125 protein-coding genes and 1 riboswitch (2 of these 126 only partly in view) are annotated in these 108,396 nt (G+C 71.4%); of the genes, 45 read left to right on the forward strand and 80 right to left on the reverse strand.

Annotation, left to right across the window (positions count from 1 at the left end):
- The 3 genes in view from DEJ00_RS01310 to DEJ00_RS18370 are tightly spaced (at most 31 nt apart) and all read right to left on the reverse strand, a layout consistent with a single transcriptional unit that may run on beyond the window.
- On the reverse strand, positions 1 to 726 hold the 5' portion of the coding sequence (locus DEJ00_RS01310) for an AMP-binding protein (RefSeq protein WP_111056184.1). Its footprint begins 450 nt before the window's first position; only the first 726 of its 1,176 coding nucleotides appear in the window; it begins with the start codon at positions 724 to 726; its stop codon lies off the left edge, out of view.
- On the reverse strand, positions 726 to 1,655 hold the full coding sequence (locus DEJ00_RS01315) for a 1,4-dihydroxy-2-naphthoyl-CoA synthase (RefSeq protein WP_071406303.1): 930 nt from the start codon (positions 1,653 to 1,655) through the stop codon (positions 726 to 728). Before DEJ00_RS01315 ends, DEJ00_RS01310 begins: the two co-directional genes overlap by 1 nt.
- A gap of 31 nt (positions 1,656 to 1,686) precedes the next feature.
- Positions 1,687 to 2,031 carry a hypothetical protein gene (locus DEJ00_RS18370; protein WP_027466348.1) on the reverse strand — a complete coding sequence of 115 codons (345 nt, stop codon included), beginning with the start codon at positions 2,029 to 2,031 and terminating at the stop codon, positions 1,687 to 1,689.
- 317 nt (positions 2,032 to 2,348) lie between these two features.
- Between DEJ00_RS18370 and DEJ00_RS01325 the strand changes: the two genes are divergently transcribed.
- Positions 2,349 to 3,338 (forward strand): o-succinylbenzoate synthase, encoded by a 990-nt coding sequence (locus DEJ00_RS01325; RefSeq protein ID WP_111056185.1) that lies wholly within the window; start codon positions 2,349 to 2,351, stop codon positions 3,336 to 3,338.
- 291 nt (positions 3,339 to 3,629) lie between these two features.
- Here DEJ00_RS01325 and ccsB read toward each other — a convergent pair whose 3' ends face one another.
- Both ccsB and DEJ00_RS01335 read right to left on the reverse strand, forming a co-directional pair.
- Positions 3,630 to 4,649, reverse strand: a complete 1,020-nt coding sequence (gene ccsB, locus DEJ00_RS01330; protein WP_071247885.1) for a c-type cytochrome biogenesis protein CcsB — start codon at positions 4,647 to 4,649, stop codon at positions 3,630 to 3,632.
- Positions 4,650 to 4,804: 155 nt separating this feature from the next.
- Positions 4,805 to 5,662 (reverse strand): hypothetical protein, encoded by an 858-nt coding sequence (locus DEJ00_RS01335; RefSeq protein WP_111056186.1) that lies wholly within the window; start codon positions 5,660 to 5,662, stop codon positions 4,805 to 4,807.
- Between the two features lie 46 nt (positions 5,663 to 5,708).
- Between DEJ00_RS01335 and DEJ00_RS01340 the strand changes: the two genes are divergently transcribed.
- Positions 5,709 to 6,005, forward strand: a complete 297-nt coding sequence (locus tag DEJ00_RS01340) for a hypothetical protein (RefSeq protein ID WP_146247848.1) — start codon at positions 5,709 to 5,711, stop codon at positions 6,003 to 6,005.
- 8 nt (positions 6,006 to 6,013) lie between these two features.
- Complete coding sequence (locus DEJ00_RS01345) at positions 6,014 to 6,562, forward strand: hypothetical protein (protein WP_146247849.1); 549 nt, start codon at positions 6,014 to 6,016, stop codon at positions 6,560 to 6,562.
- 35 nt (positions 6,563 to 6,597) lie between these two features.
- On the opposite strand, the gene DEJ00_RS01350 is transcribed toward DEJ00_RS01345, so the two are convergent.
- From DEJ00_RS01350 to DEJ00_RS18375, 4 genes are all read right to left on the reverse strand, one after another.
- Positions 6,598 to 6,990, reverse strand: a complete 393-nt coding sequence (locus tag DEJ00_RS01350; protein ID WP_146247850.1) for a hypothetical protein — start codon at positions 6,988 to 6,990, stop codon at positions 6,598 to 6,600.
- Between the two features lie 143 nt (positions 6,991 to 7,133).
- Positions 7,134 to 7,727: a Panacea domain-containing protein gene (locus DEJ00_RS01355; RefSeq protein WP_146247851.1), complete on the reverse strand. Its 594-nt coding sequence runs from the start codon at positions 7,725 to 7,727 to the stop codon at positions 7,134 to 7,136.
- Between the two features lie 431 nt (positions 7,728 to 8,158).
- Positions 8,159 to 8,344, reverse strand: coding sequence for a hypothetical protein (locus DEJ00_RS01360; RefSeq protein WP_111056191.1), 186 nt, complete (start codon positions 8,342 to 8,344; stop codon positions 8,159 to 8,161).
- Between the two features lie 61 nt (positions 8,345 to 8,405).
- A complete protein-coding gene (locus tag DEJ00_RS18375) occupies positions 8,406 to 8,573 on the reverse strand; it encodes a hypothetical protein (protein WP_181440052.1) in 168 nt (55 codons plus the stop codon).
- 19 nt (positions 8,574 to 8,592) lie between these two features.
- On the opposite strand from DEJ00_RS18375, the gene DEJ00_RS01365 reads away from it, so the two are divergent.
- Positions 8,593 to 9,195, forward strand: coding sequence for a hypothetical protein (locus tag DEJ00_RS01365; protein WP_111056192.1), 603 nt, complete (start codon positions 8,593 to 8,595; stop codon positions 9,193 to 9,195).
- Between the two features lie 84 nt (positions 9,196 to 9,279).
- Here the strand turns inward: DEJ00_RS01365 and DEJ00_RS01370 are convergent, their stop codons facing one another.
- From DEJ00_RS01370 to DEJ00_RS01430, 13 genes are all read right to left on the reverse strand, one after another.
- Positions 9,280 to 10,563 (reverse strand): GDSL-type esterase/lipase family protein, encoded by a 1,284-nt coding sequence (locus tag DEJ00_RS01370; RefSeq protein WP_111056193.1) that lies wholly within the window; start codon positions 10,561 to 10,563, stop codon positions 9,280 to 9,282.
- Entirely contained in the window at positions 10,563 to 13,304 is a 2,742-nt protein-coding gene (locus DEJ00_RS01375; RefSeq protein ID WP_111056194.1) for a phage tail tape measure protein, read from the reverse strand. The genes DEJ00_RS01370 and DEJ00_RS01375 overlap by 1 nt, the downstream gene beginning before the upstream one ends.
- Before the next feature lie 193 nt (positions 13,305 to 13,497).
- A complete protein-coding gene (locus DEJ00_RS01380) occupies positions 13,498 to 13,740 on the reverse strand; it encodes a hypothetical protein (RefSeq protein ID WP_111056195.1) in 243 nt (80 codons plus the stop codon).
- Between the two features lie 92 nt (positions 13,741 to 13,832).
- Positions 13,833 to 14,204 (reverse strand): hypothetical protein, encoded by a 372-nt coding sequence (locus tag DEJ00_RS18380; protein ID WP_181440054.1) that lies wholly within the window; start codon positions 14,202 to 14,204, stop codon positions 13,833 to 13,835.
- 12 nt (positions 14,205 to 14,216) lie between these two features.
- On the reverse strand, positions 14,217 to 14,756 hold the full coding sequence (locus tag DEJ00_RS01390; RefSeq protein WP_111056196.1) for a hypothetical protein: 540 nt from the start codon (positions 14,754 to 14,756) through the stop codon (positions 14,217 to 14,219).
- On the reverse strand, positions 14,753 to 15,157 hold the full coding sequence (locus tag DEJ00_RS01395; protein WP_111056197.1) for a helix-turn-helix domain-containing protein: 405 nt from the start codon (positions 15,155 to 15,157) through the stop codon (positions 14,753 to 14,755). The genes DEJ00_RS01390 and DEJ00_RS01395 overlap by 4 nt, the downstream gene beginning before the upstream one ends.
- Before the next feature lie 7 nt (positions 15,158 to 15,164).
- Complete coding sequence (locus DEJ00_RS01400; RefSeq protein WP_111056198.1) at positions 15,165 to 15,581, reverse strand: hypothetical protein; 417 nt, start codon at positions 15,579 to 15,581, stop codon at positions 15,165 to 15,167.
- Positions 15,574 to 15,792: a hypothetical protein gene (locus tag DEJ00_RS01405; protein ID WP_111056199.1), complete on the reverse strand. Its 219-nt coding sequence runs from the start codon at positions 15,790 to 15,792 to the stop codon at positions 15,574 to 15,576. The genes DEJ00_RS01400 and DEJ00_RS01405 overlap by 8 nt, the downstream gene beginning before the upstream one ends.
- A gap of 219 nt (positions 15,793 to 16,011) precedes the next feature.
- The gene (locus DEJ00_RS01410) at positions 16,012 to 16,332 is read right to left on the reverse strand and encodes a helix-turn-helix domain-containing protein (protein ID WP_111056200.1); all 321 of its coding nucleotides are present in this window, start codon (positions 16,330 to 16,332) and stop codon (positions 16,012 to 16,014) included.
- Between the two features lie 95 nt (positions 16,333 to 16,427).
- On the reverse strand, positions 16,428 to 16,727 hold the full coding sequence (locus tag DEJ00_RS01415) for a hypothetical protein (RefSeq protein ID WP_111056201.1): 300 nt from the start codon (positions 16,725 to 16,727) through the stop codon (positions 16,428 to 16,430).
- A complete protein-coding gene (locus DEJ00_RS01420; protein ID WP_111056202.1) occupies positions 16,727 to 16,978 on the reverse strand; it encodes a hypothetical protein in 252 nt (83 codons plus the stop codon). The genes DEJ00_RS01415 and DEJ00_RS01420 overlap by 1 nt, the downstream gene beginning before the upstream one ends.
- The gene (locus DEJ00_RS01425) at positions 16,978 to 17,400 is read right to left on the reverse strand and encodes a hypothetical protein (RefSeq protein WP_111056203.1); all 423 of its coding nucleotides are present in this window, start codon (positions 17,398 to 17,400) and stop codon (positions 16,978 to 16,980) included. The genes DEJ00_RS01420 and DEJ00_RS01425 overlap by 1 nt, the downstream gene beginning before the upstream one ends.
- 73 nt (positions 17,401 to 17,473) lie before the next feature.
- Positions 17,474 to 17,656, reverse strand: coding sequence for a helix-turn-helix domain-containing protein (locus tag DEJ00_RS01430; RefSeq protein ID WP_111056204.1), 183 nt, complete (start codon positions 17,654 to 17,656; stop codon positions 17,474 to 17,476).
- Between the two features lie 173 nt (positions 17,657 to 17,829).
- Between DEJ00_RS01430 and DEJ00_RS01435 the strand changes: the two genes are divergently transcribed.
- On the forward strand, positions 17,830 to 18,318 hold the full coding sequence (locus DEJ00_RS01435) for a helix-turn-helix transcriptional regulator (protein ID WP_111056205.1): 489 nt from the start codon (positions 17,830 to 17,832) through the stop codon (positions 18,316 to 18,318).
- 2 nt (positions 18,319 to 18,320) lie between these two features.
- Positions 18,321 to 19,418, forward strand: coding sequence for a site-specific integrase (locus tag DEJ00_RS01440; RefSeq protein ID WP_111056206.1), 1,098 nt, complete (start codon positions 18,321 to 18,323; stop codon positions 19,416 to 19,418).
- Between the two features lie 14 nt (positions 19,419 to 19,432).
- On the opposite strand, the gene DEJ00_RS01445 is transcribed toward DEJ00_RS01440, so the two are convergent.
- From DEJ00_RS01445 to DEJ00_RS01465, 5 genes are all read right to left on the reverse strand, one after another.
- Positions 19,433 to 21,166, reverse strand: coding sequence for a cytochrome c biogenesis protein ResB (locus DEJ00_RS01445; RefSeq protein ID WP_258373483.1), 1,734 nt, complete (start codon positions 21,164 to 21,166; stop codon positions 19,433 to 19,435).
- A complete protein-coding gene (locus tag DEJ00_RS01450; protein ID WP_071247888.1) occupies positions 21,150 to 21,848 on the reverse strand; it encodes a cytochrome c biogenesis CcdA family protein in 699 nt (232 codons plus the stop codon). The genes DEJ00_RS01445 and DEJ00_RS01450 overlap by 17 nt, the downstream gene beginning before the upstream one ends.
- Positions 21,849 to 21,893: 45 nt before the next feature.
- Positions 21,894 to 22,532, reverse strand: coding sequence for a TlpA disulfide reductase family protein (locus DEJ00_RS01455; protein ID WP_027466343.1), 639 nt, complete (start codon positions 22,530 to 22,532; stop codon positions 21,894 to 21,896).
- Positions 22,529 to 23,185, reverse strand: a complete 657-nt coding sequence (locus DEJ00_RS01460; protein WP_071247418.1) for a histidine phosphatase family protein — start codon at positions 23,183 to 23,185, stop codon at positions 22,529 to 22,531. The genes DEJ00_RS01455 and DEJ00_RS01460 overlap by 4 nt, the downstream gene beginning before the upstream one ends.
- Before the next feature lie 67 nt (positions 23,186 to 23,252).
- The gene (locus DEJ00_RS01465) at positions 23,253 to 24,746 is read right to left on the reverse strand and encodes a SulP family inorganic anion transporter (RefSeq protein WP_111056207.1); all 1,494 of its coding nucleotides are present in this window, start codon (positions 24,744 to 24,746) and stop codon (positions 23,253 to 23,255) included.
- Positions 24,747 to 24,787: 41 nt separating this feature from the next.
- On the opposite strand from DEJ00_RS01465, the gene DEJ00_RS01470 reads away from it, so the two are divergent.
- Entirely contained in the window at positions 24,788 to 25,189 is a 402-nt protein-coding gene (locus tag DEJ00_RS01470; protein ID WP_371830603.1) for a MerR family transcriptional regulator, read from the forward strand.
- Here the strand turns inward: DEJ00_RS01470 and DEJ00_RS01475 are convergent.
- Together DEJ00_RS01475 and DEJ00_RS18385 are read right to left on the reverse strand one after the other, a co-directional pair.
- Entirely contained in the window at positions 25,166 to 25,411 is a 246-nt protein-coding gene (locus tag DEJ00_RS01475; RefSeq protein WP_146247853.1) for a hypothetical protein, read from the reverse strand. The two genes, DEJ00_RS01470 and DEJ00_RS01475, sit on opposite strands and share 24 nt — an antisense overlap.
- Positions 25,411 to 25,563 (reverse strand): hypothetical protein, encoded by a 153-nt coding sequence (locus DEJ00_RS18385; protein WP_181440055.1) that lies wholly within the window; start codon positions 25,561 to 25,563, stop codon positions 25,411 to 25,413. Before DEJ00_RS18385 ends, DEJ00_RS01475 begins: the two co-directional genes overlap by 1 nt.
- Before the next feature lie 265 nt (positions 25,564 to 25,828).
- Between DEJ00_RS18385 and aspS the strand changes: the two genes are divergently transcribed.
- Positions 25,829 to 27,169, forward strand: coding sequence for an aspartate--tRNA(Asn) ligase (gene aspS / locus DEJ00_RS01485; protein ID WP_027466337.1), 1,341 nt, complete (start codon positions 25,829 to 25,831; stop codon positions 27,167 to 27,169).
- Between the two features lie 119 nt (positions 27,170 to 27,288).
- Here the strand turns inward: aspS and DEJ00_RS01490 are convergent, their stop codons facing one another.
- From DEJ00_RS01490 to DEJ00_RS01510, 5 genes are all read right to left on the reverse strand, one after another.
- A complete protein-coding gene (locus tag DEJ00_RS01490; RefSeq protein ID WP_071247431.1) occupies positions 27,289 to 27,582 on the reverse strand; it encodes a Dabb family protein in 294 nt (97 codons plus the stop codon).
- Complete coding sequence (locus DEJ00_RS01495; RefSeq protein ID WP_071247435.1) at positions 27,579 to 27,833, reverse strand: glutaredoxin family protein; 255 nt, start codon at positions 27,831 to 27,833, stop codon at positions 27,579 to 27,581. Before DEJ00_RS01495 ends, DEJ00_RS01490 begins: the two co-directional genes overlap by 4 nt.
- Before the next feature lie 87 nt (positions 27,834 to 27,920).
- Positions 27,921 to 28,019 carry a 30S ribosomal protein bS22 gene (locus DEJ00_RS01500; protein WP_003792170.1) on the reverse strand — a complete coding sequence of 33 codons (99 nt, stop codon included), beginning with the start codon at positions 28,017 to 28,019 and terminating at the stop codon, positions 27,921 to 27,923.
- A gap of 109 nt (positions 28,020 to 28,128) precedes the next feature.
- A complete protein-coding gene (locus tag DEJ00_RS01505; protein WP_111056210.1) occupies positions 28,129 to 28,323 on the reverse strand; it encodes a helix-turn-helix domain-containing protein in 195 nt (64 codons plus the stop codon).
- Between the two features lie 136 nt (positions 28,324 to 28,459).
- Positions 28,460 to 28,975, reverse strand: a complete 516-nt coding sequence (locus DEJ00_RS01510; RefSeq protein ID WP_051596885.1) for a helix-turn-helix transcriptional regulator — start codon at positions 28,973 to 28,975, stop codon at positions 28,460 to 28,462.
- Between the two features lie 74 nt (positions 28,976 to 29,049).
- Here DEJ00_RS01510 and DEJ00_RS01515 point away from each other — a divergent pair, with 74 nt between their 5' ends.
- The gene (locus DEJ00_RS01515; RefSeq protein WP_027466334.1) at positions 29,050 to 30,483 is read left to right on the forward strand and encodes a TrkH family potassium uptake protein; all 1,434 of its coding nucleotides are present in this window, start codon (positions 29,050 to 29,052) and stop codon (positions 30,481 to 30,483) included.
- Positions 30,476 to 31,171 (forward strand): TrkA family potassium uptake protein, encoded by a 696-nt coding sequence (locus DEJ00_RS01520; protein WP_216852501.1) that lies wholly within the window; start codon positions 30,476 to 30,478, stop codon positions 31,169 to 31,171. The genes DEJ00_RS01515 and DEJ00_RS01520 overlap by 8 nt, the downstream gene beginning before the upstream one ends.
- An 87-nt stretch (positions 31,172 to 31,258) precedes the next feature.
- On the opposite strand, the gene proC is transcribed toward DEJ00_RS01520, so the two are convergent.
- Positions 31,259 to 32,089 (reverse strand): pyrroline-5-carboxylate reductase, encoded by an 831-nt coding sequence (proC, locus tag DEJ00_RS01525; RefSeq protein WP_027466332.1) that lies wholly within the window; start codon positions 32,087 to 32,089, stop codon positions 31,259 to 31,261.
- 64 nt (positions 32,090 to 32,153) lie between these two features.
- Here proC and DEJ00_RS01530 point away from each other — a divergent pair, with 64 nt between their 5' ends.
- Entirely contained in the window at positions 32,154 to 33,110 is a 957-nt protein-coding gene (locus DEJ00_RS01530; RefSeq protein WP_027466331.1) for a cation diffusion facilitator family transporter, read from the forward strand.
- Here DEJ00_RS01530 and DEJ00_RS01535 read toward each other — a convergent pair.
- Positions 33,091 to 33,525, reverse strand: coding sequence for a nucleoside deaminase (locus DEJ00_RS01535; RefSeq protein WP_071247896.1), 435 nt, complete (start codon positions 33,523 to 33,525; stop codon positions 33,091 to 33,093). The genes DEJ00_RS01530 and DEJ00_RS01535 overlap by 20 nt on opposite strands.
- A 76-nt stretch (positions 33,526 to 33,601) precedes the next feature.
- Here DEJ00_RS01535 and upp point away from each other — a divergent pair, with 76 nt between their 5' ends.
- The 5 genes from upp to DEJ00_RS01560 all read left to right on the forward strand — a co-directional run bounded on the left by upp (position 33,602) and on the right by DEJ00_RS01560 (position 39,368).
- Positions 33,602 to 34,237, forward strand: a complete 636-nt coding sequence (gene upp, locus DEJ00_RS01540) for a uracil phosphoribosyltransferase (RefSeq protein ID WP_027466329.1) — start codon at positions 33,602 to 33,604, stop codon at positions 34,235 to 34,237.
- A 777-nt stretch (positions 34,238 to 35,014) separates the two neighbouring features.
- A complete protein-coding gene (locus tag DEJ00_RS01545; protein ID WP_111056211.1) occupies positions 35,015 to 35,782 on the forward strand; it encodes a winged helix-turn-helix domain-containing protein in 768 nt (255 codons plus the stop codon).
- A 258-nt stretch (positions 35,783 to 36,040) separates the two neighbouring features.
- Entirely contained in the window at positions 36,041 to 36,553 is a 513-nt protein-coding gene (locus tag DEJ00_RS01550) for a MarR family winged helix-turn-helix transcriptional regulator (RefSeq protein ID WP_027466327.1), read from the forward strand.
- Entirely contained in the window at positions 36,550 to 37,899 is a 1,350-nt protein-coding gene (locus tag DEJ00_RS01555) for a deoxyribodipyrimidine photo-lyase (RefSeq protein WP_111056212.1), read from the forward strand. Before DEJ00_RS01550 ends, DEJ00_RS01555 begins: the two co-directional genes overlap by 4 nt.
- Positions 37,896 to 39,368, forward strand: coding sequence for a serine hydrolase (locus tag DEJ00_RS01560; protein WP_181440056.1), 1,473 nt, complete (start codon positions 37,896 to 37,898; stop codon positions 39,366 to 39,368). The genes DEJ00_RS01555 and DEJ00_RS01560 overlap by 4 nt, the downstream gene beginning before the upstream one ends.
- A gap of 57 nt (positions 39,369 to 39,425) precedes the next feature.
- On the opposite strand, the gene DEJ00_RS01565 is transcribed toward DEJ00_RS01560, so the two are convergent.
- Entirely contained in the window at positions 39,426 to 40,397 is a 972-nt protein-coding gene (locus DEJ00_RS01565; protein ID WP_175475035.1) for a carbohydrate kinase family protein, read from the reverse strand.
- A 157-nt stretch (positions 40,398 to 40,554) separates the two neighbouring features.
- On the opposite strand from DEJ00_RS01565, the gene DEJ00_RS01570 reads away from it, so the two are divergent.
- A complete protein-coding gene (locus DEJ00_RS01570; protein WP_111056215.1) occupies positions 40,555 to 41,178 on the forward strand; it encodes a TetR/AcrR family transcriptional regulator in 624 nt (207 codons plus the stop codon).
- A 109-nt stretch (positions 41,179 to 41,287) separates the two neighbouring features.
- Here the strand turns inward: DEJ00_RS01570 and DEJ00_RS01575 are convergent, their stop codons facing one another.
- The 5 genes from DEJ00_RS01575 to DEJ00_RS01595 all read right to left on the reverse strand — a co-directional run bounded on the left by DEJ00_RS01575 (position 41,288) and on the right by DEJ00_RS01595 (position 47,449).
- Positions 41,288 to 41,902 (reverse strand): superoxide dismutase, encoded by a 615-nt coding sequence (locus DEJ00_RS01575; RefSeq protein ID WP_027466323.1) that lies wholly within the window; start codon positions 41,900 to 41,902, stop codon positions 41,288 to 41,290.
- Positions 41,903 to 41,946: 44 nt separating this feature from the next.
- The gene (locus DEJ00_RS01580) at positions 41,947 to 42,456 is read right to left on the reverse strand and encodes a flavin reductase family protein (RefSeq protein WP_027466322.1); all 510 of its coding nucleotides are present in this window, start codon (positions 42,454 to 42,456) and stop codon (positions 41,947 to 41,949) included.
- Positions 42,457 to 42,689: 233 nt separating this feature from the next.
- On the reverse strand, positions 42,690 to 44,213 hold the full coding sequence (locus tag DEJ00_RS01585; RefSeq protein ID WP_111056216.1) for an MFS transporter: 1,524 nt from the start codon (positions 44,211 to 44,213) through the stop codon (positions 42,690 to 42,692).
- 213 nt (positions 44,214 to 44,426) lie between these two features.
- Positions 44,427 to 45,434: a LacI family DNA-binding transcriptional regulator gene (locus tag DEJ00_RS01590; protein ID WP_111056217.1), complete on the reverse strand. Its 1,008-nt coding sequence runs from the start codon at positions 45,432 to 45,434 to the stop codon at positions 44,427 to 44,429.
- The gene (locus tag DEJ00_RS01595; protein WP_111056218.1) at positions 45,413 to 47,449 is read right to left on the reverse strand and encodes an aldo/keto reductase; all 2,037 of its coding nucleotides are present in this window, start codon (positions 47,447 to 47,449) and stop codon (positions 45,413 to 45,415) included. Before DEJ00_RS01595 ends, DEJ00_RS01590 begins: the two co-directional genes overlap by 22 nt.
- A gap of 155 nt (positions 47,450 to 47,604) precedes the next feature.
- Here DEJ00_RS01595 and DEJ00_RS01600 point away from each other — a divergent pair, with 155 nt between their 5' ends.
- Together DEJ00_RS01600 and DEJ00_RS18390 are read left to right on the forward strand one after the other, a co-directional pair.
- A complete protein-coding gene (locus DEJ00_RS01600) occupies positions 47,605 to 48,153 on the forward strand; it encodes a TetR/AcrR family transcriptional regulator (RefSeq protein ID WP_027466318.1) in 549 nt (182 codons plus the stop codon).
- Positions 48,154 to 48,219: 66 nt separating this feature from the next.
- On the forward strand, positions 48,220 to 48,390 hold the full coding sequence (locus DEJ00_RS18390; RefSeq protein ID WP_017888559.1) for a hypothetical protein: 171 nt from the start codon (positions 48,220 to 48,222) through the stop codon (positions 48,388 to 48,390).
- 108 nt (positions 48,391 to 48,498) lie between these two features.
- Here DEJ00_RS18390 and ribH read toward each other — a convergent pair whose 3' ends face one another.
- From ribH to DEJ00_RS01630, 5 genes are all read right to left on the reverse strand, one after another.
- Positions 48,499 to 48,978 carry a 6,7-dimethyl-8-ribityllumazine synthase gene (gene ribH, locus DEJ00_RS01605; RefSeq protein WP_027466317.1) on the reverse strand — a complete coding sequence of 160 codons (480 nt, stop codon included), beginning with the start codon at positions 48,976 to 48,978 and terminating at the stop codon, positions 48,499 to 48,501.
- A complete protein-coding gene (ribB, locus tag DEJ00_RS01610; protein ID WP_111056219.1) occupies positions 48,975 to 49,664 on the reverse strand; it encodes a 3,4-dihydroxy-2-butanone-4-phosphate synthase in 690 nt (229 codons plus the stop codon). Before ribB ends, ribH begins: the two co-directional genes overlap by 4 nt.
- The gene (locus DEJ00_RS01615; protein WP_071247477.1) at positions 49,664 to 50,317 is read right to left on the reverse strand and encodes a riboflavin synthase; all 654 of its coding nucleotides are present in this window, start codon (positions 50,315 to 50,317) and stop codon (positions 49,664 to 49,666) included. Before DEJ00_RS01615 ends, ribB begins: the two co-directional genes overlap by 1 nt.
- A gap of 94 nt (positions 50,318 to 50,411) precedes the next feature.
- Positions 50,412 to 50,546: riboswitch (FMN riboswitch) on the reverse strand.
- Positions 50,547 to 50,674: 128 nt separating this feature from the next.
- Positions 50,675 to 52,405: a hypothetical protein gene (locus DEJ00_RS18395; RefSeq protein WP_181440057.1), complete on the reverse strand. Its 1,731-nt coding sequence runs from the start codon at positions 52,403 to 52,405 to the stop codon at positions 50,675 to 50,677.
- An 87-nt stretch (positions 52,406 to 52,492) separates the two neighbouring features.
- Positions 52,493 to 53,785, reverse strand: coding sequence for a hypothetical protein (locus tag DEJ00_RS01630; protein ID WP_111056220.1), 1,293 nt, complete (start codon positions 53,783 to 53,785; stop codon positions 52,493 to 52,495).
- Positions 53,786 to 53,896: 111 nt separating this feature from the next.
- Between DEJ00_RS01630 and DEJ00_RS01635 the strand changes: the two genes are divergently transcribed.
- A complete protein-coding gene (locus DEJ00_RS01635; RefSeq protein WP_111056221.1) occupies positions 53,897 to 54,328 on the forward strand; it encodes a GNAT family N-acetyltransferase in 432 nt (143 codons plus the stop codon).
- 16 nt (positions 54,329 to 54,344) lie between these two features.
- Here DEJ00_RS01635 and DEJ00_RS01640 read toward each other — a convergent pair whose 3' ends face one another.
- Positions 54,345 to 54,872, reverse strand: a complete 528-nt coding sequence (locus DEJ00_RS01640) for an Lrp/AsnC family transcriptional regulator (protein WP_027466312.1) — start codon at positions 54,870 to 54,872, stop codon at positions 54,345 to 54,347.
- A gap of 9 nt (positions 54,873 to 54,881) precedes the next feature.
- Complete coding sequence (locus DEJ00_RS01645; RefSeq protein WP_027466311.1) at positions 54,882 to 55,448, reverse strand: TetR/AcrR family transcriptional regulator; 567 nt, start codon at positions 55,446 to 55,448, stop codon at positions 54,882 to 54,884.
- Positions 55,449 to 55,567: 119 nt separating this feature from the next.
- Between DEJ00_RS01645 and DEJ00_RS01650 the strand changes: the two genes are divergently transcribed.
- Together DEJ00_RS01650 and DEJ00_RS01655 are read left to right on the forward strand one after the other, a co-directional pair.
- On the forward strand, positions 55,568 to 57,043 hold the full coding sequence (locus tag DEJ00_RS01650; RefSeq protein WP_111056222.1) for an MFS transporter: 1,476 nt from the start codon (positions 55,568 to 55,570) through the stop codon (positions 57,041 to 57,043).
- Positions 57,044 to 57,217: 174 nt separating this feature from the next.
- Entirely contained in the window at positions 57,218 to 57,664 is a 447-nt protein-coding gene (locus DEJ00_RS01655) for a phage holin family protein (protein ID WP_035808831.1), read from the forward strand.
- A 50-nt stretch (positions 57,665 to 57,714) separates the two neighbouring features.
- On the opposite strand, the gene DEJ00_RS01660 is transcribed toward DEJ00_RS01655, so the two are convergent.
- Positions 57,715 to 58,221, reverse strand: coding sequence for a hypothetical protein (locus tag DEJ00_RS01660; RefSeq protein ID WP_017888550.1), 507 nt, complete (start codon positions 58,219 to 58,221; stop codon positions 57,715 to 57,717).
- A gap of 40 nt (positions 58,222 to 58,261) precedes the next feature.
- Positions 58,262 to 58,651, reverse strand: coding sequence for a DUF5997 family protein (locus tag DEJ00_RS01665; protein WP_017888549.1), 390 nt, complete (start codon positions 58,649 to 58,651; stop codon positions 58,262 to 58,264).
- A 33-nt stretch (positions 58,652 to 58,684) separates the two neighbouring features.
- Here DEJ00_RS01665 and DEJ00_RS01670 point away from each other — a divergent pair, with 33 nt between their 5' ends.
- Both DEJ00_RS01670 and DEJ00_RS01675 read left to right on the forward strand, forming a co-directional pair.
- Positions 58,685 to 59,494, forward strand: a complete 810-nt coding sequence (locus tag DEJ00_RS01670; RefSeq protein WP_181440058.1) for a LysR family transcriptional regulator substrate-binding protein — start codon at positions 58,685 to 58,687, stop codon at positions 59,492 to 59,494.
- Complete coding sequence (locus tag DEJ00_RS01675) at positions 59,491 to 59,961, forward strand: GNAT family N-acetyltransferase (RefSeq protein ID WP_111056224.1); 471 nt, start codon at positions 59,491 to 59,493, stop codon at positions 59,959 to 59,961. The genes DEJ00_RS01670 and DEJ00_RS01675 overlap by 4 nt, the downstream gene beginning before the upstream one ends.
- 330 nt (positions 59,962 to 60,291) lie before the next feature.
- On the opposite strand, the gene DEJ00_RS01680 is transcribed toward DEJ00_RS01675, so the two are convergent.
- From DEJ00_RS01680 to DEJ00_RS01690, 3 genes are read right to left on the reverse strand one after another with little or no spacing between them, the layout of a single operon-like run.
- Positions 60,292 to 60,972: a DJ-1/PfpI family protein gene (locus DEJ00_RS01680; RefSeq protein ID WP_111056225.1), complete on the reverse strand. Its 681-nt coding sequence runs from the start codon at positions 60,970 to 60,972 to the stop codon at positions 60,292 to 60,294.
- Between the two features lie 51 nt (positions 60,973 to 61,023).
- Positions 61,024 to 61,644 (reverse strand): DNA-3-methyladenine glycosylase I, encoded by a 621-nt coding sequence (locus tag DEJ00_RS01685; RefSeq protein WP_111056226.1) that lies wholly within the window; start codon positions 61,642 to 61,644, stop codon positions 61,024 to 61,026.
- Positions 61,645 to 61,681: 37 nt separating this feature from the next.
- Complete coding sequence (locus DEJ00_RS01690; RefSeq protein WP_111056227.1) at positions 61,682 to 62,098, reverse strand: VOC family protein; 417 nt, start codon at positions 62,096 to 62,098, stop codon at positions 61,682 to 61,684.
- Between the two features lie 83 nt (positions 62,099 to 62,181).
- Between DEJ00_RS01690 and DEJ00_RS18925 the strand changes: the two genes are divergently transcribed.
- Entirely contained in the window at positions 62,182 to 62,721 is a 540-nt protein-coding gene (locus DEJ00_RS18925) for a DUF3800 domain-containing protein (protein WP_111056228.1), read from the forward strand.
- Positions 62,722 to 62,942: 221 nt separating this feature from the next.
- Here DEJ00_RS18925 and DEJ00_RS01700 read toward each other — a convergent pair whose 3' ends face one another.
- Both DEJ00_RS01700 and DEJ00_RS01705 read right to left on the reverse strand, forming a co-directional pair.
- On the reverse strand, positions 62,943 to 63,278 hold the full coding sequence (locus tag DEJ00_RS01700; RefSeq protein ID WP_071247515.1) for a hypothetical protein: 336 nt from the start codon (positions 63,276 to 63,278) through the stop codon (positions 62,943 to 62,945).
- Positions 63,279 to 63,300: 22 nt separating this feature from the next.
- A complete protein-coding gene (locus DEJ00_RS01705) occupies positions 63,301 to 64,971 on the reverse strand; it encodes a sodium:solute symporter family protein (RefSeq protein ID WP_111056229.1) in 1,671 nt (556 codons plus the stop codon).
- Positions 64,972 to 65,113: 142 nt separating this feature from the next.
- Here DEJ00_RS01705 and aroQ point away from each other — a divergent pair, with 142 nt between their 5' ends.
- Positions 65,114 to 65,557, forward strand: a complete 444-nt coding sequence (gene aroQ, locus DEJ00_RS01710; protein WP_111056230.1) for a type II 3-dehydroquinate dehydratase — start codon at positions 65,114 to 65,116, stop codon at positions 65,555 to 65,557.
- A gap of 256 nt (positions 65,558 to 65,813) precedes the next feature.
- Here the strand turns inward: aroQ and DEJ00_RS01715 are convergent, their stop codons facing one another.
- Positions 65,814 to 66,410 (reverse strand): NAD(P)H-dependent oxidoreductase, encoded by a 597-nt coding sequence (locus tag DEJ00_RS01715; RefSeq protein WP_042538253.1) that lies wholly within the window; start codon positions 66,408 to 66,410, stop codon positions 65,814 to 65,816.
- An 88-nt stretch (positions 66,411 to 66,498) separates the two neighbouring features.
- Between DEJ00_RS01715 and DEJ00_RS01720 the strand changes: the two genes are divergently transcribed.
- Complete coding sequence (locus tag DEJ00_RS01720; RefSeq protein WP_027466299.1) at positions 66,499 to 66,966, forward strand: MSMEG_6728 family protein; 468 nt, start codon at positions 66,499 to 66,501, stop codon at positions 66,964 to 66,966.
- Between the two features lie 22 nt (positions 66,967 to 66,988).
- On the opposite strand, the gene DEJ00_RS01725 is transcribed toward DEJ00_RS01720, so the two are convergent.
- From DEJ00_RS01725 to DEJ00_RS01755, 7 genes are all read right to left on the reverse strand, one after another.
- A complete protein-coding gene (locus DEJ00_RS01725) occupies positions 66,989 to 67,279 on the reverse strand; it encodes a hypothetical protein (RefSeq protein WP_111056231.1) in 291 nt (96 codons plus the stop codon).
- Between the two features lie 218 nt (positions 67,280 to 67,497).
- Positions 67,498 to 67,764: a hypothetical protein gene (locus DEJ00_RS01730; RefSeq protein WP_111233264.1), complete on the reverse strand. Its 267-nt coding sequence runs from the start codon at positions 67,762 to 67,764 to the stop codon at positions 67,498 to 67,500.
- A 79-nt stretch (positions 67,765 to 67,843) separates the two neighbouring features.
- The gene (locus tag DEJ00_RS01735) at positions 67,844 to 68,983 is read right to left on the reverse strand and encodes a cysteine desulfurase family protein (RefSeq protein WP_111056232.1); all 1,140 of its coding nucleotides are present in this window, start codon (positions 68,981 to 68,983) and stop codon (positions 67,844 to 67,846) included.
- 2 nt (positions 68,984 to 68,985) lie between these two features.
- Positions 68,986 to 69,909 carry a carboxylating nicotinate-nucleotide diphosphorylase gene (nadC, locus tag DEJ00_RS01740; RefSeq protein WP_111056233.1) on the reverse strand — a complete coding sequence of 308 codons (924 nt, stop codon included), beginning with the start codon at positions 69,907 to 69,909 and terminating at the stop codon, positions 68,986 to 68,988.
- The gene (gene nadB / locus DEJ00_RS01745; RefSeq protein ID WP_111056234.1) at positions 69,906 to 71,561 is read right to left on the reverse strand and encodes an L-aspartate oxidase; all 1,656 of its coding nucleotides are present in this window, start codon (positions 71,559 to 71,561) and stop codon (positions 69,906 to 69,908) included. Before nadB ends, nadC begins: the two co-directional genes overlap by 4 nt.
- 32 nt (positions 71,562 to 71,593) lie before the next feature.
- Positions 71,594 to 72,865 carry a quinolinate synthase NadA gene (gene nadA, locus DEJ00_RS01750; RefSeq protein ID WP_111056235.1) on the reverse strand — a complete coding sequence of 424 codons (1,272 nt, stop codon included), beginning with the start codon at positions 72,863 to 72,865 and terminating at the stop codon, positions 71,594 to 71,596.
- Positions 72,866 to 72,873: 8 nt separating this feature from the next.
- Positions 72,874 to 73,581 carry an NUDIX domain-containing protein gene (locus DEJ00_RS01755; protein ID WP_035808830.1) on the reverse strand — a complete coding sequence of 236 codons (708 nt, stop codon included), beginning with the start codon at positions 73,579 to 73,581 and terminating at the stop codon, positions 72,874 to 72,876.
- Between the two features lie 144 nt (positions 73,582 to 73,725).
- Here DEJ00_RS01755 and DEJ00_RS01760 point away from each other — a divergent pair, with 144 nt between their 5' ends.
- The 3 genes from DEJ00_RS01760 to DEJ00_RS01770 all read left to right on the forward strand — a co-directional run bounded on the left by DEJ00_RS01760 (position 73,726) and on the right by DEJ00_RS01770 (position 77,012).
- Positions 73,726 to 74,007, forward strand: a complete 282-nt coding sequence (locus DEJ00_RS01760) for an acylphosphatase (RefSeq protein ID WP_035808828.1) — start codon at positions 73,726 to 73,728, stop codon at positions 74,005 to 74,007.
- 167 nt (positions 74,008 to 74,174) lie between these two features.
- Complete coding sequence (locus DEJ00_RS01765; protein WP_111056236.1) at positions 74,175 to 75,656, forward strand: MDR family MFS transporter; 1,482 nt, start codon at positions 74,175 to 74,177, stop codon at positions 75,654 to 75,656.
- 108 nt (positions 75,657 to 75,764) lie between these two features.
- Positions 75,765 to 77,012, forward strand: coding sequence for a D-arabinono-1,4-lactone oxidase (locus DEJ00_RS01770; protein ID WP_111056237.1), 1,248 nt, complete (start codon positions 75,765 to 75,767; stop codon positions 77,010 to 77,012).
- A gap of 116 nt (positions 77,013 to 77,128) precedes the next feature.
- Here DEJ00_RS01770 and DEJ00_RS18405 read toward each other — a convergent pair whose 3' ends face one another.
- A complete protein-coding gene (locus tag DEJ00_RS18405) occupies positions 77,129 to 77,638 on the reverse strand; it encodes a 2'-5' RNA ligase family protein (RefSeq protein ID WP_173034733.1) in 510 nt (169 codons plus the stop codon).
- Positions 77,639 to 77,819: 181 nt separating this feature from the next.
- Between DEJ00_RS18405 and DEJ00_RS01780 the strand changes: the two genes are divergently transcribed.
- From DEJ00_RS01780 to DEJ00_RS01790, 3 genes are read left to right on the forward strand one after another with little or no spacing between them, the layout of a single operon-like run.
- A complete protein-coding gene (locus tag DEJ00_RS01780) occupies positions 77,820 to 78,770 on the forward strand; it encodes a MetQ/NlpA family ABC transporter substrate-binding protein (protein ID WP_111056238.1) in 951 nt (316 codons plus the stop codon).
- Entirely contained in the window at positions 78,770 to 79,861 is a 1,092-nt protein-coding gene (locus DEJ00_RS01785) for a methionine ABC transporter ATP-binding protein (RefSeq protein WP_027466288.1), read from the forward strand. Before DEJ00_RS01780 ends, DEJ00_RS01785 begins: the two co-directional genes overlap by 1 nt.
- Complete coding sequence (locus tag DEJ00_RS01790) at positions 79,858 to 80,532, forward strand: methionine ABC transporter permease (protein ID WP_017888525.1); 675 nt, start codon at positions 79,858 to 79,860, stop codon at positions 80,530 to 80,532. Before DEJ00_RS01785 ends, DEJ00_RS01790 begins: the two co-directional genes overlap by 4 nt.
- A gap of 922 nt (positions 80,533 to 81,454) precedes the next feature.
- Here DEJ00_RS01790 and DEJ00_RS01795 read toward each other — a convergent pair.
- Positions 81,455 to 82,231 (reverse strand): endonuclease/exonuclease/phosphatase family protein, encoded by a 777-nt coding sequence (locus tag DEJ00_RS01795; protein WP_051596881.1) that lies wholly within the window; start codon positions 82,229 to 82,231, stop codon positions 81,455 to 81,457.
- Positions 82,232 to 82,364: 133 nt separating this feature from the next.
- On the reverse strand, positions 82,365 to 83,774 hold the full coding sequence (locus tag DEJ00_RS01800; RefSeq protein ID WP_111056239.1) for an MFS transporter: 1,410 nt from the start codon (positions 83,772 to 83,774) through the stop codon (positions 82,365 to 82,367).
- 204 nt (positions 83,775 to 83,978) lie between these two features.
- On the opposite strand from DEJ00_RS01800, the gene DEJ00_RS01805 reads away from it, so the two are divergent.
- The gene (locus DEJ00_RS01805; protein ID WP_111056240.1) at positions 83,979 to 85,226 is read left to right on the forward strand and encodes a hypothetical protein; all 1,248 of its coding nucleotides are present in this window, start codon (positions 83,979 to 83,981) and stop codon (positions 85,224 to 85,226) included.
- A gap of 116 nt (positions 85,227 to 85,342) precedes the next feature.
- Here the strand turns inward: DEJ00_RS01805 and DEJ00_RS01810 are convergent, their stop codons facing one another.
- From DEJ00_RS01810 to DEJ00_RS01820, 3 genes are all read right to left on the reverse strand, one after another.
- Positions 85,343 to 85,834, reverse strand: a complete 492-nt coding sequence (locus tag DEJ00_RS01810; RefSeq protein WP_027466283.1) for a pyridoxamine 5'-phosphate oxidase family protein — start codon at positions 85,832 to 85,834, stop codon at positions 85,343 to 85,345.
- 300 nt (positions 85,835 to 86,134) lie between these two features.
- Positions 86,135 to 86,797: a hypothetical protein gene (locus tag DEJ00_RS01815; RefSeq protein ID WP_111056241.1), complete on the reverse strand. Its 663-nt coding sequence runs from the start codon at positions 86,795 to 86,797 to the stop codon at positions 86,135 to 86,137.
- 213 nt (positions 86,798 to 87,010) lie between these two features.
- Positions 87,011 to 88,120 carry an LLM class flavin-dependent oxidoreductase gene (locus DEJ00_RS01820; RefSeq protein ID WP_111233255.1) on the reverse strand — a complete coding sequence of 370 codons (1,110 nt, stop codon included), beginning with the start codon at positions 88,118 to 88,120 and terminating at the stop codon, positions 87,011 to 87,013.
- A gap of 145 nt (positions 88,121 to 88,265) precedes the next feature.
- Between DEJ00_RS01820 and DEJ00_RS01825 the strand changes: the two genes are divergently transcribed.
- Positions 88,266 to 89,204, forward strand: a complete 939-nt coding sequence (locus DEJ00_RS01825) for an SDR family oxidoreductase (RefSeq protein WP_111056242.1) — start codon at positions 88,266 to 88,268, stop codon at positions 89,202 to 89,204.
- Positions 89,205 to 89,389: 185 nt separating this feature from the next.
- On the opposite strand, the gene DEJ00_RS01830 is transcribed toward DEJ00_RS01825, so the two are convergent.
- Entirely contained in the window at positions 89,390 to 90,181 is a 792-nt protein-coding gene (locus tag DEJ00_RS01830; RefSeq protein ID WP_181440060.1) for an NRDE family protein, read from the reverse strand.
- Positions 90,182 to 90,245: 64 nt separating this feature from the next.
- Here DEJ00_RS01830 and DEJ00_RS01835 point away from each other — a divergent pair, with 64 nt between their 5' ends.
- From DEJ00_RS01835 to DEJ00_RS01865, 7 genes are all read left to right on the forward strand, one after another.
- A complete protein-coding gene (locus DEJ00_RS01835) occupies positions 90,246 to 91,511 on the forward strand; it encodes a phosphopantothenate--cysteine ligase family flavoprotein (RefSeq protein WP_111056277.1) in 1,266 nt (421 codons plus the stop codon).
- A gap of 65 nt (positions 91,512 to 91,576) precedes the next feature.
- Positions 91,577 to 91,975 (forward strand): hypothetical protein, encoded by a 399-nt coding sequence (locus tag DEJ00_RS01840; protein ID WP_071247576.1) that lies wholly within the window; start codon positions 91,577 to 91,579, stop codon positions 91,973 to 91,975.
- Positions 91,972 to 92,763, forward strand: a complete 792-nt coding sequence (locus DEJ00_RS01845) for a YqjF family protein (RefSeq protein WP_051596878.1) — start codon at positions 91,972 to 91,974, stop codon at positions 92,761 to 92,763. The genes DEJ00_RS01840 and DEJ00_RS01845 overlap by 4 nt, the downstream gene beginning before the upstream one ends.
- Positions 92,760 to 93,227 (forward strand): DUF1810 domain-containing protein, encoded by a 468-nt coding sequence (locus DEJ00_RS01850; protein ID WP_111056244.1) that lies wholly within the window; start codon positions 92,760 to 92,762, stop codon positions 93,225 to 93,227. The genes DEJ00_RS01845 and DEJ00_RS01850 overlap by 4 nt, the downstream gene beginning before the upstream one ends.
- Positions 93,228 to 93,404: 177 nt before the next feature.
- The gene (locus DEJ00_RS01855; protein WP_071247584.1) at positions 93,405 to 94,055 is read left to right on the forward strand and encodes a GntR family transcriptional regulator; all 651 of its coding nucleotides are present in this window, start codon (positions 93,405 to 93,407) and stop codon (positions 94,053 to 94,055) included.
- A gap of 176 nt (positions 94,056 to 94,231) precedes the next feature.
- A complete protein-coding gene (locus tag DEJ00_RS01860; protein WP_071247586.1) occupies positions 94,232 to 94,687 on the forward strand; it encodes a MarR family winged helix-turn-helix transcriptional regulator in 456 nt (151 codons plus the stop codon).
- A 298-nt stretch (positions 94,688 to 94,985) separates the two neighbouring features.
- Positions 94,986 to 95,858 carry a hypothetical protein gene (locus tag DEJ00_RS01865; protein WP_111056245.1) on the forward strand — a complete coding sequence of 291 codons (873 nt, stop codon included), beginning with the start codon at positions 94,986 to 94,988 and terminating at the stop codon, positions 95,856 to 95,858.
- Positions 95,859 to 96,000: 142 nt separating this feature from the next.
- On the opposite strand, the gene DEJ00_RS01870 is transcribed toward DEJ00_RS01865, so the two are convergent.
- Together DEJ00_RS01870 and DEJ00_RS01875 are read right to left on the reverse strand one after the other, a co-directional pair.
- Positions 96,001 to 96,807 carry a family 1 encapsulin nanocompartment shell protein gene (locus DEJ00_RS01870; protein WP_111056246.1) on the reverse strand — a complete coding sequence of 269 codons (807 nt, stop codon included), beginning with the start codon at positions 96,805 to 96,807 and terminating at the stop codon, positions 96,001 to 96,003.
- A complete protein-coding gene (locus DEJ00_RS01875) occupies positions 96,804 to 97,859 on the reverse strand; it encodes a Dyp-type peroxidase (protein WP_111056247.1) in 1,056 nt (351 codons plus the stop codon). The genes DEJ00_RS01870 and DEJ00_RS01875 overlap by 4 nt, the downstream gene beginning before the upstream one ends.
- A 261-nt stretch (positions 97,860 to 98,120) precedes the next feature.
- Here DEJ00_RS01875 and DEJ00_RS01880 point away from each other — a divergent pair, with 261 nt between their 5' ends.
- Together DEJ00_RS01880 and DEJ00_RS01885 are read left to right on the forward strand one after the other, a co-directional pair.
- A complete protein-coding gene (locus tag DEJ00_RS01880; RefSeq protein WP_111056248.1) occupies positions 98,121 to 100,088 on the forward strand; it encodes a LuxR family transcriptional regulator in 1,968 nt (655 codons plus the stop codon).
- A 179-nt stretch (positions 100,089 to 100,267) separates the two neighbouring features.
- Entirely contained in the window at positions 100,268 to 103,126 is a 2,859-nt protein-coding gene (locus DEJ00_RS01885; protein WP_111056249.1) for an AAA family ATPase, read from the forward strand.
- A gap of 12 nt (positions 103,127 to 103,138) precedes the next feature.
- On the opposite strand, the gene DEJ00_RS01890 is transcribed toward DEJ00_RS01885, so the two are convergent.
- Positions 103,139 to 103,807, reverse strand: a complete 669-nt coding sequence (locus tag DEJ00_RS01890) for an acetolactate decarboxylase (protein WP_181440061.1) — start codon at positions 103,805 to 103,807, stop codon at positions 103,139 to 103,141.
- A 105-nt stretch (positions 103,808 to 103,912) separates the two neighbouring features.
- Here DEJ00_RS01890 and DEJ00_RS18210 point away from each other — a divergent pair, with 105 nt between their 5' ends.
- Positions 103,913 to 104,272, forward strand: coding sequence for a UBP-type zinc finger domain-containing protein (locus DEJ00_RS18210; protein WP_146247856.1), 360 nt, complete (start codon positions 103,913 to 103,915; stop codon positions 104,270 to 104,272).
- A gap of 36 nt (positions 104,273 to 104,308) precedes the next feature.
- Here DEJ00_RS18210 and DEJ00_RS01895 read toward each other — a convergent pair whose 3' ends face one another.
- From DEJ00_RS01895 to DEJ00_RS01920, 6 genes are all read right to left on the reverse strand, one after another.
- Positions 104,309 to 104,998, reverse strand: a complete 690-nt coding sequence (locus tag DEJ00_RS01895; protein ID WP_027466271.1) for a hypothetical protein — start codon at positions 104,996 to 104,998, stop codon at positions 104,309 to 104,311.
- Between the two features lie 15 nt (positions 104,999 to 105,013).
- The gene (locus DEJ00_RS01900) at positions 105,014 to 106,273 is read right to left on the reverse strand and encodes an NAD(P)/FAD-dependent oxidoreductase (RefSeq protein WP_111056251.1); all 1,260 of its coding nucleotides are present in this window, start codon (positions 106,271 to 106,273) and stop codon (positions 105,014 to 105,016) included.
- Between the two features lie 219 nt (positions 106,274 to 106,492).
- Positions 106,493 to 106,801 carry a hypothetical protein gene (locus tag DEJ00_RS01905; protein ID WP_111056252.1) on the reverse strand — a complete coding sequence of 103 codons (309 nt, stop codon included), beginning with the start codon at positions 106,799 to 106,801 and terminating at the stop codon, positions 106,493 to 106,495.
- Positions 106,798 to 107,448, reverse strand: coding sequence for a hypothetical protein (locus tag DEJ00_RS01910; protein ID WP_146247857.1), 651 nt, complete (start codon positions 107,446 to 107,448; stop codon positions 106,798 to 106,800). The genes DEJ00_RS01905 and DEJ00_RS01910 overlap by 4 nt, the downstream gene beginning before the upstream one ends.
- On the reverse strand, positions 107,445 to 107,999 hold the full coding sequence (locus DEJ00_RS01915; protein WP_027466268.1) for an RNA polymerase sigma factor: 555 nt from the start codon (positions 107,997 to 107,999) through the stop codon (positions 107,445 to 107,447). Before DEJ00_RS01915 ends, DEJ00_RS01910 begins: the two co-directional genes overlap by 4 nt.
- A 246-nt stretch (positions 108,000 to 108,245) precedes the next feature.
- A protein-coding gene (locus DEJ00_RS01920) for an alpha/beta fold hydrolase (RefSeq protein WP_111056254.1) crosses the window boundary here: on the reverse strand, positions 108,246 to 108,396 show its final stretch. Its footprint extends 686 nt past the window's final position; the window shows 151 of its 837 coding nt (coding positions 687-837); its start codon lies beyond the right edge, outside the window — the gene reads right to left on this strand; the stop codon is at positions 108,246 to 108,248.

Here is a 108,396-nt window from a genome sequence, read left to right on the forward strand (position 1 = left end):
GTCGTCGAGGTACCCCTCGGCGAGCATCGGCCCGGCCAGGTGCAGCTCGCCGTCGACCAGCGCGGTGCGCACCGTGCCGAACGGGACGCCGTCGTACACGCATCCACCGCTCGTCTCGCTCGCACCGTACGTGGTCACGATCCGGACCCCGGCGTCGAGCGCCCGCTGCCGGAGCGGCGCCGGGGTGGCCTGCCCGCCGACCAGCACCGCGTCGAACCGGGCGAGCGCACGCGTGGCGTCCGGGTCGTCGAGGACGCGTGCGAGCTGCACCGGCACCAGGGAGGTGTAGCGACGGGGCGCGGCCGGACCGACGACGAGCCGTTCGGCCGCCTCGGTGAACGCGGCGGCCGCGAAGTGCCCGGGTGGCACGACGACGGGGTCGGTGCCCGCGGTGATCGAGCGGGTCAGGACGTTGATGCCGGCGATGTAGTGCGTCGGCAGTGCGAGCACCCAGCGCCCGGGCCCACCGAGTGCCGCGTCGGCCGCGGCGGCACCGGCGAGGAGCGCCTCGGACGAGAGCGCCACCCGCTTGCCGGTGCCGGTGGACCCGCTCGTCTCGACCACCAGGGCGACCGCCTGACGGACCTCGGCCGGCGGTGGCGTCGGCAGTGCAGGAGCCCCCTCGGCGACGGGGAGCAGTGCGGGGCCGCCGGCGAGTGCTGCCTCCAGGCCGCGCAGCACGGCCGTCGGGTCCGACGTGCCGGTCGCGACCAGCGGACGGGGCATCAGTAGTGCCAGGGGAACGCGGTCCACTCGGGAGCGCGCTTCTCGAGGAACGAGTCGCGACCTTCGACGGCCTCGTCGGTGCCGTAGGCCAGCCGCGTGGCCTCGCCCGCGAACACCTGCTGGCCGACCATGCCGTCGTCCACGGCGTTGAACGCGTACTTGAGCATGCGGATCGCCGTCGGGGACTTGCCGAGCACGATCTCGCCCCAGCGGATCGCCTCCCGCTCCAGGTCGGCGTGCGGCACCACGGCGTTCACCGCACCCATCTCGTACGCGCGCTGGGCGGAGTACTCCTGCGCGAGGAAGAAGACCTCGCGGGCGAACTTCTGCCCGATCTGCTTGGCGTAGTAGGCGCTGCCGTAGCCGCCGTCGAACGAGCCGACGTCGGCATCGGTCTGCTTGAACTTCCCGTGCTCGGCACTGGCGATGGTGAGGTCGCAGATCGCGTGCAGGGAGTGCCCGCCGCCCGCAGCCCAGCCGGGGACGACCGCGATGACGACCTTGGGCATCATCCGGATCAGGCGCTGGACCTCGAGGATGTGCAGCCGCCCCATCGACGCCTGGGCGGCCGCGGGGTCGACGCCCTCCGGCGGTGCACCCTCGTCGCCGACGTACTGGTAGCCGCTCCGCCCCCGGATGCGCTGGTCGCCGCCGGAGCAGAACGCCCACCCGCCGTCCTTCGGGCTCGGGCCGTTGCCGGTCAGCAGCACGACGCCGACACGGGGGTCCTGCCGCGCGTCGTCGAGGGCGCGGTACAGCTCGTCGACGGTGCGCGGGCGGAAGGCGTTGCGGACCTCGGGACGGTCGAAGGCGACCCGGACGATGCCCTTGGAGACGTGCTTGTGGTACGTGATGTCGGTGAACTGCTCCGCGATCGGAGCGGTGGTCCAGACGTCGGGGTCGAACAGGTCGGAGACGGGAGCAGCCATGCTCCCAACGTACCGCCGGGCGTCTGGCGGGTCAGGCGCCCATGTCGGTCAGGATCTCCGGCGCGACGAACACCATGATCACGATGAGGATCACGGGGTTCGCGAAGAACGCCAGGACGACCCCGACGGCGCCGTACCAGCGCCCGAACGAGCCGACGGCAGCGACGAACCCGAGCACCGCGGCGACGAGCGTCAGGAACACGACGACGAAGCAGATGCCGAAGGCGAAGTTCGTGTCACCGCCCATGAACACGGCGAAGGCACTGGCGTCCACCGCGGCGGAGACGACGGCGAGGCCGAGTGCGATCTTGCCGACGACGGGGTTGCGGCGCCTCGTGGCACCCGTCTGCCGCACGTCGACGGTGTTGCGCTGCATGAGGCGGGCGAAGTCGTCGGAGTCGCGCCCGGGAACCGCCGCGGGTCGAGCGCCCGCTGCCGGTCGGGCTGCCGCCGCTGGTCGGGCTGCGGCCGCAGATCGGGCTGCCGACGCCGGACCGGCCGCGGCGCTCGACGGGTCGGACGGGCGCTGCGATGCGCGTTGCTGTGCTGCGCGCTGCCGCGGATCCACCGCCACCGAGCCTCCATCGTCTTCGGGTCGTTCCCCTGCCGACCGAGGCCGACCGATGCATGCTAGTGCCCTGCCCTGGCGGTCCCCTCCGAGGAACCGGCAGGCCCCCTGGGTGCGGTGGGAGGATGGCGGACGTGCTCCCCGACCTCGCCGAACTCCTCGCCGACGCCCACGTGGTGGCCCTGCCGATGCGCGTGCGGTTCCGCGGCATCACCACGCGCGAGGCAGTCGTGCTGCGCGGCCCCGCAGGGTGGACCGAGTTCTCGCCGTTCATCGAGTACGACGACGCCGAGGCCGCCGCCTGGCTGCGGGCCACCGTCGACTTCGGGTGGACGGACCACGAACCGGCCGCCGACTCCGTGCCGGTCAACGCCACCGTCCCGGCGATCGCCGCCGACGCCGTCGCCGACCTGCTCGCGCGGTACCCCGGGTGCACCACCGCCAAGGTCAAGGTCGCGGAGCCCGGCACGACCGTCGACGACGACGTCGCCCGTGTCGCCGCGGTCCGCCGGGTGATGGGGCCCGAGGCCGCGGTCCGGGTCGACGCGAACGGGCTGTGGAGCGTGGAGCAGGCCACCGCAGCGCTGGAGCGGCTCGCACCGTTCGACCTGCAGTACGCCGAGCAGCCCTGTGCAACGGTGCCCGAACTCGCCGAGCTCCGGTCGCGCGTCGCCGGCCTCGGGGTCCGAGTCGCCGCGGACGAGAGCGTCCGGAAGGCGAGCGACCCCCTCGCCGTCGCACGGGCCGGCGCCGCCGACGTCCTGGTCGTGAAGGCCCAGCCGCTCGGCGGGATCAGCGCGGCCCGTGCCGTCATCGCCGACGCCGGGTTGCCGTGCGTCGTCTCCAGCGCGCTCGACACCTCGGTCGGGCTCGGGATGGGAGCGTTCCTGGCCGCCGCGGCGATGACCCCCGGGTACGCCGCAGGGCTCGGGACGGCGGCGATGTTCGCCGGGGACGTCACGGCCGATCCCCTGTTGCCGGTCGGCGGTCGGGTTCCGGTGCGACGGGTCGACGTCGCGCCGGAGCTGGTGGAGCGCTCCGCCGCGTCGCCGGAGCGCACGGCGTGGTGGCGTGCGCGGGTGGCCCGCGTGCATGCACTGCTCGCCGCCGGGTAGCGCACGCGCCGCGTCCTCACGAGACGCCGTCGTCTCCGCAAGACGCCGGCGTCTCCTTTCGGCGCCGCCACGTCATCGAGACGCCGCCACGTCATCGAGACACCGCCGAGTCATCGAGACGCCGCCGAAACCTGCGGCGTCTCGCCGACGACGCGGCGTCCCAGCGACACGACGGCGTCTTCCTGGCCGTGCACGCGACCCGACGACGGACGGGAGGCACGGTGCCAGCTGGCACCGTGCCTCCCGTCCGGTCGTGGTCGCGACCAGGGCCGCATCAGCGACCCGCGCGGCTCACAGCCCCGAGTAGCTGTGCAGGCCCTTGAAGAAGACGTTCACGACCGAGAAGTTGAACATCACCGCAGCGAAGCCGATGAGGGCCAGCCAGGACGACCGCGCACCGCGCCAGCCACGGGTCGCACGGGCGTGGATGTAGCCCGCGTAGACGACCCAGATGATGAAGGTCCAGACCTCTTTTGTGTCCCAGCCCCAGTAGCGACCCCAGGCGCGTTCCGCCCAGATCGCACCGGCGATGAGGGTGAAGGTCCAGAGGACGAAGCCGACGAGCAGGACGCGGTAGGTCAGGACCTCGAGTCGGTCGGCGTCGGGCAGCGTCGCCATGAAGCGGAGCTTGCCGGAGGCCGTGCGGCCCTGGCGGTACGTCTGCACGAGCTGCGCCACCGCGAGCCCCGCGCCGAGCGCGAAGAACCCGGTGCCGGCGATGGCCACGAAGACGTGGATGACCAGCCAGTACGACTGCAGGGCCGGCTGGAGCGGGACGACGGGGACCCAGTAGTTCACCGTCGCGATGCCGAGCAGGATGATCGTCAGGCCGGTGATGAAGACACCGAGGAACTTCAGGTTCTGCCAGAACTGCACGAGCAGGAAGATCAGGGTGATCAGCGCCGTGCCGGTCAGCGAGAACTCGAACATGTTGCCCCACGGCACACGGTCGGCCGCGATGCCGCGGAGGACGACCGAGGCGACGTGCAGCACGAGCGCGAGGATCGTCATCGCCATGCCGACGCGCTCGAACTTCGTGCCGCGGCCGGCCGAGCCACCCGACGGCGGTGCGGCGACCTGCTCGAGCACGACGGTGCCGCCGCGGACGGTCGCGACCGTCTTCGCGCCGCGTGCCGACGCGGCGCTGGCCGCGTCGGACGAGCTGTCGTCGGCGTCCGCGTTCTTCGCGGCGGCCGTGACCTCGCCGGAGCGTTTGGCCATGTCGAGGGCGAACGAGATGAACGCGACCACGTACACCGCCATCGCGGAGTACGTGAGCACGACCGAGTAGGTCGCGAGGTTCGTGGTCATGTCGTTCACTGGGGCATCCTAACTCCCCTGGCGTGAGTGCCAGCTGCCGTCGGGAGGTGTGATCGTTGATTCTGCGCGGCTCTTCATGGTGTCACGCGTTGGCCGCGAGAGTCGATTCGTGGAGGTTTCGCGGACCCGCTGCGGACTCCCCCGGTTCAGTCACGGTGCAGGAAGTCGACGTCGGAAGTGGCCGCGTCGAGTTCCTCGCGGAGCTTGGCGGCGATCCGCTTCTGGGTCGGTTCAAGCACGTCCAGCGCGCGGCCCGCAACGCTCGTCGCCCGTCTCAGGCGATCGAGGAGGTCGCGTCGATCGAGGAGGTCGACCGCACGTTCCTCCCCGACGTAGCCGCGGAGCTTGTCGAGGTAGGGGCGGCGGTGCTTCTCGTAGCGGGCGCGCACGTCGTCTGGGGACAGCTGGTGGTCTTTGCCGTCCCAGTCGGTGACGGTTGTGCCGTAGAGCGAGTCTCGAGTGAGCTGCTGTTCCTCGGCCTCGATCTCCCCGAGCAAACCGTGCGGCCGGCGTGCGGCTGCAGCGCGGGCGATCATGTTCGTCGTTCCCCACGGCACGTGCAGTACCTGGTCATGGACGAAGCCAGGGGGTGCGCGCAGTTCGTCCTGCGTGAGACCAACATGCGCCGCTAGGCCGGGAACGTCGTAGACGCTGGTGGTGCCGGCACGATCGCGGTTGAACTCCGCGAGATCGAGTGAGACGAGCCGAACGAAGATGTGCTCGACGACCTCGAGGTCCGCCGTCGGGATCCAGTCCTTCCGAATGGCCTGCAGCTTCCGGTCGAGCTCGACGTACTCATGTCGATCGTCCCAGCGCACCTCGAGCCGTGCCGGCGAAACCCACCGACGGTCTCCCTGCCAGTCGTCGCCTACCAGCTCGATGCGGACCCGCGGCGGTCTCTTGTCACCAACGGTGAGGACGACGGCCTCGTGGAAGCGCGTCGAGTCGAGGGCGGTGCGGTAAGCCCAGGTCTCCCCTGGCCTGATGTCCGTGATGCCGGCCATGTGCGCATCGTCTCAGGTGTCGGAGGTTGCGCGCTACCGTCTGGCCGTGGCAAAGCGACGCAGGGACAGGTGGACACTCGGTCCGGCGCTCAGCTTGCCCGAAGCGGCCTACGGCGGCCCCGTCTACGACCTCGCAGAGCCCGACGCAGTGCTGGCGTGGGTGACGTTCCCGGACCGCTCCCTCGAGGTCGAGGCCCGCGTCATCGCGTACACGGAGCGGGCCGCGCTCGTCGAGTGGGGATTCAGTCAGGCGGCCGAGTGTGCATGGGTGTGGCGTGACGCAGTCAGCCCAAGACTGGGGCCAGCGGACGGGGTCGAACGCGGCATGCGCCTCGTAGAGTGATGCTCATCATGATGAGGATCGTCGCGCCAACAGCCACCGCTCTCGCGCTCATCGTCGCGCTCTCCGGTTGTTCCGGCAGCGGGCAGAAGGAAACGACCACCTCGAGCACTCGGACCGCCGCAGCATCGACGGCAACCCCGACGCCTACTCCGACCCCCACACCGGCGGCGATGAGTGTCGACGAGGCCGGGAAGTACTTCCTCGGGACTGTCTGTCCTGTCAACGCGGCATCCAAGACGCTCAACGACGCGCTGGTGGCGCAGAACCTCGACGCCATCCACTCGTCGTCGGGCCCGCTCATCACGTCGGCGCAGGACGCGGCGCGACGCCTCGACGACCAGAAGGTGATCTGGCCCGAGGTCATCGACCAGAAGGACGTCGACTCCCTCCGCGACTACTACTTCCAAGCTCTGCCCGCGATCAACACCATCAAGGAGTCTGCGTCGCTCGAGCAGGCGAACGCGGTTGCGTTCCCATCGGACGAAGTGTCGGGCGCTGCGTCGCAGCGGATCCGGCTCCGCCTCAACCTCAGCGCCGACACCACGATGGGGTGCTGACAGCTCCTTGCGCTGAGGAACGAATCGCGAACCTGCTAGAGCGCGACAGTGTTCGCGTGTGCCTTCACGAGCGCGCCCATCGGAGCGACCAGACGGAATGAGTCAGCAAGACGCGTCAGTCCGGCAGTCTGATACCAGGAGACGAGCTTCTCGTCCTCATCCGCGGCGTCCGTGACGAAGAGCTGATGCCGGCTTGCAGCGTGCGCCTCGACCGCTTTCCGTGTCGCCTCGCGGAAGAGGTGCTTGCCCATGCCCTTGCCGCGGTTGGAGACATCCAATCCCATCTGCGCGAGCAGGATCCCTGTCGCCTGGGCACCGGGCTCTTGAGCACCCGGCACCTTTCGAGCGATCTTCTTCGGCAGCCCTTCGGCAGCGACGATCACCGTCTTCAGGGTGAAGAACCCCTGAATGACCTCGTTGTCGTCCAAGCAGAGATGCGTGGACACCAGGTGCGATGCTGCTTCGGCGGACTCCTGGAACCACTCGTCTACCGACGGTCTGCCGCAGTCAAAGCCCGCGACGTCGTACCGTTCTGGCTCGATCGGTTCGACTCGAGACCAAGTCACTGCGCTCATGCGTCGAAGAACTGAGCCATTCGGTCAGCGATCTCGTCTTCGTGCTCCTCGAGTTCCGCAAGGGTACCCGCGGGCAGCATGACTAGGTTGTCGTGAAACACCCGGGATTTCGCCGGTACTCGCGAACGGAAGTACTCCGTCATGTCCTCGTCGGGGATGTTGCAGCGATACTCCCCCTCGACGTAGTTGTCCTGCCATGGAGCCTGATCGTGGGACAGCTGTCGAAGCGCTGCAGGAGTCCAGTCTTTGTACTGCTGCCACACTCGCCCAAGGAAGGTGTCCACATCCTCGGGGAGATCCGGCGTGGTGAGCGCTGCACCGTTCGACGTTGCAGCGATGATCTGCCTGCCGGAGTACATCTTCGTCACTCGGTAGACGACTGGCCCGTGGAAGTACGCATCCATCGGTTCGCTGAACAGCCGCCGTCCAGTGGAGGCCAGATAGTTCGCCTGTGCCAGATACAGCAGCTTCTGCAGCTTCATCGGAGTGACGTCAGGGTCGTCCCGGCTCGCGTCCTCAGCAAGGAAGAACTGGACGGCGTCGCGGACATCGATGTCGTGATGGAACAGCGCTTGCAGGTCTTGTGACATGCTCTCCACCTCCGATACTGCGAGTTATCCACACCCTGTGCACAACCTTCTCCACAGGACTCTACCGACAAGGCGATACAGACACGCCGCTCAGACCTGAAAACTTGGGCCGCTCGTGTTATGTGTGCGGTACAAGCGAGGGCTAGTGGGAGCGAGCTACGTGCGTCACTTGGCCGACGTGCTGGTCGATGGTCCCTAGTGACACCATCGACGGGAGAGACACCATGATTGAAGTACGGGGACACGAGCTCGAGCGCGAGTACCTGTTGGGGATGCACACCGGTGACAAGCGGTGTCGCCGATGCGGTGGATCTTGGGCACCGGACGACCGTGACCGCCAGGGGGTGTGCCCTGGCTGATGGACCATCGCCCCCTTGAGCTCCCGAAGGAGCCCGAGAGGGTTCTGCCGTCTGCGACACCGAGTACGGGGTTCAGCCGCGGCGGAGCTGTTCGAGCTGAGCCTCGAGTACAGCGGCACGGTTGCTGTCGCCATAGTCCCGCGCGACAGCTAGCCACGCTTCGCGCTTCGCGATTTCGTCCGCGGCGGTAGAGCTGCCGTCTCGGAGGCGCGCAATGGTCTCGTCGTCGAGCTGGTTCGGAATCTGATCGTCGGTCATGGCGTCAACGTAGCGGAAGGCCCCTCGAGCACCGACGGCTCGAGGGGCCTGCCGCTTGGCGTCAGTCGCTCGAAGACTCCGCGCCGCCGTCCTCACCTTCGTAGTAGTCGCGCACCCACTCGTCCCACTCGTTGTCCCGACCCATCGTGTCCTCCTTGCCGGCAGCCCCGTCTGGGCCGCAGTTACCAAGAACTATCGACCGGAGCGATTCAAACTGCGTCTGGCCCATCTCGCGGTACCGTCAGCCGGTGATGCTGCTAACGACTGACTGGCACCCGTGGTTCTCGTACGAGTGGTGGAACGACATCGGCGTGCCGGCCCTCGGGGCGGTCGGGAGCATCGCCGTTGGGGCCGGCGCGATCGTCGTTGCGTACCGTTCACACAATCTCGCTGAGCGGGTGCGAGGTGACGAGCAGAAGCGTGAGTCGGATGCGGCCCGCGAGCGTTACCGCGACCAGCTCTTTCGAACGGTGGAGCCGACGGTGACCGCTCTCCTCGCCGTTCGCGCCGAGGTGATGTCGTCAGACCTGATCGGGACCCCTCACGAGACAAGCCTCGGCGCAGCAGTCACAACGCGTCTCCGACTTGTCTCTTCTATCGCGAACGCGGAGGACGAAGATGTCGCCTATGCCGCGGCCGCCGAGTACATGAAGGCTAGGGACACTGGTCGGTCCGACGTCCTCGTGGCCGTTCTCGGCGCACTCGCAGTCACTCTCCCCGCGCTCCTCATCGACGATCAGGACTCGAAAGAACTCGAGACAGAGATCTCGTCGATGGTGAACGACGCGTTGGAGAAGTTGGGGTCGGAAGCATCAGCGCCAAACGACGGCGATACAGACCAGTTGCCGTAGGCGCGCCATCCCTGCAACCAGACCTAGGCGAGAGTCCACGTCGCCGGCCGCGAGGACGCAGCCGACGGCGTCGTGATCCCGGGACTACAGCACAGCCTGCGCGGTGAGGTCGTATGCGGTGAGCTGACCGACGGCGAACGTCGTGGTGCCGGGCTGGACGAACATCTTGAGGTCGATGCTGTTCGTGTTCTCCGGCACGACGAGCTCGGTCGAGAACTTGCCGCGTGTGACTGCCTCGGTGATGTCGAGGAGCTGGTTGTACGTGTCGGTCTGGTTGGACGTGTTGAAGTACGCCTGCAGGCCGGCCGCGCCGGCGGTCTTCGTCACCGCGCCCGAGATCACGATGCGACGGCCGGGGGTCGGCGTGATCCGCTTGTACAGCGTCGCGCCACTGGTGGCGGCGGAGAGCGACAGCTGCTGCATCTTGCCGGGCACGAGCGGGTCTGTGACCACGGAGGGAGTCGCGCCAGTCGGGAGCGAGCCGAACACCCCCCACGGGGCTGCCAGCCCATTCGTCACGGAGCCGTAGTTGAGGCCGTCGAGCACGAGGTTCAGCGCGTCGGTGTTGTCCGACGCGACGGGGATTGTCGCTGCTCCCACGAGCGGCGCGAGCGTGTCGGCGGCGTACTTCCCGAGCAGCGCGTTGCCAATGTTGCCCGGGTGCGTGCCGTCGGTGTTGCCCATCGTGGACTGCAGCAGGTTCCCGGTCGCGGGGTCGACGGTGAGGGCGTAGAAGTCGAGCATCCGGATGCCCTGCACGGCGCAGTACCGGCGCAGCCACGTGTTGTAGTTCACGATCACCGGCCGCTGCGCCGTCGAGTTGATGGTCGGGATGGTGCAGAGCACCGGGACGATGCCCGCAGCTCGGAGCTGGGTGACGATCCCCGTGATGTTCGCGGCGAAGTCGTCGACGGGCACTGGTGTCGCGGAGTCGTTGGTGCCACCGAGAACGACGCACACCGCGGGGTTGTAGTTGATGACGTCCTTCTTGACGCGCGCGAGCATCTTGGCGGTGGTGTCGCCGCTGACGCCGGCGTTAACTGTCTTCGCCAGCTTCCCGCCTGAGTGGAGCATGGCGTAGGTAGGGATGCTGTCGCCGGCCACGGCCACGCTGGTCCCAGGGATGACGCCTGGCCAGGAGTCGCCCTTGTTGGTCGCGCCGAGACCACGGGTGATCGAGTCGCCGAGCCAGGCGATGCCGGATCCGAATGCGCTGGCGGCAAGCGGCGCAAGTCGCCGCCGGAAGTAGAGTCCCTCACCGCCTACGGGCTGGACTTCCACATCGTCGGGTCTCGGCAGTTCCGACCACGGGACCTTTGCGTACGGCTGCATGTTGCCTCTTCCTGTCGTGAGCGGGTCTGCCGGCATCAGCGACCCCCTTGCATCTTGGTGACGTACTGGAACCAGGCGTCGTCGAAGTCCTGCCGCTGGTTGCCGGAGGACACGAACTGTGGAGCGAACGTCATCGACCGGGCGTCGGCAGCAGAGCCCGGCGCAGATGCGTAGACGATCTGCGGTGGGGTCGGCACGTACGTCGGGGTGCCGCCGCGCACGTCGCCGTCCGCGAACGCCTGCAGCCGGCGGCCGGTCTCTTCCCAGATCGCGAGGGACCGGGTCCGTTTCGACGCGGCGAGTGGGATGTACGCCTCCCCGCCGGTCTCAGGCTCAGCCCAGACGCGCATCGTGCCGGCTGCAGCGAACTGCGCCACGTGGTTCTCGGCAACACCACCGTCGCCGTAGAAGTCCATGACCGCGCCGTTGGCGTTGTACGCCGCCTTCGCGGCACCGGGCGCGGCACCGGACTTGATCGCTTCGGTGATGAGCTGCTGGCGGACGGTGATGACGCGGCCGTCGTTGCGGGTGATGAACGCGTTCAGGTCCACCTGCGCCTGCTTAGTGTCGGCGAGGAGCTTGATCTCCTTCGCCGAAGGCAGCTGGAACACACGGTCGGCGAGCTTCTTCACCTCGCCGGCGTTGAACCCGGCAGCGGTCGCGGACTCGATGAACTTCCGCCGCTGCTCCGCCAGGGTGCTCGCGTACTTGTCGGCAGCGTCCTTCGCACCCATGGTCGACTTGTCGACCTCGTACTGCTTCGACGCGGCCTCCTGGGCCCGGTTCGCGAGGCTCGACAGCATGTCGGCGTTGCTGGCACCGATCGCGGTGTTCTCATCGAGCGACGTCGTGTAGCCCTCGGTGTTCTTCCGCTGCTCCGCGACCTGCTCCCCGAGCCCGGCCAGTGCCTCCTGGTACGAAGCGTTCGCGCTGATGGCGTCCTGGTTGACGTCGTTCGCGGCGTTGATCTGGCCGATCAGCTGCTCGAGCTCGTTCGACAGGTCGGAGACGTTCGCGGCCTCGGCCTGGTACTGCTCTGCGACCGTGGCTGCCGTGACGCCGGCTCCGCCGTTGGCCTTCTCCTGGTTGTCGAACGCCGTCTGGCTGTCCTCGACCGCCTTCGCGAGATCCTTGATCTTGCCCTGAGCGGACACAGACCTGAGCGCGACGCCGTCGAAGGCGTGCCCGACGCTGTTCGTCTTCCCGAACTTCTCGAGGGTCTTGTCGAGGGCATCCCCACCCTCGAGGATCGAGTCGGTGAGCTGCTTCTGCGATACGCCGGCTTCCTTCGCCGCCTTGAACGTGTCGTCCTCAGCGAGCTTCCGGACGACCATGGCGCGGCTGTACTTCGTGAGCGCACCGGTCGAGTCGTCGAGGGTGTCGGTGAGCTCCGACGTCATCGCCTGCAGGTTCGCCTGCTTGCCGACCAGGTAGCCGATCGCGAGCGTCACCCCGCCGAGCGCGAGGCCGGCGGCGGCGCTGCGGAGAGCAGCGGTCTTGAAGCTGATGCCCATGGTGTCGAGCTGCACCTTGAGCGCTGCGATCTTCGGGACAGCGATGAGCGCGCCACCACCGACGAGGCCGACACCAGCGGCGAGGGCGGTCACGGCGACGCCAGCGGCGAGGACGGGCTGCGGGAGCGCGTTGATGCCGTCGACGAGGAACGTGGCGGTCTGGACGATGGAGCGGAGGCTGCCGTTCGCGGCCGACCCGGACTGGATCAGTGCCGTGTCGAACGCGCCGCCGAGCTTCTCGACGTCACCCTTGAGGTTGTCGAGCTTCAGGCGGGCGGTCTCCGCGGCGTACCCGTTGTCGTTGACCTTGCCGGTCCACTCGGCGATGCCGGACGCACCCTCGCTGTACAGGACGTTCGCGGCGCGCACAGCGTCGTTGCCGAAGATGGTGGCGAGGGCGGCGTTGCGCTGCTCGTCGGAGAGGGTGCCGAGCTTGTCCTCGAGCTGCGCGGCGATGCCACCGAACGAGAGCATCTTGCCCGACGAGTCGTACACGTCGATGCCGTACTGCTTCATGATCCCGCGCGCCTTGTCGGACGGGTTCTGCAGCGCGATGATCGCCGTCTTCAGCGACGTACCCGCGTCGGAGCCGAGGAGACCCGCGGACGCGAACGCTGCGAGGGTGCCCGTGGTCTCCTCGATGGAGAACCCCGCCTGCGACGCGACGAGACCACCCTGGTTGAGTGCCTGCGCGAGGTCCTTCACGCTGCCCTGCGCCTTGCCGGCACCGGCGGAGAGAAGGTCCGCGATGTGCGGAACCTCGGACCCCTTCTCGTTGAACTGCGTCATCGCCGTTGCGGCGATCTGCGCAGCGTCGGCAACCTCGAGCTCGCCGGCCGAGGCCAGGTCGAGTGCGCCGGAGAGGCCACCGTTGAGGATGTCGGTGGTGCTGACGCCGGCCTTGGAGAGCTCCTCGATGCCGTTCGCGGCCTGCGTGGCGGTGAACACCGTGGTTGCGCCGGCGTCGATCGCTGCGTCGCGAAGCTGGTTCATCTCCGTCACGGACGCATGTGTTGCCGCCTGTACCGACGACATCGCCGCATCGAACTCGGCGTACTTCGCGACGGCGAGCCCCACCGCGGCCGCGGCGACCGCACCGAACGCGAGAGACGCACGGCCAAGGCCCTCGATGGCCTCGCGCTTCTGCCCGAGCTTCTCGGTCTCGGACCCGAGCTCGCGGGTCTTCTTCGCGGCCTGGTCGAAACCGGAGATGTAGCCGGAAACCTCGGCTACTAGGGACGTCTTGACGGTGCGGTTGGCCAACGGAGGACACGCTTCCTAGCGCTTCCCCCGGGAGTTGCTAGGGGTTGTCCTCCGGCCGGACAGCGATGCTGTCTGACCCACCCGCGACGTGTTCGGCAGTGGTGTCCGTCACGTCGATTCTACCCGTGACCAGGGACAAAACGAAGGAACCGCGGGCCGCCTGTTACTGCGGCCCGCGGTTCCGGATCGGGTGTCAGATCGAGCTGCGATCGAACACTCCGTCCTCCACGTCTTCCTCGTCGTTGACGTCGTCCACGATCGGTGTCCGCAGCTCGGCATCGATCCGAGAAAGCTCAGCGATGAGGCGAGCGAGAGCATGGGACGCGACAGTGCCGGAGTCGATTTCCTCGGCGATGCGGCGTCGCAGCGCCTCGAGCACCTGGCGTCTGCTGCCTGCGACGGCGGGGGCGAGCTTCACTTTCTGCGCCCTGGGCACGGCCGCCTCCTTTCGTTTTTTCGAGCCGGGGAGAGACGACGCCTATCCCCTGTGGTACTTCCAGGTGGGGCGAGGGGGGACCCCCGGGTGGGTCACGAGTAGTTGAGGTCCGGGTCGCGATCGAAGAGCTCGTTGACGAATCGCTTCACCTCTCGGGGTGAGTTCTTCGAGTGGGTCACTGTCGTAGCGCCCTCACGCGGTGCCACGTTGCCGAGCAGAGCTTGCGAAGACTGTCCGCCTCCGAGTGCGACGAGGCGTTCGGCCTGGTGTTGGAGCGTCGCTTCGTCGGTCGCGCTGAGGAAGTCGAGGTACTCCGCCTTGATGCCGTGCTCGCCGGCGATGCGGGCCCGGAGTGTGCCGAGCTCCGCTTCTCGCGTCTGTGCTTCGGCGTCCGCCAGTCGGCCCTGCATCTCGGTGAGCTGGGCCTGCAGTTCGGCGGGGGTCGGAGGTTGCGTGTCCGTCATGCTCGTCGTGCCCTAGGCGATCATGTAGGACAGCGTCCGCTGGAAGCCGCCGGAGGTGAGTACCTTCTCGAGGCTCTCGATCTCCTCGGCCGCTGCAGCGGAGTCGGGGTTCTCGGTGGCGAACTGCTTCACCGCTTCCGACCATCCGTTCTCGGATGCCTTGCGGAAGAGCGCGTGCGCCATGGTGCGGTCGTTGCTTCGGAGCGCCTGGCCCATCAGCCGAGCTGCCACGTCCTTGTCCGCCACTCGCTCTGCACGGTCCTGCGCGTCACGGAAAGCGATGATGTCGGTCGCCCCGTACCCGATCTTCGCGTCGAGCTTGGTCTGCAGGCTGCGGATCCGGTCCTTCACCAGAGCAACCTCCTTGTCGCGGAGCTGCCCTGCTTCGGCCTTGGCCTGCGCCTTGGCCTCAGCCAGCTCGGCGGTCTTGCCGGCGTCGCTGAGGTTGCCGTCGCTCTCGATGTTCTTCTGCTGCCGGCCGTAGTCCTTCTGGATCTCGGCGGCCTGGGCGCGGAGGCCGTGCACTTCTGCTTCGAGTTCTGGGGTGATCATCTCTTGTCCGTTCGTTCGGTGTACTGGGCGAGTTGCTCGCGGTCGACGCGCCAGGCGCGTCCCACACGTACGGCGTGCAGCCGGTGTTCCTGGATTGCTTTCCGGATGCCGCGGTCCGAGAGCCCGAGGGCGTCAGCTGCTTGCCGGGTGCTCATCCAGTCCGCAGTGTGATCGAGTTCCGGGGTCGCGGCCTCTCGCGTTCCGGTAGCGGAACTGCGCCAGTTGAGTGCGACGACGGTGAGCGCGACCAATGTGTTGTCGACCTCGGGGTCTTCGCCGCGGTGCTGACGTCGGTAGGCGTCGAGGCCGGCGTGCCGGAGCAGGTAGGCGGCGACTCTGCCGGTGACGGTGACCTCGGGCCCGTGCGAGCCGACGACGAGGTTCTCGGGCTGTCGTGGCATGCGGCGCTCAGCTGGTCGGCGTGGGGTCGTCTTCGGCGAGCGCGCGGCGCAGCATCGCCCACTGTCGACTTGTGGCGTCGCCAAGGTCGTCGCCGGCCGCGTCGAGTCGTTCGTACGCCGGCGCGAGGTAGCTGCGTGCGAGGACCACGATGCTGCCGAAGAGGATGTGGACGACTTCAGCGGTGTCGTGTTCGGCGTCGAGCTGCGCCAGGGCTTCGGAGACCTCACGGGTGAGGGCTTCGGAGCTGGTGGCGTGCGCGGCGGCGCGCAGGGCGAGGATGAATGCTGGGACGCCGACGGTGCCGATGTCGGTGACGCCGATCGGGACCCCGTCACGTTCGATGAACACTCCCTTGCTTGCGCCGGCGAATCGAGCGAGGTCGATGGTGGCGCGGATCAGGTCGTCGTTCTCGTTGTCACTCATCGGTGTCCTCCTCGGGGACCAGGCCGTGGTCGGAGAGCCACTGCTGCATGACGGGGCCCTCCATGCGTCCGCGCTCGGTGAGCACGTCGGCGAGGTCGACGGTCAGCTGGTCGAGGAGGCATTCGTACTTCTCCTGAGCGGCGTCTCGTTCTCCCTCAGCTTTGAGCGCGCGTTCACGCCACTTCGTCGATGCGGACTGCTGCTGTGCCATGGGGTTCTTCCTGTTCGGTGGAGCGGACGAGGCGAGACATCGGATCGAAGGTGACCGCCTCGCGTTCACTTGCCATTGATGTTGCGGTTCTCTTGTGGTTGCTCTTGTGGTTCGGGTTGCGTCACGCAACCCCCGGGGGTTGCGTCAGGCAACTGTCTGGGTTGCGTGACGCAACGGTCTGGGTTGCGTGACGCAACCCGGTCCATTGCGTGGTGCAACTCAGGTCGGGGCTTCCGTGAACGTCGCGCGGCTCGGCTTGGACTGTGGGTCGTAGTCGGGCAGCCAGTACTGGTTGCTGGTTTGTCTCCCGTCTGAGCGGCGGGACTCGACGACGACCAGGCCGAGCTGCTTGTCGAGCGCGTGGACAGCACGCCAAACGGTGACGCGGTCGAGTTCGGTTTCCTCCGCGAGCTTCGGGTAGGACGGCCAGGCGCAGTGCTCGTCCTCGTTGAAGTGGAACGCGATCGCGACGAGCACGGACTTCTGCCCGGGTGTCATCCCGTGCTGCTCGTACGCCCACTTCACGGCCTTGAAGCTCACCCGTCGCACCCCTGCGGGATGTCGGTGGTGTCTGCGATCATGGAGTTCTCTCCTTCGGGCGGGGCCGCGTGGTGTCGGCCCCGCCCGCTTCTGTGTCAGGCGTTGAACTTCTCGGCGCTGCGAAGTGCGTACAGGACGGCCGCACGAAGCTCCATGTGGTCCTCATGGGCGACATCGGTTGTCGGGTCGGGCGGAGCCGTCACCTGGACTGGCTCGGTATCTCCACGAGCGAGCCAGACGGTCCAGGGCCCGTCCTCATCGCGCTTCTCGATCGACACTGCGGCGAGCGCTGTGCGGACGGTACGGAAGCGGTGCCCGGTGTCGCGGGAGGTGTGCCAGAGACCGAATCGGATGCAGCCGCGCTGTGTGCACCGTTCGTAGGTGCTGGCGTCCATCAGCTGACCCGTCGGACACGGTTCGCCATGGCGGCGAGCTCCGCGGCGAGCCGATCGGCTTCTGCCGGCGTCATGTGCTTCGCGAGCTCACACGTACCGTCCTCGCTGAGCGTGAGGAGGACGACGTCGAGTCGTCGGGTCCGGGGCTTGCCCTCGTCCTGCGTCCACCCGTTCGTCACCTCCACGGCGGATGCCTGCCCGACTGTGGGCGGGATCGACACTGACGGACGGATCTCTGTGACCTCGGCCATCAGGCGCTCACGTCAACGTCGACGTCGATCATCAGTTCCAGCTCGAGCTGCACGAGGGGGTCGGGCGCGGGCAGCCAGAGCGCGCAGCGCCACATGCGCTCCCCCGTCCGGCGATGGGTGGCCTCTCCCCACGTCTCGGCATCGCCCACGGTGCGGAGCTCATGCGGAAGGATCACGGCGTTGTGGGCAGCTGCTTCACGCTCGTGTGGCATCACTCCGATGCCGAGAACGATGTCGATGCGCTGCGAATCCGGGAAGATCTGGATCTCTCCGATCGTCCGCGTGACGACACCGTCACGCACTTCCGGCCGCACGCGCGTGAAGATCGCGTCACGAATGCTGATCGGGTAGGCCGCACTTGCTGCGAGTGCCTCTGAGCTGATCCCGGATGGCTTGTGGTGCGAGGACTGTCTGGTGTTCACTGGTCTCGTCCGTTCTGGTTCATCTGCTGGTTACTGGACTCGCCCCGGGTTGCCGCCCGGGGCTCTTTCTTGTTCACGAGGCCTCCGCAAACTGCGCCTCGATGTACGCCTCGATGTCCGTCTCACGGACGAACACCCGGCCGCCGATCTTCGCGGCCTTCACGGGGCAGTCCTTCTGCGCGAGCCACCACCGCATGGCAGCCTCTGTCTTCCGCACGAGCGGTGCCGCCTCGACGATGGTCAGCAGCTTCTGCATGGTTGTCCTTTCGTTGTCGTGGACGACTTCATATCGACAGCATGCACGCGTTCGTAGTCGTGGTCAACTACGACACACCAGAGTTGACTCCGACTACCTTTGGAGTATGGTCAAGTCCTGTGGAGATTGATGACGCCCAGATCGGCCGGAACGTAGCTCGAGCGCGAGGCTCGATGTCGCAGAAGGACCTCGCCGTCGCTATGCGCGAGCGTGGCCACAGGTGGTCGCAGGCCACCGTGTGGAACGTCGAGCGCGGAGAGCGTCCCCTGCGCCTCAGCGAGGCGAACTCACTCGCCGAGATCCTTGAGGTGCTGAGCATCCACACCTTCACGGTGACTGACGTGCAGGAACGGGTGTTCGGAATCATGAAGCAGCTCGCCGCTGCCCAGGCCTACATGGAGGACCAGGTCGAGGAGGTCTTGCGGCTGCAACGGCGGCTGGCCGCTGAGGCCGACGCGTTGGTTCGTCAGGACGAGACTGCACTCGACGCCGGCGAGCTCGGCAAGAGCGTCCGCTACGACGTGGGCGTCATACCCGTCGAGCTGGTCCACGACGCACAGACCCAGCTGCTGCTTGAGCTCAGGAATCAGGACGACCGCGGCCCCTACACACAGGCGATGCTCGACGGCCTCGAACAGATCAAGTGGACGGTGGACGAGTAGCCATGTCGAGCATCAGGCAGAGGCCGAACGGCAAGTGGCGCGCACGGTACCGCGACGACAGCGGACGAGAGCACGCGAAGCACTTCGACCGAAAACGGGACGCGCAGGACTGGCTCGACACCACGGCGAGCGCCGTCATCACCGGCACCTACGTCGACCCGAAGACAGCACGCACGACCCTGCGCGCGTTCTACGACGAGTGGGCCCCTCGTCAGATCTGGGCGTCGTCGACGCGGGACTCGTACGACATCACCATGAACGACTGCACCTTCGCTGCGATCGAGACGGGCAAGCTGCGTCGCAGCCACGTGGAGTCGTGGGTGAAGTACATGCAGGCGCGCCTCGCGCCGGGGACGATCAAGACCCGCATGGGCAACGTGCGCACCGTGATCCGGGCAGCGATGGCGGATCGGATCCTGACCGTCGATCCCTCGATCGGCGTCCGACTCCCCCGCACCCGTCGCGCGGAGGTTGCGATGGTGATCCCGTCGCCAGAGCAGGTCGGGGCGATCATGGATGCCGCCGAGGACTGGTTCAGGCCCTTTGTCGCGCTCGCCGCGTTCGCCGGCCTCCGCATCGGTGAAGTCGCCGGCGTGCAGGTCGGCGACGTCGAGTTCCTCAAGCGCACGCTGCACGTCACCCGGCAGGTGCAGAAGGAGCCCGGCACACTGTCCGTCATCCCCCCAAAGCACGGCAGTGAGCGACCGGTGTACCTCCCCGACGAGCTCGTGGCCTTGCTGTCGAAGCACGTTGCGAACATCGGAGTCCACGGCGACGATGGCTGGCTCCTGCCTGGCCGACCGCCGAACCCGGACTCCCTGCGCTGGCACTTCACCCGAACGCTCGAGCGCGCCGGCGTCAGCGGCTTCACTCCCCACGATCTGCGCCACTACTTCGCCTCGGGCTTGATCGCGCACGGTGCCGACGTGGTCACGGTGCAGCGCGCTCTCGGGCACGCGAAGGCGACGACGACGCTCAACACGTACAGCCACCTCTGGGGCACAGCAGAAGACCGCACCCGGACCGCTGCTGCGGACCTGATGCGGTCGTCCCGCGTTGCTGCGGACTCCTCGCGGACTGGCAGGTCTGAAACGGCCTGATTCCCGCGCGGGCACTACTCGCCTCGGACTTGCATCCTAACTCCGAGGTCCGACGTGTGGCGCTGTGCGATGTCCGCGACGGCCCGTTCGAGGTTCGGGTCCTCGCCGCGTGCGAGTCCGGCGTACTCGAGGTCGTACTCGCCGCCCTGCGCATCGCGGCGCGGGACGACCTTCACCCAGACGCGGCGGCGCGGGACGAACAGCGAGGTGAGCAGACCGAGGGTGGAGAGCAGGGCGAACCCGCCCACCCAGAGCTGCGAGGGGTCGTGGTGGACGTCGAGGGAGACGTACCGCTTGACGCCGTCGAAGGTGATCGACCCGGCGCCCTCCGGCAGCTTCTTCGTCTGGCCGGGCTCGAGCGCGATGCTCGCGGTGTCCGACTGCCGACCGGCGATCTGGTCGAGGCCCTTGGTGCTCAGCGTGTACACGCTCTGCGGCACACCGCTGTCGAGCCCGAGGTCACCCGTGTAGACCTGCAGCGTCAGCAGCGGGTTCTGGGTGTCCGGGTAGGCACTCGAGTACGCGCCGCTCGCGAGCTTCGATGCCGTGGGGTAGAAGAACCCGACCATGCCGAGCTGGTCCGGCTTCGCGTCCGGCACCTTGATGACGCCGGTGGAGGTGTAGTTCGCGTCCTCCGGCAGGAACGGCACGACGTCCTTGAACGCCACGTTCCCGTCGCCGTCACGCACCGTGACCTGCATCGCGTAGCCGTTGCCGAGCAGGTAGACGTTCGTGCCGCCGACGTGCAGCGGGTCGTTCACACCGAGGCGGCTCGTCTTCGGCTCGCCGCCCTTCTCGGTGCTCGTGACGGTGGCCGAGTAGTCGAGCGCCTGGCCGAGGGCGTCGAGGTTGCGCTCCTCGTACTTCGTCACGAACTTGTCGAGGCGCAGGTTGTAGCCCTTGAGGTCGGTCTGCTGGAACCAGCGACCGGGGTTGAACGAGTCGTACGAGCCGAGCACGTTCGAGAAGGTCTGCCCCTCGACCAGCAGGCGCTGTCCGGTGAAGCCGAATCCGCCGCCGACACCGACCGCCAGGAGCACCCCGACGAGGGCGGCGTGGAACACCAGGTTGCCGGTCTCGCGCAGGTAGCCGCGCTCCGCGCTCACCGAGTCACCGAACCGCTCGACGCGGTACCCGGACCGCTTCAGGATCGCCATCGCACGCGTCACCGCGTGCTCGGCGGACGGGAGGCCCGTGGTCGCGTCGATCCCGGTCGTCCCGTCGATCATCGCGTCGGGTTGCACCGCCACGGTGCGGAAGCCCGCCAGTCGCGTCAGGCGCGCGGGGGTCTTCGGCGGACGGGTCCGCAGGGCCTGCCAGTGGTGCTTCGTGCGGGGCACGATGCAGCCGATGAGCGAGATGAAGAGCAGCAGGTAGATCGCGGAGAACCACACCGAGGTGTAGGTGTCGAAGACCTGGAGCTTGTCGAGGACCGGGTAGAGCTGCGGGTGGTCCGCCTTGTACTGCACGACGCCGTTCGGGTCGGCGGTGCGCTGCGGGACGAGCGAGCCCGGGATCGCCGCGAGGGCGAGCAGCATGAGCAGGAACAGCGCCGTGCGCATGCTCGTCAGCTGCCGCCAGAAGAACCGGAGGTACCCGACGAAGCCGAGCTTCGGCTGGTTGACGCCGCCGTCGGTGGGGCCGGAGCCGTCGACGTGGTCGGACGGCCGCTGCGGGTCGGAGGCGCTGTCGGCCCCGTCGCCTGCGCCCGTCGGGATGTGCTCGTTGAGGTCAGACCGCGGGGACAAAGCTCTGGATCACCGCCCCGACGCTCGACATGACGGCCGACCAGATACCGGTGACCATGAGCAGACCGATGACGATCAGGATCGCTCCTCCGATGATGTTGACGGTGCGCATGTGACGCTTCACCGCCGCGATGGCCCCCGTAGCCCAGCCGGCGCCGAGGGCGACGAGGACGAACGGGATGCCGAGCCCGAGGCAGTACGCCACCCCGAGCCACATGCCCTGCCAGGCGCTGCCCGACTGGACACTGAGCAGGTTGATGGCCGCCAGGGTCGGGCCGAGGCACGGAGTCCAGCCGAGGCCGAACACGATGCCGAGCAGGGGGGCACCGAGGAGCCCCGTGGCCGGGGTCCAGCTGGGCTTGATGGTGCGCTGCAGGAACGTGAACCGACCGACGAACACCAGTCCCATCGCGATCACGACGACCCCGAGGATCTGCGTGATGAGGTCGCGCCACCGCACGAGCCAGAAGCCGAGCGCCCCGAACACGGTGGTGTACGCCACGAACACCGCGGTGAACCCGGCGATGAACAGCAGCACGCCGAGCACCACACGGCCCCGACGCTGCCCGCCCTCGGCGACTCCGCCGACGTACCCGAGGTACCCCGGAACGAGCGGCAGCACGCACGGGGACAGGAACGACACGAGCCCGGCGAGCGCCGCCACGGGCAGCGCCACGGCCATCTGGCCGCTCAGGATCGCGTCGGCGAAGGGATTGGAGGTCACGGGTCAGGAGGCCTTGCCGGCGTCGAGCTCGTCGCTGACCAGGGTCTTCAGGATGCTCGTGCCGTCGATCGCGCCGAGGACCCGGGCGGCGACGCGGCCCTTGGTGTCGAGGACGATCGTGGCGGGCACCGCGTTCGGTGCGATCTGCCCGGACATCGCCAGCTGCATCGTGCCCGTGCGCTGATCGAGGACGGTCGGGTACTGCACGTCGAAGGTGCGCTCGAAGGCGGCCGCGGTCGCTGCTTCGTCGCGGACGTTGACACCGATGAACGCGACGTCGTCGGCGCCGGCGTACTCGTCGTGCACCTGGTTGAGGTACTTCGCCTCGGCACGGCACGGCGGGCAGCTGGCGTACCAGAAGTTCAGGACGACGACCTTGCCACGGAGGTCCTTCGACGAGACGGTGTCGCCGTTCGAGTCCTCGGCCCGGAAGGTGACCGGGTCGGTGCGGTCCTTCGCGGAGACCTCGGTCACGGCGCCGTCGCCGGAGATGTAGTTCTGGGTCGTGCCGTTGCCGTACTGCTTCGCGATGCCGCCGCTGTCCGACGAGCAGCCGGACAGGACCAGGACGGCGGCCACGGCCGTCGCCGCGAGGACCGCGAACCGCTTGCTGATGACGCGCACACTGCTCGTGCTGTTCACACTGCTCCTTCGTCGACGGCGGTCGCGCGCAGTTCCTGCGCGGGGTCCGCGTACCCGACCTCGGTGAACCGACCGGTCGACGTGGCGGGCGCACGTTCGACGGTGGTGATGCTCGACAGGTCGCAGCGGCGCTTGCGCGGGTCGTGCCACAGGGGCTCCCCCGCGAGCTTCCGGTGGACCATCCAGATCGGTAGCTGGTGGCTGACCAGCACGACGTCGCCCTCGTCCACGCTCTCCCACGCCGTGGTCATCGCCGCGAGCATGCGGTTGGCGATGGACTCGTACGCCTCGCCCCAGCTGGGACGCAGTGGGTTCGCGATCCACGGCCACTCCGCCGGGCGGCCGAGCGAGCGCTTCGTGAACCCGGGAGGCTGCCCCTCGTAGCGGTTCGTCGGTTCGATCAGGCGCTCGTCGAGCGTCACGTCGAGCCCGTAGGCGGCCGACCAGGGCGCGGCGGACTCCTGCGTGCGCTGCAGCGGGGACGCGACGATCCGACGCACGTCGACGCCGGCGTCCTTCCAGGCGGTGGCGGAGGCCTGGGCCATCCGCGTGCCGAGGTCACTCAGCCCGAAGCCCGGGAGCCGGCCGTAGAGGACGCGGCCCGGGTTGTGCACCTCTCCGTGCCGGACGAGGTGGAGACGGGTCGCGGGCATGGGTTCCAGTGTAGGTCGCCCGCGGTTCCCACCGCCCCCTCAGGTGATTCACCGGATGCGGAAGCACTCAGCCGCCGAGCTCACCGGAGAGCCGCCCGTGCAGCGCGATCGACCCCGTGTCGAGGTTCACCACCTCGACGGTCGACCCGTGCTTCGCGAACCGCTGTTCGACCCCGTCGAGCGCCGCGACCGTGGACGCGTCGAACACGTGGGCGTCGGCCAGGTCGATGATCACGTGCTCCGGGTCCTCGGCGTAGGAGAACCGTGTGACGAGATCGTTCGACGAGGCGAAGAACAGCGCCCCGCGGACCCGGTACCGCACGGTGCGGTCGTCGACCGGCTCGCGGACCACGGTCACCACGTGCGCCACCCGTCGGGCGAAGACCAGGGCCGCCACGACCACGCCGACGAGCACCCCGGTGGCGAGGTTCTCGGTCACGACGACCACCACGACGGTGACGAGCATGACCGCGGTCTCGCCGAGCGGCATCCGTCGGAGGGTGCGCGGTCGGATGCTGTGCCAGTCGAAGGTCGCGACGCAGACCATGAGCATGACCGCCGTCAGTGCCGCCATCGGGATCTGGGCCACGAGGTCGTGGAGCACGATCGTCAGGACCAGCACCGAGACCCCGGCCGCGAAGGTCGAGACGCGGGTCCGGGCACCCGCGGTCTTCACGTTGATCACCGTCTGGCCGATCATCGCGCAGCCGCCGGTCCCGCCGAAGAAGGCGGACGCGATGTTCGCGATGCCCTGACCCCACGACTCGCGCCACTTGCTCGAGCCCGTCTCCGTGATGGAGTCGACCAATTGCGCGGTGAGCAGGGTCTCGATCATGCCGACGATCGCGACGCCGAACGCGTACGGGGCGATGATCTGCAGCGTCTCGAAGGTGAACGGCGTCGTGATGCCGCCGAAGCCCGGGAGCGCCGTCGGCAGGGCGCCCTCGTCGCCGACCGTCGGCACGGCGATGCTGAACACCATCGTGAGGCCGGTGACGACGACCACCGCGATGAGCGGTGCGGGGACCGCCTTCGTCAGGAACGGGAAGCCGACGATGATCGCGATGCCGAGCACGGTCAGCGGCCAGACGACGAACGGGACGTCGTCGCCGAGCAGGTTCGGCAGCTGGGCGGTGAAGATGAGGATGGCCAGGGCGTTCACGAACGCGACGTTGACGCTGCGCGGGATGAAGCGCATCAGCCGTGCCACCCCGAGGAACCCGAGCACGAGCTGGAACACGCCACCCAGCACGATCGCGGGCACGAGGTACTCGATCCCGTGCTCCCGGACGAGCGGGGCGATGACGAGCGCCACCGAGCCGGCTGCGGCGGAGATCATCGCCGGGCGACCGCCGACGATCGAGATCACGATCGCGATGACGACGCTCGAGAACAGCCCGACCGCGGGATCGACCCCGGCGACGACGGAGAACGAGATCGCCTCGGGGATGAGGGCCAGCGCGGTGACGATGCCGGCCAGGACCTCTCGGGTGAGCATGCGGGGCGAGCGGAGGGCGGCGAGGACGCTCGGAGCCGTCGGCGCGTGTGTGATCACGGACATCGATCGGAACTCTACCCTCACGTGAGGGTAGAGTCGTACCCGTGAGCACCAGCGACGTCCCCGACACGATGCACATCGGCGAACTCGCCGACCGCGCCGGCATGTCCCTGCGCACCATCCGGCACTACGACGAGGTCGGGCTGCTCGTACCGAGCGGCCGCACCACCGGCGGGTTCCGGGTCTACACGGCGCAGGACCTCGAACGGTTGCTCGTGATCCGCCGGATGAAGCCGCTCGGGTTCACCCTCGACGAGATGGCCGAGCTGCTCCGCGTGGTCGACGCCCTCGCGACGAAGGACCCCGAGGACGAACCAGCGCTGGCGGCCCGCCTCGACGCGTACCTCGAGGACGCCCGAGCCCGTCACGCCAAGCTCGTCGAGCGGGCCGGCATGGCCGAGGAGTTCATCGGCACGCTCGGGTCACTCCGCGCTTCGCTCCCCTGACGTGGCGACGTCCTCGGCGAGCACCCTGGCGCGCATGCGCTGCCGCTCGAGTTCGAGCTTGAGCTCCCCCTCCTCAACGTGGAGCTGCCAGTCGATCGCCCCACGTTGCGCCCAGTCCCACGTGCTCTCGCCAGGCGCAGGACCGATGTACGGCCGCTCCGCGGGAACCGTGTCCTCCTTCCGGACCAGCTCGCGCCAGGCACGGCGCAGACGGGTCGTCATCACGGTCTCCTCTTCTCGATGAACAGTTCCGCAAGCACCCTTGCAGCGGGTTCTTCTCCGGCAGGCACTTTCTGCATGTCGTACATCGCCTGTGCCAGGTTCCGGCCGATCTCGCGGCGCCCGACCTCGGCCGCGGTGATCAGGTCGAACACCACGGTCAACCGCGCCCAGTAGCGGTCCCGTTGTTCCCGCGCGACGTCCCGCCGCAGGCGGCCAGGTCGCGAGCTCCCCTGTCCCCGTCCCCACCCGGTCCCCCTCTCGTCCCGCGACCCGGCCACGTCGAGAACGCTACGGAGTCCACGCGCGCCGCCACGGGCCTCCCGGCATTCGGTGGAGAACGCCGGACGCAGGCGGCCGTGTGGAGGGAGGAACCCTGCCGCCCACGCCCCCGGACGCAGGCGGTTAGACTCGACCACCGTGATCGAACGCACCCGCATCGCCGACCTGGCAGCCCTCCCCGACGGTCCCGTCTCCGTGGCCGGATGGGTCGAGACCGTCCGAGACCAGAAGAAGGTGCAGTTCGTCGTGCTGCGCGACGAGACCGGCGCCGTCCAGCTCGTGAACCCGGCGACGCGCGAGGCCGAGGACGGCGACGACGCCGCACAGTCCGCGCTCGCGACCACCAACGAGATCTCCGGCCTGGCGCACGGCACCTTCGTGCACGTCACGGGCACGCTGAAGCACGACGAGCGCGTGAAGCTCGGCGGGCTCGAGGTCAAGATCGGTGCGCTGCAGGTGGTGAGCGCCGCGATCCCGGAGACCCCGATCGCCGACGACTCGTCGCTCGACAAGCGTCTCGACTGGCGCTTCCTCGACCTGCGCAACCGCAAGCAGAACCTGATCTTCCGCATCCAGACGACGCTGGAGCACGCGTTCCGCACGTACTGGGTCGACCGCGACTACATCGAGATCCACACCCCGAAGCTCATGGCGTCGGCGTCCGAGTCGCGCGCCGAGCTGTTCCAGCTCGAGTACTTCGAGACGACCGCCTACCTGGCCCAGTCGCCGCAGAACTTCAAGCAGATGGCACAGCCGGCCGGCTTCGGTGCCGTGTTCGAGATCGCCGACGCCTTCCGCGCCGACCCCTCGTTCACGAGCCGCCACGCGACCGAGTTCACCAGCGTCGACGCCGAGTTCTCGTGGATCGAGTCCCACGAGGACGTCATGGCGATGCATGAAGAGGTCCTGGTCGCCGGCATCACCGCCGTCAAGGAGAAGTACGGCAAGGACATCGCCGAGGTCTTCGGCTTCGAGCTGCAGGTCCCCGCGACGCCGTTCCCCCGCGTGACCCTGGCCGACGCGCGCAAGATCGTCGCCGACAGCGGCTACGACGTCGTCCGCGCCGACGGTGACCTGGACCCCGAGGGCGAGCGCCGCGTCGCCGCCTGGGCGAAGGAGCACCACGGCTCCGAGTTCGTGTTCGTCACCGAGTACGACGCCTCGATCCGGCCGTACTACCACATGCGCAAGCCCGGCGACCCGTCGGTCACCAACAGCTACGACCTCATCTTCAACGGCGCCGAGATCTCCACGGGTGCCCAGCGTGAGCACCGCGTCGACGTGCTCGAGGCGCAGGCCGTCGAGAAGGGCCTCGACCCGGAGGAGCTCGGCTGGTACCTCGACTTCTTCCGCTACGGCGTCCCGCCGCACGGCGGCTTCGGCATGGGCCTCGCGCGCGTGCTGATGCTCATGCTCGGTGAGCCGTCGATCCGCGAGGTCACGTACCTGTTCCGTGGCCCGACGCGCCTGACCCCGTAGGTCCCGCGCTGCGCGGCGCCGCCGCGCGCACATGGTGAGCAGCAATGGTCGCCTCCCGATGCGGGAGGCGACCATTGCTGCTCACGAAGCGACGAGCGCGCGCGGACGGGAGTCCCGGCTCAGCTCTGCCAGTCGATGGCGGCCCGCGCCGTGACCAGTTCGCGGATCGCCGCTGCCGCGGCCTGGTGCTCCGGGTGCACCTGGTACGCATCGAGCCCGGCGAGGTCGTCGAAGCTGGCGACGACGGCGACGTCGTGGTTCTTGTCCGGGTAGGCGACGTTCTCGACGACCTCGAGCGAGCGGATCGACTCGACGGTGCCGACCAGACCGGTCAGGAGTTCGCGGATGCGGGCGATCGACGCGGTGCGGTCGAGATCGGTCCGCAGGGACCAGGAGACGACGTGGGAGATCATGCGCGGGCCTCGGCCTTCTCGAGCGCACGTGCGAGCCGGTCGGCGTCGACGTGCCAGTTGCTGTGGACGCGCCCGTCGATCAGCACGACGGGGATGTCCTCCGCGTACTCCTGGCGGAGGGCGTCGTCGTCGAGGATCGAGCGTTCCTGCAGGGTGACCCCCGGGTGGTCGGCGACGACGCGTTCGACCACGGGTCGGGCGTCGTCGCAGAGGTGGCATCCGGGCTTCGTCAGGAACGTCACTGCGGGCATGGTCCCAGCGTAGTCCGGGAACGCGAAAGCCCCGGCGAACCGGGGCTTCTCGTGCAGGTCCTCCGACCTGCGCAGACCTGTGAGGGTCTACTTCTTGTTGCGGCGCTGGTGACGCGTCTTGCGAAGGAGCTTGCGGTGCTTCTTCTTCGCCATGCGCTTACGACGCTTCTTGATGACAGAACCCATGTGGACCTCGCTCGGACTGATGCTGATGTACGGACACCGGGCCGAAGAGACCGCGGAAAATCAACCTGCCCGAGTCTACCGGCTGCCCGCTGTGATGTCGAACGCGCCCTCAGCCGACGTCCGCCACGCCACCGCGCAGCACGTCGGCGACGGTCGACTCGGGGACACGGAAGGAGCGGCCGAAGCGGATGGCGGGGAGCTCACCGGCGTGCACCATCCGGTACACGGTCATCTTCGAGACGCGCATCATCTCGGCGACCTCAGCGACGGTGAGGAAGCGCACGTCGTCGAAACTGCCGGTCATGGTCCGCCTTCGGGGCTCGCACGCGCGCTGCGCACGGGAGTGGTGTGACCTGTGTGGTCAGTGGCAACTGTAGAGGCGCGTGCGACCCGGTGTCCAGGATCAGTCCGCGGCCGGTGCCCACCGGCCCGCCGCGGGCTCAGTCCTCGTCGCCCCGGCGGGTGAAGCGCTTGCGGCTGCGGTCGACGACGCGCTCCCAGCCCTGCTGCGCTCCGGAGATCGCCGCGGTGGCCCGGTACGACGCCTCGGCCATCACACGACCGAGCTCGGTGCCCACCTCCACCGTCGCCTTGCCGGCCGTGCCGTTCCGGCGGATCGACACCGGCTGGCCGTCCGGCGTCCACGCGGTGGTGGCCGGGGTGCCGTCGGCGTCGACCGCGCCCGTGAACGGCAGGACCCAGTCCTCCAGGTGCACGAGTGGCTCCGGGTCGAGCCGGTAGTAGCGGTGCTGCCCTTCTTCGCGACTGGTGACGAGCCCGATGTCACGCAGGACACGCAGGTGCTTCGACACCGTGGGCTGACTGACCCCGAGGCGTTCGACGAGCTGGCCGACGCTCAGCTCCCCGCCGGTGACGTCCGAACCGTAGGCGGACAACAGCGTGCCGAGCAGCTCGCGCCGGGTCGGGTCCGCCACGACGGAGAAGATGTCGGCCATGGGGCAAGGCTAGCCGGGGCACCACGGATGTACCATGACGAACCGTCCCGGCCCATGTCCTCGGAGGCATACGCATGCTCGACCGAACCGAGCCGATCCCGCACCACGTGAGTGTCGGCCGACGGCGAGCGAGCCGGATCGCGACGGTGCTGCGGTCGTCGCCGTCCCGACTGGCGATCGTCGTGTTCATCGCGCTGATCTTCCTGTTCACGGTGGCCTTCATGACGCCGTGGGCCACGGCGGACCGCAGCAGCACCCACTTCGCGGACGCCCTCTTCACCGCGGCGTCGGTGGTCTGCGTCACCGGGCTGTCCACGGTCGACATGGCGACGCACTGGTCGGTGTTCGGCAAGGTCCTGGTGGTCATCGGCACCCAGATCGGTGCCGTCGGTGTCCTGACCTTCGCGTCCATCCTCGGCCTGTTCGTCACCCGGAAGCTCGGCCTGCGCGCGAAGCTCATGGCGGCCGGCGACTCGAACCCGCTCCGCACCCACCACGGCGCCGTGCCCGAGGGGCAGGCCGTCCGGCTCGGCGAGGTCGGCACCCTGCTCGCGACGGTGGCGGTGAGCACCCTGTCGATCGAGATCGTCCTCGGCCTGCTGCTCCTGCCGTCGGTGCTCATCGCCGGCATCCCGTTCTGGACCGCGGTCGGCGACTCCTTCTACTACGCGGCGATGGCCTTCACGAACACCGGGTTCTCGCCGAACGCCGACGGCCTCGACCCGTTCGCCCACGACTACTGGTTCCTGACGCTGCTCATGATCGGTGTCGTGGCGGGGTCCATCGGGTTCCCGGTGATCCGCGCCCTGACGAAGCAGCTGCGCACCCCGCGGCGCTGGCCGATCCACGTCAAGCTCACGCTGGCGACGAGCGCGGTCCTGCTCCTCGGCGGCGCGGTCGTCTACACCGCCCTCGAGGCGTCGAACCCGACGACCTTCGGCGAAGAAGGAGCCGGGCGCACCGCGTTCCAGGCACTCTTCCTGTCGACGATGACCCGCTCCGGCGGGTTCTCGCTCGTCGACTTCGACCAGCTCAACGGCTCGAGCCTGCTCGTCACGGACATGCTCATGTTCATCGGTGGCGGGTCCGCCTCGACGGCCGGCGGCATCAAGGTGACGACCCTCGCGGTGCTGTTCCTGGCCGCGGTCGCCGAGGCCCGCGGCCGCCAGAGCATGGAGGCCTTCGGTCGCCGGATCCCGAGCGACGTCCTGCGGGTCGCGGTTGCCATCGTGCTCTGGGGAGCGACGATCGTGGCCGTCGCGACCGTGGTGCTCCTGCAGATCACCGACGACTCGCTCGACCGCGTGCTGTTCGAGGTGATCTCGGCGTTCTCGACCAGCGGTCTGTCCTCCGGCGTGTCCGCGAACCTGCCGGAATCGGGCAAGTACGTGCTCGCCGCCACCATGTTCCTCGGCCGGGTCGGTACAGTGACCATCGCCGCTGCCCTGGCCGCCAGCCAGAGCCGGCAACTGTTCCGCCGTCCCGAGGAGAGGCCGATCGTTGGCTGACCGCACCCGTTCGTCGCACCAGCACGGTGCCATCAGTCACGACGCTCCCGTCCTCGTCATCGGGCTCGGTCGCTTCGGGGCCGCCACCGCCGGGCAGCTCGAACGCCAGGACCGCGAGGTGCTCGTCGTCGACACCGACGCCGGACTGGTGCAGAAGTGGTCCGACCGGGTCACCCACGCGGTGCAGGCGGACGCGACCGACATCGACGCGCTCCGGCAGATCGGCGCGCAGGACTTCGCCATCGCCGTCGTCGGCACGGGCAGCGACCTGGAGTCGAGCGTGCTCATCACGGCGAACCTGGTCGACCTCGGCGTCCCCCAGATCTGGGCGAAGGCGATCAGCCGCTCGCACGGCACGATCCTGTCCCGCATCGGCGCCAACCACGTCGTCTACCCCGAGCGCGAGGCCGGCGAGCGCACGGCGCACCTGGTCTCCGGCCGGATGCTCGACTTCATCGAGTTCGACGACGACTTCGCCGTGGTCAAGATGTTCCCGCCGCGCGCGGTCCGCGGCAAGGACCTCGCCACCACCGTGATCCGCACCCGCTTCGGCCTGACCGTGCTCGGCATCAAGCCGCCCGGCAACCCGTTCGTGCCGGCGACGCCGGACAGCGTCATCGGTGAGGACGACGTCATCATCGTCTCGGGTTCCGAGACCGACCTGGAGCGCTTCGCCGCGTACGAGTAGCGACCACCGGACGGACGGGAGGCCCGTGGCGACGCCGCCCCGGGCCTCCCGTCCGCACTGTGGCTGCGCCCACGAGGCGGTGTGCGTCTACGACGCGGCGATCTCCTCGGCACGCGCGATCGCGGCGCGCGACGCGCGCAGCAGCGTGTCCGCCAGGTCGGCGTCCTGCAGCACCGCGACGGCCCGTTCCGTCGTGCCCTTCGGGCTCGTCACCGCACGGCGCAGGTCGGCGGGCTCGCGGCCCGACCGCTCGAGCAGCTCGACAGCGCCGCGGACGGTGCCCTGCACCATCGTCGCCGCCTGCTCGTGGGTGAACCCGAGCTCCTCGGCGGCACGCTGCCACTGCTCGACCAGCAGGAAGACGTAGGCGGGACCGGAGCCGGACACGGCGGACAGTGCGTCGAGCTGCTCCTCCGGCACCTCGATGACCTCGCCCGAGGCGGTGAACACCGACGACGCCAGTGCGACGGCCTCGGCGTCGGCCGAGGTGCCCGCGCTGATGCCGGTGACGCCGTGGCCGACGCCGATCGGGGTGTTCGGCAGGGCACGGACGACCCGGACGCCGGCGGGCACCCGAGCCTCCATGCTCGCGGTGGTGGTGCCGACGGCGACGCTGACCAGGACGGCACCGGGCTCCAGGTCGTCGGCGACCTCGTCGAGCAGGTCCGCGATCATGTACGGCTTCACGCCGACCACGACGAGGGCCGCGCCACGGACGGCCGCCCGGTTGGCGTCGGGGTCGGTGTCGCTCGCGGTGGCGTCGAGGCCGCGCTCCCGGTGGGCAGCAGCGGACGCCTCCGACTTCGTGGTGAGGGTCACGGTGGCCGGGTCGAGTCCCGCGGCGAGCAGGCCGTCGAGGACCGCGCCGGACATGGAGCCGACGCCGAGCAGGGCGGTGCGGGGCAGGTCGATCGTCATGCTCCCGACCCTACCGACGCGACCCGCCTAGGATCGTGTCGCAGACCACGAGAAGGGGACAGCTGTGAGCGCTTCCGGAGGCACGAAGGCGATCTTCGCCGCACTCGGTGCCAACATCGGCATCGCGATCGTGAAGTTCATCGCGGCGGCGATCAGCGGATCGGCGTCGATGCTGGCCGAGGGCGTGCACTCCCTGGCCGACTCCGCGAACCAGCTCCTGCTGCTGCTCGGTGGCCGCAAGGCCCGGCGAGCGGCGGACCAGGAGCACCCCTTCGGCTACGGGCGTGAACGCTACGTGTACGCGTTCGTCGTCTCCATCATCCTGTTCTCGGTCGGCGGTGTCTTCTCGCTCTACGAGGGCATCGAGAAGCTCGCCCACCCGCACCCGCTCGAGAACTGGTGGCTCCCCCTCGTCGTGCTCGTCATCGCCATCGGTCTCGAGGGCTTCTCGCTCCGCACCGCCCTGCACGAGGCCCGACCGCAGAAGGGTTCGCAGAGCTGGGTGCAGTTCGTGCGCCGTGCGAAGGCCCCCGAGTTGCCCGTCGTGATGCTCGAGGACACCGCGGCCCTGCTCGGCCTGGTCTTCGCCCTGTTCGGCGTCGGACTGACGGCGATCACCGGCAACGGGGTGTTCGACGCGATCGGCACGATGCTCATCGCGGCGCTGCTCATCGCGGTCGCGGTGGTGCTCGGCATCGAGACGAAGAGCCTGCTCGTCGGCGAGGGCGCGACCGCCGCCGACGTCGAGCGCATCAAGCAGGCGGTGCTCGACGGCCCCGAGGTCGACGCGATCATCCACCTGAAGACCCTGTACCTCGGACCGGACGAGCTGATGGTCGGCGTGAAGGTCGCCGTCGACGGGGACCGCCGGCTCGGTGACGTCGCCGCCGGCATCGACACCGTCGAGCAGCGTGTCCGGAGCGCCGTGCCGATCGCCCGGGTGATCTACGTCGAACCCGACGTCCTGCGCACCGGGCCGCAGCCGCCGACCGAGGCGATCGTCATCCTCGCCGCGGACTGAAGAAGTCGTCGAGCAGCTCGGCACACGCCTGCTCGAGCACGCCCCCGATGACCTCGGAGCGGTGCGGCAGCCGGCGGTCCCTGGCGATGTCGTAGACGCTGCCGCTGGCGCCCGCCTTCGGGTCCCACGCGCCGAACACGACCCGGGGCACGCGTGCGGCCATGACGGCGCCGGCGCACATCGGGCAGGGCTCGAGCGTCACCACGAGCGTGTGCTCCTCGAGGTGCCAGTCCCCCGTCACCGCCGCCGCAGCACGCAGCGCCAGGACCTCGGCGTGGGCCGTCGGGTCCTGCCGCGCCTCGCGCTCGTTCCGGCCGGTGGCGACCACGACGCCGTCGCGGTCGAGCACCACCGCGCCGACCGGCACGTCGTCGGTCTCCAGGCACCGTCGGGCCTCGTCGAGCGCACGCTCCATCGCCGGGACGAACGGGCGGGCTGCGGGCTCCTCCACGGGACCTCCTGACGGTCGGCGGCACGCTAGGCTCGACCCTATGCGAGTCCACGTCGCCGACCACCCGCTCATCACCCACAAGCTCTCGGTGCTCCGCGACCGTACGACGCCCTCCCCCACGTTCCGCGCCCTGACCGAGGAGCTCGTCACGCTCCTCGCGTACGAGGCCACGCGGGGCGTCCGGGTCACGGCGACGCCGATCGACACGCCGGTGGCGCACACCATGGGCGTCGCGATCGCCAAGCCGCGGCCGCTCGTCGTCCCGATCCTCCGCGCCGGGCTCGGCATGCTCGAGGGCATGGTCAAGCTCGTCCCGACGGCCGAGGTCGGCTTCCTCGGCATGGCCCGGAACGAGCAGACGCTCGAGCCGCAGACCTACGCCGAGCGCCTGCCCGACGACCTGTCCGGTCGGCAGTGCTTCGTGCTCGACCCGATGCTCGCGACCGGTGGCACCCTCGCCGCCGCGATCGACTTCCTGTTCGCCCGCGGTGCGCAGGAGGTCACGTGCGTGTGCATCCTCGGTGCCCCCGAGGGGCTCGCCATGGTCGAGCAGGCCGTCGGCGACCGCAACGTCTCGATCGTCCTCGGTGCGCTCGACGAGAAGCTCGACGAGAACGGGTACATCGTCCCGGGCCTCGGCGACGCCGGCGACCGCCTCTACGGCCTGGCCGAGTAGCGCAGACCCGACACGTCTCGGACAGGAGGCGCGGTGCCGGCTGGCACCGCGCCTCCTGTCGTCCGTGCGGTCCCGACCGCCGCACGCGCCCGTTCCGGGCGTACCCGCCCGTTCCGGGCGTACCTGCCCGTTCCGGGCGTACCAGGTCGTTCCGGGCGTACCTGCCTGTTCCGGGCGTACCTGCCCGTTCCGGGCGTACCTGCCGGTTCCGGGCGTACCTGACCGTTCCGGGCGTACCTGGTCGTTCCGGGCGTACCAGGTCGGTTCTTTCGACCCGGTACGCCCGATTCGACTTTCCATCGCGTGCGCAATGGGAAAGAACGGGCGTGGCACTCGACGCCCGTGCGGTCGCGCCCACCGCACCGTCCGTGCGGACGGTTGACACCGCGTTGGTATACCGCAGATACTCGTCACATGACTGCAACCGTGTCCACCCGCGTCCTCTCCGAGGCGTGCTCCTCCGCAGGGGCAGTGGGGACCGTCGGCGTGATGATGCCGACCATGCCGGTCATGCGTTGTCGAATGTGTGCCTGATCGGCACCCGTTCCAGCCGGATCCCCCGCGACACCACCCCCGTCGCGAGCGCGTGATCCCCGGGTGACGGACACCGTCGGCGACGCGCACCACGTCACGAGGTCTGTCTCCCGTTCCCCCGGGTCGGCCCCGGTCCGCAGCAGGACCGCAGGGCACATCGGCGTACCGCCGTACCCGGGATGACGCATTCGACACCGGCCGCCGCGCCACCCGCGCACCGGCCACACCGCCCGGAGAACCACCATGTCGCTCACCATCACCCAGCCCCGCACCGCACTCCGCACCGCACCGGCCCCGACCGACCTCGGCACCGTGACGCCGATCCGCCCGCGCCCGGCTTCCCCGGCAGCCACCGGACCGACCACCGTGCCGACGAGCCCCGTGGTCGCACCGCAGCGGAACCGCGCGCTCCCCGAGGGCACCGAGGCCCGCGGCTTCGCCCTGTACGTCGGCATCGACGAAGCGAAGGCCGCAGCCGCCGGCACGACCCTGGCCGCGGTGGTCGAGCAGCTGAAGGCCCTCACCGCGCAGCTCGTCCCGTCGTCCGAGACCTACGCGGCCGTCGCCGTCGCCGCCGAGCACTCCGGTGGCCGTGACGTCGACGTCGTCCGGCTCGCCCTGCAGGACCGCTCCGCGGTGGCCGCCCGCAAGCAGGCCGAGAAGCCCGAGCCCGAGGAGACCGGTGTCGTCATCGACATCTCGCGGAAGCGCGTGACCCTCGACGGCGAAGCGGCACCCCTGACCTACAAGGAGTTCGAACTCCTGCAGTTCCTGGTCCTCCGCGAGGGCCAGACCGTCGACCGTTCCGCGATCATCGAGGGCCTCTGGTCGGACGGCGAGGACGAGACCCCGAACGAGCGCACCATCGACGTGCACGTGCGTCGGCTCCGCTCCAAGCTCGGCGCGTTCGAGGAGATCGTCCGCACCGTGCGTGGCGTCGGTTACCGCTTCGACCGCCACGCGGACGTCGCCGTGCGGTACGCGTCGACCCCGTCGCCCGACCTCTTCTGAGCCTGATCGACTGCTCTTGGTGAACTCGCAGCGAACCGGCCACGGAGAGGCTGGCGCGCCGTTACCGCTTCGTTATACAGTCGGTGGTGCAGACGGTGTTTGCTGTGGCACCGCCTGCGGAATGTGATTGCAGGAAACTCTTGGTGCAAGGGAGAGGGCCGGTCGCCGACAGGCGGCCGGCCCTCGTGCATGTCGCCCGGTTCCTGTCGGACCCCGTCGGTAGTGTGGTCAGACCGTACGACCGGAGGGAACGCGAACGTGAGCGAGACACGCCGCAGTGAGAAGGCGACCGCCGTCGCCGCCTGGGAAGCGCTCTTCCGCGCCCAGGTCGCCGTGATGCGGAGTCTCAACGCGGACTTCCCCGGCGACGAGATCTCGTTCAACGAGTACGACGTCTGCTTCAACCTGTCGACCCAGCCCGGCCGCCGCTGCCGGATGCGCGACCTCACCGGGCACCTGCTCCTCACCCAGCCGAGCGTCAGCCGCCTGGTCGACCGACTCCTCGCCCGCGGCATCGTCGAGAAGCAGCCGGACCCCACCGACGCCCGCGGTGTGATCGTGGCGCTGACCCCGCACGGCTTCGACGTCTACCGGCAGGTCGCCGTGCAGCACGCGGCGAGCATCGCGCAGCAGGTCGGTGCCGGTCTGTCCGACCCCGAACTGCGCACCCTCACCGAACTCTGCACGAAGCTCCGGCTGGCGGTCGGCACCGCACCGGGCCGGCGGTCGACGACCCGCCCGGTGGCCGCTCCGGATGCGGCGACGGTGTGACCGGCGCGATCGTCTGGCTCCGTGACGACCTGCGGCTGTCGGACAACCCCGCGATCCGTGCGGCGATCGACCACGGAGGCGACGTCACCGTGGTGGTCGTCCTCGACGAGCAGTCCCCGGGGCTCCGGCCGATCGGCGCCGCGAGCCGCTGGTGGCTGCACCGATCGCTGACCGCCCTCGACGCCGACCTGCGCGAGCGCGGTTCCCGGCTGGTCCTCCGACGCGGTGCCGCGGCGACGGTCATCGACCAGCTCGTCGCCGACACCGGGGCGGACGCCGTGTACTGGAACCGTCGGTACGGCGCCGTCGAGCGGGACATCGACGCCGGCATCAAGGCGGCCCTGCACGACCGTGGCGTCGAGGCGCACAGCTTCGCCGCGAACCTGCTCTGGGAACCGTGGACCGTGCTCACCGGGCAGGGCGAGCCGTACAAGGTCTTCACCCCGTTCTGGAACGCCGTCCAGGCTCTGCCCGAACCGCGCCACCCCCTGCCCGACCCCGACGACCTGCCCGCTGCGGCCGACGTCACCGGTGATGCCCTGGCCGACTGGGCACTGCTGCCGACGAAGCCCGACTGGGCCGGCGGGCTCCGCGACGCCTGGACCCCGGGTGAGCACGGCGCCCAGCAGCAGCTCGAGCACTTCGTCGAGCACGCGCTCGAGGACTACGACCAGCGCGACGAGCCCGCGATGGAAGCCACCAGCAGCCTCTCGCCGTTCCTGCGGTGGGGCGAGATCAGCCCGTACCAGGTCTGGCACCGCCTGCACGAGCGGCTCGAGCCCGCGCAGCGCCAGAACGCCGCCGCGTTCCTCCGGCAGCTGGCATGGCGGGAGTTCAACTGGAACGAGTACTTCCACTGTGACGACATCGCCACCGTCAACGTCCGTCGGACCTTCGACGCGTTCCCGTGGCGTGACCCGGAAGCGTCCGAGCTCGACCGCTGGCGGCAGGGCCTGACCGGCTTCGACCTGGTCGACGCGGGCATGCGCGAGCTCTGGCACAGCGGCGCCATGCACAACCGGGTGCGATTGGCGGCCGGGAGCTTCCTCGTGAAGAACCTGCTCGTCGACTGGCGCGTCGGGGAACAGTGGTTCTGGGACACCCTGGTCGACGCCGACCCCGCCAACAACGCGGCGAACTGGCAGTGGGTCGCGGGCTCCGGCTTCGACGCCGCCCCGTACTTCCGGGTCTTCAACCCGGACCGGCAACTCGAGCGCTTCGACCCGCACCGCGAGTACGTCCACCGCTGGGTCCCCGCCGACGAGCTGCGCCCCGAGCCGATGGTCGACCTGAAGGCGTCGCGGCAGCGGGCGCTCGACGCCTACGAACGGATGCGGCGATCGTGACCGGGTCGCACCCCGCGGTCGCCACCGTCGTCGACCAGGTCGACGAGCTGTTCCGTGCTCGTGTCGAACAGGGCATCGCGCCGAGCAGCGTGTGGGGCGTGTTCGACCGCTCCGGGCTCGTCGCGTCCGGTGGGCACGGCGACCGCGGGGACGGCCGGCGGCCGGACGCCGACACCGTCTACCGCATCGCCTCCTGCACCAAGAGCGTCACCGCCGCGACCCTGCTGACCCTCGTCGCACGGGGTGCGCTCGACCTCGACGCGCCCATCACGGACTTCGTGCCGGCGTTCGGCGCCGTCACCCTGCCGACCCCGGACTCCCCCGTCCCCACGGTGCGGATGCTGCTGACGATGTCGGCGGGCTTCCCCACCGACGACCCCTGGGCCGACCGGCAGGAGTCGATCTCGGACGCCGAGCTCGACGAGGTCCTGCGCGGCGGCCTGCTGTTCGACTCGCTGCCCGGCACCCGCTTCGCCTACTCGAACCTCGGCTACGCGCTGCTCGGCCGGGTCGTCGCCGTCATGACGGGGCGGCCGTTCACCGTGGCCGCCGAAGAGACCGTGCTCCGTCCCCTCGGGCTCACCGACACGGTGTTCAGCGCCGACGAGTCCACCGGGTTCGTCGTCACCGGTGTCCGCGGACACGAGGGCGACTGGGAACCCCTGCCGATGACGGGCCCCGGCGCGTTCTCGTCGATCGGCGGGCTCTTCTCGACCGTCCGCGACCTGGCGCGCTGGGCGACGCACCTCGGTTCGGCGTTCTCCGCAGCGCCGGAACCCGGCCCGGTCTCCCCCGCCGATCGCCGGCTCATGCAGCAGGCGATGCGGGTCGTCCCGTCGTCCGTCGTCCCGGGTTCGGCCCGCGCGACGGCGTACGGCTTCGGGCTGTTCGTCGAGCAGGACGACCGCTTCGGCGAGCTCGTCTCGCACTCCGGCGGCTACCCGGGCTTCTCCGCGCACATGCGGTGGTCCGTGCGCGACGGCCTCGGGGTCGTCGCGTTCGAGAACGCGACGCAGGCCAAGGTCTCCGCGGCCGCGCAGCAGGCGCACGACCTCGTGCTCGACGCGGCACTGACGGCCCGGGCACCCGACCCGGCGGAAGCCGGCACCGACGTGGCCGGAGCGACCAGCGGGGTGGCGGCGACCACCCGCGCGACGCGAGCCGCCCAGGCCGCCGTGACGCGCCTCCTGGCCGACTGGCGCGACGACCTGGCGGACGCCATCTGCACACCGAACGTGGCCATGGACGTGCCCTACGACCGCCGACGGCGGGCGGCGGCGCAGGCCGTCGCGGACGTCGGCGCCGACCTCGGTGCCGCACCGGTGTCCGAGTACTCGGCGGCACCGTCGCACCTGCGCTGGTGGCTCCCCGGCACCTGCGGGCGACTGCGCGTCGAGATCCGGCTCGCGCCCGCCGCCGCGGGGCGCGTCCAGACCCTGAACGTCGTCCCCGAACCGTCGGAGCGCTGACCGGGCACTGACCCGACGGAGCCCTGACCCGGGGGTGCCGACCGAGAACCCGTCGGCTCAGACCGGCGGTCGACCGCCCACGAAGCCGAGTGCCCGCGCGGCGACCCGGGTGCCCTCGCGGGCTGCCGCACCGACGCGGACCGGATCCGTCGCCCACGCACGGACGAACCCGGCGACGAAGGCGTCCCCGGCGCCGATGGTGTCGACGACGGTCGCCGGTGTCGCGGGGACCCGGTGGACGCTGCGGCCACGGCGTCCGATGAGCGCGCCGTCGGCCCCCGCCGTGACGACGACCAGTGGGACGTGCTCCGTCAACCGCCGCACCGCGGCGTCGAGGTCGTCGCCCCCGCCGAGGGCGAGCGCCTCGTGCTGGTCGGGGAAGAGCACGTCGACGCCCCGTAGGGCCTGCAGGAACCGGTCGGCACCGATCGTCTCGATCACCGCCACCGACGAGGGGTCCACCGCCACGCGCGCCGGCCCCGTCCGGGCGCACGCCACCAGGTCGGCGAGCCGGTCGGCCCCGCCGCCGAGCATGGCGGCCCCGGTCAGGTGCACGATGTCGGCACGGGCGACCACCGACGGCGGGACGTCGGCGGCACTGATCTTCCCGCTCGCGGCCGGGTCGGACATCGCGGTGCGACCGTGGCCGTTGCGGACCGAGACGACGACCCCGGTGGACGTCATCGCGTCGTAGCGCAGGTGGGCGCGGACCCCGGCGTCCTCGAGCGCGCGTTCGTGGCGGTAGACGTCGTCGACCCCGACCCGGGCGACGACGTCGACCTCGGCCCCGAGCCAGCCGAGCCAGGTGGCCGTGTTGCCACCGGCGCCGGTCGGACGGTGGCGGATCTCCGCAGCGGGGTCGTGCACCCCGATCCGGTGTGCGGTGGTGTGCACGAGGACACCGTCCAGGACGTCGCCGACGACCAGGAAGCGTTTTCCGGCGCCACGACGACGGCCCGTGACCACCCGTCCGGCGCGGGTCCCCTCGGGCCGGGACGGCGGCGGAGCGCCCTCGTACGGCATGGACATCCGAAACAGTGTACCCGTAGCCGAGTTTTTCTCCGTTTCTATCGGTGAAAACGGAGGTTTCCAGGAGGGATCACACACGGCGACCATGGTGCCACTGAAATACCGCCTGCTAGTATGTGGGCGGTCGCGCGACCACCGCCCCGACGACGGAGATGCCATGCCCAGGAAGCCCGACCCCACCCGCAAACCCGCGATCCTCGAGAAGGTCGTCGACCACTTCGTCGAGACCAAGATCGAGGACGTCACGGTCCGGGGCCTCGGCCGCGTGCTCGGGACGAGCGCCTACCCCGTCGTCTACCACTTCGGCTCACGCGAAGCCCTGATCGACTCCGTCGTCGAACACCTGGCGGCCGCACGTCCGGTGGCGACGCTCGACCCCGACGCCGATGCGGACGCCCTCGCCGATCACCTGGTCGCGGCCTTCGGCGGGCTCGACGACCCACGCCGCGCGTTGGCCGCGCGACTCACCTTCGAACTCGGTTCGGTCGAGTCCCTCGACGGGCGGGACCGCCAGCGCCGTGCACACCGCTGCCACGTGGCGGCCATCCGGGCGTGGTGCCGGGCGCACGGCGCCGACCCCGTCCTCGCCGAACGTGCGGCCCAGGACACGGTGATGGCCGCCCGCGGAGCCCAGTGGAGCGCGCTCGTCGACCGCGCGCACACCGAGGCCGACGCCGCACTGCGTCGCATCGCCCACGACCTGGCTTCGAGCACGACCGGCGCCGACCGCGCGCTGCGCGCGACCGTGCCCGCGTCCGAGGACCGGTCGCGGACCCGGTGACCGCGTGCGGTCCGGAACGGAACCCGGACCACGAACGGGAGGCACGGTGCCAGCTGGCACCGTGCCTCCCGTTCGTCAGGTGGTCACCGTGGTGACCCGCCGACGCGGATCAGAGCGTGACGAACCGCTGCGACTTCGCGTTCTCGAAACGAGCGGCGACGTTCTCCCAGTCGACGATGTTCCAGACGGCCTTGACGTAGTCCGCCTTGACGTTCAGGTAGTCGAGGTAGAAGGCGTGCTCCCACATGTCGAGCATGAAGATCGGGACGAGACCGAACGGGATGTTGCCCTGCTGGTCGAAGAGCTGGAACGTGGTGAGCTTCTGGCCCACGGTGTCCCAGGCCAGCACGGACCAGCCGGAGCCCTGGATGCCGTTCGCGACGGCGGCGAACTGCGCCTGGAACTTCTCGAACGAACCGAAGAACTCGTCGATCGCCGCGGCGAGCTCGCCCTCGGGGACCTTCGTGTCCGGGCCGAGGTTGGTCCAGAAGATCGAGTGGTTCACGTGGCCACCGAGGTGGAACGCGAGGTCCTTCTCGAGCTTGTTGATCGCGCCGAAGTTGCCGGACTCACGGGCCTCGCCGAGCTGCTGGAGCGCGGTGTTGGCACCGGTCACGTAGGCCTGGTGGTGCTTGTCGTGGTGCAGCTGCATGATCTTGCCGCTGATGTGCGGCTCGAGCGCGGCGTAGTCGTACGGCAGTTCCGGCAGGGTGTACTCAGCCATGTGAGGTCCTTTCGATCAGTGGGTTGTGGACGCGGCTCCGCGGCTCACGAGAGCCGGGAACGATCGGTGAGGGAGTGGAATTCCCGGTTGTGGTAGACCAGCGGCTCGCCGCGGTCGGCACCGACGATGATGTCGAGCACCTCGGCCACGACGACGGTCGAGCTGCCGATGGGCGTCGTCGACAGCGGTCGGCAGCGGAGCGCACTCGCCGCACTCGGCAGGTAGCGGTCGCCGGACGGCAGGGTGCCCCAGATCGGGTCGTCGGCGGCCGGGCTGCCGGTCGACGCGAAGCGCTTGGCGAGTGCGACCCCGAGGGAGTCGACCAGGTGCACGACGAACAACGGCGCACCGAGCACGACCCCGGCCGAGCCGGAGTTCGTCGAGAGCGAGAAGACCAGCACGGGCGGGTCGACGGCCACGCTCGCGACGCTCGAGGCGGTGAGGCCGGTCGGTCCGTCCGGGCCTTCGGCCGTGATGACGGCGACGCCGGCAGGGTGCCCGCGGAAGGCGGACTTGTACGCGTCGGCGATGGTTGCCGGTGCTTCGTCGGGCATGGTGATCGTGGTCGTTCCTTCGGGAGGGGCTGCCGTCACTCGGCGGCTGTCACCCAACGTATGACCTGAACCCTGGTTGAGGTCAACGATTCACAGGTTCGGGCGCGGCCGGGCGCGCCGCGGTGGCACTTCGTGAGCAGGAATGGTCGGGTCACGCACGGCGACCCGACCATTCCTGCTCACGAAGCGCAGCTCACGAAGCGCAGCTCGCGCCCGCAGTGCAGCGCGGCCGCTCAGCGGCGCTTGAGCATGACGAGCGCACCCGCGGCCGCCACCACCATGAGCACCGCGGCGACGCCCGCCGTGATCGTCACGCCGGAGTCGAAGGCCGCCCGCGCCGACTCGAGCAGCACCTGCCCGGCGCTGCCGCCGAGCTGCCCCGCCGCGGCGACCGCGCCCCCGAGGGTCTCCTGCGCCGCGACGTGCGCCGACGAGGACAGCCCGTCGGGCACCACGACGTGCGCCCGGTAGGTCGTCGCCAGGATCGTCCCGAGCACCGCGGTCCCGAGCACGGCCCCGATCTCGTACGCCGTCTCCGACATCGCCGACGCCGCACCCGCCTTGTCCGCCGGAGCCGTCGAGATGATGAGGTCGTTCGTCACCGTCTCGGACGCCCCGATCCCGATGCCGAGCAGCACGAACGCGAACGCGAGGGCGGCGATGGAGGCGTGGTGTCCGAGGACCGCGACGAGGGCGTACGCCGCCGCCGAGAACAGCAGCGCGACCGACACGACCCAGCGCGGGGCGACACGCGCCACGATCGGCACGACCGCGAGCCCGGCGACGATGGTCAGGACCGATCCCGGGATGAGCACGACGCCGGATGCGAACGGGTCGAGCCCGGCCACGAGCTGCAGGTGCTGGGCGATGAAGAACAGGAAACCGGTGAGCGAGAACATCGCCGCCAGGTTCATCAGCACACTGCCCGTGAAGGCGGTGCTGCGGAACAGCCGCAGGTCGAGCATCGGCGTGCGGGACCGCAGCTGCCGACGGACGAACGCGATGCCGCACACGACACCGACCGCGAGCATGGCGATCGCGAGGCCGCGCTCCTCGGGGTGCACGACCGACTTGATGGCCCACGCGATGGGTGCGAGCGCGCCGAGGGACAGGAACATGCTCGGCAGGTCGACCGGCCCGGGCATCGGGTCGCGGGACTCCGGCACGCAGAACGGCACGCCGACGAGCATGAGCACGAGGATCGGCACCGCGACGAGGAACACGCTGCCCCAGTGGAAGTGCGCGAGCAGCGCGCCGCCGACGAGCGGGCCGAGCGCGTTGCCGGCGGCGAACATCGTCGACCAGACGGCGAGCGCCATCCGCCGCTCCCCCGCGTCCACGAACACGTTGCGGATGATCGAGAGCGTGGCGGGCATGAGCATCGCGCCGAACACGCCCATCGCGATCCGGGCAGCGACGAGCATCCAGGCGTCGGTCGCGAAGGCCGCGGCCACCGAGAACAGTGCGAAGCCGGTCGCGCCGATCACCAGGATCCGCCGTCGGCCGATGCGGTCACCGATGCTGCCCATCACGACGAGCAGGCCGGCGAGCACCAGCGGGTACGCGTCCACGATCCAGAGCTGCGTGGTGGCGTCCGGGTTCAGCGCGCGACTGATCGACGGCAGCGCGAAGCTCAGGATGGTGTTGTCGACCGAGATGAGCAGGACCGGCAGCATGAGCACGGCGAGCGCCAGGAACCGTCGGGCGCGGCTCCCGGTGACGCGGGTGGCGACGGGGCTGGTGAGCAGTGCGGACACGGCGGACTCCTGGGACTTCGAGCCGGACCAGGTCGACGGCGGGTGGTACGTGGGGCAGACGAGACGGGACGCGGGATGGACACGCGCCCCGTCAGGACTCCGTTAGTGTACCGTCCGGACGGTTTTGGTTGCAAATGCAACTGACGACGGCCGGGAGGCCCGTGGCGGTCCCGCCACGGGCCTTGCGTCGGTCCACTGGTCGCGTCGTCGGGCCTACGCCGATTCGCGGAGCAGCAACCGGTGGCGCACCGTGCGCTCCACGGCCTCGCCCGAGCGCGGCAGCTCGCCCGCGAGCATGCCGAGCGCCAGGTCGAGGGCCTGACCCGCGACCTCGTCGAGATCGACGGCCAGCGTGGTGAGTGTCGGTGCGACGAGCGTCCCGAGCGGCAGGCCGTCGACGCCGACCACGCGGACGTCACCGGGGACGTCGACGCCGGCACGACGGCAGGCCGACAGCACACCGAGGGCCAGCACGTCGTTGAACGCCAGGACCGCGTCCACCCGCCGGTGCTCGGCGAGGATCCGCTCGGTCTGTCCGGCGCCGGCCTCGGCGGTGGGTGCGGACGCGACGACGAGGTCGGGCAGGTACCCGCGACGCCGGAGTGCCGCGACCATGTGCTCCCCGCGCTGGCTCGGCACGCCGTCGGCAGCCGCGTCGAGCACGACGGGGTGCTTCACCCCGACGTCGACGAGGTGGTCGGCGAGGTCCTCGATCGCGGCGGTCGGGTCGATCCGGACCGCGGCGCGGGTCACCGGCCCCGAGGGGTCGAGTTCGACGACCGGGACCGAGCCGAGCCGTTCGATCCACTCCGGCGCACGGGACCCGAGGTAGCCGATCACGACGTCGGTCTGGGCACCGAGGGACTCCACCATCCGGTCCGAGTCGCTCGCGAGCCCGACGTCGGCGAGCATGACGTTCCACCCGCGGGCGGCGGCCAGGCCGAGCACCGCGGAGGCGAGTGCCGGTGCGTAGGGGTTCCGCAGGTCGTTGACGACGAGCCCGAGCTGGTGGTCGCCACCCGTGACGAGCCCGCGGCCGAACCGTGACGGACGGTAGTCGAGCGCAGCCGCGGCCTGGAGCACGCGGTCCTTGGTCGCCGCGCTGATGCCGGACATGCCGTTCATCGCGCGGGTGACGGTCTGCCGGGACACCCCGGCGGCCGCGGCGACGTCGATGATCGTCGCGCGGCCGCCCGGGGTCAGGCGCGGAGGTCCAGCCATGCCACCTGTTCCGGGGAGAGTTCGACGGAGAGGCCGGTCATGGACGACCGGGCCTCCGCGATCGTACGGGGTCCGAAGAGCGGGAACGTCGGGAACGGCTGGTTGAGCACGTACGCCAGGGCGATCGCCGTCGCGGGGACGCCGAACTGCTCGCCGAGCTCCCGCGCACGCCGGAGCCGCTCGAAGTTGTCGTCCGAGTAGTAGCAGCGGACGAGTTCGGTGTCGCTGGTGTCCTCGGGCGTCGCACGGCCGGTGAAGAACCCGCGGGCCTGCGAGGACCACGGCAGCAACGGGACCTGACGTTCCTCCAGCCAGGCCTTCGATGCCGCATCGGTCGCGTGTTCGCAGCCGTCCCACGGCACGTCGTACGCCTCGGCGAGACCGAAGTGGTTGCTGAGCACCTCGAACCCGTGCTTGCCGTTGGCCCGTGCGTAGGCGTTCGCCTCGTCGAACCGTGCGGGGGTCCAGTTCGAGCCGCCGTACACGCGGATGCGCCCGGCTCGGCGGTGCTCGTCGAGCACGTCGACGAACTCCCCCACCGGGATGTCGGGGTTGTCGCGGTGCATCATGTAGATGTCCGCGTAGTCGGTGCCCTGGCGCTCGAGGCTCTCGAGCAGCTGCCGGGTGATCGACTCCGGGTCACAGTGCGGGGTGTGGGCGCCCTTCGTGATGACGACCACGTCCTCGCGGATCCCCCGGTTCTGGATCCACCTGCCGAGCCTGCCCTCGAGCACCCCGCCGCCGTAGATGTACCCGGTGTCGAACACGTTGCCGCCCTGCTCGACGAACAGGTCGAAGATCGCGCTGGCGTGTGCCAGGTCGGGCTGGTTGTCGACACCCATCACCAGGCGGGACATCCGCTTGCCGACGCCCGGCACCTCGCCGTAGCGCATCGGGCTGCCGTCCTGCACGGTGAGCGGTCGGCCGGACACCGTCGGGATGTCGGCGGTCTCGGCCTCGAAGGGGTAGCGCAGGCCGATCGCCGCGCGCCACCTGTCGAGCGTGCGGGCCGTGGCGAGGGTCTCGTCGATGGTCATCTGCGCCGCTTCGACCCCGCCGGCACGCAGGGCGTCGGTGGTGGCGTCGGCTTCTCGGGCGTAGGGGTGCTCACCCGCGAACGACAGCGAGCGAGGGGGTTCGTCGACGGTGTGGATCTCGATGGTGGGGTCGTCGCCGAGGGTCCACGGGTCGGTGAGCACGATGCGACCGCGCGAGCCGTGCACCGACACGGCGTTGTCGTCCTGCACGAAGACGCCGGTCCGGACCGTCGCCGTGGTCCCGCCCTTGTAGGTGAGCTGCGCGACCGTCCACTCGTCGACCCCGGTCGGCCCGAGCGTGCCCGTGGCGGTGAGGTCCACCGGCTCGGCGACGGCGACCCCGGTGGCGGCCTGCACGATCGCCGCGGCCATCGTCACCGGGTACCCGCCGACGTCGAGGATCCCGCCGCCGGCGGTGTCGACGTCGAACAGGCGACCGGTGCGCTCGCCCGTCCGGAAGGCGAACGAGGCGTCGACGTGGGTCACGTCGCCGATCACGCCGTCGCGGATCAGCTCGAGCAGCGCCGCGGTCTGCGGGTGGAAGCGGTACATGAACGCCTCGACGAGCGGCAGGCCGGCCTGGCGTGCCGCGTCGGTGAGCGCCATCGCGGTGCCGTGGTTCACGGCGAGGGGCTTCTCGCAGAGGACGGCCTTGCCGGCCTCGAGTGCGGCGAGCACGAGTCGGGCGTGCCCGGTGTGCACGGTCGACACGTAGACGGCGTCCACCCGCGGGTCGGCGAGGACCTCGTCGTAGGTCCCGGCGGTCACGTCCGCGAACCCGAACCCGGCGGCCTCGTCGGCGAAGCCCTGCGCCCGCTCGGCGGACGAACTGCCGGCCGCGACCAGGACACCCCCGCTGGCGGGCAGCTGCGAGAGGAAGCGTCGGGCGATGCTGCCGGGGCCGAGGACGGCCCACCCGGGGCGGTCGGTGGTGGTCGAGGTCGGGGTGGTGGCGGTGTTCGCCGTCTGCGCTGACATGCGGATCCTTGTCGTCTCGTGAACCTTCACGGTCGGCTCGACGCTAGCCGGTGCCGGAACGATGAGCAACGGTGCCGCGGCATTTCGTGAGCGTTCACGGTCACCATGGAGGAGCTGGCGTCCGCGCCCCCCGGAACTGCTCCTAGACTCTCGGCATGGCCAGTGCCCGCGACCGTGTCCTCGACAGCTTCGTCGCCATCGTGTGCGAGGAAGGTGAGCGTCCCGCCACGCTCGACGCCGTCGCCGCGCGCGCCGGTGTCTCGAAGGGCGGGCTGCTCTACCACTTCGGCTCCAAGGCCGCCCTGGTCGAGGGGCTCTGCGAACGGCTGTCGGACCTGTCCGCGATCGACGTCGAGCGCATGCAGGAGGCCGAGGACGGCGCCGCGCGCTACTTCGTCCGCAACTGCCTGTTCGTCGGCAGCGAGCTGGACCTCGCCCTGCTCGCCGCGAGCCGCCTGCAGCAGGCCGGTTACGAAGAGGCCGGACGGACCCTCGACGACACCGAGAACGCTTGGCTCGCGACCCTCGTCGACGCCCTCGGCGACGAGCCGACCGCGCAGGCCGTCAAGCTCCTCGGCGACGGGCTGTACCACCAGGCCTCACTCGGTGCCGCGAGCGAGGTGCGACCGAAGCGGGGCAGCGTCGACATGGAGACCCTGCTCACCGTCGTCGACCGTCTGATCGCGACGCGACCGGGAGCGTGAACCGGCACACCTCCGGCTGGGGATAGACTGGGGAACGATCCACTCGTCGACACCCGGAGGTATCCCGTGGGCCGCGTCATCGCCGCTGTTTTCTCGATCCTGCTGCTGCTGGTGTCGATGTACCTGTTCGGGTTCGCCTTCCAGGTGGAGTCGGGCCAGGCCTTCGTCTTCATGGCCGGCGTGCTCCTGATGAGCCTCTCCTTCTTCCTGCCGATCCACGTGTTCGGCAAGCGCTGACCAGCAAGCACAGACCAGCAACGCTGATCAGCAAGCACTAACCAGCAAGCACAGAACGGCCCCGCACCTCACCGGTGCGGGGCCGTTCTGTGTGGGGTGTCCGGCGCCTCAGACCAGGACGCGCAGGGACCGCAGCGTCACCGCGGTGCTGATCGCCGCGTGTGCGGCCTCGGCACCCTTGTCCTCCTTGGAGTCGGGCAGCCCGGCGCGGTCGAGTCCCTGCTGCTCGTCGTCCAGCGTGAGCACACCGAACCCGACGGGCTTGCCGGTGTCGATCGCGACCTGCGTCAGGCCGCTCGTCGCCGCGCCCGACACGTACTCGAAGTGCGGGGTGCCACCGCGGATGATCACGCCGAGCGCGACCGCCGCGTCGAAACCGGCCTCGAGCGCGGTCTTCGCGACCACGGGCAGCTCGAAGCTGCCGGGGACGGGGATGACGTCGGCCGTCGCCCCGAGCCGCTCGACCTCGCGCTGCGCCCCGGCCAGCAGGCCCGCCGCGATCGTGTCGTGCCACTGTCCGGCGATGATGGCCACCCGGATCCCGGTGCCGTCGACCTGGTCGCGGTCCGCCGCGCCTGCTCCGCTCATCGTGTCGTTCCTTCCGTGGGCGCTGCGGTCGCTGCCGCCGCCCGGTCTGCCGCGTCCAGCCACTCGGCGAGCGCGGCGATGGTGATGACGGGCACGCCCTCGCGTGCCCCGAGTCCGACGAGCGCCGGCAGCCGCATCATGCTGCCGTCCTCGTCGACGATCTCGCAGATCGCCGCAGCGGGCCGGAGTCCGGCCGCGGTGACGAGCTCGATCGCTGCTTCGGTGTGCCCGGCGCGCTCGCGGACCCCGCCCGGTCGTGCACGCAGGGGCACCACGTGTCCGGGGCGGTGCAGGTCGTCGCGCACCGAGGCCGGGTCGGCGAGGACCCGCAGGGTGCGGGCGCGGTCGTGGGCGCTGATGCCCGTGGTCACGCCGACGGCGGCGTCGACGGTGACCGTGTAGGCCGTGCCGCGGACGTCCTCGTTGTGCGCCACCATCGGCGGCAGGTCGAGGGCGTCGGCGATCTCGGTGCTGACCGGCGCGCAGATGAACCCGGACGAGTGCGCCACGGTCCACGCGATCCACTCCGGCGAGGCGAGCTCGGCGGACAGGATGACGTCGCCCTCGTTCTCGCGGTCCTCGTCGTCGACGACGATCACCGGGCGACCGGCCGCGATCGACGCGATCGCGGTCTCGATGCTCGACAACCCGAGTGTCTGCGGGGCGGCACCGACCTCGGCGACCATCACCGGGCCTCCGATCCGACGGTCTCGAGCGACTGCGCCGCGGCGTCGAGCCGCAGCATGCGGCGGACGTGCCGGGCCAGGACGTCGGTCTCGACGTTCACCCGGTCACCGGGCACGCGGAGCCCGAGCGTCGTCGCCTCGAGCGTCTCGGGGATCAGGCTCACCTCGAACCAGGCCGCGTCGGGCGCGGTGTCCTCGGGCGAGACCGCGCTGACCGTGAGGGAGACGCCGTCGAGCGCGATCGAGCCCTTGTCGACCACGAGCGGGCTGAGCGCCGGCGCGAGTGAGAACCGCACGCGCCGCCAGCCGTCACCGTCGGCCGTCTCGAGCACGGTGGCGGTGCCGTCGATGTGACCCTGCACGATGTGCCCGCCCAGGCGGTCGCCCACCGAGGCGGCGCGCTCGAGGTTCAGGCGGTCCCCCACACGGAGTGCGCCGTGGGCGCTCATGTCGAGGGTCTGCTTCATGACGAAGGCGGTGAAGGTCTCGGGGGTCTGCTCGACGACGGTCAGGCAGACACCACTCGTCGCGATCGAGTCGCCGTGCCGGGCGTCCTGCACGACGACGGGGCCGTGCACGGTGAGCGCGACGGAGTCGCCCTGCTGCTCGACGGCGGTGACGGTGCCGAGTTCCTCGATGATGCCGGTGAACACTGGTGTCCTCTCAACGGGACTCCGGGGGCGTTCGACGATCGTCGGCATCGACGGACGGGTCGCACCCCACGGGTCGTGGGGTCGTCCTGTCCGCCCAGCGCGCCTCCCATCCGGACTTTCACCGTCGGTCCCGGAATCCCACCGGGTCAACCTCTGTCGGGTTCGCACCCGTCATCAGTTCGTGGACTGTCACCACCGGCTCGGAATTACACCGACCCCGGAGCGCTTGCGTAGTCGGAACGATACCCCAGGCCGCTGACGGCCGCGCCACGGTGTCAGCGCCGTCGTAACCGGGCGTCTCCCCCGGGCATGGTGACGAGGGGCGCCACGGTGTGACGCCCCTCGGTCACCCGCCGGTCAGTGCCGGCGACGGAGCATGAGCGTGCCCGCTCCGGCGAGGAGCAGCAGGAGCGCGAACCCAGCCGGCAGGACCGGCGAGCCGGCTCCCGTGTAGGCGAGCTCCGGCTGGCCGTCACCGGCCGTGGCGGCAGCCGCGACGGTCGCGGCGCTCGCCCGGGCCCCGCCGGTGGCAGCGGTCGTGGTGGTCACCACACCCGCCGTGGAGGCCCGGGTCGGCTCGACGACGCCGACCACGCCGACCGGGATGGTCGCCGTGCCGGGCGTGGTGCCGGTGTCGGTGCCCGTCCCGTCGGTGGGGACGGTTCCCGGGCCCGTGCCCGGGTCCGTGCCCGGGTCGGTGCCCGGGTCCGTACCGGGGTCCGTACCGGGGTCCGTGCCCGGGTCCGTACCGGGGTCCGTGCCCGGGTCCGTACCGGGGTCGGTGCCGGTGCCGGGAGTGGTGCTGGTGCCGTCACCGACGATGCCGATCCCGTTGCCGCCGATGGTGATCGGCAGGCTGATCACCGGGGTGACCTGGGTGCCGGAGAGCAGGCCGCCGTTGCCGGTGGTCGAACCGCCGGTCGTCGGGGTCGTGGTGCCGGTGGCCGGAGCCGTCGTGCCGCCGGTGCTCGTGCCGTCGCCGAGGACGCCGATGCCGTTGCCACCGATCGTCACCGGGACGTCGACGACCGGGGACACCTGCGTGCCCGAGGCCGTGCCGTCCGAACCCGAGGTCGAACCACCGGCCGCCGGAGCGGTCCCGGTACCCGTGCCCGCGGCAGGCGTCGTGCCCGTCGAGGTGCCCGTCCCGAGCAGTCCGATGCCGTTGTCCGCCACCGTGACCGGGATCGAGACCACCGGGGACACCTGCGTGCCCGACGCCGTGCCGTCCGAACCCGAGGTCGAACCACCGGCCACCGGAGCAGTCCCGGTACCCGTGCCCGCGGCAGGCGTCGTGCCCGTCGAGGTCCCGTCACCGAGGACGCCGATGCCGTTGCCACCGATCGTCACCGGGACGTCGACCAGGCCGGTCACCTGGGTGCCGGAGAGCAGTCCGTCGGTGCCCGAGGTGCTGGGTGCCGACGGTGCTTCGGCAGCCGGCGCCGGAGTGGTCGCCGCCGGGGCGGTCGACGTCGAGGTGCCGTCGCCGAGGACGCCGATCCCGTTGCCGGCCACCGTCACGGGGACGGTCACGGTCGGGGCGACCTGGGTGCCGGAAGCCGTGCCGTCCTCGCCCGAGGTGCTCGGAGCCGGAGCGGCAGGAGCGGCAGGCGCGGCAGGCGCCGGAGCCGGAGCCGGAGCCGGTGCTGCAGGCGCCGGAGCGGCAGGAGCCGGAGCCGGAGCCGGTGCTGCAGGCGCCGGAGCTGCCGCGGGTGCGGCGGCCGAGACGGCGTCACCGGCGACGGCAACGGCGTTGCCACCGACCGTCACCGGTGCCGCGACGTCCGGCACCACCTGGGTGCCCGAGAGCGTGCCGTCCTCGCCCGAGGTGCTGGGGGCAGGAGCGGTCGTGGCCGGAGCCGGAGCGGCGGGCGTGGACCCGCTCGCCGTCGACACTGCGTCGCCGAGCACGGCGATCGCGTTGCCGCCGAGGGACACCGGGGCGTCCACGGCGGGGGCCACCTGGGTGCCCGAGACGATGCCGTCGGCACCGGATGTCGTGGCCGCGTTCGCCGCAGCCGTGCCGCCGAGCGTGAGCCCGCCGACGAAGAGGGCGAACCAGAGCCCTCTGGAGACGTACTTGTTCATGGTCGTACTCCCTGATCGAGATCGTCACCGACCGCGGACGCAGCCGGGATGTGTGCGTGCCTGCCGTGGCGGACAGGCGCACCGATCTCAGTCAGGGGCGACGTCGTGCTCGCCGACGACGGATGCGGGGACCGCGTCGTCGGCGAGCGTGCCGCGAGACCCCGCGGCGAGGGAGACGATGTCGTCGGTCGAGCCGACGATGCCGACGGCTGCTGCGCCGCCGGAGGTCGAGGAGGCACTGCCGCCGAGCACACCGGCGTCGGCTCCGTCGAACGGGAGCCCGTGGCCCTCGCCGTCCGCGGGGACGAGCAGCGCGCGCCCACCGAGGGTCGCGTCCTGCGCCTCGACGGCCGCGACGAGCGGGCCGACCGTGGCCGTCGTGGCGACTGCGGCGACCGGCTCCGACGGGCGGAGCCCGGCAGAGCGGTAGCCCAGGGCATCGGCGGCGACGGCGCGTGCGGGCGCCGAGGTGCCCTGCGCGGGGACCGTTCCGGGCCGGACGGGTGCGTTCGCGACCGGCACCGACGGGCCGGGCCCGGCGGACGGGTTCGAGCCGCCGCCCACCGGGAGCGCGGGGACGTCGACGACGGGGGCCGTGCCTCCTGGCAGGGTGCCCCCGACGGACGGGACGACGCTCTCGACCACGTCGGGGACGGTGCCCACGGTCGTGCCGACCGAGCCGAGCGTGTCGTCGACGAGGCCCGTGACCGGGCCGGTGACGGTGCCGAGGGTGTCGTCGCCGAGGACCGTGCCGACCACCGGGACGCTGCCGACCACGTCGTCGACGGTGTCGACGACGGCGGTCACGGGGCGCGTGTCGGTGATGCGTTCCACGGTGCCGGTGACGGGGCGCAGGACGTTCGCGACGGTGTCGGTGACCGGCCGGGAGGCACTGGTCACCTGGTCGACGACCTGTCGCACCGGGCGCGTGGCCGCGCCGGCCGCGGGGGCGGTCGTGGTGGGCGCGGCAGCCGGGGTGGTCGCGGCCGGAGCGGGGCTCGACGGCGCGGCGGGAGCCGGGGCAGGTGCGGGCGCCGCGAGCACCGGAGCGGGTGCGGGGGCCGGAGCGGGCGCGGGGGCCGGAGCGGGCGCAGCAGGAGCAGGTGCGGGTGCGGGTGCCACGGCCTTTCGGACGGGAGCCGTCACGCCGCCGACGACCTTGCCGACCTCGCCGGTCACGCCCTGCACGGTGCCACCGACGCCGTCCACGACGCTGCCGACGAGGCCACGCTGCTCGGTCGGGACGGCCGAGGTCGTCGCGGCGGAGGCCGGTCGCGCGCCGAGCAGCAGGGACAGCAGCACGAGGGCGGCGAGGGTCCCGACGCCCAGCAGGACGATGCGGAGTGCGGCGCGCCAGGGTGCGCGCAACGGGTGGTCCATGCGCTCACCTCCTGATCTCGGCTGCGCACGTAGAGTGGTTGACCGGCAATGTACGCCGATCCGGTCCGGAACACACCCTGTTTCGGAAGAAATTCTCAGGAAGGGCCGTCCGTGGTCTCGATCTTCAACGCTCCGACCCGCAACCTGGACATCGTCACGCTGCACGAGATCCTGCGGCTCCGCCAGGACGTCTTCGTCGTCGAGCAGGAGGCCGCGTACGGCGACATCGACGGCCGTGACCTCGAGCCGGGCACCGTGCAGTTCTGGGCCGGCAACGGTTCGGTGGACGCGACGCTCCGCCTGCTCCGAGAGCCCGACGGCACCGAGCGCATCGGCCGGGTCGCCACCGCGAAGCACGCCCGCGGCCAGGGACTCGGCGCGCAGCTCATGGAAGCCGCGATCGCCGAGTCCCGCTCGCCGAGCATCGCCCTCGGTGCCCAGTCGCACCTGGAGCAGTGGTACGGCCACTTCGGCTTCGTGCGCTCGGGGGACGAGTACCTGGAGGACCGCATCCCGCACATCCCGATGACCCGGAAGCGCTGATCCGGGCTTCCGCGCGTCAGGCCCGCCAGCGCCGCAGTTCGTCGAACGAGCGGCCCTGGGTGGCCCGGTCGGCGACGAGGCGTTCGAACACGATGTTCGTCTGCGTCGTCGCCACCGAGGGGTCGCCGCTGAGTTCGTCGGCGACGAAGTCGCGGAGCTGCTCGGTCGACTCGCACGCGATGTGCACGAGGAAGTCCTTGTCCCCCGCCAGGAACGACACGTCCTGCACGACGGGCACCCGCAGCAGGCGCTTGGCGAAGTCCCGCAGTTCGTGGCGGGCCGCGGCGTGCACCCGGACGGACACCATCGCCTCGATCGAGAACCCGAGCCGGGCGACGTCCACCTCGGCCCGGTAGCCGCGGATCACCCCGGCGTCCTCGAGCGCGCGGACCCGTGCCAGGCAGGTCGACGGCGCGATGCCGACGGCGGCAGCGAGCCGGTTGTTCGGGATCCGGGCGTCGGCCGACAGGGTCCAGAGGATGCGCTCGTCGACCTCGTCGAGGCGCGGAGCGGGGTCGGGGCGACGTGCGGGACGGTCGGACACGGCTCGACGCTACCGCGGCGGTGCGAGCAGGGCGCGGAGGGCGTCCTCGAGCGCGGCCGACACGACGGCGTCGTCGGCGGATGCCAGCGGTTCCACCGCGGTGGACTGACGGAGCATCGACATCCCGAGCACCACCGCCAGCGCGATCTCGGCACGGACGAGCAGCTCCTCGGACCCCGCGCCGCCGACCGTGCCCGCGAGCCGTTCGGCGTACCGGCGCAGCGTCTCCCGGCGGATGGCATCGGCACCGTCGTCGCCGGAGGACCGGAGCAGGAGCATGAGCTGCAGGGAGTCGTCGTCGGTCGGGGCGCGCACGATGTGCGTGATGATGCCGGTCAGCGCCCGTTCGAGGCCCTGCTGGCTCGTCTCCTCGGCCCCCAGGTCGCGGACGACCCGGTCGAGGCAGGCGCGAAAGAGCCCCTCCTTCGAGCCGAAGTACCGGTTGATGAGGGCGACGTTCACCCCGGCGTCCCCGGCGATGTCGCGCACCGTCGTTCCGCGGTACCCGTCGAAGGCGAACCGACGCCGGGCGGCCTGCACGAGCAGGAGTCGGGTGGCCGCGGCGTCCTTGCTCATGGAGCGCAGCCTATCGGTCCTCACAGGGATGTAAGCAAGCGTTGACATGCTCACCCGAGCGCGTACGCTCGTCATGTCAGCAATTGTTTACATCGACGACCACGACGACACGGAGCACGATGACCGACACCATGCAGAGCCCACGGACCGGCTCGCACCCCACCACCGACGGACGCCGGCCGAACAGCACGGCGATCATCGTCTACCTGTCCCTCGGCGGCCTGTCCTTCGCCGTCCTGCAGTCGCTCGTCGCCCCGGCACTGTCGACCATCGGGCAGGACCTCGGTGCCTCCACCAGTGCGACGAGCTGGGTGCTCACCGCCTACCTGCTCTCCGCGTCGGTGCTCACGCCGATCCTCGGTCGCCTCGGCGACATGATCGGCAAGCGCAAGGTCCTGATCGTGGTGCTGTCGATCCTGCTCGTCGGCGCCGTGCTCGCCGCCCTCGCACCGAACCTCGGCGTCCTGATCGTCGGGCGCGCGCTGCAGGGTGCCGCCGGAGCCGTGATGCCGCTGTCGATCGGCATCGTGCGTGACGAGCTGCCGAAGGAGAAGGTCAGCGTCACCATCGGCCTGCTGTCCGCGATCTTCGGCATCGGTGCCGGTGTCGGCATCGTCGCCGCCGGACCCATCGTCGAGCACCTGTCCTGGCACTGGCTGTTCTGGCTCCCCGCCGTGCTCGTCGTCATCGCACTGCTCGGCGCCGTCTTCGGCATGCCGGAATCCCCGGTGCGGAAGCCCGGCCGCCTGGACATGGCCGGCACGTTCGTCCTGGCGGTGTCGCTCGTCGCGATCCTGCTCGCCGTCAGCGAGGGCGAGACCTGGGGCTGGGGCGACGGCAAGACCATCGGCCTGCTGGTCCTCGGCGCCGTCGCACTGGTCGTGTTCGTCCTGGTCGAGCTCCGGGTCGCCGAGCCGCTCATCGACGTCCGGCTCTTCGCCGTGCGCGGGGTCTGGACCGCCCACGTCGTCGCACTCGTCTTCGGGTTCGCGATGTTCGGCACCTTCGTCCTCGTGCCGACGCTCCTGCAGCTCCCGACGGCGCTCGGCTACGGCTTCGGCAAGGACGTCACCCAGGCCGGTCTCTTCCTGCTGCCGACCGTCGTGATGATGGTCGTCGCCGGGCCCATCGCGGGCATCCTGGTGCGCAAGGTCGGCCCGAAGCCGCCGATGCTCATCGGCGGGTTCGCCATCGTCGCCGCGTTCGTGCTGCCCGCGATCGCACACGCCGAGCTGTGGCAGGTGGTGGCCTCAGGCGTCCTGACCGGCATCGGCATCGGCATGGCCCTCGCCGCCTGCTCGAACGCGATCATCGAGAGCGTCCCCGCGAACCAGACCGGTGAGGCCATCAGCGCCAACACGGTCGTCCGCACCATCGGCTCGAGCGTCGGCACCGCCGTCATCGCAGCGCTGATCACCTCGCACAGCACGCCGCAGGGACTGCCGACCGACGACGCGTTCACCATCGGGTTCTGGGCGTGCACCGGCGTGGCGGTCGTGGCCATGCTCGCCGCGCTCGCCGCGCCGTCGATGCGCGCCCGCCGCGCAGCAGCCGCCGCCCGTGGGATCGACGACCTCGAGGAGGTCACCGAGTAGGGCCCTGGTCCCGACCACCCGGGAGGCCCGTCCAGCGTCGTCGACGCGGGGCGGGCCTCCCGTCCGTCGCACAACCTGGGAACGCACCGGGCGCATACGAGCCGGCGTGACGATCATCGGACCAGTCGCGTCCCGTCAGGGGACGCGGACCGCCGCGCCCGGACAGGAGACCCCATGAGCAGCACCGACCACGACGACACCACCGCTCCCGGACGGCCGTCGTTCCGCGACACGGTGACCGCCGGACTCGTGCAGAAGGCCCTCGAGCCGGTGCTGCGGGCCGTCCGCGACGAGGTCGCCTCGGCGCGGCGCGAGATCGGCGAGCGCGCGAGCGGTGCGAAGACCGGGCTGGTGCTCACCGGGGTGGCCGTCGGGTTCGCCGTGACCACCCTGGTCGCACTTGCCGGCTTCGCGGTGGCGCTGCTCGCCCTGGCGCTGCCGCTGTGGGCGGCGACCGGGATCACGTTCGTCGTGTTCGCGATCGTGACCGCTGTCCTGTTCGTCGTCGGCCTGCGCGGGATCCGGCGGGGTGTGCCGCCGGTGCCGAAGGACACGATCCAGGCGGCGAAGCAGCGGGTGACGCACGCGGATGCCCGGGCGGACGGCGCCGCGCGCGACTGACGGACTCGACGGACCGGCTGCGGGGGCCGCGACCGCCGGCGCGGGCTCCGCTACATCGCCAGGGTCATGCCGACCACGGCGACGGTCATCGCGAAGACCTCGCCGCTGCGGACGGCCCGCCGGTCCTCACGGCCCCACTCGTACCGGAGCAGCCAGCCGCTGAACGCGCAGTAGCCGATCACGCCGGCGCCGAGCACCGCGGACAGGGCGATGCCGTGCCCGGCGTGGTCGCCTGCGACGCCCGAGGCGTGGCCCATCAGCAGCATCCCGGCCATCACGACGGCGGAGAGCGCGCGGTGGACGTCCATCGGCTCCGCGCGGCGACCGTCGGCGCGGCGGCGACGCATCACGGGCAACGGCGCGAGCAGGAGCAGGAGGGTCGCGGCGAACAGGGTCCACACCGCACCGGCGTCGACGACGGGCATGAGCATCGCGACGAGCATCACGCCCGCCGGCACGATCACGCCCGGGCGCGGTCGGTAGCGGTCACCGACGATGCAGCACACCGACGCGAACTGCGGCACGACGAGCATGGCGTCGGCGACGGTCTCGTGCACGTGGGGCGTCCTCGGTGCGGCGGAGTGGTGCGGGGTGGGGTCAGTCCTCGGCGCGGGCAGCGGCCTTGGCGGCGCGCTCCTGCTTCACGCGGGCGTTCTCGGCGTGCACGGCGGCCTGCGTCGCACGCTCACGGACGAGCCACTCGGGCTTCTGCTCGAGCAGCGTCTTGATGTCCGCCGTCGTCAGTGCGTCGTCGATCCCCGCACGGCTCAGGCCGGAGATGGAGATCCCGAGCTTCTGCGCCACGACGGGTCGCGGGTGCGGGCCGTCGCGTCGGAGGTCCTCGAGCCAGGTCGGGGGTTCGGTCCGGAGCTCGTCGAAGGCGGTCCGCGTGAGGGGAGCGCTCTGGAAGGACTCCGGAGCGGCCGTCAGCAAGATGCCGAGCTTCTTCGCAGCCGTCTCGGGCTTCATGGTCTGTTCCTGCGCCATGAGGACAAGGGTACGGCCCCTATGCTCGTCTGCATGACCGCGGCTCTCACCATCGCCTTCGTGCCGGGGGTCTCCCCCGCAAAGTGGGCCCGTGTCTGGCGGGAACGCTTCCCCTCCGTCGAGCTCCGGCTGCGGCCGATCGGCGCCGACGACGTCGACGACACGCTGGCGGGCGAGGCCGACATGGTCTTCGCACGCATGCCCGTGTCCGAGCAGCACAACGCCATCCCGCTCTGGACCGAGACGGCCGTCGTCGCGATGCCCAAGGACTCCCCCCTCGCCGAACTCGCCGAGGTCGACCTCGCCGACGCCGAGGTCCACGTGATCGACGCCGGCCCGGTTCCGGCCGACATCGACGGATCGCTCGACCTGGTCGAGGCGAACGTCGGCGTCGTCGTGCTCCCCCAGTCGCTGTTCCGCGCCGCCAGCCGCAAGGACCTGGTGGGTCGTCCGCTCATGAACGCCGAGGGCACGCGCATCGCGCTGGTCTGGCGGGACGAGGACGCCACCGAGACCACCGAGGAGTTCATCGGCGTGGTGCGCGGGCGGACCGCCAACAGTTCACGCCAGCCGGGAGGCACGGATCGCGACGACGACGACGGCTCGCGTCCGGCTCGTGGCGGCGCCAAGGCCGGGTCGGCTGCCAAGGGTGCGTCCGGTGGGTCGGGCGGGTCGGGCGCGCCGGGCTCCAAGGGCGGCTCCGCCGGCGGCAAGGCCAAAGCCAAGTCGCCCGGCAGCGGGAAGTCCGGCAGCGGCAAGAAGTCGAACACCGGCAAGGGGCCCACGCCCGGTCGCGGCAAGATGCGCGGCAAGCCGAGCCGCGGCTCCAAGGGCAACCGATGACGGACACGCGGCTGGCGCTGATGCCGGCCACGCGCCTCCCGGCCTGGCTCCGGCGCACGATGGCCGAGTACGTCGAGTCACGGATGCAGGCGGGCGAGACCCGCGAGCAGGCCGAGGCGAACGAACAGCAGTCGCGGGACCGTTGGTTCCCGGGCGGGTCTGCCGCCGACGGGCACCTCGTGTGGGACGTCACCGACCAGGACGACACCGTCATCGGGTACCTGTGGATCGGACCGCTCACTCCGGGCAGCACCGATTGGTGGGTGTTCAACGTCGAGATCGACGCGGCACACCGGCGCCGCGGGCACGCCCGGCGGGCACTCGAACTCGGGCACCGCGCCGCCGCCGACAACGGTGCGACGAGCATCGGGCTGAACGTGTTCGGCTACAACACCGGGGCGCAGGAGCTCTACGCGGCGCTCGGGTACCAGGTGACGTCGGCGCAGATGCGGAAGCCGCTGGTCTAGCCCGCGCGGCCGCGCGGCTGCGGCGGCTGCGGCTGCCGCTGCGGCTGCGGCTGCGGCTGCGGCAGCCGCTGCGGCTGCTCGGGTCACCGCCCGGTCACAACACCCCGCGTGCATGGCCCCGGGCGGTCACGAAGTGTCGACTGGCCGCGCCCGGATCGACGTGTCGTGACCACTCGGCGGAGGCCAGCGGCTCGGGTCACCGCCCGGTCACAACACCCCGCGTGCATGGCCCCGGGCGGTCACGAAGTGTCGACTGGCCCCGCCCGGATCGACGTGTCGTGACCACTCGGCGGAGGCCAGCGGGGATTCGTGACCGTCCGAAGGTCCGTGTCAGCGCAGGACGGCTGCGGCGGCGCGGGTCACCCTCGCGCCGCGCGATTCCTCGGCTGCTGCGCGGGCCCGGGTGACGACGACGGCGTCTGCACGCTCGGCCGATCCGTGGTCGAACGGCGGTTGCGGGTCGTACTCGATCTGCAACTGGATCGCCTCGGCCGCGGACTGTCCGGCGAGCTCGGCCGCGAGCCACAGCGCCATGTCGATGCCCGCGCTCACGCCAGCGGCGGTGACGACGGCGCCGTCCCGGGCGATCCGGGCGTCCACCGGCTGCGCTCCGAAGGCCTCGAGCATCGGCTTCGAGGCCCAGTGGGTCGTCGCGCGTCTGCCGGCGAGCAGCCCGGCGGCGCCGAGCACGAAGGCGCCGGTGCACACCGAGGTGATCCACGTCGCGTGCTCGGCCTGGCGCCGCACGAAGGCCACGACGTCCGGGTCGAGCATCGCGTCGAAGGCACCGTCACCACCGGGCACCACGAGCACGTCCGCCGCTCGGGCTTCGCTCATCGTGGTCGTCGGGACGAGTGACAGGCCGCAGTCGCTCGGCACCGGGTCGAGCGTCGCCGCCACGTACTCGACGCGTGCGCCGGGCACGCGGCTGAGGACCTGCGCCGGACCGGTCAGGTCGAGCTGGGTCAGGTGCGGGAACAGCAGGAACGCGATCCGGATGTCGTCGGCCATGTCGTGACCATAGTCCCGGCGTTCCCGTTCCCGTTCTCGCTGGCTTGCCCGTCAGCTCCAGACGCCGGAGGTCCCTCGCCGGTGGCTGCCCATCAGATGGGTGTCGACGATGCCGAGCGCTTCCATCAGGGCGTACATCGTCGTCGGTCCGACGAAGGCGAAGCCGCGCTTCCGCAGCGCCTTCGACAGGGCGAGGGATTCGTCCGACTTCGTCGGGACCTCGGCGGCGGACCGCGGCTCGGGCGTGGTCGTCGGCCGGAACGACCACACGAAGTCGGCGAGCCCACCGTCCTGCCGCAGGGCGATCGTGGCGTTCGCGTTGGTGATCGTCGCGAGGATCTTCGCGCGGTTCCGGACGATCCCGGCGTCGGCCATCAACCGTGCGACGTCGTCCTCGCCGAAGGCCGCGACGGTGTCGGCGTCGAAGTCGGCGAAGGCGGTACGGAACGCCGGTCGTTTCGCGAGGATCGTGCGCCACGACAGGCCGGACTGGAACGCCTCGAGCGACAGCCGCTCGAACACCCCGCGTTCGTCGCGGACGGGCATGCCCCACTCGGTGTCGTAGTACTCGCGCAGGAGAGCGTCCGACGACGCCCAGACCGGCCGGGCGAGGCCGTCGTCGCCGGTGACGAGGTCGGGCACGGACGGGGCGTCGACGGGCTCGGTGCTCATGCGTCCATCCTGGCGGGCGCCGCCGACAGCGCCTGGCTCACTCGGCGGGCGGGCCGTCCTGCGTCGCCTGCTCGTCCATCCACACGTACTCCCAGCGGTGTCCGTCCGGGTCGGTGAAGCTCCGCTGGTACATGAAGCCGAGGTCCATCTCCGGCCGGTCCTCGGTGCCGCCGGCAGCGACCGCGGCGTCGACGATGCGGTGGACGTCCTCCTTCGACGGGGCGCTGAGCGAGTTGATGACCTCGATCGTGTCGGCGTCGGCGATCGTCTTGTCGGTGAACTCGGCGAACTTCGCCGTCGTCAGGATCATCACGGAGATCGACTCGGACACCACCACGCACGCCGCGGTGTCGTCGCTGAAGGCCGGGTTGATGGAGTACCCGAGTGCCTCGTAGAACGCCTTCGAGCGCTCGAGGTCCGTGACGGGCAGGTTGATGAAGACCATCGTGTCCATGGCGGTTCCTTTCGTCACGCTCAACCTGGACCCACCTGGAGCAGCGCGCAACCGTTTCGTGGGGGAACCAACCGGTACACAATATGCTGGCGTGGCGGGCCTACGTGGACGAGTCAGAACCGGGTGGTGGGCGGGACCACACCGCGTACGTCCTCGCCGCGGTGATCATGCGGATCAACGGCGAGGAAGAAGCTCGCGAGGCGGTTCGACGGGCGACCCCTCGGCGCATGCGGAAGCTGCACTGGTACGAGGCACCGCCAGCTCAGCGCATCTCGTGGCTCGATCTCCTCCGGCGTGCGGTGACCGTCATCGTGGTCCGGTACGACGGCGCCGTGGCACGGACGGAACGTCGGCGAAGACGGTGTATCGAACGCCTCGTGCACGAACTCGAGCTGCGGAAGGTCGGCCACATGGTCCTCGAGACGCGCGGACCCGCCCGGGACAAGGATGACCGGGCGATGTTCTATGCGCTCCGCGATCGTGGAGTCGGTCATGGAGTGCGGTTCGAGCACCTCAACCCGTCCGAAGAGCCGCTCCTCGCGTTGGCCGACATCGCCTGCGGGGCTCATGTTGCCGGCCTCGCCGGGGATCACGGACTGACGAGCCCGATCCTGGTTTCCTGACGCACGCCCCCGAAAGCGCAAATCCTCGGGCCCGCGCTGGCTGCAGGACATCCGAGGATCACTTTCGACCGAGCAGCACCCGATCGACATATCAATGCTACCCGCCGTGCTCGGCTCCGGTCAAGGCGTGCGCAGCCCAGGCCGGAAACGACGAAGTCGCTGTCCTCCGACAGCGACTTCGTCGTTCCGTGTCAGGCCGGGGACGCCCGACCCGAGCGGCCTCAGGCCAGCTCGCGTCCCTCGCCCGCGGCACGCTGGTGCGACTCGGCCTCGGCCTGGCCGATGATGTCCTCGGCGGGCACCGGGTTCAGGCGGTCCCAGAGGAAGAACAGGCCGCCGCCGATGAGCAGCGAGATCCCGACCCACAGGTTGATGTGGATCCCGCCGGTCTTCTCGGGGTCGGTGTTCCAGTGCACGATCCCGACGATGGTCGTGATCACGCCGTAGAGCACGAACAGGCCGCCGAGGATGCGGCGCAGGTCGAGTCGGCGGGTGGAACGGACGAGGGCTGCCTTCTGCTCCTCGGTCATCGCGCCGGGGGTGGTGGTGTCACTCATGAGAAGTGGTCTCCTTCGCGGATCAGAGGAACGGGAGGTACAGGACGACGCACAGCACGAGCGCGACGGTGCCGAGCAGGGCGGGCGAGCGGTACCAGGCGGTGTCCGTCGCGACCGAGTCGCCGTGCAGGTCGATCTTGCCGACGCCGTAGACGAGCCCACCGAGCTCCTTCTCGTCCTTCGGCTTGGTGAGCATCGAGACGACGAAGCCGACGATCAGCACGGTGACGAACGAGATGATCGCGCCGTACAGGGTCTCCGCGGTCGCGGTGGCGAACAGGTCCGGGTTCACCAGGTAGGCGATCCAGGTGATCGTCGGGGTCACGATGCCGAGGACGTAGCCCCAGAGCGCTCCCTGCGTCGTCATGCGCTTCCACAGCAGGCCGAGGATGAACACGGCGAACAGCGGTGCGTTGAAGAACGAGAACAGCGTCTGCATGTACGTCATGATGTTCGACGCCTGGGCCGCGATGAACGCGGTCGCGATGCCGACCACGACGCCGACGACGGTGACCCAGCGGCCGGTCTTCAGGTAGTGCAGGTCGGGCATGTTCGGGCGGATGTAGCGCTGCCAGATGTCGTAGGTGAAGACGGTGTTGAACGACGAGACGTTCGCCGCCATGCCGGCCATGAAGGACGCCAGCAGGCCGGTCACCGCGATGCCGAGCACACCGGTTGGCAGGTACATCTGGATGAGCTTCGGGATCGCGTCGTTGTAGGTCAGCGTGCCGTCGGCGAACTGGTTGCCCACCACGGCCGCGGCGATGAGGCCCGGGATCACGACGATGGCCGGGATGAAGAGCTTCGGGATCGCGGCGATGAGCGGGGTGCGACGGGCCGCGGACATGTTCTTCGCCGAGAACGCTCGCTGCACCTCGGTGAAGTTCGTGGTCCAGTACCCGAAACCGAGCACGAAGCCCAGGCCGAGCACGATGGCGAGCCAGTTGGCGCCGATCGGGTTGGTGACGTCGCCGAAGCCGGTGCCGGCCCAGGCCTGCAGGTGCTGCACGCCCTGGGTCTCGGTGATGGCCTTGGACAGGCCGTCCCAGCCGCCGACGCGGTGCAGACCGACGATCGTCAGCGGGATGAGCCCCGCGATGATCACGAAGAACTGCATGACCTCGTTGTAGATCGCGCTCGAGAGCCCGCCGAGGGTGATGTAGACGAGCACGAAGCCGGCGGAGACGATGATCGCCAGCCACTCCGGCCAGCCGAGCATGGCCTCGATGACGATGGCCATCGCGTAGAGGTTGATGCCCGCGATGAGCACGTTCGACACCGCGAACGCGATCGCGTTCACCAGGTGCGGCGCCTTGCCGAAGCGGCGCAGCATGAACTCCGGCACGGAGCGCACCTTCGAGCCGTAGTAGAACGGCATCATCACGAGGCCGAGGAACACCATCGCGGGCACGGCGCCGACGAGGTAGTAGTGCAGGGTGGCCATGCCGATCTGGGCACCGTTGGCCGCCATGCCGAGGATCTCGGTCGCACCGAGGTTCGCGGACACGAACGCCAGGCCCGTGATCCACGCCGGCATCGAGCGCCCGGACAGGAAGAAGTCCATGCTCGTCCGGACCTGCTTGCGGGCGGTGAACCCGATCCCGAGGACGACCGCGAAGTACACGATGATCATCAGGTAGTCGACCCAGCCCAAGTCGAGCCGGATCCCTTCGTTCGCTGCAGCGAGAACCATTCACATCTCCACGTCAGTGTGTTGCAGTCGACAACTCCGCCGACCCGGACGGAGACGTTACACCGATTTGTGACCGTTCACATAGCCAGCGCATGCATCGTCCGAGCCGCGCAGCGCTCCCCCGGTTCGCTACGCTCGGCCCATGACCGACGCGTCGCGCATCCTCGTCCTCAACGGCCCGAACCTCGACATCCTCGGGCGCCGCGACCCGGAGCAGTACGGCACCGTGACGCTCGCCGAGATCGAGGCGATCGTGCACACCGAGGCGGCCGTGCACGGGCTCGAGGCCGACTTCCGCCAGACGAACCGCGAGGGCGAGCTGGTCGAGTGGCTGCACGAGGGCCTGGACGACTTCGCCGCGGTCGTCATCAACCCCGCCGCATACGCGCACACCTCGGTCGCGCTGCACGACGCGGTGGAGGCCCTGTGGGTCCCCGTCGTCGAGGTGCACCTGTCGAACACGTGGAAGCGCGAGCCGTTCCGCCACGTCGACCACGTCGCCACCGCCGCGACGGCGGTCATCGCCGGCGCGGGCGCCGACGGCTACCGCCTGGCGGTCGCGCACGTCGCGTCCCTGCTCGGCTGAGCCGCGGGCGGACCGGACCCACGCCGCCGGTACCGGGGACGCGCCGGCGGTCTCCGTGCAGTGCGGGCGGACTGGAGGCCCGTGGCGGCGTCGCCACGGGCCTCCAGTCCGCCATCTGGTCACGCTGGCTCGCGCCCGTTCCTTCCCATGGCACGCGCGATGCCTGGTGGTTCCGGGCGTACCTGATGAGGAGTTCCGACCCGGTACGCCCGGAAGCACCAGGCTCGCCCGGAAGAGCCGGGCGCGGGCACGCTGATCAGAACTCGGCGGGGCGCCGCACGTCGTTCAGGCCGGCGGTGGCGAAGCCGCCGCGGATGAGCGGCACGGCCCGGCGCACGGCCTGGTCGATGCGGAGCTCCAGGTCGACGCTCGCGATGTCGTAGCCACCCTCGCGCTTGGTGAAGTCCCGCTCGTTCCCGAACACCCCGAGCGGCAGGGTGGTGGACTGGAAGAACCCGAACAGCGGGCGCATCTGGTGCTCGACGAGCAGGGCGTGCCGGTCGCTGCCACCGGTGGCGGTCAGGAGCACCGGGGTGTCGACGAGGTCGTACTGGCCGACCCAGTCGAAGAACAGCTTGAAGGCACCGGAGTAGGCCGCCCGGAAGGCCGGGCTGCCGACGACGAGCACGTCCGCGGCCTCCACCGTCTCGAGGGCCCGGCGCGTGCGGTCGGACATCGTCTCGCGACCCGACGCCGCTCCGAGGTCGGCCAGCAGCGGCCCGATCTCGATCGTCTCGGTCCGGGCGCCGTCGATCTCCTCGGCCAACCGGGCCACCGTCGCCGCGACCAGGGTCGAGGTCCGCGAGGGGTCCGATGGGCTGCCACTGACGCCGACGACCAGTTCTCCGCTCATGCGGTCGATGCTCACACGCTGCCGGGGCGGGCGGCACGTTCGTGACGACATGTGTCGGGTGCCAGTCGGTCGGGGTAGCGTCCGCGCCATGCAGACCTTCCTGCCGTACGCCGACTTCCGGGCATCCGCCGAGGTCCTCGACGACCGGCGGCTCGGCAAGCAGCGAGTCGAGACACTGCAGGTGATGCGAGCGCTGACGCTCCCCGACTACGGCTGGCAGCACCACCCAGTGACGGCGATGTGGCGCGGCTACCGTCCGGCGCTGATGGCGTACCAGGAGGCCACTTGCCGCGTCTGGGCCGAGCGCGGGTACGCCGACACGTGTCTCGAGAAGACCCTGCTCGACCTGGGCCGCGTGCCGGAGGACCTGGCGACGTACGAGCGCGGCGACGTGCCGATCCCGCCGTGGAACGACGACGAGGCCCTGCACGTCTCGCACCGGTCGAAGCTCGTGCAGAAGGCGCCGGAGCACTACCGGGAGCTGTTCCCCGACGTGCCGGACGACCTGGACTACGTCTGGCCGGGGACCCCCGAGCCGGCGACGCACACCGTCTGACGATCAGGCGACCGCCAGGCCGTCAGGCGACCGGGATCCAGCGACCGCCCTCGCGCCGGGTGACGACGTCGGAGCGGATCTCCACCACGTCCCGCAGGCCGCCGACGGCGGCGTCGCGGACGGCCGCGGCGACACGGTCGTCCTCGGCCTCGAAGCGCACGACCGCGCACGGGACGCCACGGAGCAGCCGGACGTCCTCGGCCTCGACCACGGCGTGTTCGCGCACCAGGGCGGCCGCGGCGGGCAGGACGGCGTCCGGTGCCGTGCCGGGCGCGAGGGCGCCGATCGCCAGGGTCACGCGGTACGAGGGCATGCGACGACGCTACCGGGGAACCGGATCCCGCCGTGGGCTGCAGGGGAACCGACGCCGCTCAGGGGTGCGGACGTCGACCCACGGCGGGATCGCGGTGTACGGCGGGACACGACGACAGGGGGAACGTCGCGCCCCGCGCCGGACGTCGATCAGGGGGTCGACATCCGGTCTGGGTCCACCGCGCGGCTCGGTTCAGGGGAACCGCACGGTGGTGGACCTCAAGGGTGTTCGGTGTCCTCTCGGTACCGGTCCGTCTCGGTCGGTGCGGGCATCGACCGGTGGGCGGCGGCTGGCCGGACCATCGGGAGCAGGGCACTCCCGGCGGTCGCGAGCGCTCCGACCACGGCGATGATCCCGAGCGGGGCCGTGCCGAGGTCGTGCTGCGCTGCCAGGGCGAGCGCGACGAGGGTGGCCGGCGCCGGCAGGAGCTGCACCGCTCGGAAGCGGTCGTCCCGTCGTGTCCGGGTCATCATCGCGTTTGCCATGACGACACTCTGACGCAGATCGGTTGTCCGCAGAAGGGGGGACACGTACCCAGAGATGGAGTAGAACGTCTAGTACACCTCAGCCGAGGGCGCGGACGGTCGCCACGGCGTCGGCCACGGCCCCGACGACGACCGGGACGTCGTCGGACGTCAGGGCCGCGTCGAACGTCAGGCGCAGCGCGGTGCGCGCCACGTCCTCGGGGATCCCGAGCGCCGTGAGCACGTGGGAGGCCTCGGTGCTGCCCGCGGCACAGGCGCTGCCCGACGACGACACCACGTCGCGCTGCTCGAGCTCGAGCAGGACGGTCTCGCCGTTGACGCCCGGGAAGCAGAACGACGCGTGCCCGGGCAGCCGGTGCTCCCGCGACCCGGTGACGAACGCGCCGGGAACCGCGGCGAGCACGCCGTCGAGCACCGCGTCGCGCACGGTGGTCGCGGTGCCCTCCCCCGACCGCACCGTCTCAGCCGCCAGCCCGAGGGCGGTCGCCACCGCCACGGCACCGGCCACGTCCTCGGTGCCGGACCGCCGCCCCCGCTCCTGTCCCCCGCCGTGCAGCAGCGGCTCGAGCGGGACGCCGGAGCGCACGGCGAGCACGCCGGTGCCCTTCGGGGCGCCGAGCTTGTGCCCCGACAACGACAGCGCGTCGACGCCCAGGGCCCCGAGACCGATCGGCAGCCAGGGCGCGGACTGCACGGCGTCGGTGTGGAACCGCGCCCCGACCTCGTGCGCCACCGCCGCCAGCGCCGGCACGTCCTGCACGGTGCCGATCTCGTTGTCGGCGTGCGCGATCGAGACGAGCGTGGTGTCCGCGCGGAGGGCCGCTCGCAACACCGCCGGGTCGACGCGGCCGTCCGGCCCGACGGGCAGCACGGTGACGTCGAAGTCGTGGAAGCGGGCGAGGTACGCGCAGCTCTCCAGCACCGCCTCGTGCTCGATGGCGCTCGTGACGACGTGCCGACCGCGGGGCGCGGCGAGGGCGATCCCCTTGATCGCGGTGTTCGCACCCTCGGTGCCGCCGGTGGTGAAGACGACCTCGGCGGGCCGGCACCCGAGCACCCCGGCGACGGCGGCCCGTGCGGCGGTGAGTCCCCGCGCGGCCTCGTCCCCGACGCCGTGCGTCGACGAGGGGTTGCCGAACACCCCCGTCAGGTAGGGCCACATCGCCTCGAGCACCTCGCGGCGGACCGGGGTGGTGGCGGCGCGGTCCAGGTAGAACACGACTAGTCCTGCACGGGCACCGCGACGTGCTCCGTCGGCACCGCGACGTGCTCGGGCACCGCGACGTCGATGTCGAGCCCGAGGTCGAGCGCCCGCGCCGAGTGGGTGAGCGCCCCGACCGAGATGACGTCGACGCCTGTCGCCGCGATCGCCGCGACGGTGTCGAGCGACACGCCTCCCGAAGCCTCGACGAGCGCGCGCCCGGCGACGATCCCGACCCCGGTCACGAGTTCGTCCGGGGTGAAGTTGTCGAGCATGATCGTGTCGACCCCCGCAGCGACGACGGGTTCGATCTGGTCGATGCGGTCCACCTCGACCTCGACGTGCACGGTGTGCCCGAGCCGCTGGCGGGCCTGGGCGATCGCGTCGCCGATGCCGATGCCGCCGGCCAGGAGCACCGCCAGGTGGTTGTCCTTGGCGAGCACGGCGTCGGAGAGCGAGGTGCGGTGGTTGTGTCCGCCACCGCACCGGACGGCGTACCGTTCGAGTGCTCGGAGGCCCGGCGTCGTCTTCCGGGTGTCGACGATCCGCGCAGCGGTGCCCGCGGCGGCCGCGACGTGGGCCGCGGTGGTCGTCGCGATGCCCGACATCCGCTGGACCAGGTTGAGGGCGACCCGTTCGGCCCGCAGCACGGCCCGCGCCGACCCGGTCACGGTCGCGAGGACGTCGCCCGCCGCGAAGTGCGTGCCGTCGGCGACGTGCACCACGGCCTGGATCGACGGGTCGACGGCGTGCATCACGGCGACGAACACCGCACCGCCGCTCAGCACGCCCGGCTCGCGCGCGCCGAGGGTCGCGGTCGCGGTCGCCTCCACGGGGATCAGCGTCTCACTGGTGACGTCGCCCCAGGGCGCGTCCTCCTCGAGGGCGGTCTCGATCACGCGACGGAGCGCGTGCGGCGGGATGGTGCCGGGGTCGGTGGTCATGCGGGTACCTCCTGCGGGACGGCTGCGGAGCCGTCGGCGCGTTCGTCCGTGTGCTCGTCGGGGTGGTCGGCGACCCAGGCGTACGAGGCCGGGGCGGTGGGGTCGGTGTCCGGGTGGTCGGTGCGGGCGTGCGCCCCGCGGGACTCGGTGCGGGCCTCGGCGGCGAGCGCGACGAGTCGGGCCAGGTCGAGGAGCGCACGGTCCTCGTGCTCGCGCACACCGCCGCCGGTCGGCGCCGTCAGCGCGTCGAGGTCGCGGCGGGCGCTGGCCAGCCCGACGGCGTCACGGAGCAGCCCGACCCGGTCCGTCATGACGGACTGGACCGCCTGTCGGACGGCACCGTCGTCGTCGAGGCAGGTCGCGCCTCCAGGCAGGGTCGGAGGGGAGGCCCGGATCGCGTCGGCCGCTCGGGGCACGCTGGTGACGTGGAGGCCGGCGTCCCCGCGCAGGCGGAGCAGGCCGGGTCGCGGTGCAGCGACCGCGTCCGCTGCGCGGACCGCGAAGACGAGTCCCTCGAGCAGGGAGTTCGAGGCGAGCCGGTTGGCGCCGTGGACCCCGGTGCAGGCGGCTTCGCCGACGGCGAGCAGTCCGGGCAGGCTCGTGCGGCCCTCGGCGTCGGTCGCGATGCCGCCCATCGAGTAGTGCGCGGCCGGTGCGACGGGGACGCCTTCGCGGGTCCAGTCGAACCCGGCGGCGCGGGTGGCCCGGGTGAGTCCGGGGAAGCGCGTGACCAGGAACGCGGCGTCGAGGCCGGTGGCGTCGAGGAGCACGGGTGCGCCGCCCTGGTCGCGCACCGCGGCGGCGATCCCCCGGGCGACGACGTCACGCGGAGCGAGCTCGGCGTCCGGGTGCACGTCGGTCATGAAGCGGTGCCCGGCGGCGTCGCGGAGGACGGCACCTTCACCGCGGACGGCTTCGGACACCAGGCCGCCACCGGGGACGGCCAGCCGCGTCGGGTGGAACTGGACGAACTCCAGGTCGGCGAGGACGGCGCCGGCGCGCCAGGCGGCGGCGACCCCGTCACCGGTCGCGACCAGGGGGTTCGTCGTCTCGCGGTACAGGTGTCCGGCTCCCCCGGACGCGATGACGACGGCGTCCGCGTCGAGCCGGCGGGGTTCCCCGAGCAGGTCGAGGACGTCGACGCCGACGACCACGCCGCCGCGGACGACCAGGTCGGTCAGGCTCGTGCGCTCGAGGATCGTGACGTGTCGGCGGTGCAGTGCCGCGATGAGGGTGCGTTCGATGGCGGCTCCGGTCGCGTCACCGTCGGCGTGCACGACGCGCCACCGCCCGTGCGCGGCCTCACGACCGCGGGCGAGGTCGTCGCCGTACCGGTCGAGGGTCGCCGGGTCCGACGACCGGTCGAAGGGCACCCCGAGGGCGAGCAGGTCGCGGACGCGGGCCGGGCCGTCGGTGCACAGGACCTCGACGGCCCGGGCGTCGGCGCTGCCCGCCGCAGCGACGTGGGTGTCGGCCTGGTGCAGCGCCGCGGAGTCGTCGGCGCCGAGCGCCACCGCGATCCCGCCCTGGGCGTACGCGGTGGCGCTGTCGGCGAGCGCCCCCTTCGTCACCAGGGTGACGTCGTGCAGGGCACTGGCGCGGATCGCTGCGGTCAGGCCGGCGATGCCGGAGCCGACGATGACGACGTGCACGGTGGTCTCCCTCGTTCGGTCGGGTCCGCGTCTCAGCCGCGGGGCTTGGCGGCGAGCATCCGCTCGAGCGCCACCTTGGCGTCGGCCTGCACGTCGGCGGGGACGACGATCTCGTTGAGGACCTCGCCGCGGACGAGCGCCTCGAGCACCCAGGCGAGGTAGCCCGGGTGGATCCGGTACATCGTCGAGCAGGGGCAGACGACCGGGTCGAGGCAGAAGATCGTGTGCTGCGGGTACTCGGCGGCGAGCCGGTTCACCATGTTGATCTCGGTGCCGATCGCGAAGGTGGTCGGCTCGGTCGCCGCGGCGACGGTCTTCCGGATCAGGTCGGTGCTGCCGGCGTGGTCGGCGGCGTCGACGACAGCCATCGGGCACTCCGGGTGCACGATGACCTGCACGCCCGGGTGCTCGCGGCGGGCCTGGTCGATCTGGTCGACGGTGAAGCGGCGGTGCACCGAGCAGAAGCCGTGCCAGAGGATGACCTTCGCCTCGAGCAGCTCCGCGGCGGTGTTGCCCCCACCGGGCAGCCGGGGGTTCCACATCGGCATCAGGTCGGTGCTGATGCCCATCGCCTTCGCGGTGTTGCGGCCGAGGTGCTGATCGGGGAAGAACAGGACGCGCTGCCCGCGCTCGAAGGCCCACTCGAGCACCGTCGCGGCGTTCGACGAGGTGCAGACGATGCCACCGTTCCGACCGCAGAAGGCCTTGAGGTCGGCGGCGGAGTTCATGTAGGTGACCGGGATCACGGGGACGCGACCGTCGGCGTCGGGCTCGGTGCCGTACACCGCCGTCAGCTCCGCCCACGCCGCCTCGACGCTGTCGATGTCCGCCATGTCGGCCATCGAGCAGCCGGCGGCCAGGTTCGGCAGGATGACGCGCTGGTCGTCGCGCGCCAGGATGTCGGCGGTCTCGGCCATGAAGTGCACCCCGCAGAACACGATCGCCTCGGCGTCGGGCTTCGTCAGGGCGGCGCTCGCGAGCTGGAACGAGTCGCCGAGGAAGTCCGCGTGCCGGACGACCTCGTCGCGCTGGTAGAAGTGCCCGAGGACGACGACCCGGTCGCCGAGGGTGGCCTTCGCCCGCTCGATGCGCTCGTGGAGCTCGTCGGTCGGGGCCGTCTTGTACTCGTCGGGCAGGACACCCTGGCGCGGGGCACTCGTCGGGATGACGTCGGACATCGACGACCCCGGGCCGTACCCGGGGCGGGAGTCGAAGTCCCACGTCGGCATCGCGAGGTCGGGCGTGCAGGTGCTGCCTGCGGCCCTGCCGTTGGAGATGAGTTCGATCGTCGTGGCGATGGACACGGGGTTTCCTATCGGTTCCGCTGCTGGTGCTGATCGGCCCCGGTCTGCAGCGGGCCGTTGTCCGCGTAGGCCAGGTCGGGGTTCGAGCGGTACAGCCGGGCCGGACGGTGCCGGCCCCCGCTCGTGGTCTCGTCGGTCGGCAGGACCGCGTCGGTCTTCTCGACCTGCCGACGGAAGTTCGCGGGGTCGAGTGCTCGGCCGAGCACCGCCTCGTACACGCCCCGGAGTTCGGCGAGGGTGAAGCGGTCGCCGAGGAACGCCTGCGCGATCCGCGAGTACGACATCTTGTTGCGCAGCCGCCACAGGGCGTACTCGACGATGCGGTCGTGGTCGAAGGCGAGCGGCGGGTGCTCGTCGGCCAGGAACCACCGGACGTTCCAGTCGTCGGGCACGACGTTCGCCTCGTCCGGGTGAACGAGCGCCCAGTACACGATCGACACCACGCGGCTCGGGGAGCGTCCGACGTCACCGAACGCGTACAGCTGCTCGAGGTACCGCGGCTGGACGTTCGTCGTCTCGCGCAGTCGGGCGGCCGCGGAGTCCTCGAGGCCCTCGTCGTCGCCGACCCAGCCGCCGGGGAGCGCCCAGGAACCCTCGAACGGTTCGGCGACGCGACGGACGAGCGGCATCCACAGCGCCGGGGCCCCGGTGTCGGGGTGCGGGCGCAGTGCGACGATCACGGTGGAGACCGCGACGCGGATGCCTGCTTCGTCCATGGTGGAGATAGTGTCAATCTGACTCGAAGTGTTCGGGTTGAGATGACACTATCACTGCCGACGCGGTGCGCTCGTCACGAGCCGGAAACAGATCGTCACGGGGCCGAAAACTCCCGGGAGGCCGCCGCGGTTAGCGTGGAGGACATGACGACGGTGACGAGGGTGCATGCCGTGGTGTCGGGGACGGTCCAGGGGGTCGGTTTCCGGTACTGGACCGCTCGGAAGGCCGACGGGCTCGACCTCGTCGGCTACGCGAGGAACCTCTGGGACGGCACGGTGGAGGTCGAGGCAGAGGGACCCTCGGTCGCCGTGGACTCGTTGGTCGAGTGCCTGCGCACCGGGCCGCCGTCGGCGACCGTGACCGACGTCACCCTGCGGTCGGTCGTGCCGCACGGGGACGCCGACGGGTTCGCGATCCTGCACTGAGCGGACGTGCGTGGGAGCGCTGCCGGCGCCCGGCTTGCTCGGCACCGATCGTTCACCTGCGGATGTCGGATCGAAGCGGAATAATCGCATCCACTCAGGGAGTTGGCCTGTCTGCGCGTCCTGCGCCACACACTTTCCACCCGTCGTGACCCACCAGGAGCACCCGCATGACCCAGGCCGTCGATTCCGCCCCCCGCACGGGAAGCGTCTCGCAGCCGTCCGCTGCCGAGACCCGACTCGTGATCGGGCTGCTGCTCGTCTCCGCGTTCGTCGTCATCCTCAACGAGACCATCATGGGCGTGGCCCTGCCCCGGCTCATGGACGACCTGGACATCAGCGCCGCGACCGGCCAGTGGCTGACCACCGGCTTCCTGCTCACCATGGCGGTCGTCATCCCGATCACCGGGTTCCTGCTGCAGCGCTTCAACACCCGACCGGTGTTCGTCTGGGCGATGGGCCTGTTCTCGGTCGGCACGCTGATCGCCCTGCTCGCGCCGGGCTTCACCGTCCTGCTCGTCGGCCGCATCGTGCAGGCCAGCGGCACCGCGATCATGATGCCGCTGCTGATGACGACGGTCCTGACCCTCGTCGACCCCGCGCACCGTGGCCGCATCATGGGCAACATCTCGATCGTCATCTCGGTCGCTCCGGCCATCGGCCCGACGATCTCCGGCCTGATCCTCAACGCGTTCTCGTGGCGCTGGCTGTTCGGCTTCGTGCTGCCCATCGCGATCGCGGCGCTCATCCTCGGCATGGTCAAGGTGCAGAACGTCTCGACGCCGCGCAAGGCACCGATCGACGTCGTCTCGGTGGTGCTCTCCGCCTTCGCGTTCGGCGGCATCGTCTACGGCCTGTCCAGCATCGGCGAAGCCGGCACGACCGGTCCGCTCGTCCCGGTGACCGCCCTGGTCGTCGGTGCCGTCGCCCTCGCGGTGTTCATCGTCCGGCAGACGCGCCTGCAGCGCACCGACAGCGCCCTGCTCGACCTGCGCACCTTCCGCACCCGTGGCTTCACGGTGCCGATCGTCGCGATGGGCCTGAGCTTCATGGCGATGTTCGGCACGCTCATCCTGCTGCCGATCTACCTGGAGCGCGTCCTCGGCCTCGAGGTCCTGCAGGTCGGCCTGCTGCTGCTCCCCGGTGGTCTGCTGATGGGCCTGCTCTCCCCCATCGTCGGTCGCATCTACGACCGCCGTGGCCCGCGCGTGCTGCTCATCCCCGGATCGATCATCGTGAGCGCCGTGCTCTGGGCGCTCTCCACCGTCGGCGTCGACACCAGCGTGTGGTTCGTCCTCGGTGCGCACGTGGTGCTGAGCATCGGCCTGGCCCTGACCTTCACGCCGCTGTTCACCGCGGCGCTCGGCGGGCTGCCCCCGAAGCTGTACTCGCACGGCAGCGCGGTGCTCGGCACGGCGCAGCAGCTCGCCGGTGCGGCGGGCACCGCCCTGTTCGTCACGCTGCTGACGATCGGTGCGGCCACCGCCGTCGAGGGCTCCGGTGCCCGTGGGGTCCAGGTGGCCACCGCGTCGGGCGTCGGCACCGCCTTCATGGTCGGCGCGATCATCTCGCTGTTCGGCATCCTGGCGTCGGTGTTCGTCCGCCGGCCCGAGCTGCCCGAAGGCGCGCCGACGCCCCCGCCCGTGCACTGACCGACGAGCCTCGCGCACTGACCGACGAGCAGGGCCGGACGCCGAACCCGTGACGGGACCGGCGCCCGGCCCGCTCCCGTCTCCGGCCCGCGTGGCAGGGTGGGCGCCATGCGGTCGACGACGAGCGAGCTCAACTGGTCCGGCACGGTCACGTACACGGCCGAACGGGTCGTCCGCCCGTCGTCGATCGACGAGGCCGCCCAGGTCGTGGCCGACGCCGACCGGGTGCACGGCCTCGGCACCCGGCACTCGTTCAACGACGTCGCCGACACCGCGGGCACCCTGCTCGACCTGACCGGCATCCCCACCGACCTGGTCGTCGACGCCGAGCACCGCACCGTCACGCTCGGGGCCGGCACCCGGTACGGCGACGTCGCGGCCGACATCGACCGTGCCGGGTTCGCCCTGCACAACACGGGGTCCCTGCCGCACATCTCGGTCGGCGGTGCGGTCGCGACGGGCACCCACGGCTCCGGCACGACACTGGGGTCGCTCGCCACCGCGGTGCGCGCGTTCGAGGTGCTCGGCCCGGACGGCTCCGCCCGGACTCTCGACCGGACGGACCCCTCGTTCGACGGTGCCGTGCTGCACCTCGGACTGCTCGGCATCGTGACCCGGGTGACCCTCGACGTGGAACCTGCCTACCGGATGCGTCAGGACGTCTACGGCGCGATCCCCTGGGACACCTTCACGGCGAACGTCGCCGAGGTGCACGCCGCCGCGTACTCGGTGTGCGCCTACACGGTGTTCGGCGACGCGATCACCGAGGTCCTGGTGAAGTCACGCGTCCCCGACGGCGCCGAGGATGTGCCGGTGCCCGAAGCGCTGGCCGGCGCACGCCGCCTGCCCGGCACCCCCGGCGACGACCGCCGGACCGCGCGCGACGGCTCGGTCGGCCCGTGGTGGGACCGGCTGCCGCACTTCCCGATCGGGTCCGTCCCGAGCCACGGGTCCGAGGTGCAGAGCGAGCACTTCGTCCCGCTCCGGCACGCGGCGGCCGCCCTCGACGCGCTCCGGGGGCTCGCCGACCGGTTCCAGCCGCACCTGCACGTCTGCGAACTCCGGACGATGGCGGCGGACGACCTCTGGCTCAGCCCGACCCAGGGCGAGGACGTGCTCTGCATCGCGTTCACCTGGAAGAAGCACCCGGCCGAGGTCGCCGCGCTCCTGCCCGACCTGGAGTCCCGGCTCGCAGCCTTCGACGGCCGACCGCACTGGGGCAAGATGAGCTCGCTCGACCACGCGGCGATCGCCGGGCTGTACCCACGGCTGGCGGACTTCCGCGACCTCGTCGCCCGGGCCGACCCGGAGCGGACGTTCGCATCCGCGTTCGGCGAGCGGGTGCTCGGGACCTGAGCCGGGCCTCCAGGCCGTGCCCCGGAACCAGGTTCCGGACACGGCACCACGGGATCGCGCGGTGCTGTGTCCGGAACCTGGTTCCAGAGGCGGGAACGCACCCGATGCGTGCCCCGCTAGTCGGTCGTGAACGCGAGCGGCGTGATCGTCCGCGTCTCGCCGTCCCAGTGCCGGACGCCGCCGACGTCGAGCGTCTCCGGCAGCGGCACAGCGCGCAGCGCAGCGACGGCGCGCGGCAGGTCCTCGTCACGCACCCGGCGGGCCAGCGTGACGTGCGGCGACCAGTGCCCGGGCACGGACGTCTCGACTCCGCCGGGGGCGACCGCGTGCACCTCGCCGTGGAAGGTCGTGAGTGCCGCGTCGACGACCACCGCGCGCACGAGGACCGACCGACCGGCACCCGCGGGGAAGAGCAGCAGCCCGCCGAGCCGGATCGAGGTCGGCACCGACGTGCGGAACCCCGCCGGCACGGGCAGCGTGTCCCCGGCGGCCAGGGTGACGTGCGGAGCGTTCGACGGCGACGGGTGCCGGCCGAGGCTCGGCAGGTCCGCGTCGATCAGGGCCTGCCAGGCGGACCGCACGGCGGCGTCCGACTCCGGACCGAGGACGAGTTCGATGCTGCGCACGGTCCGAGTCAACCAACCGGGACCGCGAGGTGCCCCGTGACGGTTCAGCGGGCCGCGCACTGGCGGCGATGTAACACAGCGGAACGGAACTCGCCCCGGGGGTGGACCGCACGTCACACTCGTCTCCACGCCGCGGACCACCGCGGCTCCCCCACACGCACGGCCCACGAGGAGCACCAGCATGTCCGCAGCCCCCGCACTGCCCGAGAAGCCGAAGGGCAAGCGCCCGATCGGCTGGATCGTCGCCGCCGCGATCGTCGTCGTGGCGATCGTCGTCGCCGTCATCGTCGGAGCCGTCCGCTCCGGGAGCAACGACGCCGGTGCCGCCGGAGACGCCGCCCCGAAGACCGTCACGATCGGTGTGTCGGACAAGTCGCTCGGCTACTGGAGCACGTACACGAAGCTCGCGAAGGACAAGCTCAACGTCACCGTCAAGCTGACGAACTTCTCGGACTACTCGCTGCCGAACCCCGCCCTCAAGGACGGCCAGCTGGACATCAACCAGTTCCAGCACATCCAGTACCTGGCGGACTACAACGTCACCTCCGACGACGACCTGCAGCCGATCGGTTCGACCGCCGTGTACCCGCTGCCGCTCTATGCGACGAAGTACGACAAGCCGTCCGAGCTGCCCGCGAACGCGAAGGTCGCGATCCCGAACGACTCGATCAACCAGGCCCGTGCGCTCCTGATCCTGCAGGCGGCGGACCTGATCACGCTCAAGGACGGCGGCTCGGCGTTCTCCACCGCGGACGACATCGAGACGAAGAAGGTCGACGTCCAGCCCCTCGACGCCTCGCAGACCGCGAACGCGCTGCAGCAGGGCTCCGTCGCCGCCGCCGTCGTGAACAACAACTTCGCCACCGCCGCCGGCCTGCCGATCTCGGACGCGATCTACCAGGACGACCCCTCGAGCGCGAGCGCCGCCCCGTACGTGAACGTGTTCGCCGTCCGCGACGAGGACAAGGGCAACAAGACCTACCTCGAGCTAGCGGAGCTGTTCCAGGACGACGCCGTGCAGAAGGCCTTCGCGAAGGACCTGCCCGAGGCCGTCGCCCGCGACGAGAGCGCCTCGAAGCTGCAGGACAAGCTCGCCCAGGTCGAGCAGGACGCGAAGGCGGCCAAGCAGTAGTGCCGGTCCTCGTCGAACTCCGCGGCGTCTCGAAGCACTACCGCCGCGCCGACACCGGCGAGACCGTGGTGGCCGTCGAGGACGTCTCCCTGGACGTGCACCAGGGAGAGGTCCTCGGCGTCATCGGGTACTCCGGTGCCGGCAAGTCCACCCTGGTCCGCCTGGTCAACGCGCTGGAACTGCCGAGTTCCGGCACGGTGACCGTCGCGGGCCGCGAGCTGACGGCGATCCCCGAGCGGGACCGCCGTCTGGCGCGTCGCAACATCGGGATGATCTTCCAGCAGTTCAACCTGTTCCGGTCCCGCACCATCGCCGGCAACGTCGCGTACCCGCTCAAGGTTGCCGGCGTGCCGAAGGCCGAACGGAACCGCCGCGTCGCCGAGCTGCTCGACTTCGTCGGCCTGCTCGAGCGCGCCCACGCCTACCCGGAGCAGCTGTCCGGCGGCCAGAAGCAGCGCGTCGGCATCGCCCGAGCCCTCGCCGCGTCGCCCGACCTGCTGCTCGCCGACGAGGCGACCAGCGCCCTCGACCCGGAGACCACGTCCGAGGTGCTCGCGCTGCTCCGCCGCGTCAACCGGGAGCTCGGCGTCACCATCATCGTCATCACGCACGAGATGGACGCCGTCCGGCAGATCGCCGACCGGGTCGCCGTGATGGAGCAGGGGCGGGTCGTCGAGGTCGGGGACGTCTACGACGTGTTCTCGACCCCGAAGACCGGCGCCGCACAGCGCTTCGTCCGCACCGCGCTGCACGACCGTCCCTCCCCCGAGACGCTCCGGCGCCTGCGGGACCGCCACCCGGGTCGGCTCGTCACGGTGCAGATCACGGACGAGGCCGGGCTGCAGAACCGCATCGACGCCGCGTTCCGTGCCGCCGGGGTCACCGCCGAGCTCGTCTACGGCGGGGTCGGCGAGATCCGGGAGCGCAGGATCGGGTCGCTCACCTACGAGCTGAGCGACGCCAGCGGCGGGCCAGGCCGGCCAGGCGGTCCCGGAGGGTCGGGCGCGCCCGGTGCGTCCGGCGCCATCGACGCCGCGATCGCCGCACTCCGCGCCGACGGCGTCACGACCGACGAGGAGGCCGCCGCGTGAACAACAACTCGTTCCAGAGCGTGATCGACACGTTCGACGTCTTCCTCGCCGCCATCCGCGACACCATCGTGATGTCGCTGATCTCGCTGGTCATCGCCGGGGTCATCGGCCTCGCGCTCGGCCTGCTGCTGTACGCGACCCGGCCGGGCAACGTCCTCGGCAACCGCACCGCGTACACGGTGCTCAACGTGTTCGTGAACCTGATCCGCCCGATCCCGTTCGTGATCTTCCTCGCGGCGATCGCGCCGCTGTCACGGGTCGTCGTGCAGACCACGATCGGTGTCCCCGCGGTGACCTTCGCGATCTCGTTGGCCGCGGCCTTCGCGGTGTCCCGGATCGTCGAGCAGAACCTGCTGTCGGTCGACCCGGGCGTCGTCGAGGCGGCTCGGGCCTCGGGTGCGCACCCCGTGTCGATCCTGCTGACGGTGCTCATCCCCGAGGGTCTCGGCCCCCTGATCCTCGGATACACGTTCATCTACATCGGCATCGTGGACATGACGGCGCAGGGCGCCCTGATCGGTGGCGGCGGACTCGGCGAGTACGCGATCACCTACGGCTCGCAGCGCTACGACTGGTGGGTGGTCTACGTCTCGGTGGCGGCGATCGTCGTCATCGTGCAGCTCGGCCAGTTCATCGGCAACCGCTTGGCGCGCGCGACGCTGCGTCGCTGACGCGGGCTCGCGGGGCGCCGGTGCACCGCTCTGGAGGCCCGGTGCCGGTCCACGAGACCGGCACCGGGCCTCCGGTGCGTCGCCGCTCGGACGGACGCGCCCAGGGTCGTGCGCCGAGCGGTCACGACTCCCCGCTCACCTCCGCCGAAGGTGCACGAACCGTCGCCCGCCGCCCCCGCAACCGACAGTTCCCGACCACTCGACGCCACACCCGCGGCACGTCGAGCGACCTCGGCACGAGCCGCCGCCGCTCGACGACGCGCACGGCACCGACTGCCGAGCAGTCACGACTCCCCGCTCACCTCCGCCGAAGGCGCACGAACCGTCGCCCGACGCCCCCGCAACCGACAGTTCCCGACCACTCGACGCCACACCCGCGGCACGTCGAGCGACCTCGGCACGAGCCGCCGCCGCCCGACGACGCGCACGGCACCGACTGCCGAGCGGTCACGACTCCCCGCTCACCTCCGCCGAAGGCGCACGAACCGTCGTCCGACGCCCCCGCAACCGACAGTTCCCGACCACTCGGCGCCACACCCGCGGCATGTCGAGCGACCTCGGCACGAGCCGCCGACGAACCGCCGGCGCGCCCGGCACCGACCGCCGAGCGGTCACGACTCCCCGCTCACCTCTGCAAAAAGGTGCACGAACCGACGCCCGCCTCCCCCGCAACCAACAGATCTCGACCACTCGACGCCACACCCGCGGCACGTCGAGCGACCTCGGCACGAGCCGCCGACGAACCGACGACGCGCACTGCACCGACTGCCGAGCGGTCACGACTCCCCGCTCACCTCCGCCGAAGGCGCACGAACCGTCGCCCGCCGCCCCCGCAACCGACTGATCCCGACCACTCGGCGCCACGCGCGCGGCACGTCGAGCGACCTCGACACGAGCGGCGAGCGGCAGCGGCAGCGCCGGGTCAGGCCGCGGGAGCCTCGACGGTGGTGACGGCGCCGGTCTCGCCCGGGTGCTCGTAGTGGGCACGCACCAGGATCGGGCGGTGGTCGGAGATGCCGGCCGGCAGGGTCTCGACGCCGGCGATGTGCAGGCCGACGCTCGTCGCGAAGTCGAAGTGGCCCGTGAACTTGCGGTAGCGCAGGTACGTCGGCTGGTCGGACAGCGACAGGGCGAAGCCGTGCTGCTCGATCTTGCGGCGCAGGTTCGTCTGGAACCACGGGTAGTTGAAGTCACCGACCATGACCGCGGGCACGTCCTTCGCCAGCTCGCGCAGGAACTGGTGCGCCGCCTCGATCTGCTTGCGGCGCAGGGAGTTCGTCGCGGTGAGCGGTGAGGCGTGGAACGAGGCGACGACGACCTCGGCGTCGGCCTCGGTGTCACGCAGGTGCATCGCGATGAGCCGCTCGTGCGCGGGTGCGAGGACCCGGTCGTGCAGCGACTTCTGCAGGGAGTGGATGCTGAAGTCCTGCACCTCGAAGCGGTCGTCACGCTTGTAGATCGCGAGCCCGAGTCGGTTGGTGCGGGTCGACGCGGCGAGCGAGAGGCCGCCGATCGACGGTGCGAGGTCGTTGCTGTCGCACTCCTGCACGCACAGGACGTCGGCTTCGGAGGCCTCGGCCAGTGCGGCGAGCTCGCTGTTCGCGGTGTGCTCGCGGAGGTTGTAACTGACGACACGGAGCTGCGTGGGCTGCACGGTCTGCTCTGATGCGATCGTGCTCTGCTGCTCTGGCGCGGCCATGCTGCCTTCCTGTCCGGGTGTTCCGGTCACCCTGCCGCGGTCACCGTACTCGGGTACCGCGGACGGTTGCTGAGACTGTAACGCCTGCCGGGTTTCGTCCGTGTGACCGTGACGGAAACGGACAGCGGCGGGATCAGGCGCGGACACGGCGGACCGGGCGGACGGTGTCGCCCGCTGTGCGACTCATCAGGATGCCCTCAACGCAGGCGACGACGAGCAGGGCGGCGATGACCCAGAACGCGGCCGTGTACGGTCCGTCACCGCCCAAGCCGGAGGCCGCACGGATGACCACGGCGGCGACGGCGACACCGAAGCCCGCGGCGGTCTGCTGCAGCGTCGACGACAGCGTGTTCGCGGGGGTCATGTCGGCCTGCTCGACGTCGGCGAAGGCGATCGTGTTGTACGCCGTGAAGCCCACGGAGCGGGCTGCGCCGCTGACGACGAGCAGCACGGCGAGCAGCCAGAACGGGGTGTCCTCGGTCATGAACGCCATCGCGACCACGGTCAGCGCGGCGACGGCCGACGACACGATGATCACCGGGCGGTAGCCGAACCAGCGGAGGAACGGGGTCGTCATCGGCTTGATGCCGAGGTTGCCGACGAACACCCACAGCACCGCGGACCCGGCGAGCACGGCGCTCCAGCCCCAGGCGTCCTGGAACAGCAGCGGGAGCACGAACGGCACCGCGGACACCGCCAGGCGGAACAGGCTGCCGCCGGCGTGCGACACCCGGAAGGTCTCGAGTCGGAACGCGTCGAGCCCCATGATCGGGTGCGGAGTCCGGCGGAAGTGCCGGACCGCGAGCCAGCAGCACACCGCGCCGAGGACCCCGGAGACGACGACCGCGGTCACCGGCACGACGTCGAGCGCCAGCAAGGACGCCATGACCACGAGCGAGCCGAGCCCGACGCAGGCGAGCAGCGACCCGAACCAGTCGAACGGCACGCGCTGCGCCGCACGCTCCTGCGGCACGAGCACCAGGGCGGCGACGAAGGCCATTACGCCGAGCGGGATGTTGATGAGGAAGATCCAGTGCCACGTCAGCGTCTCGACGAGGACCCCGCCGATGAACGGCGCGATGATCGGTGCGGCGAGGGCCGGCCAGGTCAGGATGGCGATGGCGGTGACGAGTTGTTCGCGCCCGGCGCTCCGGAGCACGACGAGGCGGCCGACGGGCACCATGAGCGCCCCACCGAGGCCCTGCAGGATGCGCCACAGCGTCAGCTCGACCAGCCCGGTGGACAGCGCGCACAGGGCTGACGCGATCGTGAACAGCGCGATGGCCCCGGCGAAGACGGTCCGGGAGCCGATCCGGTCGGTCAGCCAGCCGGACACCGGGATGAACACCGCGAGGGTCACGAGGTACGCGGTGATCGCGACGCCCACCGCGGCCGAGTCGACCCCGAGGTCACGCCCCATGGCCGGGGCAGCGGTCGCCAGGATCGTGCCGTCCAGGAGCTCCATGAAGAAGGTCCCGGCCACCAGCACGGCGACCGCCGTGCTGCCCGTCCGTCGTCTGGGTGTCGTCGCCGTCGTCGTCATCGCCCACCGAGACTATGCCCGCGGACGTCCGCGCCGTCACGGACGGGCCGCCCGCCGGACGCCGCACCGGCCGCCCACCGGGCGCGACGCGGCGCGCACGACGCGGGACGGGCCTCCAGGCGCGGTTCCGGGCGATCCTCATGCTCGGGCCGACTACCCTGGCCGGGTGCCGACCCGACCACCCGAACGCCGAGGAACTCGCGCGTGAGCCGCACCGACAGCGCCGGTGTGGTCGCCGCGGGCACGACCGGCGGTCGACGACGTGTCCTGGACACCGTGGCCTCCCTGCCGGCGTGGGCGGCGGTCCTGCTCGTCTGGACGGGCGGCCGGGTCCTGTCGACCCTGTGGCTCGCGCTCGCGTACCCGCTCATCGGTCGTGCGCTCCCGGGCAACGCGATCTGGGGCAACGAGCACGGGTTCGGCGCCTTCCTGGTGGCGTGGGACGGGCAGTACTACGAGCAGATCTCGCTGCACGGGTACCCCGACGCGCTGCCGCTCGACGCCGCCGGCAACGTCGCGCAGAACGCCTGGGCCTTCCTGCCGGCGTTCCCCTTCACGATCCGGGCGCTGACCGCCTCGACCGGGGTGCCGTTCGAACTCGGTGCCCCGCTCGTCGCGATCGTCGCCGGGCTGCTCGCCACCTACCTGCTGCACCGTCTGGTGCGGGACCGCGCCGGGCACGCCGCGGCGATGTGGGCGGTCTTCTTCTTCAGCTGCGGTCCGCTGTCGTTCCTGCTGCAGGTCGGGTACGCGGAGAGCATGTTCCTCGCACTGTCCTTCGGGGCGCTGCTCGCCCTGGAACGTCGGCGCTACGGGCTCCTGACGGCACTCGGCGTCGCCGCGGCCTTCACCCGCCCGGGCGCCCTGGCGATCCCGCTCGTGCTCGGCGTCGTCGCACTCGTGCGGTGGGTCCGTGCACGGCGCGAGACCGGCCGGGTGTTCGAGGGCTTCCCACTCCGCGAGCAGGTCCGGGTCGTCGCCGCGGGGCTGACCATGGTCCTCGCCGGGCTCGCCTGGCCGGTGATCGCCTCGCACGCCACCGGGACACCGAACGCCTACCTGGAGACCGAGATGTCCTGGTGGGTGAACTTCATCGGCCGGGTGGACTTCGTCCCGCTGACGCCGTGGTTCCTGATCGCGGGCCGCTGGCTCGGCGTGGGCGGGATCCTCATCGTGGTGTTCCTGCTCGTCACCTACCCGATCTGGTTGCTGCGCCGGTCGACGCTGCGGCTCGGGCCCACGACGGTGCTGTACTCGGCCGCGTACGCGCTGTACATCTTCGCGGTGTCGCTGCCGATGGCCTCGACCCCGCGGCTGCTCATGCCGCTCGCGCCGCTGTTCGGGTCACCCGAGCTGGTCGCGAAGCCCTGGATGCGGTGGACCTTCGTGACGGCCGCGTTGGCCGGGCAGCCGGTGCTGGTCGCGGTGCTGTGGCTGCTCGGCCCTCCGTGAGCGGCTGACGCGCAGCCTCAGCAGGCACCCGCCCCGACACGACACGACGCCGCCGTCCCGACAGGACGGCGGCGTCGCGCGTCGTGCGTCATGCGTCGCGTCTCAGGCGTCTCGCCTCAGAGCTCGATCGTGCCGTGGTCGCCGGTGTCCGGCTGACTCTGCTTGCCGAGCGCCGCCTTGAACATCTGCACCAGGCTGCCGACCGGACCGGTGTCCTGGGTCCAGTACTCGACCGAGACCCCCTCGACCGTCAGCAGCCGGATCGACGGGTCCTGGCGGCCCTCCGGGAACCAGGCCTCGGCGAACGGCGACCAGAGCTCGTCGACGACCGAGTCGTCCCGGGTCACGGTCGCGGTCCCGGCGATGGACAGGTACCCGCCCTGCGACTCGATCGAGACGTTGACGTGCGGGTTCCGCGCGATGTCCTCGACCTTCTCGCTGCCGTCCTGCACCAGGAACCGCAGGGTCCCGTGGAACGTCTTGTCCTGCACCGCGAGGGGCCTGGCATGCAGGTTCCCGTCCTCGCTCACCGTGGTGAGCAGTGCCGTGTGGGCGCCGTGGACGATGTCCGAGATGGCGGCGCGCTGGTCCGTCTGTGTGTCGGTCATGGTGCTCCTTTGCGTCATGCGCCCCGCTCCGCTCGACGTGCGACCGTCGGTGCACGGGGCCGTACCGTTCCGACCAGTGTGCCCCTCCGGCGCTGGACGCGTCAGCCCCGCGCGTCGACGTGGTCCGGTCCAGGTCGGCCTGGAGGCCCGGTGCACGTCCGCCACGCCGCCCCCGCCCGGCACGCGTGCCGTCCACGACGTCGGGATCGTGAGCACACGATGTCGCCTCCACACCGGCGAACCGACCGTTCCTGCTCACGAAGTGGGACAGGGGCCGGGCGCGCGGCAGGGAGGCCGGGGTCAGGCGGGTTCGCGGATGGTGGTCTCGACGTCGACGACCTGCGGGATCTTCGGCATCGAGGCGAAGCCGAACGCCACGGGCGGGTCGAGCGGCGCCAGGGCCCCGAGCGGCTCCCCCGCCCAGGTCCCCCGCACGCCGGTGACGTCGTGCGCCCCGGTCACGCCGTAGTACTCGCGGCGACCGTTGCCCGCCGATCCCGCCGTGCCGGACCCCGGCGCGAGCAGCCGTGCCACCGGGTCGATCGCGGCGAGCCAGCGCGGGTCGCGGGCGATCGGCTTCGGGACGATGCGCAGGATCCGGCCGAGCGGCGAGATGCCGCCGACGTCGATCGAGGCCTGCAGTGCCCCGGCGGACAGCTCGAGGCCGCCGGCGGTGCGGCGGGCGCGGACGTCGACGACCGAGACGGTGTCGAAGCGGTAGGTGCCGGAGACGTACGCGGCGACGATCTCGTCGGGTGCGAGCAGCACGCTGGTGCCGTCGGGGAGTTCGAGGAACACGTCCGTGAACGGGCCGAACGGCGAGCGGTCCCACATCCCGACGACGATCCGGACGCCCGAGGTGGTGCCGACGCCCATGATCCGGCCGCGGAACCGGCGTTCGACGACGGAGTCGGAGGCGTGACCAGCAGCGGGACCGGAGGCGTGGTCGGGGCGTGACGACATGCCCTGGACCGTACCCGCGGCCCCCGTGAGCCGATCTCGGCGGCCGCCCCGGGGCCTCCCGGCCGTTGCCCGCGCGCCCTCTGCCCGCCGGAACCTGAACGCAAGACACCGGTGTCCACGCTCCGAACACCCGCGAAGGGTGGTGTGGAGCGCGAACACCGGTGTTTTGCGGACCGGACCGGACCGGACCCGACCGGACCGGACCCGCGTCCGTCAGGCGACGGGGACGGGCTGCGCCAGCAGCTCGCGCACGCGGGGTGCGACCTCGGTGCCGTAGAGCTCGATCGAGCGCATCATGTCGGCGTGCGGCAGACGACCCGTGGCGTACCGCATGTCGAAGCGCGAGGCGCCGAGGATCCGCATGTTGCGCGCGACCTTCCGGGCGACGGTCTCCGGGGAGCCGACGTAGAGCGAACCGCCGGCCGACAGGCTCGCGCGGTACCCGGCGACGTCGAGGGGCGGCCAGCCGCGCTCCCGGCCGAGCTGGTCGGTGACGGCCTTGTGGTACGGCCAGTAGCGCTCGGCGGCCTCTTCGTCGGTGGCGGCCACGAAGCCCGGCGAGTGCATCGCGATGGGCTGCTGCGGCAGGTCGAGCTGCGCGAGGGCCTGGCGGTACAGGCGCGAGAACGGGGCGAACTGGGCGGGCTGCCCGCCGATGATGGCGAGGAACAGCGGCAGGCCGTACGACGCCGCGCGGATGACCGACTGCGGGGAGCCGCCGACACCGATCCACGTCGGGATGGCACCGTGCTCGAGCTTCGGGAAGACGTCCTGGTCGACCAGGCCCGCGCGCTTCGTGCCGGACCAGGTGACGGCGTCGCCGCCGCGCAGGGCCGCCCAGAGCTGGAGCTTCTCCTCGAACAGGACCTCGTAGTCGCTCAGCTCGTAGCCGAACAGGGGGAACGACTCGGTGAAGGAGCCACGACCCAGGATGACCTCGGCGCGGCCGTTCGACAGGGCGTCGACGGTGGCGAAGCGCTCGTACACGCGGACGGGGTCGTCGGAGGACAGCACCGTGACCGCTGAACCCATCCGGATGCGCTCGGTGCTGGCGGCGATCGCGGCGAGGACGACCTCGGGGGCGCTCACGACGAAGTCGGCTCGGTGGTGCTCCCCGACGCCGATGAAGTCGACGCCGACCTGGTCGGCGAGGACGGCCTGGTCGACGACGTCGCGGATGCTCTGCGCGTCGGACTGCAGGCTGCCGTCGGCGCGCTCGGTGACGTCGCCGAAGGTGTCGAGGCCGAGCTGCAGCGGTCCGATCCGGTCGGGTGCGGGCGGCGGGACGTCCGAGGGACGGTCGGTGCCGAATGCGTTGCTCATGGTGTCCTCCTGGTCGCACTTCCATGCGTTTGCATCAACATAGCACGGCGGCGGCGTGCGCGCACGGGGTCAGCGGCCGGACCGGGACTGGGCCCGGGCGGCGCGCGGCCGGGGTCGGCCAGCCCGGACGAGTACGGTCACCCGCATGCCGAACCTCCCCGACCAGACCGGACGCCGCATCGTCGTCACCGGGTCCAACAGCGGCACCGGACAAGAGGCCGCCCTGCGCCTCGCCGGAGCCGGCGCCAGCGTCGTGCTCGCCGTCCGCAGCACCGAGAAGGGCGAGACCGCCGCCGCCGGCATCCGCGCCACCCACCCCGCAGCCGACGTGGAGGTCCGCGAACTCGACCTCGCCGACCTGGCGAGCGTCCGCCGCTTCGCCAGCGGCATCGTCGACGAGGAACGTCCGATCGACGTCCTGGTCAACAACGCCGGCGTGATGGCGCCGCCGGAGCGCTTCGAGACCGTCGACGGCTTCGAGCTGCAGTTCGGTACGAACTTCCTCGGCCCGTTCGCCCTGACGAACCTGCTGCTGCCGTCGCTGCTGCGTGCGCGCACGCCCCTCGCCGACGGCCCCCTGGCCGAGGCACCCCGGGTCGTCACGATGTCGAGCCTCGCCGCGATCCCCGGCCGGATCCGCTTCGCCGACCTGCAGTGGGAGCGCGGCTACAACGGCTGGCGCGCCTACGCGCAGTCGAAGCTCGCCGACCTGCTCCTCGCGCTGCACCTGCACCGCCTGACCGTCGAGGCCGACGTGCCCCTGGTCAGCACCGCCGCCCACCCCGGCTACACCCGGACGAACCTGCAGGCCGCGGGACGCTCGCTCGGTCGGTCGAAGCCGGTGCGGTCGAGCAACCGCGCCCTGCCGTTCACCCAGGCCGTCGAGCAGGGCACCGAGCCGCTGCTGTACGCGGCGGTCGGGCCGAACGCGGTGGGCGGCGCGTACTACGGCCCCTCGGGTCCGTTCGGCATGACCGGTCCGACCACCACCGTGTCGATCCCCGGATCCGCGCGGAGCGCCGACCTCGCCCGCTCACTCTGGGCCGTCGCCGAGGACCTCACCGGGACGCGCCCGCCGCTCTAGCCGCGCTGGCCGCGCCCCTCGCACGGTGCGAGGGGCGCCTCGGCCCGTGCGAGGTTCCGGACGTGGTGCGAGGGGGCGCGGGTCGCACCGAGGACGCAACCTCGCACCACTCGACGTCGTGCGCGCCGGGCGCGGGCGCGGGGCACGGCCGGGAGGCCCGGGGCGGGTCCGGCACGCCGCCGGCGTCAGGCGCGGTGCAGCTCCACCGACCCGTCCAGCCGACCGGGTTCGGTCAGGCGGGCGTGCTGCAGGACGGTGCGGCCCGGCGCGATCGCCGCGGCGACGATGGACAGGGTCGTCATGTGGCCCTCGGCCTCGTGCACGTCGCGGAGGATCGCGTCGGGGTGGTCGCTCGGCAGCGCTGCGGACTCCACCAGCACGCCGAACCAGCCGCCCCAGCCGTCCCCGGCGTCGCCACCGGAGTCCACGGTGCGGAGTTCGTCGAACGGTCCGAGCACCGGCGGGCCGGACGGGGCGTCGACGGCACGGAAGGCCTCGAGCCACCGACCGATGCGTGGCGCTGCGGGGTCGTCGGCCGCACCGTGCGTGACCATGTGGACGCCGGGGCCGAGGTCGGTGGTGCGGACCTGTTCGCCGTCCCAGGTCAGCACCGAGGCGCCCTCGGCCGTGGCGCGCACCAGGTTGAAGGCCCGCGTGGTCGGCAGGGTGCCGTCGTGACCGGGCAGCAGGTCGTCGGCGACGGCGTCCACCGGCACCACGCCGCGGGTCGTCCAGGTGCCGTCGACGCTCGTCACGGGTTCGGCGCGGTTGAGCACCACGGCCAGGCCTGCTCGGTCGGACGCGGCGAGCCACGCACCACCGGCGGAGCGGTCACGGACACCACGGAGGTCCGGGTCGCGGTCCGGCCACCAGGCAGCGGGCGGGTCCCACGGACGCTCGGGCGACTCGTCCCGCAGGGCGAGCACGGTGACGGGCCACGCGGACCCGGGGTCGACGCGGACGACGACGGTGCACATGCCGTCGATCCTCGCACGTGGCCCCGGTAGCGTGAGCCAGGTGAACGCAGCAGCAGAGCGCGCCCTGACCGTCATCGTGGGGATCACCGGGGGCATCGCCGCCTACAAGGCCGTCGGGGTCGTCCGCGACCTGGTCAAGCGCGGCCACGACGTGCACGTCGTCCCGACCGAGGGCGCCCTGCGCTTCGTCGGACTGCCGACGCTCGAGGCCCTCAGCCGCAACCCCGTCACCACGAGCGTGTGGGACGACGTCGCCGAGGTGCGCCACGTCGCGCTCGGTCGCCGGGCGGACCTGGTCGTCATCGCCCCCGCCACCGCGGACTCGCTGGCCCGGATGGCGCACGGCCTGGCGAGCGACCTGCTCGGCACGACGCTGCTCGCGACCGAGGCACCTGTCGTGGTCGCCCCCGCGATGCACCCGCAGATGTGGGAGCACCCCGCGACCCGGTCGAACGTCGCCACGCTGCGTGACCGCGGCGTCCACCTGGTCGGCCCGGTCGTCGGCGCACTCACCGGCGACGATGCGGGCATCGGTCGGATGGCGGAGCCCGAGGACATCGTCGCCGCCGCGCTCGCCGTGCTCGACCAGCACCCCGCACCGGCCGGCCGTCGCGACGCGGACGGCTCGGGGGCCGGCACCGGAGCCCGGGGCGAACAGGGCGACCTGGCCGGCGTCCGCGTCGTCGTCAGCGCGGGCGGCACCCGCGAGCCCTTCGACCCGGTGCGGTTCGTCGGCAACCGCTCGAGCGGCCGCCAGGGGATCGCGATCGCCGCCGATGCCGTCCGTCGCGGCGCGTCCGTGACCCTCGTCGCCGCGAACGTCGAGGGCTCACTGACCGCGGGACTGGACGCGACCGTGGTGCCCGTCGGGTCCGCGCTCGAACTCGCCGAGGCCGTGCACACCGCCGCCGCCGAAGCCGACGTCGTCGTGATGACCGCCGCCGTCGCCGACTACCGTCCCGCCGAGGTGCTCACCGAGAAGCTCAAGAAGGACGCCCAGGGCGAGCGCATGACGCTCGAGCTGGTGCGGAACCCGGACGTGCTCGCCGACCTCGTGGCGGCACGGCGGACCGGGCAGATCATCGTCGGGTTCGCCGCCGAGACCGAACCCGACCGCGACGCGCGGATCGACCTCGGGCGCGCCAAGATCAGCCGGAAGCCCGCGGACCTGCTCGTCGTGAACCACGTCGGCTGGTCGGCCGGCTTCGAGCGCGAGGAGAACGCGATCGAGGTCCTGGTGCCCGGTGGCGAGGTGGTCCGCGAGACCTCCGGCACGAAGGCCGAGGTGGCGACGGCGATCCTCGACCTCGTCGCGACCGCACTGACGTGAACGGGCACTGACGTGGAGAAGCGGCACTGACCTGGTTCCGAGGACCGGCGAGCACGATGGGGCGCATGCGACGACGTGAGCGGATCCGACGTGCCAACCGCACGGCCACCATCCTGGCGGTGGCCCTCGGTGCAGCGGGTGCCATGCACTTCCTGCGCCCGACCCACTTCGACCGGATCGTGCCGGACGCGCTGCCCCCGCGGTTGACCACGCTGGCCTCCGGCGTGGCCGAGCTCGGCATCGCCGCCGGGCTCGCGTTCCCCGCGACCCGCCGCGCCTCGGGGTGGGCCGCCGCGGCGCTGTTCGCGGCGGTGTTCCCGGCCAACGTGAAGATGGCGAACGACCTGCTCGACCACCCCCGCTCGAGCCGGGCGATGCGGCTCGTCTCGGTGCTGCGGCTCCCGCTGCAGGCCCCGTTGGTGCTGTGGGGCGTGCGCGTCGGTCGGCACGCACCGAAGCCGTGACCCAGCCGTCGTGGACCCGCGCGGCGGTGCCGTTGCTGCACCGCCCGGTCACCCAGCACGCCTGGGAGGACATCGTGTTCGCGCACTGGCGGCACGACCCGGCGTCGCTGCAGCGGCTCGTCCCCCGCGGGACCCGTCCGGACGTGGTCGACGGCAGCGCCTGGGTGGGGCTGTCGGCGTACGTGTTCCGGGAGACCCGCGTGCCGCCGTTCCCGTCTGCCGGGCGGCTCGGCACCATGACCGAGGTCACGATCGAGGTGCTCACGGTGGACGACCAGGGGCGGCGCGGGGTGACCTACCGTACGGTCGACACCGCGAACGTGCCCGCCATCGTGGCCGCGCACGCGCTGCTCGGCGTGCCGTACACGTTCGCGCACGCACGTTCCCGTCGCCGCGGTGACGCTGTGGCGCACCGATCCGTCCGGCACCCGACCCGCGCACTGCACCCGGTGCGGTGGGCGCGGTCGCTCCGGCAGGAACGCCCGACCGGCGCGGCGCGGCCGAAGCACGCGGCCTCGGTGCGGGTGACCGCCGGCGAGGTCGTCGACACCCCGCTGGCCGCCGAGCTCACCACCCGCGCCGGCATCCACGCGCGGTACCTGGCGCAGACCCTGTTCTGGCAGCGACAGCACCCGGTGCTCACCACCCGTTCGGCCACGCTCGACCGGCTCGAGGGTGACCTGCCCGACGCCGTGGGCATGCCGGGGTTGTTCGACCGGGCCCCGGACTCCCTGCTCGTGGTCGACGGCACGACCGTCCGGTACGGCTGGGGCGGGGTCGTCCGGTGACGGGCGCACGCTCCGACGCACAGGCCGACGACCCGTTCGACCTCGACCGCTTCGTCCGGGCCCAGCAGGGTGTCCACGACGTCGCGCTCGACGAACTGCGTCGGGGCCGGAAGTCGTCGCACTGGATGTGGTTCGTGTTCCCGCAGCTGGCCGGCCTGGGGCGGAGCGCCACGGCCGTGCGCTACGCGATCACCGGGACGGACGAAGCCCGCGCCTACCTGGCACACTCGGTGCTCGGCCCCCGTCTGCTCGCGGCGACCGACGTCGCACGCCACGCCCCCGCCCACTCCGCCGATGCCCTGCTCGGGGGCATCGACGCGGTGAAGCTCCGGTCGTCGATGACGCTCTTCGCCCGGATCGCGGCCGACGCGGGGCCGTTCGTCGCCGTGCTCGACCGCTGGTACGACGGCGCCGAGGACCCGGCCACGCTCCGCTTGCTCGGAGAGCACTCGGAACAGGAGTGACGCACGCGACGCACACGACGCACGACGCACGTGACCGGCATCTGAACGTCGACACTGACACGCGCTGAGCCGATCGGAACGCCGTTGTCATATCAGGTACGGTGATGCGAGCACGTGCGATGCCGACCGTGCCCGTTCGCCCGGCGCCCCGACGCCACCGCCCCCGAAGGAGAACGCATGCCGGTCCCCCGCAGCGCCCCGACCGAGCACCAGCTGCTCCGTGACACCGTCCGCCACAAGATCCACGACGCGATCATGGACGGCACCCTCCTGCCCGGCGAACGCCTGAACGACGACGAGCTCATCTCCTGGCTCGGTGTCTCCCGCACACCGATCCGCGAGGCCCTCAGCCAGCTGTCCCGCGCCGGCCTGATCGAGATGGCCCCGAACCGGTACACCCGCGTCACCACGCCGGACCCGACCGAGGTCGTCGAGGCGATGCAGACCCTCGGCGTGCTGTTCGGTGGCGTCGTCCGACTCGCGGTCCCGCGCCTGGGGTCGGCGGCCCGGAAGAAGATCCTCGCGCAGCTCGACAAGACGATCACCGAGCTCGAGGCCCACGAGGTCGCCGCGGTCAACCACGACGCCCTCGACGTCTTCGCCCTGTACGTCGCCGAGTGCGGCAACGAGAACCTGCAGCGTGTCTGCCGCGACACGATGGACGGCCTGGCGTTCCGGTTGCGGCTGCCGAACCTCGACGAGCTGGTCGACTGGGACCGGATGACCGAGGACTTCCGGCGCCTCCGGGCGGCGACCGAGTCCGGCGACAACGTCGCGGCCGAGCTCGCGACCGAGGCGATCCACCAGCTGCCGGGCGAGAAGCACTGAGTCCACCTGTACCCGCGTACAGGAACCGCCCGTCTCGCCGACGCGAGGCGGGCGGTCGACGTTCCACGGGCCTCCCGGTCGGTGGCCCGGGCACGCGCGTGACGCTCCCAGTCCCGGGGCCGCGCGGACCGATAGCATCGCTGGCGACCACCTGAACCAGGCACCCGGAGCAGCACATGAACCCCCGCCCGACGGACCGTACCGAGGTCGCCGCACGCCTGGCCGCCGCGGTCGGTCGGATCAACCGCCGGGCCCGCACCGACTCGGCCTCGCTCGGGTACGGCATCGTGTCGGCGCTCGCGTCGATCCAACGGCACGGACCCCTGCGCCCCGGCGACCTGTCGCGGATCGAGGTGGTCACGAAGCCCACGATGACCCGCATCCTGACCGAGCTCGAGCAGCGCGGCTTCATCCAGCGCGAGGCCGACCCGCGCGACGGCCGGGCGTTCATGGTGACGGTCACGCCGGAGGGCATCGAAGCGGTCGAGCGGGCCCGCGCGAACCGCACCGGGATCGTCGCCGAGCTCATCGCCGAGCTCGACGAGTCGGACGTCCAGGCGATCGCCGGCGCCCTGGCCGCGCTCGAGCGTGTCGCCCAGGGCGAGCACGCCCAGGAACCTCACACCTTCTAGGCTCCGCACGACCGTTACCGAACCGTTACCAAGCGGTGGACGGACCGTTCTGCCAGCGTTCCTGGACGCGCTGCCCAGTCTGACCGGTCATGGTGTCGGCTCCGCCTGACCGCGGCCACCCCACGGCTGCTCCCGGCGGACGGACGGGCCCCACACCACCGTCCGGTCCTCACCGGCTCGAGGACTCCTCGTCGTCGCCGACGGTGTCACCGACACCGCCAGCCTCCGGCGTGCCCGTACGACCTCGGTCGCGCGAGCAGGAGTCCCTCCCCCACCGAGCCGCCGACCTGCGGAACCGATGCGACACACCCCTGAGCTCCCCACCACCACCGCCTCGACCCGACGTGAGGCCCTGAACACCCCCACCCGCCGGATGCGCCGGGCCTTGCGGCACCGCGCGACGCTGATCGCCGGCGGCGCGGCGGTCCTCGCCGTCGCCGGTGGCGCCCTGACCGTCGGCACGCAGCCCGCCATCGGTGAGGCCCTCGGCATGCCGACCGGCTCCGCGAGCGCCTCGGCGACCGCGGAGCCCGCCCTGCGTGGCACCGCGCTCGACCGCGCCCAGGCCGCCGCCACGATCACCACGGCGAAGACCGTCATGCAGACCGCGAACGACAAAGTCGACACCTCGGCGCTCGAACAGCGTGTCGACGCCCTGAGCGACTACCCGGACCTGTCCGGCGCTGCGCTGACGAACCGGATCTCGACGACGGTCGCGTCGGCCACCGACGTCGCGCAGGCGAGCGCCACGCAGGACAAGCGGGACGTCGACGCGAAGGCCGCGGCCGCAGCGAAGGCCGCAGCCGAGCGGAAGGCCGCCGCCGAGGCAGCGGAGGCCGCCCGGAAGCTCGCCGCCGGCAACACCGTCGCCGGCGCGAAGGCCACGGCGACCTCGCTCGCGTCGTCGGAGTACGGCTGGGGTGCCGACCAGTTCCAGTGCCTGGACAACCTGTGGACCAAGGAGTCCGGCTGGAACTACCAGGCCGTCAACGCGAACGGCGGCGCGACCGGCATCCCGCAGGCGCTCCCCGGCTCGAAGATGGCCACGATCGCGGCGGACTGGCGCACCAACGCCACCACCCAGATCACCTGGGGCCTGCAGTACATCAGCTCGGCGTACGGCACCCCGTGCGCGGCGTGGGGGCACTCGCAGGCGAACAACTTCTACTGATCGGCGCGGGTCGCGAAGGCGACCGGCAGACGCAACAGGAGGCCCGTGGCGGATCCGCCACGGGCCTCCCGTTGCGTTGTCTGGTCGCGGTCAGCCCACCCGCGACGCGCACGTCGGCGCGGGTGGACATCAGTGCGGCTCGTCAGAGTGACCGGCGGAGGACGACGGACGCCTCGGGGGTGTTCACCTGGAACGCGAAGGTCTCCTCGACGTACATCGTGACGTCGACAGCGTCGTGGCCCAGGTAGCCGAGGGCCAGGTCCTCGCCGACGGTGAACACGAAGTCCCCGCCGCGCTGACTGATCAGCAGCGACTCGTCGATGCCCGGCGCCCGCTCGACCTGACCGCCGGTGATGCCCTCGAGCTGCTCACGCAGGGGTGTGCCGGCGTCGTCGGTCTCGACGATGTCCGCCCAGTCACGCGGGCTGCACGCCAGGGCGTACGGCCCGGCGACCCCGACGTCGCGGAGCGCGGCGACCGCAGCGGTGACCGCGGCCCGGAACGAACCCGGTGAGCCGTCGTGCGACTGTGCGGGCTGGGTCGACGCCTGCCCGGCCCCGGTGATGCCACCCTCCGGCCACCCCCGGAGCGTCGCCCGGTTCTCGTGGGCCGCGAGCCGCAGCACGGCCGCGTCGAGGTCACCCAGGTCGACGTCGGTGGCACCGCGGGACGAGTCCACGAGTTCCTCGAGCGCGACGGTGAAGGTCGCGCGGACCTCGCAGAGCGGCAGGACTCTGCGGCGCCGTGCGGTGATGCCGTCGGCGACCCCGCCGGTCACGGCGTCGGTGCGGCCGAGGTCGACCGAGGACCACTGCCAGCCGCGCGGTCCGTCGAAGTCGACGATGCGCCGCGCGGCGAGCGCCGGGACCAGCCGGTCACGGGCTTCGGCGTCGAGCACCGCCCAGGTGTCGGCACCGAACGGCGCGAGTTCGCGGAGGAGGTGGTTCATGGCGTGTGCCCTTCCGTGCTGCGGAGTGAACCGATGCCGAGACCGGGACCGGTGGCGTCGGGAGCCGTCACCACGGACGGCGACGGTGGTGCCGCGAGCGCGGCGAGGTCCACCAGGCGATCGCGTGCGGGTGCGAAGAACGTCGCTCCGGTGATCGCGCGCGAGAAGTCGAGCAGCCGGTCGTACGTCCCGGGAGGATCGCCGACGAACATCCGTTCCAGCATCCGTTCGAGCACCCAGAGCTCACCGCTGTAGCCGATGAAGTAAGTGCCGTACTCCCCGCTGCCGGGGCGACCGAAGGGCATGTTGTCGCGGAGGACGTCGTGCTCGACCCCGTCGTCGTCGACGATGGTCGCGAGCGACTTGTGCGACGGCCGGACCTCGGTGGCGCTGTCACGCTCCACGTTGTCCGACTTCGACCGGCCGATGATCCGCTCCTGCGCGTCCGTCCCGAGGGCGTTCCACGCCGCCAGGTCGTGCAGGTACTTCTGCACGACGACGTAGCTGCCACCGGCCCAGTCCGGGTCGTCCGCACCGACGAGTGCGGAGGCTGCCAGGTCCTGCGCGACCGGGTTCGCCGTGCCGTCCACGAAGCCGAGCAGGTCGCGGGTGTCGAAGTACCGGAAGCCGCTGACCTCGTCAACCACGGTGACGTGGTCCCCGAGCGCGGCGAGCAGCAGGCGTTCGAACTCGAAGCAGACGTCGGTGCGTTCGCCCCGGATGTGGAAGAGCAGGTCTCCCCCGGTGGACGGCGCGGAGTGGACCGGCCCGGTCAGGGCGGGGAAGGGCTGCAGCGCGTCCGGACGGGCGTGCGGCGAGAACCGGTCCCACGCCACCGCCCCGATGCCGACGACGCAGGACAGGTGCGCGTCGAGGGCACGGAACCCGACCGTCTTCAGCAGGCCGTCGAGGTCGCTGAGGAGGTCGCGGACCGCGGCGAGGTCGTCGTCGTCCGGGCCGATGTCGAGGGTCAGGAACACCGCCGAACGGGACAGCGGCGCGTCGACGCTCTGCGCGTCGATGGGGACGCGGCTGCCCGGTGTGCCGACCATCAGGCTGCGATGTGGACGGAGGCCATGGTGTCCGCCTTTCCTCCGCAGCCGTCCTGACGGTGCGGTTCGGTGCCGTGGGGTGTCTCCCGTCGAGCATCGCCACTCGGCGCCTCGTCACGCCTGAGTCGGATGACCCGCTCCGACAGGGGGGATGCCCGGGCGACCAGGGGGTGATGTGGTGACCGCGTCGTCGTCGCTAGCGTCCGGAGCAGCCGCCACGGGCCTCCCGGGCGGCGGACGACCGACGATCCAGGAGCGACGATGACGATCAGCATCTCGGACGCACGACCGGCGCACGGCGCCGCGCCCGACGACGTCGGCGGGCGAACGGCCGGCTCGCCGCCCGGGGTCGCTGACCCCTTCGTGGTGGTCACCGGACCGGACGCGTCCGCCCGGGCGCGGGCGCTCGCGGACGTCGCCGACGCTGCCCGGGCGGACGGCCACACGGTCGTCCGGTGGCGCGCGGTGGGCGGTGACCCCGTCATCGAGGCCGCGTCGCTGGCCCCGTGGCTCGCGCTCGTCCGGGCACACGACGCGGGGGCACCGCGGCCGGACCCGAGCATCGTCCTCGTCGAGGACTTCGACGCGCTCGACGAGGACGCCAGGTCCGTGCTGCACGACCTGCTCGCCGCGCTGGCGCAGGACCTCGGGACGGTCGTGGTGGTCGCCGTGGGCGAGGGCCGGGCCGGATCGGGCGCCCGGCTGCCGTCGGCCGACGTCCCCGTCGCCGTCACGGCCGCCTTCACCGGCGACTTCGGACTCGTCGACGCCGAAGCCGAACGGGCCGTGCGCCGTGGCGCCCGACCCGGTCCGTCGCTGGTGGCGGCGGTCGAGTTCGTCCGGGCGGTCCGGTCCGGTGACGTGCACGCCGGCAGGCGGAGCGTCCTGGCCGCGCTCGGGGAGCCCGACCGGGCGGGCGCCGACGACGTCCTGGTCGCGACGCTGCACGTGCTCTGCTACCTCGGCGGGCACGACTCCTGGTGGGACGAGGCGCTGGCGCTGACCGCGGACCGCGACCTCGACCCGGTGCTGCGGCTCGTCGAGGACTGCGTGGACGGCTCCGGCCGGACCGAGCACGAGCGTGCCGCGCTGTACCGCGAAGTGCTGGGATCCGCTGCCGACACGCAACCGTGGAAGGCCGTGGCACTGCACATCGCGTGGACGCTGCTCGACTCGACGGATCCGCGCCGGGACCACGTGGAGGCAGCGCTCCGAGGGGCGGGCGACGCCGGGCTCCTCGACTACTTCAGCTCGTGCCGTGCCGCCGTGACGCACTACCAGGCGGGGCGGCTCGACGCGGCGGGCGCGGCGTTCGACCACGTGCACCGAGCAGCGGAGCGCTGGCAGGCGGGGACCTTCGTCGCGCTGACGGAGGCGCTGCAGGCCCTGGTCCTGTCGGTGCAGGGCGAGCCGGAGCGGGCGGCGTGGAAGGCCGACCGCGCAGCACGGTGGGCGGCGCAGCACGGCACGCCGCTGGTCGCCCGGGCAGCGGAGCACGCCCGCTCGGCACTCGACGTCGCGACGGGGCGGTTCGAGGAGGCCCACAGCCGCTCGGCGATGCGACCGGGCGGGGCGGGGCGGTGGCTCGAGAGCAGCTACGGACCGATCGAGCTGCTCGATGCGGTGGAGTCGGCTGCGCGGCTCCGCCTTGCCGACCACGGGGCCGCGCTGGTGGCCCGGGCAGAACGGGCGTTCACCGACCAGCCGACCCCGCGCCGCTCCCTGGTGCTGCTCGCCTGCCGAGCGGTCGTCGACGAGACGCCTGGTGCCCGCGCCCTCTTCGAGGACGCGCTGGCCAGCGTCGACGGCGACGTCTCGCCGTTCGAGGTGGCCCGCGTCCGTCTGGCGTACGGCGAGTGGTTGCGTCGTGGGATGCACGCCCTGGAGGCCCGGGGCCAGTTCCGGCTGGCGGCGCGCGCCTTCGAGGTGCTCGGTGCCGGCGACTGGCAGGGCCGCGCAGAACGCGAGCTGCGCGCAGCCGGTGCCGCCCGTCCGCTGCCGACGGCGCTGGAGGCGGTCGACCTGAGCGAACAGGAACGCCGTGTGGCGTCCCTCGCCGCGGCCGGACTGACCAACAAGCAGATCGCCGGGCAGCTGTACCTCTCCCCGCGCACCGTGAGCGGGCACCTGTACCGGCTGTTCCCGAAGCTCGGCGTGACGACACGGGCCGGACTCCGGGATGCACTCCTGCGACTGGGAGGCGACGCGACGGGCAACGCCCGGACGTGACCCTGTCAGGGACACCCTCGCCGGCCGCCCGCCCCGTGGACCCCGGATGCTCCCGCCACCACCCGCGACACCCCGGGCGGACGGCCCGCGAGCGTCACCGGAGCCCGCCGCCGGGGTAACGGCAGGGCCCGTCGCCCGCGCACGGTCCGTTCGTAGACTCCAGCCACCGACGAGGACTGGTGGCCGCCGTGTTGACGGACGAGGAGTTGCTCCCCCGCGGAGACGAGTTCTCCGCGCCGGTGTCCGCCGTGCCCAGCAACGGGCTGCCGATCCGCGGCCGGAGCGTCGAACGGGGCGTCGCCGCCGATGCCCTGGCCGGTCTGTCACGGGGCGCGGGAGACGTGCTCGTCATCCGCGGCGCTGCGGGCGTCGGCAAGTCGCGTCTGCTCGAGGACGTGGTCGACCAGGCGAACGCGGCCGGCCTCCGCGTGGCCGTCGGTCGCACGGACCGCGACGCACGCCTGATCCCGCTCGCACCGATCATGGACGCGCTCGGCGCCGGGCCCCGGCCGATCTCCGACCGCGTCCGGCTCAGCGCGGTGACGCTCGACCCGGAGGCACGGTACTGGCTCCTCCAGCAGCTCCAGGACGACCTGGAGCGGGCCGCGGCGTCGGACGGCGTCGTGGTCGTCGTCGACGACCTGCAGTGGTGCGACGCGACGTCCCTGGCGGTGCTCCGATCGCTGTCGCGCCGACTCGCCGACGTCCCCGTGCTCTGGGTCGTCGCGGTCCGGACCGAGCACCAGGACCCGCCGGTGACGGCGACCGTCGACGAGCTCGCCGCGACGGGACGGATCGTCGACCTCGACCCGCTGGACGAGGAGGCCACCGCCGCCATGATCAGCGACCTGGTCGGCGCGACGCCGGACGGCTCGGTGCTGCGTGTTGCCCGACGGACGGAGCACATCCCGATCCTCGTCGCCGAACTCGTCCGCGGGCTCGTCGACGAAGGCCTGCTGGCGATCGCGGACGGCGTCGCCACGATGCCTGGCGCCGCGCTGCCCGCGAGGTTCGGTGCGTCGATCCGCGAGGGCCTCCGACGCCTGTCGAAGCCCACGCAGCAGCTCGTGCAGGTCGGAGCGACCCTGGGACGCTCGTTCTCGGTGCGGTCGTTGTCGGCGATGCTCGACCAGCCGTCGCAGCGGCTGCTCCCCGGGCTGCAGGAAGCGATCGAGGCGGGGGTGCTCGTCGACGACGGCACGGACCTGTCGTTCCGTCACGACGTCCTCCGCGAGGCGGCGGAGTCGATGATCCCCGCGGCCGTCCGCGACGACCTGCTCAGGCAAGCGGTGGACGAACTCCTGCGGCAGGGTGTCCCACCGGTCTCGATCGCCGCGCGCATCGCCGCGGTGGCGCAGCGCGGGGACGTCCGCGCCGCCGAGGTCCTGCGCACGGTGGCGATCGACCTCGCGAGCACGGACGCCGCCGAGGCCGGGGCGCTCGCCCTCCGCGCCGCCGACCTCGCGCACGGCACCCCGGCGCTGCCCGGCATCGTCGTCGACGTCCTGCCGCTGCTGTGGCACAGCGGCCGGACGGCCGAGGCCCGCGCGCTGCTCCACGACCTGCAGGGCCGCCTCGCTCCGGAGGACGACGCACGCCTGCACCTGACCCTGGCGCGGCTGCAGACCGAGGGCTCGACGCCGGAAGCACTGCGGACGGTCCAGACCGCACTGGCCCTGCCCGGCGTGAGCGCCGGCGTGCGGTCGCGTCTGCTCGCCGTGCGCGCGCTGAACCTCGCGCAGGCGGGACGGCACGCGGACCTCGCCGCCGCACTGCGGGAGGCCCGGGCGACGGTCGACGGCGACGCGGACCCGGTCGCCGTCGCCACCTTCGAGGCCAGTGCCTCCGTGCTCGCCTTCAACGAGGGCCGGTTCGCGGACGCGACGCAGGCGATCACGTCGGCGATGAGCCGGGTCGCAGCCACCGGGGGGTCGTCGAGCACCTGGTTGCCCGAGGGGCTCTGGGTGGCGTTCCTCGCGGGGGCACTCGGCGACACCGACCGTGCCGGACGCATCGCCGAGGCGAACGCCATCGAGACCCGGCGCAACCACCTGGCCCGCCCGACCGCCGCCTGGATGATGCTGCGCACGAGGGTGCTCTTCGACCAGGGCCGGCTGGAGGACGCCAAGACGTCGGCCGAGTCGGTCCTCGACCTGGCCGAGGACCTGGAACTCGGTCGGTTCGCGGCGCTCACTGCCGGGACCGTCCTCTTCCGCACGGCGCTGCTGCAGGGGGACCGCAGCGCGGCCGACCGGACGCGGCACTTCGCCGAGGCCCTGCTCGCCGATCCCCCATCGGCGCGCTCGGGATCGTGGCTGCTGGCGCTCGAAGCGGACGCCCACGGCGATGTCCGAGCCGCCGTCGACCGCAGCGAGGTGGCGTGGCGGAGCCTGGAGGAACCGATCGCGTCGATGTCGAGCCCGGCCGACTTCGCCGACGACGTCCACCTCGCACGCATCGCGATCCGAGGGGGTCAGCTGGACCGACTCGAGCGGATCGAACGGGTGGCGCGGCTCAGGGCCACGGCGAACCCGGACAACGACCTGTGCGGCGGAACCTGGCTGCACGTGCACGGACTCGTCCACGACTCCGTCGAGAGCCTCGGCGCAGCGGTGGAGCGGCTGCGCCGGGTCGACCGCCGGCTCGTGCTCGCCGCAGCGCTCGAGGACCTCGGGTGCGCCCTCCGGCGGCGCTCCGTGCCCGCGGCCGTCGAGGTGTGGCGGGAGGCGACGGAGCTGTTCGACGGTGCCGGTGCCCTGCGCGAGGCCGAACGGTCGCGGGGGCACCTGCGCAGCGTCGGTGTCACCGTCCGAGCGATCCCCGCCGACCCGGGCATCTCGGGCGTCTCGGGGCTCACCGCCCGCGAGGCCCAGGTCGTCGAACGGGTCGCAGCCGGCCTGACGACGCAGCAGATCGCGTCCGACCTGTTCATCTCGACCCACACGGTGACGAGCCACGTCCGGCACGTCTACGCGAAGTGGGGCGTCGCCTCTCGACGGGAGCTCGCGGCGCGGTTCCGGCAGCACCGATCCGGCTGACCACCGCTCGGGTCACACCGGTCCGCCGTCGAACCCGGCGCCGAGCGCACGGACCGCCAGGTGCGGCGCGGTGGAGAACCCGAGCTCGATCCGTCCGGAGAACCCCGCGAACCCGGCGAGCGCTCCGGCGCGGGTGCGGGTGGCGTCGAGGAACGCGAGGTGCAGACCGGCGCCGGCCCCGCCCGGGCCCGGCGTCCGGAAGCCGACGAGACGACCCGCGACCGCGCGGTGCACCGTCGTCCCGGTCGTGCCGTCCTCGGTCCGGACCTCGTCGAAGACGCCGTCGACCGAGACGGCCACCGCGAAGTCGCGCGGCGGCAGGACCGTGGTGATCCGGGCCTCCAGGTCGGCCACGGAGGCGACCGACGCGACCGTCACCGCGAGGTCGGGTGAGAACGTCGAGACGACGGCGAACGCGACCGGGTCGTCCGCGTCCGCGACCGCTGCGGTGCCGTCCGGCAGCATCCGGAAGCACCGGCGCTCGCACACGACCAGGCCGCGGGGTCCGGCGTCGCCGCCGGCGAGCGCGCCGAGTCCCAGGGTGCCGTGCCGACCGAGGGCCGCGACGGTGACCGGGACGTGGACGGCCGGTCGTCCACGTCGAGGATCGTCGACGGCCCGGTGCGCCCATGCGGCGAGGGTCGCCAGGGACGTGGTCCCGTCATCCGTCGTCTCCCGCACCGTGCTCCTCGTCCGTCCTCGGTTCGACCGTAGGAACTCCGCCCGCGCGGTACCAGCGCCGTTTGACTCAAGCGTCCGGGTGGGTGTGCGGCGCACGGTTGGACCATGAGTGCACGCGCGAACACGGTCTCCCCGTCCGTCCCCCCGTCCGGCGCGGGGTGCGTGGAGTGCGACGCGACCGGCTCGTGGTGGGTGCACCTGCGTCGGTGCGCCGCCTGCGGACACGTCGGCTGCTGCGACGACTCCCTGAACCGGCACGCCACCGCGCACTTCGCGGTCACCGGGCACGAGGTCATGCAGTCGTTCGAGCCCGGCGAGGGGTGGTTCTGGGACTTCGTCACGCAGGACTTCGTGGACGGACCCCGCCTCGCCGACCCGCAGGCGCACCCGACGACCCAGTCGGTCCCGGGTCCGGCCGACCGACTCCCCCGCGACTGGACGGAGCAGCTGGCCGAGCGACGCTGACACCGGTCGCGGCCGGTCGCGGCCGGCCGCGGCCGGTCAGGGCAGCCGGCGGTCGGTGTCCAGTGCTTCCGACCGGGCGATCAGCTCGTGCATCGTGGTGTGCGACCGGACCTGGTACGACAGGTGTGCGACGGCCAGCACCACCGCCGATCCGACGCCCCACACGATCGAACCCGGGTCGTCGACGCCGAGCTGGTCGACCAGGATGGCGACCCCGGCGCCGGCGACGATCGAGTTCACCACCGCGATCGCGGACGACATCGTGAACAGGAGCCGGTACCACGACGGGGCCCGGCCGATGTCGAGCAGCTCGTTGGCCGCGTGCCGCCCGCGGGGCATCGGGAAGTACGTGTCGGCCTCGGGCAGCAGGCGGCCGTAGTAGCGACGGATGCGTTGCATCGCGGCGAGTGCCGCGACGTCCTCGAGCGAGGTCTCGACGAGGCGTTCGTAGGTGAACGCGCCGAGCAGGACGATCACCGGGATGATCGCGCCGAGGAACCCGAGCGCGAAGGGCGTGTGCGCGAGGAACCCGAAGGCGACGAGCGAGCTGGAGAGCGTGGTGAGGTACAGCGAGGAGCGGCTGCTCGACTCGCTGACCGTGATGCTCCGCGCGCTCTCGAGGACGAAGTGCTCGGTCATCAGGGCGTTGAAGAAGGCGGTCGGCCGGTCCAGGGAGGTGATCGACTCGGCGGCGGTCGGCAGTGTCGTGTCGGGTTCGTCGGGCATCACGGGGCTCCTCGGTCAGTCGCTCGTCGCCAGGTGGCGGTGGACGAAGGTCACGGCCATGGCGCCCTCGCCGACCGCTGCGGCGACGCGTTTGACGGACCCGGCGCGGACGTCCCCGGCGGCGAAGGACCCGGGCACGTTCGTCTCGAGCCAGAAGGGACGCCGCTCGAGCGGCCAGTGCTCGAGCGAGCCGTCGACGGCGTCGAGGTCCGGGCCGGTGACCAGGTACCCGAGCCGGTCACGGACCATCGGCGTCTGTTCGGCCCAGCTCGTGTCCGGTCGTCCGCCGATGCAGATGAACAACCGCGTGGCCGGCAGCGACACCGTGGCGCCGTCGCCGTCGGTGACCTCGATCGACTCGAGTCGGCTGTCCCCGTGCAGCGCCGAGACCTGGCAGCCCGTCCGGACCGTCACGTTCGGTGCGGCCACGATCCTGGCGCTCAGGTACTCCGACATCGTGGCCGACAGCGACGCGCCCCGCACGAGCATCGTGACGTGCGCCGCGGAGCGGGACAGGTTCATCGCCGCCTGGCCCGCCGAGTTCGCCCCGCCGACCACGAAGACCTGCTCGCCGGCGCAGCCGTCCGCCTCGCTCGTCCCGGCACCGTAGTAGACACCGCAGCCGAGCAGCTCCTGCTCGCGCTGCAACCCCAGCCGACGCCACTCGACACCGGTCGCGCAGATGTTCGCACGGGCGACGACGTGGCCGCCGTCGGCGAGGTCGGCGTGGATGCGGCCGTCGTGGAAGACCCCGCGCACACCCTCGCGCATCACCAGGAGTTCGGCGCCGAACCGGACGGCCTGTTCCCGGGCGCGCTCGGCGAGGTCCGCTCCGGCGATCCCCTCGGGGAACCCCAGGTAGTTCTCGATGAGGCTGCTCGACCCGGCCTGCCCGCCCACGGCGTCCCGCTCGAGCAGGACGACGTCGAGCCCTTCGGAAGCCGCGTACACGGCCGCGGACAGCCCGGCGGGACCGGCACCGTAGATCGACAGGTCGTACTCCTGGCGGCGCGGTGCGTGGATCCACCCGAGCCGGTCGGCGACCTCGCGCAGCGTGGGCGCGACCAGTTCCGTGCCGTCGGGGAACACGACGAGCGGGAGCCGCGACGGATCGACCCGGTCGGCGCCCCCGACCCCGTCGACGTCGACCGGGAACCAGTCGAACTGCACCACGGAGCGCGACAGGAAGTCCCGCAGGGCGTAGGAGTCCGCGTCGAACGGCCGTCCGTACACGCGGACGCGACGTGACGGGAGCACGGCGGCGTCGGTCTCCATGGCTCCTCCGGTCGGTGCGACGACGATCGGTGCGGAACTGCTGCCGCTCCCTCACGAGCACGCTACGGACTGCCGGCGCTCCGCACGTGGTCCTGCGAGGGTCTCCTTCGGCGCCGCGGGCGGCGTCGGGTCGCGTGTGCCGGGGTCAGCTGCGCCCACGGCGGACTGGAGGCCCGTGGCGGCGTCGCCACGGGCCTCCCGTCCGATCTGTGGTCGCGGTCAGCCCACCCGCGCGACGCGCACGTCGACGCGACTGAGCGCCAGGCCGTGCGCCGCCGCGGTCGCCAGGGCGACGTCGTGGACGGCGCGTGCGACCTCGGGGGCCGGGCGGAAGCCGTCGGTGCCGATGACGACACGCAGGGCGCCGTCGTCGATGACGACCCGGAGCGGTCCGGTGCTCGTGGCGATGCTGCGGACCGCCTGCACGGCGCTCGCGACCGTCGGGCGGGAGCGGTACAGGTCGGTGACGCCGGAGACCTCGAGGACGGCGGCCTCGATCGCGGCGAGGGTCTCGTCGGTGGTGCTCATCGGGCCTCCTCGGGGTCGGTACCGGGCTCGGGGTCCGGCAGCAGGTCGCGGACGACGACGTCGACCGCCTCGACGAGCAGGTCGGTCTGCTCGTCCAGGGCGCCGGCCACGGCGGTGCGGACCAGCTCAGCGGTGGCGGGGATCGACGGACCGGACGCGATCGCGATCTCGACGACCACCCGGATCGGGGACGCGAGTTCGGTGACGTCGCCGTCGAGGTGGCAGCGTGCCACCAGGACACCGGGGACCTCGTCACCGGTGCGGCGGATGAGGGAACGGATGGCCCCCTCGGTCATCACGGGGCGCTCGGTCTCGGACAGGGGGCGGAGCGGGACGTCGCGACCGGAGCGGGACTCGATCGAGATGTTCGCCAGGACGCCGCTGATCCAGGACTCGTCGGCCGGGGCCTCGTCGCGGGCGGCCGCCTCGAGCGAGCGGAGCGACGCGTGGCGGACGCGGATGATCGCGGCCAGGGCGTTCTGGCAGGCGGGCGAGTCGTCGATGCTCGGGTCCGCCGGCTGCATGCCGGCGTCGAGGTAGTCGGCGAGTTCGTCGATCGAATGGCCGTCCAGGTCACCGGGTTCGAGGGCGTCGAGTGCTTCGGGGCTGTCGGGCAGGTCCGGCCGGATGCCGTCGTGGTCGGTCATCGCCATCCCTCCATGAGTCGGATCATGTTCTTCCTCGCTCGGGACAGCAGTCCCCGGACCGTCGAGGGTGGCAGGTCGAGTTCGGCGGCGATCTCGTCGTACCGGTACTCGAGCACCTCCTTCATGATCCAGCACCGTCGTTGGGCTTCGGGCAGTTCGGCCAGCGCACGTTCGACCGCGTCCTCGCGCGAGCGCGCCTCGGCGACCCGGTCGGGTGCGTCGTCGGCCGGCGCGGCGACCTCGAGCTCGGTGACGTCGTCGTGGACGCGCCGCGCGCGGATCCGGTCGAGGCACTTCCTGCTCAGGATGCGCATCAACCACGACTTCACGCGTGCGAGGTCCTCGAGGGAGTCGAGGCGGTCCCACGCGGTGATGAAGGTCTCCTGCACGACGTCGTCGAGTTCGTCGGTGGAACCGAGGGTCCGACGGGCGTAGGCGCGGAGCAGCGGGGTGTGGCGACGGATCAGGACCTCGAAGGCCCGGACGTCGCCGTCGGACGACCGGCCGGCGAGGACCGCGTCGTCGAGCTCGGCGAGGGACTGGTGGTGCACGCGTTCCTTCTACTGGTGGTGGATGGTGAACGGCTGGGTGCGTCCGTCCACCGTCGTCGGACGGGTACTGGTGGGACGCATCCCGCACCGCGTTCGTCACACACGGAAGGGGCGCACACCGGACGGTTCCGGTGTGCGCCCCTGGCGTCCTGCGTGTCGGCTCGTCCTCCTGCCGGTCGGCTCGTCCTCCTGCCGGTCGGCTCGTCCTACTGCCGGTCGGCTCGTCCTACTGCCGGTCGGCTCGTCCTACTGCTGGATGAAGGCGAGCAGGTCGGGGTTGATGACGTCCGCGTGGGTCGTCAGCATCCCGTGCGGGTACCCCTCGTAGATCTTGAGCGTGGCGTTGCCGAGCAGCTCGGCCTGCTTGAGCGAGGCCGCCTTGTACGGCACGACCTGG

Origin of the sequence: Curtobacterium sp. MCLR17_039, assembly GCF_003234745.1 — a bacterium.
GTDB classification, from domain to species: Bacteria; Actinomycetota; Actinomycetes; order Actinomycetales; family Microbacteriaceae; genus Curtobacterium; species Curtobacterium flaccumfaciens.

Coding starts and splice junctions, on each gene's coding strand:
- DEJ00_RS01315 (WP_071406303.1), bottom strand. CDS start 1,655: ATGGCTGCTCCCGTCTCCGACCTGTTCGACCCCGACGTCTGGACCACC.
- DEJ00_RS18370 (WP_027466348.1), bottom strand. CDS start 2,031: ATGCAGCGCAACACCGTCGACGTGCGGCAGACGGGTGCCACGAGGCGC.
- DEJ00_RS01325 (WP_111056185.1), top strand. CDS start 2,349: ATGGCGGACGTGCTCCCCGACCTCGCCGAACTCCTCGCCGACGCCCAC.
- ccsB (WP_071247885.1), bottom strand. CDS start 4,649: ATGACCACGAACCTCGCGACCTACTCGGTCGTGCTCACGTACTCCGCG.
- DEJ00_RS01335 (WP_111056186.1), bottom strand. CDS start 5,662: ATGGCCGGCATCACGGACATCAGGCCAGGGGAGACCTGGGCTTACCGC.
- DEJ00_RS01345 (WP_146247849.1), top strand. CDS start 6,014: ATGATGAGGATCGTCGCGCCAACAGCCACCGCTCTCGCGCTCATCGTC.
- DEJ00_RS01355 (WP_146247851.1), bottom strand. CDS start 7,727: ATGTCACAAGACCTGCAAGCGCTGTTCCATCACGACATCGATGTCCGC.
- DEJ00_RS01360 (WP_111056191.1), bottom strand. CDS start 8,344: ATGACCGACGATCAGATTCCGAACCAGCTCGACGACGAGACCATTGCG.
- DEJ00_RS18375 (WP_181440052.1), bottom strand. CDS start 8,573: ATGGGCCAGACGCAGTTTGAATCGCTCCGGTCGATAGTTCTTGGTAAC.
- DEJ00_RS01370 (WP_111056193.1), bottom strand. CDS start 10,563: ATGCCGGCAGACCCGCTCACGACAGGAAGAGGCAACATGCAGCCGTAC.
- DEJ00_RS18380 (WP_181440054.1), bottom strand. CDS start 14,204: ATGACGGACACGCAACCTCCGACCCCCGCCGAACTGCAGGCCCAGCTC.
- DEJ00_RS01390 (WP_111056196.1), bottom strand. CDS start 14,756: ATGATCACCCCAGAACTCGAAGCAGAAGTGCACGGCCTCCGCGCCCAG.
- DEJ00_RS01395 (WP_111056197.1), bottom strand. CDS start 15,157: ATGCCACGACAGCCCGAGAACCTCGTCGTCGGCTCGCACGGGCCCGAG.
- DEJ00_RS01400 (WP_111056198.1), bottom strand. CDS start 15,581: ATGAGTGACAACGAGAACGACGACCTGATCCGCGCCACCATCGACCTC.
- DEJ00_RS01405 (WP_111056199.1), bottom strand. CDS start 15,792: ATGGCACAGCAGCAGTCCGCATCGACGAAGTGGCGTGAACGCGCGCTC.
- DEJ00_RS01415 (WP_111056201.1), bottom strand. CDS start 16,727: ATGGACGCCAGCACCTACGAACGGTGCACACAGCGCGGCTGCATCCGA.
- DEJ00_RS01420 (WP_111056202.1), bottom strand. CDS start 16,978: ATGGCCGAGGTCACAGAGATCCGTCCGTCAGTGTCGATCCCGCCCACA.
- DEJ00_RS01430 (WP_111056204.1), bottom strand. CDS start 17,656: ATGCAGAAGCTGCTGACCATCGTCGAGGCGGCACCGCTCGTGCGGAAG.
- DEJ00_RS01435 (WP_111056205.1), top strand. CDS start 17,830: ATGTCGCAGAAGGACCTCGCCGTCGCTATGCGCGAGCGTGGCCACAGG.
- DEJ00_RS01440 (WP_111056206.1), top strand. CDS start 18,321: ATGTCGAGCATCAGGCAGAGGCCGAACGGCAAGTGGCGCGCACGGTAC.
- DEJ00_RS01450 (WP_071247888.1), bottom strand. CDS start 21,848: ATGGCCGTGGCGCTGCCCGTGGCGGCGCTCGCCGGGCTCGTGTCGTTC.
- DEJ00_RS01460 (WP_071247418.1), bottom strand. CDS start 23,185: ATGCCCGCGACCCGTCTCCACCTCGTCCGGCACGGAGAGGTGCACAAC.
- DEJ00_RS01465 (WP_111056207.1), bottom strand. CDS start 24,746: ATGTCCGTGATCACACACGCGCCGACGGCTCCGAGCGTCCTCGCCGCC.
- DEJ00_RS01475 (WP_146247853.1), bottom strand. CDS start 25,411: ATGACGACCCGTCTGCGCCGTGCCTGGCGCGAGCTGGTCCGGAAGGAG.
- DEJ00_RS01490 (WP_071247431.1), bottom strand. CDS start 27,582: ATGATCTCCCACGTCGTCTCCTGGTCCCTGCGGACCGATCTCGACCGC.
- DEJ00_RS01495 (WP_071247435.1), bottom strand. CDS start 27,833: ATGCCCGCAGTGACGTTCCTGACGAAGCCCGGATGCCACCTCTGCGAC.
- DEJ00_RS01500 (WP_003792170.1), bottom strand. CDS start 28,019: ATGGGTTCTGTCATCAAGAAGCGTCGTAAGCGCATGGCGAAGAAGAAG.
- DEJ00_RS01505 (WP_111056210.1), bottom strand. CDS start 28,323: ATGACCGGCAGTTTCGACGACGTGCGCTTCCTCACCGTCGCTGAGGTC.
- DEJ00_RS01510 (WP_051596885.1), bottom strand. CDS start 28,975: ATGGCCGACATCTTCTCCGTCGTGGCGGACCCGACCCGGCGCGAGCTG.
- DEJ00_RS01515 (WP_027466334.1), top strand. CDS start 29,050: ATGCTCGACCGAACCGAGCCGATCCCGCACCACGTGAGTGTCGGCCGA.
- proC (WP_027466332.1), bottom strand. CDS start 32,089: ATGACGATCGACCTGCCCCGCACCGCCCTGCTCGGCGTCGGCTCCATG.
- DEJ00_RS01535 (WP_071247896.1), bottom strand. CDS start 33,525: ATGGAGCGTGCGCTCGACGAGGCCCGACGGTGCCTGGAGACCGACGAC.
- upp (WP_027466329.1), top strand. CDS start 33,602: ATGCGAGTCCACGTCGCCGACCACCCGCTCATCACCCACAAGCTCTCG.
- DEJ00_RS01545 (WP_111056211.1), top strand. CDS start 35,015: ATGTCGCTCACCATCACCCAGCCCCGCACCGCACTCCGCACCGCACCG.
- DEJ00_RS01565 (WP_175475035.1), bottom strand. CDS start 40,397: ATGTCCATGCCGTACGAGGGCGCTCCGCCGCCGTCCCGGCCCGAGGGG.
- DEJ00_RS01570 (WP_111056215.1), top strand. CDS start 40,555: ATGCCCAGGAAGCCCGACCCCACCCGCAAACCCGCGATCCTCGAGAAG.
- DEJ00_RS01575 (WP_027466323.1), bottom strand. CDS start 41,902: ATGGCTGAGTACACCCTGCCGGAACTGCCGTACGACTACGCCGCGCTC.
- DEJ00_RS01580 (WP_027466322.1), bottom strand. CDS start 42,456: ATGCCCGACGAAGCACCGGCAACCATCGCCGACGCGTACAAGTCCGCC.
- DEJ00_RS01590 (WP_111056217.1), bottom strand. CDS start 45,434: ATGGCTGGACCTCCGCGCCTGACCCCGGGCGGCCGCGCGACGATCATC.
- DEJ00_RS01595 (WP_111056218.1), bottom strand. CDS start 47,449: ATGTCAGCGCAGACGGCGAACACCGCCACCACCCCGACCTCGACCACC.
- DEJ00_RS01600 (WP_027466318.1), top strand. CDS start 47,605: ATGGCCAGTGCCCGCGACCGTGTCCTCGACAGCTTCGTCGCCATCGTG.
- ribH (WP_027466317.1), bottom strand. CDS start 48,978: ATGAGCGGAGCAGGCGCGGCGGACCGCGACCAGGTCGACGGCACCGGG.
- ribB (WP_111056219.1), bottom strand. CDS start 49,664: ATGGTCGCCGAGGTCGGTGCCGCCCCGCAGACACTCGGGTTGTCGAGC.
- DEJ00_RS18395 (WP_181440057.1), bottom strand. CDS start 52,405: ATGAACAAGTACGTCTCCAGAGGGCTCTGGTTCGCCCTCTTCGTCGGC.
- DEJ00_RS01630 (WP_111056220.1), bottom strand. CDS start 53,785: ATGGACCACCCGTTGCGCGCACCCTGGCGCGCCGCACTCCGCATCGTC.
- DEJ00_RS01645 (WP_027466311.1), bottom strand. CDS start 55,448: ATGAGCAAGGACGCCGCGGCCACCCGACTCCTGCTCGTGCAGGCCGCC.
- DEJ00_RS01650 (WP_111056222.1), top strand. CDS start 55,568: ATGACCGACACCATGCAGAGCCCACGGACCGGCTCGCACCCCACCACC.
- DEJ00_RS01655 (WP_035808831.1), top strand. CDS start 57,218: ATGAGCAGCACCGACCACGACGACACCACCGCTCCCGGACGGCCGTCG.
- DEJ00_RS01665 (WP_017888549.1), bottom strand. CDS start 58,651: ATGGCGCAGGAACAGACCATGAAGCCCGAGACGGCTGCGAAGAAGCTC.
- DEJ00_RS01670 (WP_181440058.1), top strand. CDS start 58,685: ATGACCGCGGCTCTCACCATCGCCTTCGTGCCGGGGGTCTCCCCCGCA.
- DEJ00_RS01675 (WP_111056224.1), top strand. CDS start 59,491: ATGACGGACACGCGGCTGGCGCTGATGCCGGCCACGCGCCTCCCGGCC.
- DEJ00_RS01680 (WP_111056225.1), bottom strand. CDS start 60,972: ATGGCCGACGACATCCGGATCGCGTTCCTGCTGTTCCCGCACCTGACC.
- DEJ00_RS01685 (WP_111056226.1), bottom strand. CDS start 61,644: ATGAGCACCGAGCCCGTCGACGCCCCGTCCGTGCCCGACCTCGTCACC.
- DEJ00_RS01690 (WP_111056227.1), bottom strand. CDS start 62,098: ATGGACACGATGGTCTTCATCAACCTGCCCGTCACGGACCTCGAGCGC.
- DEJ00_RS18925 (WP_111056228.1), top strand. CDS start 62,182: ATGCTGGCGTGGCGGGCCTACGTGGACGAGTCAGAACCGGGTGGTGGG.
- DEJ00_RS01700 (WP_071247515.1), bottom strand. CDS start 63,278: ATGAGTGACACCACCACCCCCGGCGCGATGACCGAGGAGCAGAAGGCA.
- DEJ00_RS01705 (WP_111056229.1), bottom strand. CDS start 64,971: ATGGTTCTCGCTGCAGCGAACGAAGGGATCCGGCTCGACTTGGGCTGG.
- aroQ (WP_111056230.1), top strand. CDS start 65,114: ATGACCGACGCGTCGCGCATCCTCGTCCTCAACGGCCCGAACCTCGAC.
- DEJ00_RS01715 (WP_042538253.1), bottom strand. CDS start 66,410: ATGAGCGGAGAACTGGTCGTCGGCGTCAGTGGCAGCCCATCGGACCCC.
- DEJ00_RS01720 (WP_027466299.1), top strand. CDS start 66,499: ATGCAGACCTTCCTGCCGTACGCCGACTTCCGGGCATCCGCCGAGGTC.
- DEJ00_RS01725 (WP_111056231.1), bottom strand. CDS start 67,279: ATGCCCTCGTACCGCGTGACCCTGGCGATCGGCGCCCTCGCGCCCGGC.
- DEJ00_RS01730 (WP_111233264.1), bottom strand. CDS start 67,764: ATGGCAAACGCGATGATGACCCGGACACGACGGGACGACCGCTTCCGA.
- nadC (WP_111056233.1), bottom strand. CDS start 69,909: ATGACCACCGACCCCGGCACCATCCCGCCGCACGCGCTCCGTCGCGTG.
- DEJ00_RS01755 (WP_035808830.1), bottom strand. CDS start 73,581: ATGGACGAAGCAGGCATCCGCGTCGCGGTCTCCACCGTGATCGTCGCA.
- DEJ00_RS01760 (WP_035808828.1), top strand. CDS start 73,726: ATGACGACGGTGACGAGGGTGCATGCCGTGGTGTCGGGGACGGTCCAG.
- DEJ00_RS01765 (WP_111056236.1), top strand. CDS start 74,175: ATGACCCAGGCCGTCGATTCCGCCCCCCGCACGGGAAGCGTCTCGCAG.
- DEJ00_RS01770 (WP_111056237.1), top strand. CDS start 75,765: ATGCGGTCGACGACGAGCGAGCTCAACTGGTCCGGCACGGTCACGTAC.
- DEJ00_RS01780 (WP_111056238.1), top strand. CDS start 77,820: ATGTCCGCAGCCCCCGCACTGCCCGAGAAGCCGAAGGGCAAGCGCCCG.
- DEJ00_RS01795 (WP_051596881.1), bottom strand. CDS start 82,231: ATGGCCGCGCCAGAGCAGCAGAGCACGATCGCATCAGAGCAGACCGTG.
- DEJ00_RS01800 (WP_111056239.1), bottom strand. CDS start 83,774: ATGACGACGACGGCGACGACACCCAGACGACGGACGGGCAGCACGGCG.
- DEJ00_RS01810 (WP_027466283.1), bottom strand. CDS start 85,834: ATGACCGACACACAGACGGACCAGCGCGCCGCCATCTCGGACATCGTC.
- DEJ00_RS01815 (WP_111056241.1), bottom strand. CDS start 86,797: ATGTCGTCACGCCCCGACCACGCCTCCGGTCCCGCTGCTGGTCACGCC.
- DEJ00_RS01820 (WP_111233255.1), bottom strand. CDS start 88,120: ATGAGCAACGCATTCGGCACCGACCGTCCCTCGGACGTCCCGCCGCCC.
- DEJ00_RS01825 (WP_111056242.1), top strand. CDS start 88,266: ATGCCGAACCTCCCCGACCAGACCGGACGCCGCATCGTCGTCACCGGG.
- DEJ00_RS01830 (WP_181440060.1), bottom strand. CDS start 90,181: ATGTGCACCGTCGTCGTCCGCGTCGACCCCGGGTCCGCGTGGCCCGTC.
- DEJ00_RS01840 (WP_071247576.1), top strand. CDS start 91,577: ATGCGACGACGTGAGCGGATCCGACGTGCCAACCGCACGGCCACCATC.
- DEJ00_RS01855 (WP_071247584.1), top strand. CDS start 93,405: ATGCCGGTCCCCCGCAGCGCCCCGACCGAGCACCAGCTGCTCCGTGAC.
- DEJ00_RS01860 (WP_071247586.1), top strand. CDS start 94,232: ATGAACCCCCGCCCGACGGACCGTACCGAGGTCGCCGCACGCCTGGCC.
- DEJ00_RS01865 (WP_111056245.1), top strand. CDS start 94,986: ATGCGACACACCCCTGAGCTCCCCACCACCACCGCCTCGACCCGACGT.
- DEJ00_RS01870 (WP_111056246.1), bottom strand. CDS start 96,807: ATGAACCACCTCCTCCGCGAACTCGCGCCGTTCGGTGCCGACACCTGG.
- DEJ00_RS01875 (WP_111056247.1), bottom strand. CDS start 97,859: ATGGTCGGCACACCGGGCAGCCGCGTCCCCATCGACGCGCAGAGCGTC.
- DEJ00_RS01880 (WP_111056248.1), top strand. CDS start 98,121: ATGACGATCAGCATCTCGGACGCACGACCGGCGCACGGCGCCGCGCCC.
- DEJ00_RS18210 (WP_146247856.1), top strand. CDS start 103,913: ATGAGTGCACGCGCGAACACGGTCTCCCCGTCCGTCCCCCCGTCCGGC.
- DEJ00_RS01895 (WP_027466271.1), bottom strand. CDS start 104,998: ATGCCCGACGAACCCGACACGACACTGCCGACCGCCGCCGAGTCGATC.
- DEJ00_RS01900 (WP_111056251.1), bottom strand. CDS start 106,273: ATGGAGACCGACGCCGCCGTGCTCCCGTCACGTCGCGTCCGCGTGTAC.
- DEJ00_RS01905 (WP_111056252.1), bottom strand. CDS start 106,801: ATGAGCACCACCGACGAGACCCTCGCCGCGATCGAGGCCGCCGTCCTC.
- DEJ00_RS01910 (WP_146247857.1), bottom strand. CDS start 107,448: ATGACCGACCACGACGGCATCCGGCCGGACCTGCCCGACAGCCCCGAA.